A 112,932-nucleotide genomic window follows, 5' to 3' on the forward strand; every position below is an offset into this window, starting at 1 on the left:
GCGGGCTATGACACCGCCCCCGCCGAACCGATGTCCGACACGCTGCTGGGCGCCCGGATTTCATGGCCGGTCTCGGCCTACCGCGCGGCGCTGGCGCACCTGCCCGAGGCATTGCGCACCGATCTGGACACCGTCTGGGGCGCGCCCGAGAGCGACCCGGCCTGCGCCGATGGGGCCTTCCACTTCACCGCGCTTCGGCGCGGCAAGGCGCTGGTGGCGCTGCAGCCCGAACGCGGCACGCCCGAGTTGCGCGACGACGAATATCACGACCTGTCGCGCACGCCCCGGCACGGCTATGTGGCCTTCTACCTGTGGCTGCGGCACCAGTTGGGGGCGGATGCGCTGATCCATGTCGGCGCGCACGGCACGCTGGAATGGCTGCCGGGCAAATCGGTGGCCCTGTCGGCCGAGTGCTGGCCCGAGGCGCTGATTGGCGATCTGCCTGTGATCTACCCGTTCATCGTGAACGACCCGGGCGAGGCCGCGCAGGCCAAGCGCCGGATCGGGGCCGTCACGCTGGGCCACATCCCGCCACCGATGAAACAGAGCAGCACGCCCGACCGCATGGTGCGGCTGGAATCGCTGCTGGACGAGTTCTCGAACGCCGACGGGTTGGACCCCAGGCGGCGCGACCGGCTGCAGGCCGATATCCGCGACGAGGCGCAGGCCATCGGGCTCGAGGCCGATCTGGGGCTGGATCAGGCCACCAGCACCGCTGAGGCGATCACCCGCATCGACCGCTTCGTCTGCGACATCAAGGAAAGCCAGTTCGGCGACGGGCTGCACGTCTTTGGCCGCGCGCCTCAGGGTGCGGGCAATTTCGACGCCGCTGCCTCAGCACAGGCCGAACGGCAGGCCCTGCTGGATGCACTGGCCGGAAAGCGGATCGAGGCCGGGCCGTCCGGCTCGCCCTATCGCGGGCGCACCGACGTGCTGCCCACGGGGCGCAACCTGTTCACCACAGATCCGCGCTCGGTCCCCACCCGCGCCTCCTATGCGCAGGGGGTGAAGCTGGCCGAAGAACTGGTGCGCCGCCATCTGCAAGAGGAAGGCGATTATCCCAAGGGCCTGATCGTCGATCTGTGGGGCTCGGCCACGATGCGGACGGCGGGCGAGGAATTCGCAATGGCATTGCACCTGCTGGGCGTCAAACCGGTCTGGGATCCGGGGTCCGAGCGCGTGAGCGGGATCGAGGTTCTGCCGATCACCGATCTGGAGCGCCCGCGGCTGGACGTGACCCTGCGCGTCTCGGGCTTGTTCCGCGACGTGTTCCCGACCCTTTCGGCGCTGTTCGGTCAGGCGGTCCGGGCGCTGTCCGAGCGCGACGAGGCGCCGGACTGGAACCCTTATGCGGGCCAGCCGCCCGCCGCCCGCGTCTATGGCCCGGCGCCGGGCAGCTATGGGCTGAACATGACCCACCTGTCCGAGACCTATACCGACGAGGCGCGCGCGCAGGCCGGTCAGGCCTGGCTGGACGCCAGCGCCTTTGCCTTCGAGGGCGAGCACATCGCCCATGACCCCGACGGGATCACCCAGCGCGTGGCGCAGGCCGACAGCTTCGTACACCTGCAGGACCTGACCGAGACTGACCTTCTGCTGGCCAATGACTATGCCACGCATGAGGCCGGATTTGCCGCTGCCAAAAAGCTGACCGGCGGGCAGGCGCAGCTGTACCACCTGGACAATACCCGCCCCGAAACGCCCCTTGCCCGCACCCTGCCCGAGGAAATCAGCCGCGTGGTCCATGCGCGCGCGGCCAATCCCGACTGGATCGCCGGGATGCAGCGCCACGGCTTCCGCGGTGCGGCCGAGATCGCGGCGACGCTGGATCACATGGCCTCGTTCGCGCATTTGTCAGGCAGCGTCGCCCCGCATCTGTTCGACCTCTATCACGACGCGACCCTCGGAAACCCCGAGGTGGACGCCTTTTTGCAGGAAGCCAACCCGCAGGCCCATCAGGCCATGCAGGACAGGTTCCGCGCACTTTACGAGGCCGGGTTGTGGAACACCCGCCGCAACTCGATCCGCGCCGATCTGGAGGGGTTGGGTTGAGCGCCCCGGTAGTTCAGGGCTGGTGCCCCGGCGCGCATCGCCCGATGATGTCGGGCGATGGGCTGGTCGTACGGGTGCGCCCGCGTCTGGCCCGGCTCAGCGCCGCGCAAACGCTGGGGCTGTGCGATCTGGCCTTGCGGTTCGGCAACGGCACCATCGACCTGACCAACCGCGCCAACCTGCAACTGCGCGGCGTGGCCGATGCCGACCATCAGGCGCTGCTGGCAGAGCTGTCGGCGCTGAACCTGCTGGATGCCGAACCGGGCATTGAAACCCGGCGCAACATCCTTGTGTCGCCGCTGTACCAATTCGGCGACCTGACTGCGCGCCTGACGCAGGCATTGATCGACCGGCTGGGCGATCTGCCCGCCCTGCCCGCCAAGTTCGGATTTGCGGTGGATACCGGTGAGGCACGGCTGCTGGCCGGGGACTCGGCCGATATTCGGCTAGAGCGGGGACTTTCGGGCCTGATCCTGCGCGCCGACGGGGTCGAGACCGGCCGTTTGGTGACCGAGGACGCTGCGATCGACTGCGTGATCGAACTGGCCCAGTGGTTCTCCGAGCGCTTCACTTCTGACATCCGCCGCATGGCCCGCCTGATCGCGGTGCAGGCTCTGCCCGACGAATGGCAGGGCCACGCCCCCGGCCCCACGGCACCGGCGCTGCACCCCGGCAACAGCGCAATCGGCCCGATCTATGGCGCGGCCTTCGGGCAACTGCCCTCCGCCGAGTTGCGCGCACTAGTCGAGGCCTCGGGCGCCACCGCCCTGCGCGTCACGCCCTGGCGGCTGTTCCTGCTGGAAGGCGGGGCGGCGATCCCGGCCCCGGCCTTCGTGACCGACGGCGCCGACCCCCTGTTGACCACCGACGCCTGCTCCGGCGCGCCATTCTGCCCGCAGGCGCAGGCTGAGACCCGCGCCATCGCCCGCGCGCTGGCCCCGCGCGTGTCCGGCAGTCTGCATGTCTCGGGCTGCGCCAAGGGCTGCGCACGCATGGGCGCGGCCGATCTGACGCTGGTGGGCCGCGATGGGCGATTTGATCTTGTAAAACACGGCCGCGCGGGGGATGAGCCCGTCCAGCGCGGGCTGGACCCCGAAACACTGAAGACCATGGACCTGACCTGATGCCCTATGAATACGAAACCGACGGCGCGGCGATCTACAAGCAATCCTTCGCCACGATCCGGTCCGAGGCCGATCTGGCCCGCTTTGATCCGGACGAAGAGCAGGTCGCCGTCCGCATGATCCATGCCGCCGGGATGGTCGGGCTGGAAGAATTCATCCATTTCTCGGACGGCTTCGTGCGCACCGCCCGCGCCGCGCTGGAAAACGGCGCGCCGATCCTGTGCGACGCGCGGATGGTGTCCGAAGGCGTCACACGCTTTCGACTGCCCGCTGACAACCAGGTCATCTGCACCCTGCATGACGAGCGCGTGCGCGCGCTGGCCGAGAAGATGGGCAACACCCGATCCGCCGCCGCGCTGGAACTGTGGCGCCCGCATCTGGAGGGTGCGCTGGTGGCCATCGGCAACGCGCCCACGGCGCTGTTTCACCTGTTGAACATGCTCGAGGACCCCGACTGCCCCCGCCCCGCCGCAATCATCGGCTGCCCCGTGGGCTTTGTCGGCGCGGTCGAATCCAAGGACGCCCTGTGGGAGGCCCAGCCGGTGCCCAGCTGCATCGTCAAGGGCCGCTTGGGCGGCAGCGCCATCACCGTTGCCGCGATCAACGCCATCGCAAGCCGGGCGGAATGAGCATGGGCACGATCTATGGCGTGGGCCTCGGCCCAGGCGACCCCGATTTGATGAGCGTCCGGGCCGACCGCCTGTTGCGCGGCGCGAAACACGTGGCCTATTTCCGCAAGCCCGGCCGCACCGGGCAGGCGCGCAAGATCGTGAACGGGATGATCCGCGACGATGCGGTCGAGTTTCCCATGGAATACCCGGTCACGACCGAGATCCCGGTAACCGATCCGCGCTACAACGCACTGCTGGCCGAGTTCTACGAACGCTGCACCGCGCGCTTGAAAGAGCTGGCCGATCAGGGCGAGGACGTGGTGGTGCTGTGCGAGGGAGACCCGTTCTTCTACGGCTCGTTCATGCATCTCTACAGCCGCCTGCGCGACGTCGTGCCCGTCGAGGTGGTGCCGGCGATCACCGGCATGTCGGGCGCATGGACGGCCTCGGGCGATCCGATCACCTGGGGCGATGACATCCTCACGGTGCTGATGGGAACCCTTCCCGAAGATGTTCTGGCAGACCGCATGGCGCGCACCGACGCGCTGGTGGTGATGAAGATCGGCCGCAACATCGACAAGGTGAAACGCGCGCTGAAAACGGCGGGCCTGTTCGACCGGGCCTGGATCGTGGAATACGCGCAGATGCCCAACCAGACCGTTCGCAAGCTGAGCGACGCCTGCACCGAGGTCACGCCCTATTTCTCGATCATCATCGTGCACGGACAGGGGCGGCGGCCATGAGCGGCTGGGTCAAGATCGCCGGGCTTGGCCCCGGAAACGAGGCGCTGGTGACCTCCGAGGTGACCGCCGCCTTGGCCGAGGCGACTGATGTGGTGGGCTATATTCCCTACGTCGCGCGGGTGGCCAAACGGCCGGGCCTGACCCTGCACGCCAGCGACAACCGAGTCGAGATCGACCGCTCGCAGCACGCGCTGCGCATGGCGGCCGAGGGCAAGCGGGTGGTCGTGGTCTCGTCGGGCGATCCGGGCGTGTTTGCCATGGCCGCCGCCGTGTTCGAGGCGCTGGAAACCGGCCCGGACACCTGGCGTGAAATCCCTGTCGAGGTTCTGCCCGGCATCACCGCCATGCTGGCCGCGGCAGCCCGGGCGGGCGCGCCGCTGGGCCATGATTTCTGCGCCATCAACCTCAGCGACAACCTCAAGCCATGGGCCGTGATCGAGAAACGCCTGCGGCTGGCCGCGCAGGCCGATTTCGCAATGGCCTTTTACAATCCACGCTCGAAGTCGCGGCCCGAAGGCTTTGTGAAGACACTGGAAATCCTGCGGCAGGAATGCGAACCCGAGCGTCTGATCCTGTTCGCCCGCGCCGTGTCACGCCCAGACGAGGCGATCTGCATCGCGACCCTGGCCGAGGCAACGCCCGACATGGCCGACATGCAGACGGTGGTGATCGTCGGCTCATCCCTGACCCGCGTCATCGAGCGGCCCATCGGCCCCATCGTCTATACGCCAAGGTCCACGCCGGAATGAGCCAGCCAGTCCAGAACCTGCGGCACGCTTGTCAACTCGACCCGGCGGGGCAGCCTGGGCCGGTCGATCATCAGCACCGGGATGTCCAACGCTCGCGCGGCGTCCAGCTTGGCGCGCGCGCCGGTGCCGCCGGCGTTCTTGGACACCACCAGTTCGGTCCGGTGCCGGCGCATCAGCGCCGTATCGTCTTCAACCGTAAAAGGCCCGCGCGACACGACCACGTCGCAATCGGCGAAGGGCAGCGGGCCGGGCTCATCGACCAGCCGCAGAAGATAGTGGTGCTGGGGCTGCGCCGCGAAATCCTCGAGATGCATGCGCCCCACCGCAAGGAACACCCGACGCGGCGGACCGGCCAGCGCGTCGACGGCGCTGGCGATGTCGGGCACGTGTTGCCACCGGTCGCCGGGCACGGCTGTCCATTCTGCGCGGGTCAGCGCGGCCAACGGCGTCTGCGTCTGTTGGCAGGCAGCGATGGCATTGCGGCTCATCTGCGCGGCAAAGGGATGGGTGGCGTCGATCACATGGGTCACGCCGGTGTCTCGGATGTAACCCGCCAAACCCTCGGCCCCGCCAAAGCCACCCACGCGCGTCGGCAGCGGTTGCGGCCGCGGGTTGTCGACCCGGCCCGCATAGGAATAGGTTGCCGCCACACCCAAATCCGCCACGGCGCGGGCCAATGCGTTGGCCTCGGTCGTGCCGCCAAGGATCAGGAGGTTGGGCATGTCTGAAACTCCGTGGCTGACCATTCTGGGCCTGGGCGAGGATGGACTGGATGGCCTCTCGGCCGCAAGCCGTCAAGAGCTGGAGCGCGCCGAGGTCATCATGGGCCCGCCGCGGCACCTGTCGCTGGTTCCCGAAACCGGAGCCGAACGCATCGAATGGCCGGTGCCGTTCGCCGACGGGCTACCCATCCTGCAAGGGCTGAAGGGCCAGCGCACGGTGGTTCTGGCCTCGGGTGATCCGTTCTGGTTTGGCGCCGGGTCGGTGATCGCGCGCAATTTCGCCCCTTGGGAGTGGGCGGCACGACCGGGCCAGTCGACCTTCTCGCTGGCAGCCGCGCGGTTGGGCTGGCCTTTGGAAAGCACTGCCACCTTCGGCCTGCACGCTGCCCCTCTGACCCGCCTGCGTCCGCATCTGTCACGCGGCCTGCGCGCCATCATCCTGCTGCGCGACGGGGCCGCGGTGGCCGAGCTGGCCCGCTATCTGACCGAGACCGGGTTCGGCGACACGACCCTGCACGTGATGGAGGCCCTCGGCGGCCCTCGGGAACGCGCGCGCAGCATGTCCCTGACCGAAGCCTTGCTGGGCGCGTTCGAGCATCCGGTCTGCGTCGCGCTCGAGGTTTCGGGCGACGGGCGTGCGTTGCCGTTGGCCTCGGGAAAACCCGACGAGATTTTCGAGACCGACGGGCAGATCACCAAACGGCCGGTGCGCGCGCTGACCCTGTCGGCGCTGGCGCCCACGCGGGGCGAACATCTGTGGGACATCGGCGGCGGCAGCGGATCGGTCGGCATCGAATGGCTGATGTGCGACCCGTCCCTGACGGCCACCACGATCGAGCCGCGCGCAGACCGCGCCGCGCGAATCCGCGCCAATGCCGACGCGCTGGGACAGGATCGGTTGCAGGTCATCCACGGCCGGGCACCCGATGCGCTGGACGGCCTGCCCTTGCCTGACGTGGTGTTCATCGGCGGTGGGCTGAGCGACGCGCTGCTGGGCTGGCTTGCGGCCAACCTGCCCTCGGGCACCCGGCTGGTCGCCAACGCCGTGACGCTGGAAAGCGAAGCGGTGCTGAGCCAATGGCACGCCAAGCTGGGCGGAGACTTGCTGCGGATCGAGCTGGCGCAAGCCGGCGACCTCGGCCCCCGGCGCGGTTGGAAATCGGCCTATCCGGTCGTTCAGTGGAGCGTGACCCTATGATCGTGGCCGGGCTTGGATTTTCGTCCACCGCGACCTGCGCCAGCCTGCGGGCCGCGTTCGACCGCGCCACCGCCGGGCACGCGGTGGACGCGCTGGCCACCGCCGCCGACAAGGCCGGCCATCCGGCGCTGGCCGAATTTGCCGCCGCCTCGGCCCTGCCCCTGCATTTCGCGGACCCGGCCGATCTGGCCGGGCAACGCACGCTCACCTGCTCGCCCCGCAGCCGCGCCACCCATGGCACCGGCAGCGTGGCCGAAGCTTCCGCCCTCGCCGCCGCCGGACCGGGCGCGCGGCTGCTTTCACCCCGACAGATCTCGGACGACCGGCTTGCCACCTGCGCGGTCGCCATCGGAGGACAGACATGACCGTTCATTTCATAGGCGCCGGACCGGGCGCCGCCGACCTTCTGACCCTGCGCGGACGCGACATCATCGCCGCTTGCCCGGTGTGCCTGTATGCCGGGTCGCTGGTGCCCGAGGAGATCCTGGCCCACTGCCCCGAAGGCGCCCGGATCGTGAATACCGCGCCGATGGATCTGGATCAGATCATGGCCGAAATTCAAGCCGCCCATGACGCCGGTCAGGACGTGGCCCGGCTGCATTCGGGCGACCTGTCGGTCTGGTCGGCGATGGGCGAACAGATCCGGCGCCTGAAACAGATGGGCATTCCAGTCAACGTGACCCCCGGCGTTCCGTCCTTTGCCGCCGCGGCAGCCGCTTTGGGCACCGAACTGACCCTGCCCGGGCTGGCGCAATCGGTGGTGCTGACGCGGACGCCGGGGCGCGCCTCGTCCATGCCCGCGGGCGAAACGCTGGAAAACTTCGCCCGCACCGGCGCCACGCTGGCCATCCACCTGTCGATCGGCAATCTGGACAAGGTGGTGGCCGACCTGACTCCCGCCTATGGCGACGATTGCCCCGTGGCTGTTGTGTACCGCGCGAGCTGGCCGGATGAGCGGATCATCCGCGCCACGCTGGGCACGTTGAAGGACTCGCTGGACGAAAGCATCTCGCGCACCGCGCTGATCCTGGTCGGGCCGGCACTGGCCGGTGATGGATTCGACGAAAGCTGTCTGTATTCAAAGACCTATGACCGTCGCTATCGTCCGCAAAGCGCCGACAGCCCGTGGTCGAGCTGGAGTCACGGCGATGACTAACCCGCCCGGACTGCTGATCTCGGCCCCATCCTCGGGCACGGGCAAGACCACGGTGATGCTGGGCCTGCTGCGCGCGCTGGCCGAGGACGGGCTGACGGTGCAGCCCTTCAAGAGCGGTCCCGACTACATCGACCCGGCCTTTCACCGGGCGGCGGCGGGGCGGGCCTCGTTCAACCTGGACAGCTGGGCGATGGGCGCGCCGTTACTGGGCGCGATTGCGGCGCAGGCCGAAGGCGCCGACATCGTGGTGGCCGAAGGGTCGATGGGCCTGTTCGACGGGGTCGCAAAGCCGGGCGAGCTGGGCCACGGGTCCAGCGCCGAGACCGCGCTGCGCATGGGTTGGCCGGTGGTTCTTGTGCTGGATGTGGGCGGTCAGGCGCAATCGGCCGCCGCTACGGCGCTGGGGTTCCGGATGTACAACCCCGACCTGCCCTTTGCCGGTGTGATTCTGAACCGCTGCGCCAGCCCGCGCCACGAACGCCTGACCCGTCTGGGGATGGAGCGCGCGGGCCTGCCGGTTCTGGGCGTATTGCCCCGGCGCGGCGACCTAACCCTGCCCGAGCGGCATCTGGGCCTGATCCAAGCGGTCGAGCACCCCGATCTGGAAAGCGCGATTGCCGGCTACGCGGCCTTTCTGCGCGCGCATGTGGATCTGGAGGCGATCAAGAGGGCGGTCTCCTCGGGCCCCGCGGGGCCGTCGTCGGCCGCGCTGCCGCGCCCTCCGGCGCAACGGATCGCACTGGCCCGGGACGCGGCGTTTTCCTTTACCTATCCGCATCTTCTGGAAGGCTGGCGGGCGGCCGGGGCCGAGATTCTGCAGTTCTCTCCGCTGGCGGACGAGGCGCCGGCCCCTGATGCCGATCTGGTCTGGTTGCCCGGCGGGTACCCCGAACTGCACGCCGGAACCCTGGCTGCGGCAGACCGGTTCCTGACCGGCTTGCGCAATCATGCCGAAACGCGGCCCGTGCATGGCGAATGCGGCGGCTACATGGCCCTGGGCGAAGGGCTGATCGACAAGGATGGCACCCGCCACCGGATGGCCGGGCTGCTGGGTCTGGTCACCTCGTACGAGAAGCGCAAGTTCAACCTGGGCTATCGCCGGGCCGAGTTGCTGGCCGACATGCCCGGGTTCTCGGCCGGGACCGCGCTGCGGGGGCACGAGTTCCACTATTCCTCGATCGTCGAGCAGCCCGACGTGCCCTTGGCACGGGTTTTTGACGCCGAAGGCGCTGAAGGTCCGCAGACCGGATCGCGCCGCGGACATGTCACCGGTACGTTCTTCCATCTGATCGCAGAGGCCAGCGCATGAGCGGTTTCGTTTCCTTCATCGGGTCCGGTCCCGGCGACCCGGAATTGTTGACCCTCAAGGCCGTGGACCGGCTGCAAAAGGCCGATGCGGTACTGTTCGACGATCTCAGCAGCGGGCCGATCCTGAGCCATGCGCGCAAGGAGGCCGACCTTGTGGGCGTGGGCAAGCGCGCCGGGCGGCCCTCGCCCAAGCAGGACCATGTCAGCCGCCTGCTGGTCGAGTACGCCCAGACCGGCCAGCGGATCGTGCGGCTGAAATCGGGCGATGGCGGCCTGTTCGGACGGCTAGAGGAGGAACTGGTGGCCCTGCGCGCTGCCGGGGTCGCCTACGAGATCATTCCGGGCATCCCCTCAGCCATTGCCGCGGCTGCCGCGGCAGGCATCCCGCTGACCCGGCGGCTGACTGCGCGGCGGGTGCAATTCGTCACCGGCCACGATGTCAGCGGCAAGCTGCCCGAGGATCTGAACCTGCCCGCGCTGGCCGACCCGGGTGCGACGACGGTGGTGTTCATGGGCAAGCGCACCTTTCCCCTGCTGGCGCAGGCGCTGCACGCGCATGGGCTGCCGCTGGACACCCTAGCGCTGATGGCCGAGTCGGTCTCGACGCCTGAGCAATCGCTGCACCGGTCCACCGTCGGCGCCCTGGCCGAGCGCCTGGGCTCCGAGGTCGGCACTGCACCTGCGCTGATCCTTTATGGTCCGCTGGCGGAGTTCGACGATGATTGATCTGGTCTTGATCGGAATCGGCACCGGCAACCCAGACCACGTGACCTTTCAGGGCGCTCAGGCGATCCGCGCGGCCGATCTGATCCTGATCCCCCGCAAGGGCGCCAACAAGGCCGATCTGGCCGGCGTGCGCGAGGAAATCATCCGCAAGGTCACTGACACACCGCCCCAAATCGCCTATTTCGACATTCCCGAACGCCGGTCGCAGGATGGCTATCTGCGCGGCGTGGATGAATGGCACGACGCGATCGCCCTGCGCTGGCAGGAGGCGATGGCCCGGCACCCCGACGCGCGCACCGTCGCCCTGCTGATCTGGGGCGACCCGTCGCTCTATGACAGTTCGCTGCGAATCGCGGCGCGGCTGGACCCGCAGCCGAACACCACGGTGATCCCCGGCATCACGGCGCTGCAGGCGCTGACGGCGGCCCATGCCATGCCAATCAACGAGATCGGCGCGCCTTATCTGGTCACCACCGGCCGGCGCATCCGCGACGAGGGCTGGCCCAGCGACGCCGATACGGTTGCGGTGATGCTGGATGGCGAATGTTCGTTCCAGATGCTGGACATGGCCGATTTTGACATCTGGTGGGGGGCTTACGTGGGTATGCCCGAGCAGATCCTGATCAAAGGCCCGCTGGCCGATGTGGCCGATGAGATCCTGCGCACCCGCACCGAGGCCCGCGCCTGGCACGGGTGGATCATGGATATCTATGTTCTGAAAAAGCGCGGGAATTGACGCGAAAGGTCGCAAATGGCGATTGCGCCACAGCGGCATTCACGTCTAAATGGACTGGTCTGGTCCTGCCGGAGACATCCGGATGCTAAGAGGGAATTTGGTGCGGCCTGCGCGCAGGTCAAATCCGAAGCCGCCCCCGCGACTGTAAGCGGTGAGCCCTGTTCAACCAGCCACTCCCGATCCGTTCGGGGGGAAGGCGAACAGAGGCGCTGACCCGCAAGCCAGGAGACCTGCCAGGCGAACAATGAAACACCGGCCGTCGGGTGCGGCGGCACAGGAGGACAGAAAATGACGACACAAACGCAAACCGCATCAACGGCACGCGCTGGCATTCTTTCGGCAGTGTTCGCGGCAGCCCTGGGCCTGGGGATCATCACCCTGGCTGGTCACGTTCAGGCATCGGCGCTGCATGACGCCGCGCATGACGTGCGCCACGCAACCGGCTTCCCCTGCCACTAAACCAATGTTCAGTCGCATTCTGACCAGCGCGTTGTTCGCTGGTGCTGCAGCCGGGTTGATCGTCGCCCTGCTGCAGTTGGTATTCGTGCAGCCCGTGTTGCTGCATGCTGAACTCTATGAATCCGGAGAGCTGGTGCATTTCGGAGCCGAAGCCGTCTCGGCCCATCCCGAACTGCCGGGCATGTTCTCGGACCTGACCCGCGACGGGCTGAGCGTGGTGTTCACCATGCTGACCTATACCGGCTATGCGCTGGTTCTGGTCGCCCTGATGTCGCTGGCCGAAGCGCAAGGCCACCCTGTTGACGGGCGCACGGGCGTGCTGTGGGGCCTGGCCGGTTTCATCGCCTTTCACCTGGCGCCGGGCTTCACCCTGGCCCCCGAGGTTCCGGGTGTTGCCGCAGCCGACGTGTTCGCGCGGCAGATCTGGTGGTGGGCAACCGTCGCGGCTGCTGGTGTGGCCATGTGGCTGATCGCCTTTGGTGGCAACATCGTCAGCTATCTGGTTGCGGCCGTGCTGTTGATGGCCCCGCACCTGATCGGCGCGCCGGAACCCGACGTGTTCACCGGGCCGGTTCCGACCGAGATCGGGGCCCTGTTCGCAGCACGCGCCTTTGGCGTCGGCCTTGTGGCCTGGGTGCTGCTGGGTTCGTTTGCCGGGTATTTCTGGCAAAGCGAGGGCAAGCGCGTCGAAGCCGCGGCCTGATCCCCGAAATCCCACGACCCGCCGGCGCCCAACCGGCGGGTCATTTGCTTTTCAAGGAAACATGATGACACGCTCGCTTGCTCTTTTCGCGATCGGTCTGGTCTTTGGTGGGGGTGCCGGGTTCGTGCTGGCCGCGGCCAACGGCGTCACCTTCGATGGCCACGACCATTCCGACCCCGCCCAACATGGCGGCCATCACGCCGAGGCCATGGCCCATGACCACAGCGCCGCCATCAACCTGCCCGCCGGACCGGACGCGCCGGGGCTGGAGATCGCCGTCTCCCCCGACCCGATGGCGGGTTGGAACCTGCATGTGATGCCAAAAAACTTCCGCTTCTCGCCGGAGAACGCCTCGCTGGACAACAAGCCCGGCGAAGGCCATGCGCATGTCTATGTAAACGGCGTCAAGCTGGCCCGGCTTTATGGCAACTGGATGCACATTTCGGACCTGCCCAAGGGCGACACTACCATCGAGGTCTCGCTGAACGCCAACAGCCACAGCCCGCTGGCCGTGGATGGGGTGCCGGTCAGCGCGTCCGTCACGGTTCAGGTGGACTGAAGCGCAGGGATCCGCGCCCGCAAACACAAGCGAAGCCGCCCGCACGGCCGGGCGTCTTCGATCCAGCCATTCGGGCCGTTCAGAATGGTCCGACAGGTCGCCGCAATGTCATCGGCATCGGCAACCGGATCGATCCCCGAAAACACGTAGGACGCCAGGCTTTCCCCCTGCATCGCCACCACGGTCGGCTCGTCGCAGCCGCTGAAACAGGCGTGCTCGGCAATCTCGACCCGCCCGTCCAGTCCCGCAGCGCGCAGGGCGTCCGATACGGCCTGACGCTCGGCCAGCAAGTCGCGCTCGCCCGCGCAGCTGCTGCAGATCAAAACACGCATGCCACTCGCCTGCCTTTTCCGTTTCACACTGTCGCTTGTGCGGGTTTCGCACCCCCGGCGCAAGCCCGCCACCCACGATATTGTGACTGTACGCAGCCGGGAATTCGGGAAGACTCGGGTAAACCATGACCTGGAGAGCCCGTGATGAAACATCTTGTGTTTTTTCTCGGCCTGCTGGCGCTTCCCGCGCTGGCGGCCGATATCGAACCCAGGCCGGGTTGGGCCGTCCACCCGACGACCAAGACCCATGACGCGCTGGTGGCCGACACGATCGCGGCGGTCAAGGCAAACGGTCTGATCGTGGTCACGCAGGCCGGGCCGACCAAGGCCGCCGCCGCGCGCGGCATCACCATTCCGGGCAATCGGGTGATCGGGGTCTTCAACAACGACTATGCGGTGCGGATTCTGGAACAATCGGTGCCCGCGATGATCGAGGCGCCGATCCGCCTGTACGTCACGGAAAACGAGGACGGGACCGCGACGCTGTCCTACAAGACGCCCAGCCTAGTCTTTGCCCCCTACACCGGCGGCTCCGACGCCTTGCCCGCGATTGCCGAAGAGTTGGACGCCAAATTCGCCGCCATCGCCGATTTGGCTGTCAAATAGTCACACTGGCGTGATGCGGCTTGCGCCGGCCCGGAACCTCCGCAATCTGCTGCGCAACGGAACTTACGGAGCTTGTTCGATGCAGGACCTGTCCCCCCGCGCTGCGGACCTTTTGGCGCAACGGCTGTACGAGGCCGGGTGCCGCCACGCCTTCGGCATGCCCGGGGGCGAGGTATTGACCCTGGTCGATGCGCTGGAACAGGCCGGGATCACCTTTCACCTGACCAAACACGAAAACTCGGCCGGTTTCATGGCCGAGGCGGTGCATCACCGCGATGGCGCGCCGGCGATTCTGGTGGCGACTCTGGGTCCGGGGGCCATGAACGGCATCAATGTCGTGGCCAACGCGCTGCAGGACCGGGTGCCGATGATCGTGCTGACCGGCTGCGTCGATGCCGACGAAGCGCTGACCTACACTCATCAGATCATGGATCACGCGCAGGTCTATCGCTCGATTACAAAGGGTACGTTCACCCTGACGGCCAAGGGCGCCGACATCATCGCCGACAAAGCGGTGTCGCTGGCCACGCAGGCGCGACCGGGGCCGGTGCATATCGACGTACCGATCTCGGTCGCCGATACCCGGGTGTCTATCGCCAAGCGCCGACGGCTGACCCGGGCCGCCCGCGTCGCGCCCGAGGGCACATGCCTGGAGAAGGCCCGCCGCTGGGTGGCCGAGGCCGAGCGTCCGCTGGCGATCATCGGGCTGGACGTGCTGTATGACGACTCGCGCAGCGTGGTGCGGGCGTTTCTGGAACATTTCGGCATCCCGTTCGTCACGACCTACAAGGCCAAGGGCGTGGTGCCCGAGGATCACCCGCTGTGCCTGGGGGGCGCGGGGCTGTCGCCCTTGGCCGACACGCAGCTTGTGCCGCTGGTCGAACAGGCCGACCTGATCCTGTGCCTGGGCTATGACCCCATCGAAATGCGCCCCGGCTGGCGCGAGATCTGGGACCCGGACGAGAAACGCGTGATCGACATCTCGGCCGTGGTGAATGACCACTACATGCATCAGGCGGGGCTGAACCTGGTGGCCGATACCGGCGCCACCCTTGAAGCGATCGCCAAGGGCAACCCTGCGCGACCGACGTGGCCCCAAGGCCAACCGGCGCAGGTCAAGGCCGCCTTGGCCGCGGCCTTTCCCACCGACGACGACTGGGGCCCCGCCGCCGTGATCGCCGAGGCTCGCGATACCCTGCCCCCCGAAACCTTGGCCACCGCAGACAGCGGCGCGCACCGCATCCTTCTCAGCCAGATGTGGCAATGCTCCGAGGCGCGCGGCCTGATCCAGTCTTCGGCGCTGTGCACGATGGGCTGCGCCGTTCCGATGGCGATCGGCCTGAAACTGGCCGAACCCGACCGCCCGGTCATCAGCTTTTCCGGCGATGCCGGGTTCCTGATGGTGGCCGGTGAGTTGTCGACCGCCGCGGAAATGGGAGGAAACCCGATCTTTCTGGTCTTTGTCGATGCCAGCCTGGCACTGATCGAACTGAAGCAGCGCCAGCGCCAGATGGGCAACCGGGGCGTCGATTTCGACCGGCATGACTATGCCGCGATGGGCCGGGCGTTCGGCGGCAACGGCCACACCGTGCGCAACCGTGCCGAACTGCGCGCTGCGCTGAAGGCCGCGATGGCCGCCGACACGTTAACCGTGATCGCCGCCGAGATCGACCGCGGAGGCTATGATGGCCGCATCTGACGGGCCGCTGAAGGGCGTCAAGGTTCTGGATCTGTCACGCATTCTGGCCGGGCCGACCTGCACGCAGCTGCTTGGCGATCTGGGCGCCAGCGTGATCAAGGTGGAAAACCCGGCCACCGGTGGCGACGATACCCGCCAGTGGGGGCCGCCCTATGTCACCGATGCGGATGGCAACCCGACCGATCAGAGCGCCTATTTCATGGCCGCGAACCGCAACAAGAAGTCCGTCGCCATCGATATCGCCACGCCAGAGGGGCAGGCACAGATCCGGCGGCTGGCCTCTCATGCTGACATCCTCATCGAGAATTTCAAACCCGGCGGGCTGGCCAAATACGGGCTGGACCATGAAACCCTCTCGCGGGACTTTCCGGGGCTGATCTACTGTTCGATCTCGGGCTACGGCCAGACCGGCCCGAACGCGGCCAAGCCGGGCTATGACCTGATGGCGCAGGGCTATGGCGGGATCATGTCGCTGACGGGCGAACCGGACGGAGCCCCTATGAAAGTGGGCGTTGGCATCGCCGACGTGATGTGTGGCATGTACGCGACCGTCGGCATACTGGCGGCGCTGCGCCACCGGGATCAGACCGGCGAAGGCCAGCAGATCGACATCGCACTAGTCGACAGCCAGATCGCATGGCTGATCAACGAGGGCGTGAACTATCTGACCTCGAGCCAGGTTCCACAGCGGCGCGGGAATGGGCACCCCAACATCGTGCCCTACGATGTTTATGAAACCGCCGATGGACACGTCATTCTGGCCGTGGGAAATGACAGCCAGTTCCGGCGTTTCTGCGGCTTTCTGAAGCTGGGTCACCTGCCCGACGATACGCGGTTCGCCACCAACCCGGCCCGGCTGGAACACCGCGACGCATTGAACGCCGTTCTGCGGCCCGCGCTACAGCGGCTGGAGACCAAGGCCGTCATCGATGGCCTGGAGGCGCTGAAAGTGCCGGTCGGGCCGGTTCAGACGCTGGATCAGGTCTTTGCCTCGGATCAGGTGGCGGCGCGGGGGATGCAAGTGGATATGCCAGCCCGGCCCGGCCCGGTGCGGCTGATCGGGAATCCATTGAAGTTGTCCCGCAGCCCGGTGACCTATCGCTCTGCTCCGCCCGAGTTCGGCGCTGACACGCAAGCGGTTCTGAACGCGGAAAACCCCTTCGAGGATTGAAACACTCTGCCTTTTTCGGCGGCAAGTCGCTGAAACATGTCATTGAATCGGCGATTTTTTTCGCTTTTTGCGAACACAAGCTTTCACCAATTCGAGAGCAGGCCCGATACTGTTACGTCCCGTCTGCACACTCTGCTAAGTCCAAGAGTGTGAGTTTTTGCAACCAGATTGGACCCAAGCATGCAGCAAGATGTTTTCGGACAGATGAACACCCTGACCCACCCGGACAGCGCCGAAGCGTGGAATGGTGTTCTGCTTGGCTTCATGGCTCACGCAGCGGTCACACCTCAGCATCTGGGCAAGGTGCTTGAGCTTGAACCGGGCTTTGCGCTTGGGCATGCCATCAAGGGGCTGTTCATGGTTCTGTTGGGGCGCAGGGAAATGATGGAGGTCGCCCATCAGGCCGCCGCTGCCGCAAAGAGTGCGGCCGCTGAGCAGCCGATTTCGGCCCGCGAGACACTGTATCTTGAGGCCCTGGATCACTGGCTGGCAGGCCAGCCCACCCGCGCCGTGCAAACCTTCGAGGCAATTCTGCGCAGCCACCCCGATGACACGCTGGCCATGAAACTCAGCCACGCGACCCGTTTCGTGTTGGGCGACTCCGCAGGGATGCGACGCTCGATCGAACGGGTTCTGCCAGCTTATGCGCCTGATCACCCCGGTCGTGGATACCTGCTTGGGTGCCATTCCTTTGCGTTGGAAGAAACCGGTGCCTACGAAAAGGCCGAAATCGCAGGGCGGCAGGCTCTGTGGATGGTTTCCGACGACGCGTGGGGCCTGCACGCAGTCGCCCACGTGCACGAAATGACGGGCAATGCGCAATCCGGTCTGGACTGGCTGGCCGGGCGCGAGGCTGCCTGGTCCCACTGCAACAACTTCCGGTATCACGTGTGGTGGCACAAAGCGTTGATGCATTTGGATCTGGGTCAGATCGACCAGGTGCTTGATCTGTACGACCACGAGATTCGCCAGGACAAGACAGATGACTATCGCGATATTTCGAATGCGACCTCGCTGTTGTCGAGGCTCGAGCTTGAAGGCGTGGACATTGGCAACCGATGGGAAGAACTGGCCGACCTGAGCGCCACCCGCACCGAAGACGGCTGTCTGATCTTCGCCGATCTGCATTACCTTCTGGCACTGACTGGTGACAACAGGCCCGACTCGACTGCCAAGTTGCTAGCCCGCATTCACAAGGACTCGCAACAGCCCGCAACCGACACGGCACGTCGCATGGCCGACCCGGGCTTGGCCGCCGCCATTGGCCTCGAGGCATTTGGAAAAGGCGATTATCTCCAAGCCTTCGAGCATCTTGCAAATGCGCGAAATTCGATGCAATTGGCCGGCGGCAGTCACGCCCAGAGGGATGTTTTTGAACGCATTACAATCGATTCCGGCCTGCGTGCCGGACGCCTCGATGATGTCGAGCGCATTTTGGACGACCGCAAGGCCAAACGGTCCGGTACCGAAGACAATTACGCCCTCGCGCGCCGCGCTCTGATCAGTTCGGCCCGCGACCAATCCGGTGTGCAAAGCGTACCGGCTGAATAACAAGACGACCACAAAGGACAGAGAGACGAATGGCGACCGCATCGCCCGCTTCTGATTTTGCACCGGTGGCGGCATCCTCCGCCCCTGCTGCCGCAACCCGCGACCCGCGGCTGGATTTCTATCGCGGTATTGCGATGTTCATCATCCTGATCGCGCACATCCCGAACGACCCTTGGGCCAGATGGATCCCGGCCCGGTTTGGATTCTCGGACGCGACTGAAATCTTTGTTTTCTGCTCGGGCATGGCTTCGGCGATCGCCTTTGGCGGCGCGTTTGAGCGCAAGGGCTGGTGGATGGGGACCGCCCGGGTCAGCTTCCGCATCTGGCAGGTCTACTGGGCCCATATTTGCCTGTTTTTCTTTGTCGCAATGTCCATGGCAACGCTGGATCTGTCGGGAGCCTTCGACAAAAGCTATGTCTCGGGATTGAACCTGCAGCATTTCTTCAACGACCCGATGCCACAGATGGTAGGGCTGTTCACCCTGACCTATGTGCCGAACTATTTCGACATCCTGCCGATGTACTTGGTCGTTCTGGCAATGATGCCGATGTTCATGGGCCTGTCGCGCCTCAGCATCTGGGCAGTCGGGTTGGTCTCGGTCGCGATCTGGCTGGTGGCGCAGACCGGTATGTTGGCGCTTCCGGCCGAACCGTGGTCGGACCGCCAGTGGTTCTTCAACCCGTTTGGATGGCAGTTGCTGTTTTTCACCGGCTTTGCATTCATGCGGGGCTGGATTCCTGCACCGCCGGTTTCCAAGACGCTGATCTGGGCCGCGGCATTGTTCCTTGTCCTCTCAGCCCCGTTCGGATCGTGGAAAGTGTTCTTGTGGGTCCAGGCGGCCGCGCCGGATCTTGCCGAGAACATCCGAAAGGTCTGGCCTCTGACAAGCGAGCTGCGCGAAAAAACCGATTTCGGCCTGTTCCGGTACATGCACTTCCTGTCGCTGGCCTACCTGGGATGGGTGGCTGCTGGGCAACATGGGCATCGCCTGATCGCCACCGGCAACACGATCGGCGCGCAGCTGTGGCGATGGATCCTGAAGCAGATCACCAAAGTGGGCCAGCAGTCCTTGGCGGTTTTTGTATTTTCCATGGCAGCGGCGCGACTTATCGGCGTTTTCCTCGACGAATTTGGGCGGGATTTCGCCACCGTTCTGGCCGCAAACCTAATTGGATTTGCGTTGATCATCGGCGTGGCTTATCTGGCCGCTTGGTTCAAATCACACCCATGGAAATCGAAGTCATGAAGTTCACGCGTCGTGCATTCCTTGCGTCGACTACGGCGCTGGCCTTCGCCCCGGCCACCTTTGCCACCGGTGGCGAGGTGCCATTCGACCGGGCCGATATCATCGCCCTTGCCCGCGATCTGGCCAACCGCCCCTACGAGGCGCGCGAAACCGTTCCGCAGGCGTGGCAGGACCTCACCTACGAACAGTACCGCTCCATCCGTTTCCGGCTGGACCGTGCGCTTTGGTACGGGACCGATACGCCGTTCAACGTCGATTTCTTCACTCCCGGCCTCTACTTCCCGCGAACCGTTCAGGTCTCGACAGTTGAGAACGCGATGACCGCGCCGGTTGCCTTCGACCTCGAGATGTTCGACCGGGCCGAGGATGTCCCCGATCTGCCCGTAGACGAAACGCTGGGTTTTTCGGGTTTCCGGCTGCGCACCGAGATGCATCGCCCTGGCAAGACGGACGAGTTCTGCGTCTTTCAGGGAGCCAGCTATTTCCGTGCCATCGGCCTACACGAGGTTTATGGGCTGTCAGCCCGAGGTCTTGCACTGAAAACCGGGGATCCCGAGGGCGAAGAATTTCCGGATTTCATCCGGTTTTGGCTGGAGCGCCCAAAGCCCGGCCAACGCAACATGATCGTTCACGCCCTGATGGACAGCCCCAGTGTAACCGGCGCCTACCGGTTCGATATCACCGCCGGCGCCGACTGCATCATGGAGGTGCAGGCGACCCTGTTTGCTCGGGAAGAGCTTCCCCACGTCGGGATCGCACCGGGGACGTCGATGTTCCTGTTCGATCAGACCAATCACAACCGGTTCGACGATTTCCGTCCGGCCGTGCATGACAGCGACGGTCTGATGATCCGAAACGGGGCCGGAGAAGTGATTTGGCGCCCGCTCGCCAATCCCAAGCGATTGCAGGTGTCCTCATTCGTCGACATGAATCCGCGCGGGTTCGGACTGATGCAGCGCAAACGCGCGTTTTCCGACTATGCCGACCTCGAGGCGCAATACCACAAGCGCCCCGGCCTTTGGGTCGAGCCGATGGGCGATTGGGGCAAAGGTACGGTCACTCTGGTCGAAATTCCGGCCGATCAGGAGATCTACGACAACATTGTCGCCTATTGGCGCCCCGCTGAACCAATTGCTGCCGGTGCTCAGCTCGACTTGTCGTACCGCCTGACATGGGGCGAAGAACCGCAGCGGACCGCCATGCCACGGGTGATCAAAACCGCAATGGGCGAGAACACGTTTGGCGAAGGGCGGCTTGCGGTGATCGACTTCGAAGCCAGCGAGTTGTTCGACGATCCGGACGCCCTCAGCGTGTTCGTGCAGTCGCCTCATGCGGAAACTTCGGACGGGGTTCTGCAACGCAACCCGGATACGGGCGGTTTGCGTCTGGCCTTTTCGTTTCAACCCGGCGACCGCGACCACGTCGAATTGCGCGCGCAACTGAGGCTGGGTGACGAGCCCGCTTCGGAAGTCTGGATGTACAGATGGACAGCATGAACCCGGACCTGAAAATCATGCCGCCCGAGGCACCGCTGGCAATGCCGGAGCAGGACTTTGGCGCCGGGTTTCGGGACGCCCAAGCGCCTGCGGATGCCCGCCGGTCGTCGGCGGGCCTTTGGCGCGCATTGGCGTTTTCCCCGGCCATGGCCGCCTCGGTTGCTTTGCTGTGGGTCATGGCGGACTGGTTCGACGCCGAAGGGATAAACGTGGTCGAAGCCATCCTGTTGGCATTGATTTCGTTCAATTTCTTCTGGATTTCCTTCACGGTCTGCACCGTCCTGCTGGGAATGGTCTCTCTAGCCCGGCAAGAGCGTCCGGTACGGCAGGGTCGCGCGCAACCACTGCGGGTCGCTTTGCTGATGCCCGTCTACAACGAAGTGCCGTGGAACGTGTTGGGCAATGCCCGCACGATGCTGGAAGAATTGCGCGCCCGAGGGGGCAAGCATCACTATGCGATGTTCATCCTGTCAGACACCCGCGATCCGGAAATCGCGGCCCAGGAACAGGCCAGCATCGAGGCGCTGCGTACCACGCTGGCCCCGGGTCTTGAGCTGTATTACCGACGCAGGGAACAGAATACGGACCGCAAGGTCGGCAATATTGCTGATTGGGTCAGCCGCTGGGGTGGCGCTTGGGATGCAATGCTGGTTCTGGACGCCGACAGCTTGATGACCGGGCGCGCGATCGCGCGGCTGACCGACGCGCTGGCCCGCGATCCCGGCGCCGGCCTGATCCAAAGCTATCCGCAACTGATCGGTGCCCAATCCGTCTTTGCCCGGATGCAGCAATTCGCCAATGGTGTTTATGGCATCGCATTTGCCGAGGGCCTGTCCCGTTGGTGCGGCCAGGAAGGCAACTATTGGGGCCACAACGCCATTATCCGCACCAAGGCCTTTGCGACCTGTGCGGGTCTGCCCAAGCTGCGCTCGCTCTCGGGCCAGGAACAATTGATCATGAGCCACGACTTCGTCGAGGCCGGGTTGCTGCGCCGCGCCGGTTGGGGCGTTCGCTTTCTGCCGCGCATCCGAGGCTCGTACGAGGAAACACCGCCGACATTGATCGACCACGCCCTACGCGACCGCCGCTGGTGCCAGGGCAACCTGCAGCATCTGCGTCTGCTCGGCTCGACCGGGTTTCGGGCCGTGTCGCGGTTTCATCTGTTCCACGGCGCCGTCGGATACCTGATGTCACCCTTGTGGTTCGCACTGCTGGTCATGTGGGCGTTGATCGGTCAGGGCAAGGATGCTTCGGTGCTGCACTATTTCAGCCCGGACAATCCGATGTTCCCCCAGTGGCCGGAAATGACCGAAACGCGGCATGTTCTGATCATCCTTGTCATGTACGCGATGCTGCTGGCCCCCAAGATTCTGGGTGCACTGGCATTGCCCCTCAGCGGTGTTCGCTATGAAGATTTCGGCGGCCGGACCCGGTTTCTTGCGTCATTCCTGTTCGAGGTCGTGCTGTCGATCCTGTACGCACCGATCCTGATGGTGCAGCAGATGATCGCCGTGTTCCGCACTGTTCTCGGTGTACAAAAAGGCTGGACCCCGCAGGCACGGGATGGCGGCACTTATGGGCTGCGGACGCTGATCGTGTGTCACGCGCTCGAAACCATCAGCGGCTTCGCGCTGAGCGCGGGTATCCTGGCCGGGTTGGTCTCGGTCTGGTTGGCTCCGATCGCCATCAGCCTGACCTTTGCGGTACCGCTCTCCGCACTCAGCGGCGTATCTGCGGCAGCAGCGCGTCGCATGGTCGGCATGCCCGAGGATTTCCACGAGCCCGCCATCACGCGGGCGGCACGTTCGCATCGCAACGAGTTGAAACGCCTGATCGAGGGCAAAGGAACCATGACCCCGGCGGAATGATCACCCGCCGGGCAACCCTTCGTACCAATCCAGCATCATGTCGGCCCAGCCCCGCGGAACTGTATGACCGCCGGGAAACAGAGCGAACTCCAATGCGCTGCCGTCAGCACAGGCGGTCCACTTGCGGCGCATGAATTGGCCTGTCGTTGAATACCCGTCCGGACGGTTGTCGGCGCATTCGTTGGCCTGCCGCCAGATTTCAAGCCCGGCGAAGATGTCGCCCTGAAGGAACCGACCGCCGCCCAGTGCGCGCCCCTCCAGCGGCACCACGTTGTCGGTCCAGCCATGTGTGTGGAACAGGCGCGCGGGCCCCGCACAACTTTCGGGATGCGGGCGCCAGAATCCGCCTGAGACCGGCACGTAGGCCGAGAATGCCTCGGGATCGGCGCAGGCCAGATAGTTCACCATGAAGCCGCCGGCCGAAAATCCCCCCAGCACCACGCGATGGTCATCGATCCCGAACCGTTGGACCGCATCCGCAACAACCTCCTTCAGGAACGCGGCTTCGTCTCGCCCGTCCCACCCCGGATAGAAGTTCCAGCTCTTTCGCCCGTTGCGCTCGGCCCCCTCGGGTGCCATGACCGCATATCCCCGTGCCAGCAAGGGTTCGACCATGCCGCGGTTTTTCATGGTTCCCTGCGCGCTACCGCCATACCCGTGCAGGAACACGACCAATGGCGGGTTGCTTTCTTCCGGCAGCTCGATGCGATAGCTTCCGGTTTTAGTCTCGCAAACACCCTGATCCTGCCCACACGCGGCCAATGCCGGAGTTGCGGCGGTTGCGATCAACACAGCCAACAGATCCCTGAGCCTCATCACGCCCCCTCCGAATACGCCTGCACCGGCAGCCCGGCCCGCACCCAGCCCGGACCTGCGGCTGACCCCAGCATCCCTTCGGGCACGTCAAGTATGTTGCCGTAGCCTGCCTCGGTCAACATGTTGCCCAGCCGCGCTGACCGCACACCACGGGCGCAGATCACGGCAATCGGCCGCCCCTTGTCACCGCCCGACAGGCGATCCAACGCATCCAGAAAGTCTTCACGGCGCATGTCCAGCGGTTGGGCGCCCTGCCCGATGCCTGAGGCACGCCATTCGCGCGGGGTCCGAATGTCGAGCAACAGGATTTCCCCTGCAACAGCCTTTTCGTGCGCCTGAGCGACGGTCAACGTACCGCCAGAAAAGTCTTCTGGGATCAGACGGTATTCACGGATCGCAAAACCCGCGAGAACAGCGGCTGCGCCCCCAAGGAACACGCCTCTGCGGCTGAGCTTGGTTGTGATCGCCAATGTGCACCCTCCGGTTTTTCCAAGCCGGTTTTATCACGGGTCCGCCTCTGACGCTGCGCCGAAAAGCCGGGCGCATATCAAGTTCGCGTCATTTTCGCGCAGGCTTTGGCCAAAAATCCGAGCGGTGTAGTGCAAGGTGAAAAACTTGCAATAGCTAGACAGTCAATAAATTATCCTTACAAAATCAACAGCACCCTGACCGCTCAGCCCGGAGTATCGCAGTTGTCCCTATTCCTTATCGCGGCCCTTCCCTTCCTCGGAGCTGTCTTTCCCGCCCTGCTGATCCGCGCCGGGCGCAACGCAGCCGCATCGGCAGCGGGATTGACCACGTTTCTGGCCTTGATGGGGCTGCTGATTCACATCCCGGACGTCATGAACGGTACGGTGGTCACCGCGCGGTTCGACTGGATTCCAGGGCTGGGGTTGAATGCCAATTTCATGCTGGACGGGCTGGGATTTCTGTTCGCGCTGCTGATCCTTGGCATTGGTCTGCTGATCATCCTGTACGCGCGGTTCTACCTGTCGCGTGAAGACCCAATGGGGCAATTCTATACCTATCTCCTGCTGTTCCAGGGCGCGATGGTCGGTATCGTTCTGTCCGACAACATACTGCTTTTGCTGGTTTTCTGGGAATTGACTTCGCTCAGTTCGTTCTTGCTCATCGGCTATTGGAAACACCTGCCCGAAGGCCGCCAGGGCGCGCGGATGGCGCTGGCGGTCACCGGGTCCGGCGGGCTGGCGATGATTGCGGGGATGCTGATCCTCGGCAATATCGTGGGGTCCTATGACCTGAGCGTGATCCTCCAGAACCGCGAACTGATCCAGTCTTCGCCCTACTACCTGCCGGCGTTGATACTGATCCTGCTGGGATGTTTCACCAAGTCGGCCCAGTTCCCGTTCCATTTCTGGCTGCCGCATGCAATGGCCGCTCCAACGCCGGTTTCGGCCTATCTGCACTCGGCCACGATGGTGAAGGCTGGCCTGTTTCTGATGGCGCGCATGTGGCCGGTTCTGGCCGGAACCGAGGCGTGGTTCTACATCGTCGCCACCACAGGCCTGGTGACCATGCTGATCGGCGCGGTGATCGCGCTGTTCAAGGATGACCTCAAGGCGTTGCTGGCCTTTTCGACGGTGTCGCATCTGGGGCTGGTCACGATGCTGCTGGGCTTTGGCACCAAGATCGCGGTCGTGGCCGCCATCTTTCACATCATCAACCACGCCACCTTCAAGGCCGCCCTGTTCATGACCGCCGGGATCGTGGACCACGAAACCGGCACCCGGGACATCAAGCGCCTGGGCGGCCTGCGCCATTTGATGCCGATCACCTTTTCGATTGGAACAATCGCCGCATTGTCCATGGCAGGGATTCCACCTTTGAACGGATTCCTGTCGAAGGAAATGATGCTGGAAGAAACCGTGCACACGGTCTGGCGAAACTCGCACTATCTGGTGCCAGCCCTTGCCCTGGTAGCCGCGATCTTCTCTGCCGCATATTCCTTCCGGTTCGTGTCCCACGTCTTCCTGGGCCCTGAACGCGAGGATTACCCTGCGCACCCGCATGACCCGCCGGTGGGGCTGTGGCTGGCTCCGGCATTCCTGGTCGTGCTGGTCGTGCTGATCGGCCTGAACTCGGCCGCCATCGTCGGCCCCTTGGTTGCAGTTGTGTCTTCCGCAGTGATCGGCGGCGAGAAGCTGCCCTATTACTCACTGAAGCTGTGGCACGGGTTCACGCCTGCCTTGTACATGTCGATCGTCGCAACTTTTGGCGGCCTCTTACTGTTGGCTTTGCACCGCCGCGGCGAGCAGGTCTGGAATATCCTGCCCCGCCCCGAGGCCAAGACCATCTTCGACGCCGTGATCGGCGGATTGACCGCCGCCAGCCGGTGGATCACGGACGAGCTGCACAACGGTGTCATCAGCCGCTATGCGATCATCCTGATCGCCTTTACGGTCGGCCTTGGATACTATGGTTATTCGACCGGCACGATTGGCGTGGAAACGCGGGTTCCGCTGCCGGCTCCGATCATTCCGATCATCGGCTGGCTGTGCCTGATCGTGGCGACGATGGGCATCATGTGGTTCCACCGGAACCGTTTGCTGTCGCTTGTTTTGATCGGTGTCGTCGGCCTGATCGTGTCGATGGCCTTCAACTATCTGTCCGCGCCTGATCTAGCCCTGACGCAGATCTCGGTCGAAGTCGTCACGATGATACTGCTGCTGCTGTCGCTGAATTTCCTGCCGACCGAGACCCCATGGGACAGCAGCGCGGCACGGCGTTGGCGTGATGCCGCCATTTCGGTAGTGGCCGGTATCGGCGCCGGGGGCTTGATCTATGCGCTCATGCTGCGCGATTTCGCCTTCCCGACGATTTCGGAGTTCCACCTGACCAATTCCTACAAGGGTGGCGGAGGCACCAACGTGGTCAACGTGATCCTGGTGGACTTCCGGGGATTTGATACCTTCGGCGAGATCATCGTGCTGGGGATCGCGGCCTTGATCATCTTTGCCCTGACCGAGGCCGTGCTGGGCACCAGTGTCCGCGCCTACCTGCTGAACCGCAAACCGCACTGGCCCCAGTCAGGTGACTCACACCCGCTGATGATGGTTGTTGCCACACGTGTGATGATGCCGATCGCCCTTATGGTGGGCGCCTACATCTTCTTCCGGGGGCACAACCAGCCCGGAGGCGGGTTCATCGCCGGTCTGGTGGTCGCGATCGCCTTCCTGATGCAGTACATGGCCAGCGGCTATACCTGGGCGATCGAGCGGCAGCGGTTCTACTACCATGGCACAATCGGCTGGGGCGTTTTGATCGCTGCAGCCACGGGTTTGGGCGCCTGGTTCAACGAGCGGCCCTTCCTGACCAGCGATTTCGGCTATCTGCATTGGCCACCGCTGGAAGAGTTCGAATGGGCCACGGCCATGCTGTTCGACACAGGCGTGTTCCTGGCCGTTCTGGGCGCCGTAATGCTGGCTCTTGACAGCCTGTCGCGGTTCGCGTGGCGGCCGGGCATGGCGCAGGAATTCCCGATGGACATCAACCCGTTGCGGGATGATCTGGCCGAAGAACAAGAAAAAGCGAAGGAGCAGGGCTGATGGAAGCACTCGTCGCATCGGCCGTTGGCGTTCTGACCGCCGCAGGGATCTTTCTGATCCTGCGCCGTCGGACCTTTCCGGTCATCCTGGGCCTGTCTCTGCTGACCTATGCGGTCAACGTGTTCCTGTTCGCCACGGGACGGCTGGCCGTGAACGCGCCTGCAGTTCTGAACAAATACGAAGAGGTTCCCTATACCGATCCATTGCCGCAGGCCCTTGTTCTGACGGCGATTGTGATCTCGTTCGGGATGACAGCTGTGATCGTGATGATCGCTCTGGGCGCCTACCTGTCTTCGAAGGATGACCATATAGACATGGCCGCGCAGGACAGCGTGGATGACGCAGGAGAAGACGCATGAACCACTGGATCGTTGCGCCGATCGTCCTGCCCGCGATCCTGGCCCCCTTCATCATCATGGTTCTGCGGTACCATCTGGACCTGCAGCGTATCTTTTCAGTCGCCGGTGTGGTGGGCTTGCTCGGCATCGCGCTGACCATCACTGCGCAGGCGGCGGGCGGCGAGATTCATGTCTACGAACTGGGCGATTGGCCGGCTCCGTTTGGCATTGTTCTGGTCCTTGACCGGTTGTCCGCGATGATGGTGTTGCTGACGGCGTTGCTGGCCTTGCCTGTCGTGCTGTACGCCATCGCGTCCGGGTGGGACGAACGCGGCAACCACTTTCACCCGTTGTTCCAATTCCAGCTGATGGGTGTCTGCGGCGCCTTCCTGACCGGGGACGCTTTCAACCTGTTCGTATTTTTTGAGGTGTTGCTGATCGCCTCCTACGGCCTGATGACCCATGGCGGCGGCGCGGTACGTCTGAAGGCCGGGGTGCAATACGTCACCTACAACCTCTTGGGGTCAACTCTGTTCCTGTTTGCATTGGGCACGATCTATTCGGTGACCGGTACCCTGAACATGGCCGACCTCGCCGTGCGCGTCGCGGAAATTCCGGCCGAAGACACCGCCCTGTTGCGCGTGGGTGCGGTTCTTCTGCTGCTGGTCTTCTGCATCAAGGCCGCTGTCCTGCCGCTGCATTTCTGGCTGCCGGCCAGCTATGCCAACGCGCCACTGCCAGTGGCTGCGCTGTTTGCGATCATGACCAAGGTGGGGGCTTATTCGATCCTGCGGGTCTATACTTTGGCATTCGGCCCGGATGTTGCCGTCACCGAAGGACTGGTTGGTGATTGGCTACAACCTGCCGCGCTTTTGACCCTTGCCATCGGCTCGATCGGTATTCTGGGCACGCGGCACATCGCGCGCATGGTTGCGTTTTGCGCCATCGCCTCGATGGGAACGCTGCTGGTGGCTATTTCCTTGTTCACCGAGACGGCCACAGCCGCCGCTCTGTACTACGTCTACCATTCAACACTTGCGACCGCGCTGCTGTTCCTGGTGGCCGATCTTGTGATGGAACGTCGTGGAGGGGCCATTGCGCCCCGCCCGCCGATGCCGCAAAGCGGGCTGATCTCGGCGCTGTTCTTCGTTGGAGCCATAGCGATGGCGGGCATGCCGCCGTTGTCGGGGTTCATCGGCAAGCTTCTGGTGCTGGATGCGTCTTGGTATGCGCCGGATGCCACTGCGGTCTGGGCGGTCGTTCTGATTGGATCCTTTGTCACCATCGTGGGTCTGGCTCGCGCCGGGTCCCTGATCTTCTGGAAAAGCTATGACGCCAGCACCCAGATCGACCCGGAACCCGAAACCGAGGCCACCAACGATGATGAACCGCCGCACCGGCCCGCGCCTGAACCGCAGCCGGGGCTGGCGTTCACCTCGGTGTTCGGAGTGGTTCTGGGCCTCGTCCTGCTGACCCTGTTCGCCGGACCCTCGCTGGACTACACTCGCAAGACCGCCGCGCAACTGTTCGCGCCGGAACAGTACATCTCGGCCGTATTGGGAAGGGAAGACTGATGAAACTGCTGCGCCGGATATTCCCCCACCCGCATCTGAGCTTCCTGCTGACTCTGGTCTGGGTGCTGTTGGCCAACGCGCCCTCGCTGAACTCGTTGGTGTTTGGATTGCTTCTGGGGATCATCATTCCCTTCATCACCCAACCCTACTGGCCCGACCGGCCCGTCCTGCGGAACTGGCCCATGGTCGTTGAGTACATGATCGTGGTTCTGTGGGATATCGTGGTGGCCAACGTGACCGTGGCACGCATCATCCTGTTCAAACGCGACGCGGACAGACAGCCGAACTGGATCTCAATCCCGCTGGAACTGCGCACACCCGAAGCGATCACGGTTCTGGCTGGAACCATCACCATGACGCCGGGCACCGTCAGTTGCGACCTCTCGGCCCAAGGGCATTGTCTGCTGGTCCATTGCCTGGACGCTCCGGATCCGGGCGCGGTACGAGACCAGATCAAGCAGCGTTACGAGCGCCGCCTGAAGGAGATTTTCGAATGATCGAATATGCAATCTATTTTGCCTTTGCCTGCTTTGGGGCCGCGATCATGATGTGCCTGTGGCGGATCATCACCGCCGACGGTGTGGGAACGCGAGTGCTCGCCCTTGATACGATGGTGATCAACACCATCGCCCTGATGATCCTGTACGGCCTGCATCTGGGCACCGAGATCTTTTTCGAAGCCGCTATGATCATTGCCATGCTGGGCTTTGTTTCGACCGTGGCCTATGCGCGCTTTATGCTGCGCGGCAACATCATCGAGTGAGGCCGCCATGGAATTCATCTTCGAGCTTCTGATTGCATTTTTCCTGATCGTTTCAGGGGTTTTCGGCTTTGTCGGGTCTTTTGGCATGATCAAGCTGAAGGATCCGATGTCGCGGCTGCACGCCCCGACCAAAGCCACCACGCTGGGCGTGGGCGGTGTGTTGCTGGCCTCGATCTTTCATTCGATCCTGATCGAACAGCGCCTTTCCATGCATGAACTGCTGATCACGCTGTTCCTGTTTCTGACGGCTCCGATCACGGCTCTGTTCATTGCCAAGTGGCACATTCACCGCCATGAAGCCCCCGAGGATCTGCCGGACGCGGGCGAAGACAAGCTTTGGGCCACCCACGCGGTCGAGCAGGTCGAAGACGTCCCGGATCACAGCGCGAACTGACTTCATGAAGACACCTTCGTTGCCACTTACCCGCGATCTGGTTCTGGTGGGCGGAGGTCATACGCACGCGCTTTTCCTTCGGAAATGGGGGATGAACCCCCTACCCGGCGCGCGGTTGACCGTGATCAATCCTGGCCCGACCGCGCCCTATTCCGGGATGTTGCCCGGATATGTCGCGGGGCACTATGCCCGCCGCGACCTGGACATCGATCTGATCCGGCTGGCACGGTTTGCAGGGGCCCGGATCATTCTGGGTGCCGCGATCGGCCTGGACCTGAACCGGCGGCTGGTGAATGTGGCGGTTCACCCGGATGTCGCTTTCGATGTCGCCTCGATCAATGTCGGAATAACATCGAACATGCCGTCTTTGCCCGGGTTCACGGAACATGCCATCCCGGCAAAACCTCTTGGTCCCTTTGCCTCAAAATGGGCTCAGTACCTGGAGACAACCGACCCTGCTTCGGCGGCGGTCATTGGCGGCGGCGTCGCGGGCGTTGAACTGGCGATGGCCATGGCTCATGCCCTGCGCGCCAAGGGTAGGCAATCAACGGTCACTCTGATCGACAAGGCGCAAATCTTGACCGCGATAAACCCCAAAGCCGCCCAGACCATTCGGCGGACGATGGAACAGCTTGGCATCGACTGCATCGAACAGGCCGAAATTGCGCAGATCACACCAAAAGGCGTGCAACTGACCGATGGGCGTCACATCACGGCTGATTTCACAACCGGCGCGGCGGGCGCCCGTCCCTATGACTGGATCGGCCAGACCGGACTGGACCTGCACGACGGCTTTATCCGAGTGAACGGGTATTTGCAGTCCAGCGATCCATCGGTCTTCGCAGTCGGCGACTGCGCTCATCTGGATGACACGCCGCGCCCCAAGGCCGGTGTCTTTGCCGTGCGAGAGGCTCCTGTTCTCTTCAACAACCTGCGCGCAGCTCTCGGCGCTGGAACCATGCGCCGGTACAAGCCGCAGAAGGATTACCTGAAGCTGGTCTCGCTGGGGGAACGCTCGGCACTGGCCGAGCGCTTTGGGACGTCATTCAGCGGACCTGTGATGTGGCGGTGGAAAAACCATATCGACCAGAAGTTCATGCGTCGCTTTCGTGAGCTGCCCCAGATGCCAGGCCCCGCGCTTCCCCGTCATCATGCGGATGGCCTGCGCGATGCTCTGGGCGACAAGCCCATGTGCGGCGGTTGCGGCGCCAAGGTAGGTCGCGGCGCCTTGCAGGCCGCGCTATCCGCGGTACAGAGATCCGATCGTCCGGATATCACGCCCCTGTCCGGGGATGATGCCGCAATGCTGACCTTTGGAGGCGTCCGGCAGGTGCTGACGTCAGATCATTTGCGCAGCTTCGTTCCGGACCCTGTTCTGATGACCCGCATCGCGGCCATTCACGCACTGGGGGACATCTGGGCGATGGGTGCGACCCCACAGGCCGCGACGGCCACTCTGATCCTGCCGCGCATGTCCTCCCAGCTGCAACACCGCACCATGGCTGAAATCATGGCAACCGCGACCGAAGTCATGCGCAGCGCCGGCGCTGAGATCGTCGGCGGCCATAGCTCGATGGGCGATGAGCTTACCATCGGTTTCACCATCACGGGTTTGTGCCAGTCTGATCCGATCACCCTTTCGGGTGGGCGGCCCGGTGATGTGTTGATCCTGACCAAACTTATTGGCAGCGGAGTCCTGATGGCCGCAGAAATGGCAGGGCAAGCCAACGGCGAGTGGGTAGTGTCCGCCTATGACCACATGACGCGGCCGCAGGGTGACGCCGCACGCATTCTGGCCCAAGCCCATGCCATGACCGACGTCACCGGATTTGGACTGGCCGGGCATCTCGTTGGACTGTGCGAGACATCCAACTGCGGCGCAGTCCTGAATCTCGACGCAGTCCCGGTCATGGAGGGGGCGCTCGAGCTCAGCCAGCAAGGTGTCCGGTCCAGCTTGTTCAACGACAATCGTTCCATCGCGCCCGAAGTTCCAATTGACGGCAAAGCCGATCTGCTGTTCGATCCTCAGACCGCGGGTGGGTTGCTGGCTGCCGTTTCGGCCGACGACGCACTAAATATCTGCGACCATTTACGTGCCGCTGGTTACCCGGCTGCAGTCATCGGTGTATTGAGCGACACACCCGGCCTGCGCCTTCAGAGCTGAGCCACAATCCCTTCAATTTCCGACGCGACCTGATCCAGCCCGTCTGTAGTCAAGGACGTGGCATGCACGCACGCGATCACATCAAACCGATAATTTTTCCGCGACTTTTCGTAAGCCGGGTCATAGTGCTGCTCCATCAAGGCGCGCGTCAGAGCTTTCTTGTTGCCCTCGGCAATCTGAGCCATCCACGCATCCACGACATCATGCCCCCGGTGAAACCGCAGCGGCGACAGGCGGTCCTGCAAACGCTCGGCATCGGACAGAATGTCGTCATAGGCAGCGACCAGATAGTCCGTTCGCGCCTCGATATCTGCCGTGACAAGGATTCGCGGCGCTTGGCACAGGTTCTGCCAGACCGCAGGGGGCAAAATCAACGAACCGATTTTTGACGACTCGGCCTCGACCAACACAGGCCGTGCCGGATCAAGCGCGCACATGGCCGACGCCAAGGCAGATTCGAACGCTTTCTGGCTGGGTTGTCCGCCGGGTTGCTCGCCCAGCAGCGAACCGCGGTGATTGGCCAACGCTTCGAGATCCAGAACCTGCACCCCGCGCGTTTGCAACTGGGCCAGAAGTTCCGTTTTTGCAGTACCGGTGTAGCCATCCAACGCCACCAGCTTGAACGGCAGCGGGTCATCGTAGAGGTATTGCTTCACCAGACGCCGATAGCTGCGGTATCCGCCCTCGATCACCTCGGCTCGCCAGCCGATCTGCTGCAGCATCCAGGTGAAGGATCCTGACCGCTGACCGCCACGCCAGCAATAGACCAAAGGGCGCCAACCGCCCTCGTGGTGGCTGAGTTGCGTCTCGATATGGGTGGCGGCGTTGCGAAACACCAACGCGGCCCCCAGTTTGCGCGCCAGAAACGGGCTCTGCTGAACGTAAATCGTGCCGACACGTGCGCGTTCCTCATTGTCCAGAACCGGGAGGTTGATGGCGCCGGGCAGATGGTCTTCGGCAAACTCTGCCGGGCTGCGCACATCGATGATCGTATCGAACGGATGCGCGTACAGCTGCGACAGGTTTGAGAATTTCAGGGCCATGACAGGGGTTTAGCGCGCAGGATGGCAAAAGAAAAGAAGGCCCCGCTGATGTCAGTCATCGGCTTCGGGCGCGATCAGATCCGGCCCACTGGCCCGGTTGGAGTTTACGGCCGTGCCGACCCTGTGAAACTGCAACACATCCTCGGCGCCGGGTTTCATCAGGCGGGCTGCCCCCTTGCCGACCTCGCCCAGCCACAAGGCCCAATCCGCCTGTTCGATGATCAACGGCATCCGGTGATGAACCTCACGCACATTGTCGTTGGCTGCGGTCGTGACGATCGCGCAGGTCGCCTGCCGCGCCTCACCCTCGCCCCAGTTCTGCCAGATGCCGGCAAAGGCGATGGGCGCACCATCGCTGCCGTGGAAGTACCAAGGCAGCCGCGCACCGTCTTGGGTCTTGGTCCATTCGTAGAAACCCGTGGCCACGATCAGACAGCGCCGATCGCGGCAGGCTGCGCGAAAGGCCGGTTTCTGGGCCAGGGTTTCGGCGCGGGCGTTGATCAGCAGCGGACCGTCGTTTTGGGTTTTGTACCAATGTGGCAAGAAACCCCATCGCAGCGGGTCCAACTGCCGCCCTCCCTCTCCGGCGCGCACGACATGCACCTGATTTGTCGGGCAGATGTTGTAGTTGGGCACCGCCGGCAACGCGTTTGAAGGCCGCGCAGCAAACAGCTGCGCCATGGCATCGTTGGGAAGAGTTATTGCAAACCGTCCGCACATGGGTAATGAACCAACAACAAAAGTTTCAATCAGGCACAGGGTCTCGCGCAGTCAGATGACAAATCAAGCACCAAATTCCCTCAAGGCCAAGGCGGTGGCGGATCTGGACGCCGGCAAGCTTCCTCAGGCTCTGAAGAAAGCTACCCTCGGCATCAAGAAATTCCCGAAAGACGCGGACTACCACGCGATTGCCGGGTTCGTTCTGACCGAGATGAAGCAGTACAAGAAATCGCTGCCGCATTTCCAGGAAGCCGCCCGCCTGAAACCGGACGACCCGCAATTCGTCGAAAACATCGCGAATGCCCTGATGCAGACCGGCCAGATCGCGCGAGCGTTGGCCTATGCCGAAAAGATGGCCGAAAAGATTCCCGGCAACCGCGAGATCGTCCGGGTGATCGATGAAATCACGCTCAAGGGCAAGAACTGGCGCAGCATCATCGAGAACGCCACCAAGCGACTGATGACCGATCCGGACAACCCCAAGCTGCTGTCCACCCGCAGCAGGGCCTATGGGCGCGTCGGCTTCGTGGATGCGGCCTCGGCCGATATTGCGCGCGCATACGAACTGGATCCCGACAACATCGAAATCGCCTTCCGCCGAGCGGTGGACCTGCACCAAGCCGGCGACAAGAAGGGCTGTACTGACCTTTTGTGGCGTGTTTTGGACAAGGATCCGTATCACGCATCGGCGTTGTTCCAATTGTCGTCGATGGTAGACGCCGAACAGGCCGAAGCATTGCTGCCCCGGGTCGAGGCCGCGATCGCAAAGCGGAAACACCCCAATTCGACTCTGGAATTCACGCTGGCACAGCTTCAATCGAAGATCGGTGGGCTGGAGGCCGCCCTTGCGCAGTTTGCAGTCGCAAACAGGGTGCAGCACGACGAAAACCCATACGATTTCGAAGAAGAAGAGCGCAAACTACGCCGCATCTGTGGCTTGTTCCCTGACAGCGCGTCGGTCCCAAGTTCCGGGATCGAGGAAATGCCCTTGCCGATTTTCGTGATCGGACAGCCTCGCTCGGGCACCACCTTGATGGAAATGATGCTGAGTTCCGCCCCCGATATCGCGGGATGTGGAGAGCTGACCCTCGCAACGGACCTTTCGGCGCCATACTCGAACGAAAAGAAGGCATTCTCGGACGCAGAAGCCGCGGAGTTCGCCAAGCATTTCCGCGAGTTGATGCCCCCGATGCCCGAGGGCTCGATCGCTTTCGTCGACAAGATGCCACACAACTACCAGCGGGTTGGTTTTCTTTTGGCAGCCTTCCCCAACGCAAAGATCATCAACATGCTGCGGGACCCTCGGGACGTCGGCCTATCGAAATGGATCCGGCGTTTTCCAGCGGCCGGTATGCGGTACGCATCGAACCTGAACTCGATCGCGCACTCGGCCAACATGTATCGCCGCTACATGCAGCATTGGGATGCCATCTTCGGTGATCGCATCCTTACGGTGCCCTACGAAAAACTGGTGGCCGACCCTGAGACCTACAGCAAGCAGGTTGCAGAATTCTGCGGGATCGAATGGCGCGAAAGCATGATGCACCCGGAAGAAAACAAGAAACAGGTGCGTACGGCCAGTATCGACCAGGTGCGCAAGAAAATCTCGACCAAATCGGTTGGCGGCTGGCGTCAGGTTGCGGATTATATCCGGCCCATGTTGGACGGTTTCGACCCCGAGTTGTGGCCCGAATACGAATTCGATTAAGCCGAACCCCAACAAAAAAGGCCGCATCCAAGGATGCGGCCATTTCTTTCTTTGTGTCAGCAATCACTTCTGCTGGATACGTCCATCCAGATAGGGCGTGTAGGGAGCATTGGCCGCAAGGTATTCCGCGGTCACATCCGCAAGATCGGGACCGAAGTCGTAGGCATTCTTGTCCTCGCCAGAGAACATCTTGTACCCGTCGCCACCGTTGCGGACATAGTTGTTGGTCACCACCAGATAGGTCTTGGCCGGATCGATCGGCACATAGCCATCACCTTCGGCCACCATAACCTCGGTCACGCGGCCTTCGTTGGGGGCCACGGACGGATCCCAGGTGAATTTCAGCCCAGCCACCTGCGGGAAGCGGCCCTTGACCTCTTCCACTTGGCTGACGCCGTTTTCCAGCGCATCGATGATGCCCTGACCGCTGATCTCAAAGGTCGAGAGCGTGTTCTGGAAGGGAAGAACGGTCAGCACCTCGCCCATGGTCACGTCGCCCGCGTCGATCGAGGCGCGCAGGCCACCTGAGTTGGCGATGGCGATCTGAACGCCCTGATCGGCGACCCGCGCCAGCATGGCATCGGCCACCAGGTTACCCATCTCGCATTCCTGCACGCGGCAGATCGACCGGTCGCCTTCGATCGGAGCTGCAGCATTGGCCACAACCTTGTTGCGGATCTCGTCCAGCGGTTTGGCCAGTTCTGCGATGCGGTCCAGGGCAGCCTGATCCTCGGTCACGGTGTTGTCCATGATCAGCGGTTCACCCACCGCCTCGACCACGTTGCCGTCGTCATCAAAGGTCACGTTCAACTCGCCGAGGAACTTGCCGTAGGCATAGGCCTGAACGATCTGCACCCCGTTCACTACGGTCGGGTACGGCCCGGCGGCCTTGTCTGAAGTATTCGACAGGTAAGTGTTCGAGTGTCCGCCCACGATCACGTCAACACCCGTGGTTTCCTGCGCGACCCGCTGGTCGACGCCATAGCCCGAGTGGCTGAGCACGATGATCTTGTTGATGCCTTCCGCCGTCAGCTTGTCCACCTCGGCCTGAACCGCCGGAACAGGATCAGAGAACACGACATTCGGCCCGGGTGAAGCCAACTCGTCGGTGTCTTCGGGGGTCAGGCCGATCAGGCCAATCTTCTCTCCCCCCACTTCGATCACGGTCGATTTCTTGATCCGGTCGGTCAGAAGCTCCTCGTTCTCGATGTTCGCATTCGACATCAGAATCGGAAATTCGACCGCATCGACGAAACCGGCCAGAACCTCGGGACCATCATCGAATTCGTGGTTGCCCACGGTCATCGCGTCATAGCCCAGCTTGTTCATGAACTCGGCCGCGACCTTGCCCTTGTAATAGGTATAAAACAACGACCCCTGGAACTGGTCGCCGCCGTCCACGAGGATCGAGTTCTCGGCCCGCGCACGCGCATCGTTGACCGCGGTCACCAGACGCGCCGAACCGCCAAAGCATTTGCCCTCGGCATTGTCCTCGGCGCCACAGCCGCTGTCATATTTGTTGATCGGCTCGAACCGGGAATGGAAGTCGTTGGTGTGCAGAATGGTCAGCTTGTAGTCGGCCGCCGCCATGCCTGCAGTCAGGCCAAGGGCCGCCACGGATGTCAGGAAACGGGTAATCATTTGAAACTCCCTGTAATTGATTGTCAGGATCGTGCGCCGAGGGCGGCAAAGAGTCAAAGGGGGAAATGCGGCTTGATTCTACCCCGCGCGCGGGGCATCACGGCGCCATGCTGATCTACAAGATATTCCGGGCCGAGGAATGGGCGGCCCTGCAGGCACAGGGCGAAACCCGGGGCGCGCCCATCGATGTGGCGGATGGGTTTGTGCATTTCTCCACCGCAGAACAGGCGGCCGAGACCGCGGCCAAACACTTTGCCGGGGTCGAAAACCTGACCCTCGTGGCCTGCGATGCCCAGAAAATGGGCGATGATCTGAGATGGGAGGTCTCGCGCGGCGGGGCCTTGTTCCCGCATCTCTATCGCAACATGCGCGTGGCGGATGTGGTCTGGGCCAAGCCGCTGTCGCTGGAAAACGGCGCGCACCGCTTCCCCAAGGAGATGCAATGACCGGCCATATCGACCCCGACCGCGCCGAGTTCGAGGCGTTCAAAGCGCTGGACCGCGATCACCCGATCGAGATGCTGAACCTTGTGCAGTTCCGCGCCAAGGCCGTCTATCCCGCAGGCCACGACCTGGCCGGCGCGGGGCTGAGCGGCGCAGAAGCCTATCGCCGGTATGGTGCCGAAACCGCCCCGATCATCGCGCGGCTGGGGGCCTCGATCATCTGGCGCGGCACGTTCCAGACAACGCTGATCGGCCCGAAGGGCGAAGCGTGGGACGAGATGTTCATCGCCCGTTACCCCTCGGCCCATGCGTTTCTGGAGATGGTGACCGACCCGGCTTATCGCGCGGCGGTCATTCACCGGCAGGCGGCGGTGGCCGACTCGCGCCTGATCCGCACCGCCCCTACCCCAACCGGAGCGTCCTTCGGATGAAACTGACCGAGAAACTGGCCCTGGCCGCGCTACATCGCCTGGACCCAGAAACCGCGCACGGCCTGTCGATCAAGGCGCTGAAAACGGGTTTGACCCCGGCGCCCGGTCCCGTCACCTCGACGCGCTTGCGCACGCAACTTGCCGGGCTGGACCTGCCCAACCCGGTGGGGCTGGCCGCCGGGTTCGACAAGAATGGCGAGGTTCTGGGCCCGCTGTCGCGCGCGGGCTTCGGATTCATTGAGGTGGGCGCCGTGACCCCGCGCCCGCAGCCGGGCAACCCCAAGCCGCGACTGTTCCGCCTGACCGAGGACCGCGCCGCCATCAACCGGTTCGGCTTCAACAACGAAGGGATGGAGGCGATGGCCCGGCGTCTGGCGCACCGCCCCAAGGACGCGGTGATCGGCCTGAACCTGGGCGCCAACAAAGACAGCACCGACCGGGCGCGGGATTTTGCGCATGTGCTGGCCCATTGCGGGCAATGGCTGGATTTCGCCACGGTGAATGTCTCGTCACCCAACACCGAAAAGCTGCGCGACCTGCAGGGGAAAGAAGCGCTGAGCGCCCTGCTGGCAGGTGTGCTGGACACCCGCGATGCCTTGGCGCGGCGGGTCCCGGTGTTTCTGAAGATCGCCCCCGACCTGGCGGATGACGAACTGCGGGACATCGCCGATGTCGCCCGTGACACGGGCATCGACGGTGTCATCGCCACCAACACGACCTTGTCGCGCGAAGGGCTGCGCAGCCTGCACAAGGATCAGGCCGGCGGATTGTCGGGCGCGCCCCTGTTCGAGAAATCGACCCGCGTTCTGGCTCGGCTGAGCCAGTTGACCGACGGGCAGATCCCGCTGATCGGCGTGGGTGGCATCGGCACGGCCGAACAGGCCTATGCCAAAATCTGCGCCGGGGCCTCGGCCGTGCAGTTCTATACCGCGATGGTCTATGGCGGCCTGTCGCTGGCGGCCGAGATCGCGCGGGGGCTGGACGCCCTGCTGGCGCGGGACGGGTTCAAGTCGGTGGCCGACGCCGTCGGCAGCAAACGAGAGGATTGGCTGTGATCGAATACTGGCACAACCCACGCTGTTCAAAATCGCGCGCCGGGCTGGCCCTGCTGCAGGACCGCGGCGCCGAAGTCACCGTTCGCAGATACCTCGAGGACGCGCCCAGCGCGGATGAGCTGCGCGCGGTGCTGTCCCGGTTGGGCATCCCGGCGATCGAGATGATGCGCAGGGGCGAGGCGCGGTTCAAGGAACTGGGGCTGAGTAGGGAAACACCCGAAGAGGCCTTGGTTCACGCCATGGCCGAGAACCCGATCCTCATCGAACGCCCCATCGGGATCACCACCGACAAGGCCGCAATCGGTCGCCCGCCCGAGACCCTGCTGACCCTGCTCTAGGCCACCTGCGCCTCGAGCCGGGGATAGCGCAGGCCCAGCGTCACCGCGCGGGCGGTGTTCAGCACCATCAGCGCGGCCCACAGCCCGTGATTGCCCATGGTCGGCACCAGCAGGAACAGCGCCACCACATAGATTGCCACCGACTGGATCATGGCGATGCGCATGGCGCGGGTCCAGGTGGCGCCGATGTAGATGCCGTCGAACATCCAGCTGGCAACGCCGACCACCGGGGCCAGCGCCGCCCAGATCAGGTATTCGCGCGCCGTGATCCGCACCTCGGGCGCGGTGGCCATCAGGTCGATCAATGCGGGCCCTGCCACAAAAAACGTGGCCCCCAGCACCAGAGCCCCACCGACGCCCCATTGCGACGCCATGACCGAGGCGCGCCGGACCTGGTATCGGTCCTTGGCTCCGACGGCGCTGCCTACCAATGCCTCGGCAGAAAAGGCGAACCCGTCCAACGCAAAGGCGGTGATTTCCAGGAACTGCAGCAGCACCTGGTTGGCGGCCAGCGTCACGTCGCCCAGATCGGCGCCCACGAACAGAAAGGTGGTGAAGGACCCGGTCAGCAGGACCGACCGGATCATGATGTCGCCATTGACCTGCATCATCCGGCGCAGGCGGGCGGGGTCGAAGATCCGCGCCCAATCGCGCCATTGATTACCCCCGAACGCATCGCGGCACAGCCACAGACCCAGCGCCAGACCCGTCCATTCGGCAATCAGCGTGGCCACCGCCACCCCTTCGACGCCCCAGCCCAGCCCCAGCACGAACCACAGATCCAGCAGGATGTTCAGCCCGTTCATCCAAACCTGCAGGACGAACACGCCGCGCGTGCGCTCGACCGCGATCAGCCAGCCGGTCACGGCATAAAGCGCAATGGTCGCGGGCGCGCCCCAGATCCGAATCTCGAGGTATTTGCGCGTCAACGCCTCGACCTCGGGGCTGGCGGGCGACAGCGCGAAGGCTCCTGCGAATACCGCCACCTGCGCCACGATGAAGAACAGCCCCGCCGCACCGCCCAAGAGCAGGCCGCGCATAAGCAGAGCACCGGTTTCGGCCCTGTCCCCCGCGCCTCGGGCCTGTGCGGCCAGGCCGGTCGTGCCCATGCGCAGAAAGCCGAACACCCAGTAGATCGTGGCCAGAATGACCGCGCCAATGCCAACCGCGCCGATCGGGGCGGCCTGCCCCATCTGGCCGACCACGCCGGTATCTACCGCGCCCAGAATCGGCACCGTCGCGTTGGACAGCACGATCGGCACTGCGATCTTCAGCACCCGTCTGTGCGTAATGGGTGCCGAGGCGTCCCGCATTTTGCTCAACTCTTGGCCGAAGGCTCTTGCGGCATCAGGAAATGCCCTGTGGCCTGCGCGAACAGCTTGGCGTGGTTGTCCTGCCAAGCCTCGACGCGCACCGAGGCATACCGCCGACCCGCCCGGCTGATGAAGGCGCGTGCATAGGCATCGCGCGGCAGGCCCGAGCGCAGGTAATCCACCGTGAAATCGATGGTCTTGGGAAAGCGGATACTGTGATCCGAGATGATGTCTTCGGCGTCGATCTCACCGCTTTCAATGCGTGGAAACAGGTGTTCCCAGCTGAGCGTGATCACCGCCGTCACCTCGAGAAAGGCCGCCGTGACGCCCCCATGAATCGCCGGCAGGAACGGGTTGCCGATCAACTTTTCGTCGAAATTCAGAACACCGGTCAGTTCGTCTCCGCGCCGGTCAAAGCTGATATTGAGGAACCGGATATACGGGACCCCCTCGACCAGCGCCTTGAGGGCCGCGTCGCGGCGCCGTTTCACCACCTGCATCGGTTCGGGACGGGGTCTTGCCATCTCACTTCCCCTCGACTGTGAAGGCGCCCGAGGCGGTGGCCACCGGGCGATCCTGATCGTCGTCCATGGCAGTTGCGCGCACGAAGGCCACATTGCGCGTGATGTGATAGCAGGTCGCGCGGGTGGTGATCGTCTGGCCGGGCGTTGCGGCGCGCATGTAGTCGATGCGCAGATCGATGGTTGCTGTGCCGCCCGGCGCCGCCGGGTGGCTCATGACCGCAGCCCCGCAGCAAGTATCCAGGCTGGCCGACACAGCCCCGCCGTGAATCACGCCAGTGCGGGGATCGCCGATCAGATCCTCGTTGTAAGGCATGGTGATCTCGGCCTCACCCTCGCCGATATGGGTCAGCGTCAGGCCCAGGGCCCGCGCATGGGGGATCGCCTCGATGAACTGGCGGGCGAGTACTGTCTTGTCGACCATGAGGTTCAGTCCTGTTGTCCTGCCCCTTTATGATCTGCTCTGCGCGCAAAGGGCAAGCCCGCCTGTTGCGCTTGTCCGCACAACGCCCTAGGTTGCAACCGAGGAGAACAGGAATGTCCGACAAGCGTTTGTCATTCAAAGAGATGTGCGCCGAGTTCGACGTGACTCCGCGCACCCTGCGCTACTACGAGTATATCGAGCTGCTGCAGCCAGACCGGGAAGGACGGTCCCGGTTTTACGGTCCGCGCGAGCGCGCGCGGATGAAGCTGATCATGCGTGGCCGCAAGTTCGGGTTTCCACTTGAGGAAATCCGGCAGTGGTTGTTGATCTACGAAGATCAAGGCAACAAGGCCCAGATGGCTACCTTTATCGAAATGGCCGACCGCCAGATGGAAGAGCTGCGTCAGCAGCGTCAGCAACTGGACGAAGCTATGGACGAGTTGCAGCGCCTTCGCGATCAAACGGCCAACTCCCTGACCTAAATCGGCCAGTTCGAGCCCCCAAATCCATCCTTCATTACACCGGAAATCTGCATTTTTCGGCTGGCGCCCTGCCGCCTGCCCGTCGGCTTCGAACCGCACCGGTACAGTGGATTTGGCTGACCCAACGGAAAGAAAATTGCCAACCCGCCGCTTTACGCGACCGGAAGTTACGTCAATTTCTTTGTGACGCAGCGTCTGGATTACGTAAACGTCAATCTCATGTTGTAAAGCGGCCATCGACTGCGCAACTTTCTCATGACGCCAGCGACGAGAGGGTGACCAATGACCGAAGATCTTATGACCATCCGCGAGATGTGCGAGACCTATGACGTCACGCCGCGGACCTTGCGGTTCTACGAAGCCAAAGAGCTTCTGTTTCCGATCCGTGAGGGCCAGAAACGGCTGTTCACCAAACGTGACAGGGCGCGGCTCAAGCTGATCTTGCGCGGCAAACGCTTTGGTTTCAGCCTGGAAGAGATTCGACAGCTTCTGGATCTGTACCATGTCGGCGACCAGCAACTGACCCAGATGACCCGCACCTATGAAATCGCGTGCGAGCGTCTGGCGGACATGGAAGCCCGCCGCGAGGAACTGACTCAGGCCATTGACGATCTGAAAGAGCAGTTGCGCTGGGGCGAGAAGGTCATCGCCTCGATGAAACAGGAAAAGAAGGCGGCCGAGTAACTCCGCGCCGCCTGCCACCCGGACATCTGAATTAAGGGAGCTTCAAATGCCCGTTTACAACGCGACTACCAAAGACACGCAATTCGTTCTGCATGACGTTCTGAAAATCTCGGCCTCGGATATTCCGGGCTATGATGAGCTGGAGCCCGAGTTCACGGGCGCCGTTCTGGAGGAGGCCGGCAAGGTCGCCGTCAACCTGCTGCACCCGCTGAACGTGGTCGGCGACACCGAAGGCTGCCGGCTGGAAAACGGCGTCGTCTACACCCCGACCGGGTTCAAGGACGCGTTCGAGCAGGTCAAGGAAGGCGGCTGGACCGGTCTGGATATGCCCGAGGAATATGGCGGCCAGAACATGCCTTATGTTCTTGGCACGGCCGTGGGCGAGATGTTCTCGGCCGCAAACCAGGCCTTCACCATGTATCAGGGCCTGACCCACGGCGCGGCCTCGGCCATCCTGGCGCACGGCACCGATGCGCAGAAAGACACATATCTGCCCAAGATGGTCAGCTGTGAATGGACCGGCACCATGAACCTGACCGAGCCGCATTGCGGCACCGATCTGGGCCTGATGCGCACCAAGGCCGAGCCGCAGGGCGATGGCAGCTACAAGATCACCGGCCAAAAGATCTTTATCTCGTCCGGCGATCACGACATGGCCGACAACATCATCCACCTGGTGCTGGCCAAGATCCCCGGCGGCCCCGAGGGCATCAAGGGAGTGTCGCTGTTCATCGTGCCCAAGTTCCTGGTGAACGAAGACGGCAGCCTGGGCGAGCGCAATGGTGTTTCGGTCGGCAAGATCGAAGAAAAGATGGGCATCCACGGCAACTCGACCTGCGTAATGAACTATGACGGCGCAACCGGTTACCTGCTGGGTCAGGAACACAAGGGCATGCGCGCCATGTTCACCATGATGAACGAAGCGCGTCTGGGTGTCGGCATGCAAGGTCTGGCTCAAGCCGAGGCCGCCTATCAGAACGCGCTGGAATACGCCAAGGACCGTCTGCAAGGCCGCGACGTGACCGGCGTCAAGAATCCCGACGGCCCGGCCGATCCGCTGATCGTACATCCCGACATCCGCCGCAGCCTGATGGACCAGAAAAGCTTTGTGGAAGGCGCGCGGGCCTTCATCCTGTGGGGCGCGACCCTGATCGACAAGGCGCACCGCGCAGGCGACAAGGACGCCGACGGGCTGATCTCGCTGATGACCCCGGTCATCAAGGGTTTCCTGACCGACGAGGGCTATGACATGACCGTTCAGGCCCAGCAGGTCTATGGCGGCCATGGCTACATCGAGGAATGGGGCATGTCGCAATACACCCGCGACGCCCGCATCGCCATGATCTACGAAGGAGCCAACGGCGTTCAGGCGCTGGACCTGGTCGGCCGCAAGCTGGCGCAGGACGGCGGCAAGCATGTCATGGCCTTCTTCGACATGGTCAAAACCTTCTGCAAGGAAAACAGCGGCAAGGACGAAGCCTATGACAAGGCCTTCATCGAACCGCTGAAGGCCGCCTCGAAAGACCTGCAGGCCGCCGGCATGTATTTCATGCAGAACGGCATGACCAACCCGAACAACGCTCTGTCGGGCTCGTATGACTTCATGCACATGTTCGGTCATGTCTGCCTGGGCCTGATGTGGGCGCAGATGGCCAAGGCCGCGCAGGAAGCACTGGATGCCGGTGCGTCCGACAAGGACTTCTACGAGACCAAGATCGCCACCGGCCGCTACTACATGGCGCGCCGTCTGCCGGCCACGGGCATGCACCTGGCGCGGATCCAGACCGGCGCCGACACGGTGATGGCACTGGACGCGGCGAACTTCTGATCCCAGTCTGGTTCCGGGCGACCCCGCCCGGAACCAGCGCTCATGGAGGAGATGACATGCCCAAACGCTTTCGCCTGACCCGCCGCTTTCCCGTCGCCATGACTGAGGACGGGTATCGAAAACTCAAGGGGTTTGCCCGCGAGGCCGGGCTGGACGAAGGAGAGGCGCTGTCATTCCTGTTCGAGAACTTCAACAGCGTGATCGACGAGGAGAACCTGACCCACCGGCTGCGCATCTTCAATTCCGAGCTTGAGGCGCGCAAACGCTAGACGACCCCAATGCCTGGCCCAGGCCCGGCGTGTTTTCAGCAAGACAAGTCCGAACGCAGCTGCGGCCCGCGGTCAGGTCTTTCTCGAAACACGTGCGTGACGAAACCGTACAAACCGCCTTGGGAGGGGTGAGTGCATGACGATAAAACTGCATTGCTTCGGAGAAAGCGGAAACTCGTACAAGGCCGCCCTTGCGCTCGAGATGTCGGGGTTGGAGTGGGAGCCGGTCTTTGTCGATTTCTTCAACGGCCAGACCCGAACCCCCGAATACCGCGCCGAAGTCAACGAAATGGGCGAAGCGCCGGTTCTGGTCGACGGAGATTTCCGGACCAGTCAGTCGGGCGCGATCCAGGCCTATGTCACCGAAAAGTCAGGTAAATTCGGCGGAAATACTCGGGAAGAGAACTATGACATCCTGCGCTGGGTGCTGTGGGACAACCACAAGTTCAGCTCGATGGCTGGCATGACCCGGTTCCTGATCAACTTTCTGCCTGAACAGCACCGCAACTCGGATGTGATCGCCTTCAACCAAGGCCGCCTGAAAGCCGCCTATCAGGTGCTGAACGCGCATCTTGAGGGCCGCGACTGGATCGTCGGCGACAGCGTGACCAACGCCGATCTCAGCTGCTGCGGCTACCTGTATTACCCCGAACCCTTCGGCTTTGACCGCGCCGAATGGCCCAATATCGACGCCTGGCTGACCCGCCTGTCCGAGCAGCCCGGATGGAAACACCCCTATGACCTGATGCCCGGCAATCCGTCGGATCGAGCTTGAGGAGAGAAGTATGACCGAAGCTTACATTTATGATGCCCTGCGCACCCCGCGCGGCAAGGGCCGCAAGGACGGCAGCCTGCACGAGGTGACCTCGGTGCGCCTGTCGGCGGTGGCCCTGAACGCCATCAAGGAACGCAACAACTTGGAAGGCCACGCCGTCGAGGACGTGATCTGGGGCAACGTCACCCAGGTGATGGAACAGGGTGGCTGCCTGGCGCGGTCCGCGGTTCTGGCCTCGGACTTGGATGAATCGATCCCCGGTCTAGCCATCAACCGGTTCTGCGCATCCGGCATGGAGGCCGTGAACCTGGCCGCCAACCAGGTCAAGGGCGGCGCGGGCGAGGCCTATATCGCCGGTGGCGTCGAGATGATGGGCCGCGTGCCCATGGGCAGCGACGGCGCCGCCATCGCCGTCGATCCGTCGCTGGCGATGGAGACCTATTTCGTCCCGCAGGGCATCTCGGCCGACATCATCGCCACCGAATACGGTTTCAGCCGTGACGATGCCGACGCGCTGGCCGTCGAGTCTCAGAAACGCGCGGCCAAGGCGTGGGAAGAGAACCGCTTTGCCAAGTCGGTGATCACCGTCAAGGACCGCAACGGCCTGACCATTCTGGACCGCGACGAATACATGCGCCCCGGCACCGACATGCAGAGCCTCGGCGCGCTGAACCCGTCCTTCCAGATGATGGGCGAGCAGATGCCCGGTTTCGACAAGGTGGCGATGCTGAAATACCCGCACCTGGAAAAGATCAACCACATCCACCACGCCGGCAACAGCTCGGGCATCGTGGATGGCGCGGCGGCCGTTCTGATCGGCAACAAGGAATTCGGCGAGAAATACGGCCTGAAGCCGCGCGCCCGCATCAAGGCCACCGCCAAGATCGGGACCGATCCGACCATCATGCTGACTGGCCCGGTTCCGGTGACCGAAAAGATCCTGGCCGAAACCGGCATGAAGATCAGCGATCTGGACCTGTTCGAGGTCAACGAGGCCTTCGCCTCGGTCGTGCTGCGGTTCCAGCAGGCGTTTGACGTCGATCCGGCGCTGGTCAACGTCAATGGTGGTTCGATCGCCATGGGCCACCCGCTGGGCGCCACCGGCGCGATCATCATCGGCACCCTGTTGGACGAGCTGGAGCGCCAGGACAAGGAAACCGGTCTGGCCACCTTGTGCATCGCATCCGGCATGGGCGCGGCAACCATCATCGAACGTGTGTAACGGCGGGGTTCAGGAGAAGAAAAATGGCTGATTTTACACTGACCAAAGACGCCGACGGCGTTGGCATCATCACCTGGGACGTCCCCGGCAAGACCATGAACGTGATGTCGTTCGACGGCCTGTCCGAACTGAACGACTGCATTGATCAGGCCCTGGCCGATGACGAGATCAAAGGCATCGTGATCACCAGCGGCAAGGTAGGCTCGTTCGCCGGCGGCATGGACCTGAATCTGCTGGCGGTTATGAAGGAACAGGCGGGCGACGACCCGGCCAAGGGCCTGTTCGAAGGCACGATGAAGATGCACGCCCTGCTGCGCAAGATCGAGCTGGCCGGCATGGACCCCAAGACCAAGAAAGGTGGCAAACCGATCGCGGCCGCCCTGCCCGGCACGGCCGCCGGCATCGGCATGGAGCTGCCGCTGGCGACCCATCGCATCGTTGCCGCCGAGAACCCCAAGGCCAAATACGGCCTGCCGGAAATCATGGTCGGCATCTTCCCCGGCGCGGGCGGCACCACCCGGATGGTCCGCAAGGTGGGCGCCATCGCGGCGGCTCCGCTGCTGCTGGAAGGCAAGATGCTGGACGTGAAAAAGGCCAAGGGCGCAGGCTACATCGACGAGATCGCAGCCGATCCGCTGGCCGCGGCCAAGGAATGGGTGCTGAACGCCAAGGAGGCCGATCTGGTCAAGCCGTGGGACGCGAAGGGCTACAAGATGCCCGGCGGCGCGCCCTATCACCCGGCGGGCTTCATGAACTTCGTGGGTGCCTCGGCCATGGTGAACGGCAAGACCCAAGGCGCCTTCCCGGCAGCCAAAGCCCTGCTGAGCGCGGTCTATGAGGGCGCACTGGTCGATTTCGACACCGCGCTGAAGATCGAGGCGCGCTGGTTCACCTCGGTACTGATGAACCCGTCCTCGGGCGCGATGATCCGTTCGCTGTTCCTGAACAAGGAAGCGCTGGAAAAAGGCGCTGTGCGTCCGCGAGGCATTCCGGATCAGTCGGTCAAGAAAATCGGCGTTCTGGGTGCGGGCATGATGGGCGCGGGCATCTCGTTGGTCTCGGCGCAGGCCGGGATGGAGGTTGTGCTGATCGACCGCGATCAGGCCGCCGCGGACAAAGGCAAGGCCTATACCGAAGCCTATCTGGACAAGGGCATGAAGCGTGGCAAGGTCACGGCCGAGAAGAAAGAGGCCATGCTGGCCCGCATCACCGCCACGCCGGACCTTGAAAAGCTGGCGGGCTGCGATCTGATCATCGAAGCCGTGTTCGAGGATCCCAAGGTCAAGGCCGAGATGACCCAGAAGGTCGAGGCGATCATCCCCGAGGACTGCATCTTTGCCTCGAACACCTCGACCCTGCCGATCACCGAACTGGCCAAGGCCAGCAAGCGGCCCGACCAGTTCATCGGCATCCACTTCTTCTCGCCGGTCGAGAAGATGTTCCTGGTCGAGATCATCAAGGGCAAAGAAACCGGTGACCGGGCGGTGGCCAAGGCGCTGGACTATGTCCGCCAGATCCGCAAGACGCCGATCGTGGTCAATGACGCACGGTTCTTCTACTGCAACCGCTGCATCATCCCCTACATCAACGAAGGGGCGCGGATGATCACCGAAGGCGTCAGCCCGGTTCTGGTCGACAACGCCGCCCGTCAACTGGGCTTCCCCGTGGGTCCGGTTCAGCTGACCGACGAAACTTCGATCGACCTGGGCGCCAAGATCGCACGCGCGACCAAGGCCGCGATGGGCGACGCCTATCCCGAAAGCCCGGCGGACGATCTGATCTTCTGGATGGAAGAACAGGGTCGCCTTGGCCGCAAGTCCAAGGCCGGGTTCTTCGATTATGACGAAAACGGCAAGCGCATCGGCTACTGGAAAGGTCTGCAGGACAAGTATCCGCTGGCCGAGCAGCAGCCCGACCTGATCGAGGTGCAGGAGCGCCTGATGTTCGCACAGGTTCTTGAAGCCGTGCGCGCGCTTGAAGAAGGGGTTCTGGAAGACATCCGCGAAGGCGATGTCGGCGCCATCCTGGCCTGGGGCTTTGCGCCCTGGTCGGGTGGTCCGTTCAGCTGGCTTGATATCATCGGTGCGCCCTACGCGGCCGAGCGTTGTGACCAGCTGTCGGAGAAGTACGGTGACCGCTTCGCCTGCCCGCCGCTGCTGCGCGAGATGGCCGAAAAAGGTCAGACCTTCTACGGCCGCTTCGACCCCGAAGCCAAGGCTGCCTGAACAAGTGATGCTGGCGCATGATCCCATGCGCCAGCATCTTTCTTAGAGTGTTTGGTCAGGTCTGCCATTCAGGCCGCAGAAACAAGGCCGGCACGTTGGGCCGCCCCGGACGTCCCGGACGCCGCACCCCCGATGGGGGACGGATCGGAAAGATCGGTTCCTGCGGGATGGGTGCAGGCAGTGCACCCAATTGGTTTGCAAGGGCCGACAGTTCGCCGGCCTCTGCGATAGATGTAACGAGGCTCCGCGCCTCGGATTCTTCCAGCACCGCGTAGGATCGTCGGGACGGGCCAGACAGCGAACGGATGCGGCACGAGGAACAGAAGGCTTGAAAGCCACCCTCGATAAAGACCACTTCGTCCTGCTCAAAAAACAGCGATGTGACCTGGAATTCCTCTGCCGGTGTCCGAGAGGAAAAGCTGAAGTGCCCGCTCAGCAGACGCGCCGGAATGATCGCCAGCCCCTCGTCGATGCTGCCATCAGAAGACAAGGCTACGGCCATTCCCTGCTCGGGCATCAGCCAGACCGCGCGACCGTTATATGCCGCGCGGGACGGCACGCGCACGGGCAAAAAGTCAGGTCGAACCTCGCCAGCCGGTACGGCTATTCTGTCGTGGGACACGCGTTTCACTTCCTGGAACCCGTTGTCCATCGTTCTGACCAGATCCCCGGCGACCAATGCCTCGGCCAGTTTCCAGCCACTGGTGGTGGCAACCTTCGTCCCATGCAGCAATCCGCCACGCCTGACCGAAACGGCGTCACCCGGTACGGTCTGGATATTATTTTCGGAAAACCCCGAAACACTCACTACTTCCAACACGTGCCGACCCCCTTTTGGCACTTTCAAACTATCCCATTGTGCTAGCACGAAGTTTTCGGGAGTGACTTAGTTTTGCCATATTTAGGGCCAATTTGGGCCTTTTTCGCCCCATTAGTCGCGTTTTTTATAAACAAAAGCCTGTATTTGTCAGCGTTTCGCGCAATTCGGGAAATAATCGACCAGCCTTATTCGAACCGATATTCGAATCTCTCTATGTCTTCGCGACAGGCGTCAAACACAGCCTTTTTTGCCTGGACCGAGTAGTAGTTGGCGTATTCCGCCCCCCGGGCTGACCGGTTTTCATGCGGAAGGTCCAGACGAAACCCCAGATGATCGAACAGTGGGGCCGCATCCCGCTGAAAGCTTTCGATCCGAATGTATGCGCGACAAAGATCGGTTCCGGTGGCGTCTCTGACATAGGATGGGAACGGGTTTTCCCGAAAGGACTGCTGGATTTTAGGGTGCAGAACAAAGGCCTCAAAATCCAGCCGCCCGGCCAGATGGACTGCTGGGTGATCAAAGGACTGATCCCTCAGCCAGTGGTAATAGCTGACCATCCGGTCCCACGGGTTCCGGATCAGCGTGAACACGAACATCTCTTTCATCTGCTGGGCGGGCAAAAGCCCCCGCAAATCGGTCAGCCGGGAGTGTTTCCACAGCCTTCCCGCCGTCTTCAGTGACCTGTTGCGTTTGTTTCTGCGCTGCGCCTTGGGGGTGTCGCCCACCAGGATATCGTCCTTCATGGCCCGCTGCTCGAGCGCCAGCGCCAGCGATGTTCCCCCGGTCTTGGGAATATGTATGAAGATGTAGGACCGCCCTGTTGATAGAATCATTGCGCCGGTTCCCGTTGGGGAACCACGCTCGCCCGCCACGCCAGAACTGCACCGGCCGCGGCGATCAGGGCGATGCCCGCAATCTGAAGCGGTCCGATCCCCTGCCCCATCACCACCCAGGCAAAAAGCGGCCCGAAGATCATGACCGAATACTCGAACACCGCGACATATGACGGCTCGCCCAGTTGGTAGGCCTTGATCAGCATGAATACCGCAGCCGTGGACCCAACCGCCTGCAATGCGACCCAAGGCAGAGCGGCCTCCATCGGCCAGACCCAGCCCCGGGTCACAAAACCAGCCGGGCCGTCAGACCCGACCACCGGCAAAACCGAAAACACGGCGAGGCCAAGAGCGCCGGCCAGCCCAAGCGTGACAATCATCGCGGCCAGCAAGGCGACGGTGCTTTCGTTTGCACAATGCGTTCGGGTCAGAATCGCACTGAGCGCATAGAAAAAGCCGCCAGCCACCGGCAATAGGCTGGTCGCATCAAAGGCATTGGGGTCAGGCTGCAATACACAGAGGATTCCGACAAACCCGATAAGCACAGCCAGGACCCGCCAGGGGCCGATCTTCTGGTCCAGCAACAGCGCGGAAATCAACAGAACGAAGATCGGTGATGTGAACAGCCCCGCAAGGGCCTGAGCAATTGGCATCAAAGCCAGTGAGCTGAAATAGAACAACATCGCCAGGGTGATCAGAACACTGCGCAGCAGGACCGCCCAAAACCTCTGAGGTCGCAGCCCTCCAAACCCAAGAAACGACAGTCCAACGATAAGAGGCAGCATCATCACGGCCCGGCTTAGGTGGAATTGCCACAGACCGATCGTTTCGGCCAGCCGAATGACGAAATTGTCCACGACGCCGATGATTGCCATGGCCGAGACCATCAGAACCGATGCAAGAACCGGTGAAGAAGGATGTGCTGTCTGCATGTGGCCTTGGCCTCCGGGCCCTTTGGCCGAAACTACGCGTCCCGGTTATCGAGCACATTTCCAAATCACCACGCAACAGGTTTGCGCGGATTAATCTCTCCGTGCTAGGAATCGACAAAAGAAAAAACGAGCAGACCTCATCGAAATGACGGCACTGAAACAATACCAGCGGATCGAGGCTACCGGTCTGTGGCGCCCGTCGCCCGACGAGCAGCGGCGCGAAGTGGTTGTTTCGATCGGCGAGGCGACGTTGACCATCACCGATTTCAACGATCGCGCGCTGACGCACTGGTCGCTTGCCGCACTTGAAAGGCAGAACCCGGGCAAGTTCCCCGCGATATTCAACCCCGATGGCGACCCGGATGAGACACTGGAGCTGGAGCAGTCCGAAACCACCATGATCGAGGCAATCGACCGCTTGCAACGCGCCATCGAACGGGCGCGCCCGCATCCCGGGCGGTTGCGGTGGGCCAGTGTCGGCGGAGTGGTTGCGGCTGTCGCGGCGGTCTTGCTGTTCTGGTTGCCCGGCGCCCTGCAAAGCCATGTCGAAAAGGTCGTGCCCGAGATCAAACGGCAGGACATCGGGAACACGATTCTGCAACGGATTGAACGGGTCTCGGGCCGGGCCTGCGCCTCGGCGGACGCGCAGCCGGCGCTGCAGAAGCTGGCCCAGAGAACAGGTGTGCGACGGATCGTTGTGTTGCCGGCCGGGGTGCAGGAAAACCTGTCACTTCCCGGAGGGATCGTGCTGCTGAACCGAGCGCTGGTTGAAGACAGTGAAGATCCCGCGGTTGCCGCCGGTTACGTGATAGCTGAACGCACGCGGGCCAGGCTGCATGATCCGTTGGACGATCTCCTGGACAAAACTGGGCCCACTGCAGCGTTTCGCCTGCTGACGACGGGCGAACTGACACCCCAGATCGTGGACACCTATACCGAACAGGTTCTGGCCGAACCCCGCCCCGCAGTTCCGGAAGACGACTTGCTGGAGGCGTTTGCGTCCGCCAATTTGCCCTCAACCCCATATGCCTATGCGGTTGATATCACGGGCGAAACGGTTCTGGGTTTGATCGAGGCCGACCCGATGGCGGGTCAGCCTTTGGATCAGGTTATGCCCGACCGCGATTGGGTACGGCTGCAGAACATCTGCAGCGACTAGGCGCGCCTATTTGGTGCCGAACATCCGGTCTCCGGCATCGCCCAGACCAGGCATGATGTAGCCTTTGGAATTCAGCTCGCGATCCAGTGCAGCAGTCACGATCTTGACGTCGGGATGCGCCTCTTTCATGCGCGCCACACCTTCGGGGGCGGCCAGCAGGCACAGGAACCGGATGTCGGTGGCACCGGCCTGTTTCAGAAGGTCGATCGCAGCGGCCGAGCTGTTGCCGGTGGCCAGCATCGGGTCAACCGCAATCACCAGCCGATCTTTAAGGCCTTCGGGGGCCTTGAAGTAGTACTGCACCGGCTGCAGCGTTTCTTCATCGCGATACAGGCCCACGAATCCGACCCGGGCGGAGGGCACCAGTTCCAGAACGCCGTCCAGCATCCCGTTGCCCGCACGCAGGATCGACACCAGCGCCAGTTTCTTGCCCGCCAGGATCGGCGCATCCATCTCCTCCATCGGAGTCTCGATATGGCGCGTGGTCAGGGGCATCTCGCGCGTGACTTCATAGGCCAGCAGCAGCGTGATCTCGCGCAGCAATTGCCGGAACGAGGCGGTCGAGGTGCCCTTGTCCCTCATGAGCGTCAGTTTGTGCTGAACCAGCGGGTGGTCGACGACGGTCAGATGTTCGCTCATGTGTTCTCCAGTCTTTTCCTGACCCTTTCGCGGGTCTCTTCATCGCAGAATGCGGCGTTCAGGGCGGTGTCGTTCAGCGCGGCGAAATCCTTGGCGTCCCAGCCGAAGGCCTGGGCCAGCATGTCATATTCGCGGCGCATGGTGGTATGAAAAAACGGCGGGTCATCGGTGGATACTGTGACCTTCACACCCGCCGCGCGCAGCCGCGCGATCGGGTGGGCCGCAAAATCGGGGTACAGTCCCAGCACCACGTTCGAGCCCGGGCAGACCTCGAGCGTGACGCCCCGGTCGGCCAGCTCATGCACCAGATCGGGGTCTTCGATGGCTCGCACGCCATGGCCCACACGTTCGACCCCCAGCGCGCGCACCGCATCGCGCACGCTTTCGGGGCCGCCGAATTCGCCGGCATGGGTGGTCAGGCGCAATCCGGCCTCGCGCGCGCAGTCGAAGGCCCATTTGAAATCGGCCTGCTGGCCCATGGCCTCGTTCCCGCCCATACCGAACCCGGTGATCCAGTCACCCGCGGTTTCAGCGGCGCAGCGCGCGCTGCGCTTGGCCTTGTCGGGTCCGAAATGGCGCACGCAGGTCACCACGCCGCGCAGGGTGATGTCGAACTTGTGCTCGGCCTCGTCAGCGGCGTCCTGAATGGCGGCCAGATAGTCGCGCCAGGCGTGCAGATCGCCCCCGCCGCAGAAATCGGGGCTGAGGAAGGTTTCGGAATAGACCACCCCGTTCGCCGCGCTTTCTTCCAGGATCGCCAGCGTCAGGCGGCGGAAATCCTCGGGCGTTTTCAACACCTCGCAAGCGGCCTCGTAGACGCTGAGGAAATGCGCGAAATCGCGGAAGTCATAGCTGCCGTCGGGCTTGAAGATGCCGCTCAGGTCAACCTTCTTTTCATGCGCCAGCTGGCGGATGAAGGCGGGCGGGGCCGCACCTTCGTGATGCAGGTGCAGTTCGATCTTGGGCAGGTCTGCGACGGTCATAGAAAGGTCCTTCCCGGCCCTTGCGCCGGAATGTTCAGGTGATGGGCGATGCTGGCGGCCACGTCGGCGAAATTGACTTGCCCGATCTGTCCGGCCCCCAGGCCGGCGGTCAGCACCGGCACCTGCTCGCGCGTGTGGTCGGTGCCGATCCAGCTTGGGTCGTTGCCGTGATCCGCGGTCAGAAGAAACAGGTCGCCCGGACGCAGCCGGGGCAGGATACGGCCGATCTCGGTGTCGAACCACTCCAGCGCGCGGGCATAGCCCGAGATGTCGCGCCGGTGGCCGTACTGGCTGTCAAACTCGACGAAATTTGCGAATGTCAAGCTGCCGTCCTCGGCGCTGTCCACAAGGCGCGAGAGGTGACCCATCAGTTCGGCGTCCGAGCCCTTGTCCAGCGTGTCGATCCCCTGCATCGAGAAGATGTCGCCGATCTTGCCCACGCCATGCACCTTGCGTCCGGCATCCTGCGCCCAGTTGGTCAGCACCGGCGCGGGCGGCGTGATGGCGAAATCCTTGCGATTTGTGGTGCGGACAAACCCCTGTTCGGGCGATCCCACGAAGGGGCGCGCGATCACCCGGCCCACCTTCATCTCGTGCAGCATGGGGGCCAGGCTCCGGCACATCTGGTACAGGCGCTCCAGCCCGAACGTCTCCTCGTGCGCGGCAATCTGGAACACGCTGTCGGCCGAGGTATAGCAGATCGGCCAACCCGTGCTCATGTGTTCAGCACCCAGTTCGGCAATGATCGTGGTGCCCGAGGCATGGCAATTGCCCAAAATGCCCTCGGTTCCGGCCGCCTGCGCGGCGGCGCGGGTCAGATCATCAGGGAAGGCGGGGACCGTGTCGGGGAAATAGTGCCAGTCCCACGGCACCGGCAGACCGGCCAGTTCCCAATGGCCTGAAGGCGTGTCCTTGCCCGGCGAACGCTCGCGCGCGCAGCCCCACAGGCCGGTCGGGTCGGCCTCCAACCCCGGCACAACCGCGCCCGAGGCCAGCCGCACCGCCGCCCCCAGCCCCAGCGCATCGAGGTTAGGCAGGCGCAACGGCCCGGACCGGCCATCCTCGGCCCGCCCTTCAGCGCAGGCCTGCGCGATATGGGCCACCGTGTTGGCACCCGTGTCCGGCACGTCGCCGTTGAAAAACCGGTCGGCATCCGGCGCACCGCCGATACCCACCGAATCCATCACCACAAGGAACGCGCGGCTCATGCGAGGATCCTTTCGTGTACCAGCTCCGGCACCGGAACGGGCGCGGGGCCGATGGTGATCGCGGCACGCACGGCTTGCGCGGCCCGCTGCGCGGCGTCCTCGCGCGCGGCATGGACCACGGCCACCGGCGTTCCGGCCGAGACCTTGTCGCCCAGCCGCACCAGCCCCGACAGCCCCACCGCCGGGTCGATCACATCGCTTTCCACCTGTCGGCCACCGCCCAGCGCCACGACGGCAAGGCCCAGCGCCTCGCCGTCCATCGCGGAGACATAGCCTTCATCCTGCGCCGTGACCTCAAGGATCACGCTGGCCTCGGGCAGATAGCGCGCCCAGTCCTCGACCAGACCCAGCGGACCGCCCACCGCGGCCATCATCCGTCCGAACCGTTCGGCCGCACGGCCGTCGCGGATCACCTCGGCGATCATGTCCCGCCCGGCCTGTGCGTCACCGACCATACCGGCGTCAGACAGCAGAACACCGCCCAGCTCGGCCGAAATCTCGGCCAGGGGCGAGGGCTGACCACCGGTCAGCACTTTCATCACCTCGGCGATTTCCAGGGCGTTGCCCAAGGCCGGCGCCAGCGGCTGGTTCATGTCGGTGATCAGGGCCGAGGTCCGGCACCCGGCCGTATTGGCCGTTTCCGTCAGGGCCTGCGCCAGCTTGCGCGCCTCGTCCAGCGTTTTCATGAAGGCCCCGCTGCCCACCTTGACGTCCAGCACCAGCGCATCGGGGCTGGCCGCCAGTTTCTTGGACAGGATCGAGGCCGTGATCAGGTCGAGGCTTTCGACCGTGGCGGTCACGTCGCGGATCGCATAGAGCCGCTTGTCCGCCGGAGCGATCTGTGCCGTCGCGCCAACGATGGCGGCGCCGGTCTCGGCCAAAATCTGGGCCAGCCGGTCCTGGCTGATCTGGGTCGACACGCCAGGGATCGCCTCGAGCTTGTCGAGTGTCCCGCCGGTATGGCCCAGACCGCGCCCCGAGATCATCGGTACATAGGCCCCGCATTCCGCCAGCGCCGGGGCCAGCACAAGGCTTACGCAATCCCCCACCCCGCCGGTCGAATGCTTGTCGATCACCGGACCGTCCAGATCCCAGGTCAAAACCTCACCGCTGTCGCGCATGGCCAGCGTCAGCGCGGCGCGGCCTTCGGGACCCAGCCCGCCCATGCAGACGGCCATGGCAAAGGCTCCGGCCTGGGCGTCGCTGACGCTGCCATCGGCCAGACCTTGGGCGAACCACGCCAGCTCGCTGGCATCCGGCACTTCGCGGCGGCGCAGTTTCGCGATAATCGAACGGGCGTCCATGGGCGCGGCCCTTACATGAACGAGGCGTCGAAGGCGCCGGGCAGCAGCTCGCCGATGGTCGTGCGGGTTTCAACCCCGTCCACCGTCGCCATGGTGACCACCACGTCCTTGTCCCCGAACTCGGCCAGTTTCTGCCGGCACCCGCCGCAGGGCGGCACCGGTTGCGGGCTGGAGGCGACGACATAGACCTCAGCCAGCTTGTTTTCTCCGGCGGCGACCATCGCGGCGATCGCACCGGCCTCAGCGCAGGTGCCTTCGGGATAGGCCACGTTTTCCACGTTGCAGCCCGCGAACATCGCGCCCGACGGGGTGCGGACCGCGGCGCCTACCTTGAAATTCGAATAGGGCGCATAGGCGTTTTCACGCACCTTGAGGGCTGCTTCTTTCAACGACATGGCGATTCCCCGATTTTTGATCATCTGGTCAGAATGCCATACCCTACTGGAAATCCGCGGGGGAATTGAAGCCCCCTCTGCACGGGAATCGCAGCGCGCCCGCGCGTCAGCCCAGATCGGTCTTGAAATACCCCGGCAGCGTGACCTCGAGCAGTTCGACATCGTAGCTGGGGTCGGCCAGTCGCGTGCGCATTCCGGGTGGAATGACAAAGGCGTCGCCCTGCTCCAGGCGAAACGGATCACGGCCTTCACCTTCCAGGGTGACTGCCCCGTTCATCACGAAGGTAAAGTGGATATCGGCATCATGGCTGGCCCAGACCGGATCGCCCTGCCCCCGGCGCACCACCTGTACGCCCGCCACGCCCTTGGTGTTTTCGGCAATCGTCGTGTCACGGCATTGATAGCCCGGCAGGCGGAACGGCTGCCACTCTGCCCCTTCGGCCCGGTTGTAGACAAACCGCTGGCCCTGCCATTCCCGCTCGGGGCGGTAATGCGGCGTGGGAAGTTGCATATTGTGGTCGATCTCGGTGACATGTTCGGCCGGAACGCCGATTTCGATCACCTGCACGTTGTCCGACGCTTCGAGCACGCGGTGCCGGATTTCGGGCGGCTGAATGAAACAGTCGCCAGCGGTCAGGCGCATCTTGTCGCCCTGATCCTCATAGACCACATCCACCCAGCCGTGGATGCAGAAGATCAGCTGGAACCCGACCTTGTGAAAATGCACCATGTCCGGGACCGGACCGCCGTCGGGAATGCGGATATGGCTGGCGATGATCGACCCGCCCAGTCGGTCCGGCACCAGGTCGCGGTAATGCATGCCCGCGCGCCCGATGATCCAGGGCGCCTGATCCTTGAGCCTGCGGACGACGAAGGAATGAACCGTCTCGGGCATCACCAGGGGCGGGTTGCGCTCTTCGATCTTGATGCGGGTGCCGTTGGGGGCGACCAGGCTGCGCTGACCGCCGGCAAACCCGTCCGGATCATCAGTGAGGATGCGCAAGGTGCCCGGCGCCTCGGGCGCGTCCTTTTCCACCCGCAGGCGCAGGCCGTGCCCGGAAAACACCGCGACCCGAGGGTCATCCGCCGGATAGATCATGTCCATCCGCATGCCCAGAACCTTGGTGTAGAACGGAATGTCGTCGCGCAACTCTTGGGTCGGAATGCGGAATTCGGCTATGGTGTCGGTCATGCTGGTCTCCTCTGCGCGGGACTGTGAGGGGCCGCTGGGGGATTTGCAAGTCGGGGTCGGATCCGCCTTCATGCGATTTCGAGGTTTCCCCTGCGTCAGAAATAGTTTAGCACTAAACTAAATTCCAAACGGGAAGTTTTGACATGTCCGACACACCCAGCCTGCGCCAGGCCGCACTTGATTACCACGCGCATCCGAAGCCTGGGAAACTGGAGATCAAGGCGACCAAACCCATGGCCAACGGGCGCGACCTTGCGCGCGCCTATTCGCCCGGCGTGGCCGAGGCGAGCCTTGAGATCAAGGCCGACCCGGCGACCGCCGAGATGTATACCGCGCGCGGAAATCTGGTGGCCGTGGTTTCGAATGGCACCGCGGTGCTGGGGCTGGGCAATATCGGCGCGCTGGCCTCCAAGCCGGTGATGGAGGGCAAGGCCGTCCTGTTCAAGAAATTCGCCGGCATCGACTGTTTCGACATCGAGGTGAACGAACCCGATCCCGAGAAGCTGGCCGATATCGTCTGCGCGCTGGAACCCACCTTCGGCGCGATCAACCTCGAGGACATCAAGGCACCCGATTGCTTTGTCGTCGAGAAACTGTGCCGCGAGCGGATGAACATCCCGGTGTTCCACGACGACCAGCACGGCACCGCCATCGTGGTGGGGGCCGCTGCACGCAACGCGCTGCACGTGGCCGGCAAACGGTTCGAGGACATCAAGGTCGTGTCCACCGGCGGCGGTGCGGCGGGGATCGCCTGCCTGAACATGCTGGTCAAGCTGGGCGTCAAGCGCGAGAACATCTGGCTGTGCGACATTCACGGGCTGGTCTATGAGGGTCGCGTCGAAGACATGAACCCGCACAAGGACCAATTCGCCCAGAAAACCGACCTGCGCACGCTGGATCAGGTGATCGACGGGGCCGACCTGTTTCTGGGCCTCAGCGGGCCGAACGTTCTCAAGCCCGAGATGGTCGCGCGCATGGCCAAACAGCCGATCATCTTTGCGCTGGCGAATCCGACCCCGGAGATCCTGCCCGACGCCGCGCGCGAAGTGGCCCCCGACGCCATCATCGCCACCGGGCGCAGCGACTTCCCGAACCAGGTGAACAACGTCCTGTGTTTCCCGTTCATCTTCCGCGGAGCGCTGGATGTGGGCGCGACCGAGATCAACGATGCCATGCAGATCGCCTGTGTCGAAGGCATCGCCGAGATGGCCCGCGCCACCACCAGCGCCGAGGCCGCAGCCGCCTACAAGGGCGAACAGCTGACCTTCGGCCCCGATTACCTGATCCCGAAACCGTTCGACCCACGGCTGGTGGGTGTGGTGTCTTCGGCCGTGGCCCGGGCCGCGATGGAAAGCGGCGTGGCCAGACGCCCCATCGAGGACATCGAAGCCTACAAGGAAAAGCTGAACCAGACGGTCTTCAAGTCCGCCCTTCTGATGCGCCCCGTCTTCGAGGCCGCCTCCGCTGCATCGCGCCGCATCGTTTTTGCCGAGGGCGAAGACGAGCGCGTGCTGCGCGCCGCTCAGGCGATTCTTGAGGAAACGACCGAAACCCCGATCCTGATCGGCCGTCCCGAGGTGATCGAGGCGCGCTGCGAACGTCTGGGCCTGTCGGTCCGCCCTGGGCAGGACTTCCAGATCGTAAACCCGGAAAACGACCCGCGGTACTATGACTACTGGAACTCGTACCACCAGATCATGCAGCGCCGCGGCGTGACGCCAGACCTGGCCAAGGCCATCATGCGCACCAACACCACCGCCATCGGCGCCATCATGGTGCATCGCGGCGAAGCCGACAGCATGATCTGCGGCACCTTCGGCGAGTATCGGTGGCACCTGAACTATGTCGAACAGGTTCTGAATGACGGCGACCTGCGCCCGCATGGCGCATTGTCCCTCATGATCCTAGAAGACGGCCCGCTGTTCATCGCCGACACTCATGTCCGGCAATTGCCCAGCCCGGAAGAACTGGCTGAGATCACCGTGGGCGCCGCGCGCCATGTCCGGCGTTTCGGGCTGGAGCCGAAAATCGCGTTCTGCTCGCAATCGCAATTCGGCAACCAGGCCGAGGGGTCCGGCAAACGCCTGCGCGAAGCCATTGCCATTTTGGACAGCAAGCCCCGAGATTTTATCTATGAAGGCGAAATGAACTTGGATGTGGCCCTCGACCCCGAACTGCGCGAGCGGATTTTCCCAAATTCGCGCCTGGAGGGGGCGGCCAACGTGCTGATCTTTGCCCATGCGGACGCGGCCAGCGGTGTGCGCAACATACTGAAGATGAAGGCCGACGGCATCGAGGTCGGCCCCATCCTGATGGGCATGGGCAACAAGGCGCATATCGTGACACCCTCGATCACGGCGCGCGGGCTGCTGAATATGGCGGCAATTGCTGGAACGCCTGTCGCGCATTACGGTTGACCGCGGCGGCCTGGCCGGTCTGGCCGCCCTGCCGAGGGAGGTCATCATGAAAGGTCACTGCCACTGTGGCGCCGTGCGATGGGCCAGCGATGCCGAGATCGCCTGGAGCTGTTACTGCCACTGCGCGGATTGCAGGCGCAATTGCGCCGCCCCAGTCACGGCGTTCATCGGGCTGCCGCACGGCTCGGTGACATGGTCAGGGGATGCGCCACGCGTGTACAACTCGTCTGAGGATGTTGAACGTTTGTTCTGCGGGACCTGCGGCACGCCGATGGCATATCGCAATGCCCGCGACCGGGTGAACATTCATCTCTACACCGCCACGTTGGACAACCCCGAGGATGCCGCGCCCCGGTTTCACGTTTATCACGCCGAGCATCTGCACTGGCTGAACATCGAGGACAGCCTGCCCCGATATGCCGGAACGGCGACCTGATCCGAATCTGACGAAGCCGCGTTTGCACCAGACGCTTCGCAGATTTGCAAGTTCTGCAATAATTTCCTGCTCAGGCGCGAAAACAAGGATCATTTGCAAAACTTTGCAAGACAAATGGGGCAGTTCTGCAAATATTTCGCGATAAACTGACGCGCCGTCACGCGCGCCGCTTGCCCGGGTGAACCCAGCCGCCTAACACAAAGATGACAGTTTTCGGGAGGAGGACCCATGGCGTACCAGGACGTGTATGACAGCTGGAAAAATGACCCAGAGGCTTTCTGGATGGAAGCCGCCAAAGGCATCGACTGGATCCGACCACCATCGAAAGCACTGTTTGACGACAACGCTCCTCTGTACGAATGGTTCTGCGATGCCAAGGTGAACACCTGCTGGAACGCCGTGGACCGCCATGTGGAAAACGGCCGGGGCGAGCAGACCGCCATCATCTATGACAGCCCGATCACCCACACCAAGCGCGAGATCTCCTACATGGAACTGCGCAATCGCGTGGCGACCCTGGCCGGTGCGCTGCGGGCCAAGGGGATCGAACAGGGCGACCGCGTCATCATCTACATGCCGATGATCCCCGAGGCGCTCGAGGCGATGCTGGCCTGCGCGCGGCTGGGTGCGGTGCATTCGGTGGTCTTTGGCGGGTTTGCCAGCAACGAGCTGGCCGTTCGGATCGACGACGCCAAACCCAAGGCGATCATCGCGGCGTCCTGCGGGCTGGAGCCCGGTCGTGTGGTACATTACAAGCCACTGCTGGACGGCGCCATCGACATGGCCAGCCACAAGCCCGAGTTCTGCGTGATCTTCCAGCGCGAACAGGAAGTGGCCAAGCTGATCGAAGGGCGCGACTTCAACTGGCACGGCTTCCAATACGGTGTCGAGCCGGCCGAGTGTGTGCCGGTCGCAGGCAATGATCCCGCCTACATCCTTTACACCTCGGGCACCACGGGGGCGCCCAAAGGCGTCGTGCGGCCCACGGCGGGGCACCTTGTGGCGCTGAACTGGACGATGAAGAACATCTACAACGTCGATCCCGGCGATGTGTTCTGGGCGGCCTCGGACGTGGGCTGGGTCGTGGGTCACTCCTACATCTGCTATGGCCCGCTGATCCACGGCAACACCACCATCGTGTTCGAGGGCAAGCCCGTCGGCACACCCGATTCCGGCACCTTCTGGCGGGTGATTTCCGAGCACAAGGTCAAAAGCTTTTTTACCGCCCCAACGGCGATCCGCGCGGTCAAGCGCGAGGACCCCAAGGGCGAGATGCTGGCGAAATACGACCTGTCCTGCCTCAAGGCCCTGTTCCTGGCCGGTGAACGCGCCGACCCGGACACGATCACTTGGGCGCAGGACGCGCTGAAGGTTCCGGTCGTCGACCACTGGTGGCAGACCGAAACCGGCTGGACCATCGCCGGCAACCCGCTGGGGATCGAGGAACTGCCGATCAAGCTGGGCTCGCCCGCCAAGCCGATGCCCGGCTATGACGTGCAGATCCTGGACGAAGGCGGCCACCCGATGAAACCGGGCGAGCTGGGCGCGATCGCGGTCAAGCTGCCCCTGCCGCCGGGAACGCTGCCGACCCTGTGGAATGCCGAGGAGCGGTTCAAGAAATCCTATCTCGAGCATTTCCCGGGCTACTATGAAACCGGCGATGCCGGGATGATCGACGAAGACGGTTACCTGTATATCATGGCCCGCACCGATGACGTGATCAACGTGGCCGGCCACCGCCTGTCCACCGGCGCGATGGAGGAGGTTCTGGCAGCCCATCCCGATGTGGCCGAATGCGCAGTCATCGGTGTATCGGACCAGTTGAAGGGTCAGGCCCCGGTTGGCTTCCTGTGCCTGAACGCAGGCTGCAATCGTGACCATGCCGAGATCGCGAAAGAGGTCGTGCAGATGGTGCGCGACAAAATCGGGCCCGTTGCGGCATTCAAACTGGCCGTCGTAGTGGATCGTCTGCCAAAGACACGGTCTGGCAAGATCCTGCGTGGAACGATGGTATCGATCGCCGATGGCAAAGATTACAAAATGCCCGCCACGATCGACGATCCGGCCATTCTGGACGAAATTACCGAAGCCCTGAAATCAATCGGTTACGCCCAGTAACCGGGCATCGGGCGGCCCCGGGCCGCCCGCCCTGCCCTGCGGGGTTGCAACCATTGGCAGACCGCCTACTGTGCCCTTGACGGAGGGCACATGGCAAATGACGACATCTGGCGCCTGAGCGCCACAGTACTCGCAAAACTGACCCGCTCCGGCGAATTGAGCGCGACCGAAGCCGTCCAAAGCGCAATCGACCGGATGCACGCGCTGAACCCGGCGCTGAATGCCGTCGTCGAAGACCTCAGCGCCGAGGCGCGGGAGCGCGCCCGCGCCCTCGATGCCCAGCGGGCCCGCGGCGAACCGACCGGCCCGCTGCACGGCGTTCCCGTCACGATCAAAGTCAATGTCGACCAGAAGGGCCATGCCACGACCAACGGTGTGACCGCTCTGAAAGACGTAATTGCCCCCGACGATGCGCCCGTCGTGTCGAACCTGCTGAAGGCTGGGGCGGTGGTGATTGGCCGGACCAACACGCCCGAGTTCTCATTCCGTGCCGACACCGACAACCCGCTTTATGGACGCACCCACAACCCTTGGGGCCGACATATTTCTCCCGGGGGCTCCTCGGGCGGGGCCGGTGTGGCGGTGATGACGGGCATGGGGGCGCTGGCGCATGGAAACGACATCGGCGGCAGCCTGCGGTTTCCGGCCGCGGCCCTTGGCGCGGTGACCGTGAAGCCGGGCTTGGGGCGCGTTCCCGCATGGAACCCCAGCCAAACCGCCGAACGTGGACTGCTTGCGCAATCCATGTCGGTGCAAGGCCTGATCACCCGCAGCGCGGCTGACCTGCACCTGGCCATGCCCAGCCTGATCGCGCCGGATCCGCGCGATCCGTTTCACGTTCCGCTGCCCTGGCGCGTGACCGAGCCTGACCAGCAGCCGCGGGCAGCTTTCACCAAGAACACTTTCGGTTACGATCTCCACCCCGAGGTCGACAAGGCGCTGGACACGGCCCGTGATGCACTGGTTGATGCCGGGTACACCGTTGACGAGATCGACCCTCCGAACGTTTTTGAATGTGGACGGCTGGGTTATCGCGCATTGATGGGCGAGGTTCTGACCCTGATGAAAGCCGATGTCGAGGCGGCCGGGTCCGAGACAATCCAGCGCATCTTTGCCACTTACTTCCAGGAATTTCCCCCGATCACCGGCCCGGACCTGATCCGAGCACTGGCGCAGCGCAGCCACTATGCGCGGGAATGGTCCCTGTTCTTGGAGGACTACCCGCTGGTGCTGTCGCCTTTCCTGCCGCAGCCCTTTTTCAGACCCGACCGTGATACAGAAGGCTCGGAAGGCGTACACGAAGTGCTGGGCTGCGCGGTCTATTCCTATGCGATGAACTTTCTGGGCCTGCCCGCCGCCTGCGTTCCGGCGCGTTTGGCCGAATTGCCGAGTGGGCGCCAGCCAATCAACGTTCAGATCGCAGCGCAGCGCTGGCGCGAGGACCTGGCGTTGGACGCCGCCATCGCGATTGAAGCCCGGGTTGGTCGTATGGCTGATCACCTGTGGGCCGATCTGGCACGCACGGGCTGAAACACCAACCGCTTTCAACTGCCCAAAATAATTGACCCCGGGACTGAGAGCCCGGGGTCCACGTGCTAAAATATGCCCGGATTGTGATGACGAGCGTAGCACCACCCACCCTCGCCAGCGCGAAAACTGCGCAATCATCCGAAAACACCATTTGGTGGCCACTCACTCCCACCGCGGCGTGTTCTCCGGGCAAGATCAGCATAGCTGAGAGGTGGTCAGCTTCCTGTGAACTGCTTCACATAAGTCCGAGAATCTCGGGAATTTATGTAAATTGTTCAATCGTTAGACGCTCTTCCAGGCCATGCCCGGGGTCAAACAGGATCCTGTGACGGATCTTGGGTTCCGACCGAATCTCGACCCAATCGATATCCGGAAAGGATATGGAATCAGCGTCCGCCATCACCGGACGCTTGTCGGCCTCAAGCACGTCAAAGCGCACATGCGCCGTACTGGGCAGCAACGCACCGCGCCACCGCCGAGGACGAAAGGCCGCAATGGCCGTCAGCGCCAGAACATCCGACCCAATGGGCAGAATCGGGCCATGTGCCGAATAGTTGTAGGCGGTCGACCCGGCGGGCGTGGACAACAGCGCCCCGTCACAGACCAGTTCGGCCAACCGCACCCGGCCATTCACGCTGATCTTCAGGCGCGCGGCTTGCGGACCGGCGCGCAGCAACGAAACCTCGTTAATCGCAAGGGCTTCGTGCACCTGTCCCGATTGGTCCATGGCCTTCATCATCAAGGGGTTGATGACTTCTTCTTCGGCGGCTCTCAGACGCTCCATCAGATCGGCTTCGTGGAACTCGTTCATCAGAAACCCGATGGTCCCGCGATTCATGCCGTAGACCGGCACATCCAGATGCTGCGTGTTGTGCAGCGTCCGCAACATGAACCCGTCGCCGCCCAGCGCCACGATGACATCCGCATCTCGGGGCGCCGCATTGCCATAGCGTGCCACCAGTTTGTTGCGGGCCGACTGCGCGACATCCACGTCGCTGGCGAGAAAAGCGATTCTCTTGGTCATGTTTTCCGGTTTCCGGTGCTGCGCATTTGGTTCCGAAACAAACATACCTTTCCCCATTAGGCCAGACGTGACGCCGCAGCTGGCCATTTCGTCGCTTTAAAGTCTTTTTCATCCGTACAGTTTCCTATAGGAAATCCGCCAAACCAACCTCAGCCATGCGGAGCGCCCATGAACGCCAACCTTCGTGATACCGGTTTCTTCACCCAGTCCCTCGCGGATCGTGACCCTGAACTTTTTGGGGCAATCACCTCCGAACTGGGACGTCAGCGCGACGAGATCGAGCTGATCGCTTCGGAAAACATCGTCAGCGCAGCTGTCATGGAGGCGCAGGGCTCGGTCATGACCAACAAATACGCCGAAGGCTATCCCGGCCGGCGTTACTATGGCGGCTGCCAGTTCGTCGACATCGCCGAGAACCTGGCCATCGACCGCGCCAAGCAACTGTTCGGTTGCGAATTCGCCAACGTGCAGCCGAATTCGGGATCACAAGCTAACCAGGGCGTGTTCCAGGCGCTGATCCAGCCGGGCGACACCATTCTGGGCATGAGCCTGGATGCTGGCGGTCACCTGACCCATGGCGCCAAGCCCAACCAGTCGGGCAAGTGGTTCAATGCGGTTCAGTACGGCGTGCGCAAGCAGGACAACATGCTGGACTACGATCAGGTCGAGGCGCTGGCCAAAGAACACCAGCCCAAGCTGATCATCGCCGGCGGCTCGGCCATTCCGCGCCAGATCGACTTTGCCCGCATGCGCGAGATCGCCGACATGGTGGGGGCTTATCTGCACGTAGACATGGCGCATTTCGCCGGTCTGGTCGCCGCGGGCGAGCATCCCAGCCCCTTCCCGCACGCGCATGTAGCCACGACCACCACGCACAAAACCCTGCGCGGCCCGCGTGGCGGCATGATCCTGACCAATGACGAGACGATAGCCAAAAAGGTGAACTCAGCCATCTTCCCGGGCATCCAGGGCGGCCCACTAATGCATGTGATCGCGGCAAAGGCCGTGGCATTTGGCGAGGCGTTGCAGCCTTCGTTCAAAGACTACATCAAACAGGTCGTCGTCAACGCTCAGGCGTTGTCGGATCAGCTGATCAAGGGCGGCCTGGACACGGTGACCCACGGCACCGACACCCATGTTGTTCTGGTCGACCTGCGCCCCAAAGGCGTCAAGGGCAACGCGACCGAAAAGGCGCTGGGCCGTGCGCACATCACCTGCAACAAGAACGGCGTGCCGTTCGATCCTGAAAAGCCGACCGTGACCAGCGGCATCCGTCTGGGCTCGCCCGCAGGCACGACCCGAGGCTTTGGAGAGCCCGAGTTCCGCCAGATTGCGGACTGGATCATCGAAGTGGTCGATGGGCTGGCCGCCAATGGTGAAGACAACAACGGTGAGGTCGAGGCGCGGGTCAAAGCGCAGGTCGCGGATCTGTGCGCCAAGTTCCCGATCTACCCGAACCTCTGACGCCACAAAGTCAGAAACAACAAAATGGCGCCTTTAGCGGGCGCCATTTTTCTTTAATGTCAGATGCCCTGATCAGATCAGATCGCGCCACCAAAGCACGACCAGAAACAGTGCGGCCAAGGCCAGAATGTTGAAGGCTAGCCCCCCGAGCATGCCCAGAAACCAACCCCAGCGGCGATCCGCCAGATTGATGGCGCGCAGATGCGACTGAACATCCTTCGCCGCCTTTTCCAGGGTCGGCGAGTCCAGGGTCAGCCGGAGCTTGGGATGCTCGACCAACGGCTCGGCACGGGCGAGTTCCATTGCCTGTTTGTAGACCTTGCGCGGCAAGCGACGCTTGGCACGGCGCACCGACTCGGCCAGGGTCTTGCCCTTTGCGCCCAGTTTTTTGCGCAACAGGATTATCGTCTGCGCGATCTGGGTCTGAATTTCTGTTTCCTGAGCCATGCGCCCCTCCTGACGGGGCAATCTAACGGTCTGCGCAGGCGGTCACAATGGGGCTGGTTGTCCGGAGCGCCGGACGGTATCAGAAAGACATGCTGAACACGATCACACATGGCGAACCGACGTCCCGCACACCGCTGTTGATTGCCCATGGGCTATACGGATCGGCCCGAAACTGGGGGGTGATTGCGCGTCGGCTGTCAGATGAACGTCAGGTGGTGGCGGTCGACATGCGCAACCACGCCCACAGCTTCTGGGACGACCGGCACGATTATCCGGCATTGGCGGATGATTTGGCTGAGGTCATCGAAAGCATGGGCGGCGTGGCAGACGTGATCGGGCATTCGATGGGCGGCAAGTCGGCAATGACATTGGCGCTCGAGCATGGCGAAATGGTCCACAGGCTGGTCGTGGCGGACATCGCTCCGGTTCGGTACAGCCACACGCAAATGCCATATATCGAGGCCATGCGCGCCGTGGACATGACACAGGTCGCGCGCCGCTCGGACGTGGAACAGCAACTGGCCGATCTTGGAGTCGAGAAGGCATTGCAGAGCTTCTTCACTCAGTCGCTGGACGTTCCCGGCAAACGCTGGCGGCTGAACCTGGACGTATTGGCCAAAGAGATGCCGAATATCATGGGTTTTCCGGACTTTACCTCACACTGGGACGGCCCGGCGCTGTTTCTCGCCGGTGCGGAGTCGGACTATGTTCAGGCAAGTCACCGCGAAATCATCAAATCCTTGTTCCCGAACGCCCGTTTCGCCAAGATTCCGGGCGCAGGCCATTGGCTGCACGCCGAAAAACCGCGTGAGTTCGAAGCTGCTGTCCGGACATTTCTGAACGCCACCTAAGCTCTCTATTGGTACAGGCGCTTGGCGACCAGCCAGGATGCGGGCAAAGCCGCGACCGCTCCGACGGCTGCGGCACCCACGATGGCCAGGGTCGAAACCATTCCCGCGGTCAGCACGGCGATAACGGCCGTACCCGCGAGGGCGGTCGCGATCAGGGAATACAGTAGCGCTGCAAGTCTCATCATTGCCAGTCGTCCTTGTTGATGGCGTCTGACGCGCAGATTGCCGAAGCGTAATACAATCGGCTTTGATGCAGATCAGGCTGGGTCCCTACATCCCGGAATCAACCGGGCCGACGTAGTCGCCCCCGCCGTTTACCCAGTCCGAGAACCCACCCAGGTTGTAGACATGCTGATACCCCATGTCCTTGAGCAACTTGCCCGCAAGTGCCGCCCGTCCGCCCGAAGCGCAATGCAGAATGATCGGGCGATCCTTCCGCAGCTCGGGGTCATGCGATTGCAGCGCAGGATCGGCACGAAACTCGAGCATACCGCGTGAGATATGGTGAGATCCGACGGCGCGACCGGTCTTTTCCAGTTCAGGCGCATCGCGAATGTCCAGCAGCAGCGCACCCTGCTGCAATAGCTCCCTGGCTTGCGCGGCGCTGATACGTTGAACAACGGAATTCGCGGTCTCAAGCATCTCTTGAACGGTCAATGGCATTCGTGCGGTCCCTCCCGGATTTTCACGAATGCTAGCACGGGGCCTTTTGTATTTGTAAGCGTTATGGTGGTCGCCTATTGCTCGCGAAAGGCCCGAGACATGCTGTCGACGATCGGCTTGGCGATATAGGCGGCAAAGGTGCGTTCCTCGGTCTGGATCATGATCTCGGCCGGCATGCCGGGGGTCGGAATGAAACCCCGTACCCGGTCCATCTCGTCAGGCTCCAACGACACCCGGGCCAGATAGACCTCTTGAGGTATTCCGCTGGCTTCTTCCAGAACCGCGTCCGCCGAGACGTAAAAGACTTCGCCCGTCAGAACCGGTGTCGTGCGCTGATTCAAAGCTACCAACCGCACGGTCGCGGTCTGGCCGGTCACAACGCTGTCGATATCGGTGCGCGGGATCTGGGCCTCGATGATCAGCGGGGCATCAGCTGGCAGGATTTCGGCAATCGGCTTGCCGGTCTCGATGACGCCGCCCGGCGTGTAATAGTGCAGTCGCACAACCGTGCCATCGACCGGGGCGCGAACCACCGCGCGGGCAAGAACACTGCTGGCCTGGCGCGATTTTTCCCGCACGCTTTCCAGATCCGCCTCGATTACACCCAGTTCGTCCAGCGCTGCTTCGCGATAGGCAGACCGGGTCCGGGTGATCTGCTCTTCGTATTTCAGCAGCATCTGGCTGGTTTCCGAAGCCTCGGCCGCCAGTCGGGCCAACTGCCCGTCCGCTTCGGCCTGGACCCGCCGGATGGTGTTCAACTCACCCTTTCGGACAAGCCCTTTTTCGAACAACGCGTTCTTGGTTTCGTATTCTTCCTGAAGGATCGCCTTGCGGCGCTCCATGCTTTCCAATTGCGCCTCGAAGCCGCTGGCCCTGATCTTCAGCGCCTCGATATTACGTTCGAGAAGAGCAATGTCATTCAGCAGTGTCTTCCGCGAGACTTCGAAACTGAGCCGCTGGTTGTCGAGAATGGTCATCACTTCAACGTCGTCGGACGCTTCGATCAGGGCGGGTGAAAACTCCAAAGTGTCCTTTTCGGCGTATTCCGCCAGCAAGCGCTCGACCATCGCCTGAAGGCGGATCTTGCGGATGAACAATTCACGCTCATTTGCCTCGGCCGAGGTCTGGTCGAGTGTCATCAAGACCTGCCCCTCCTGCACGGTCTGGCCTTCGGTGACCAGGATCTGTTCGATGATCCCTCCTTCAAGATGCTGAACGATCTTGTTGCGCCCGGTGGCCACAAAGCTGCCTTGAGCAATCACTGCGGCCGCGAGAGGCGCCTGAAACGACCACAGGCCGAACCCGCCGAAACAGGCGACCAGCAGCACGGTGCCCACGACCATGAACTTGGTTATCGATCTCGGAACCTCGGCGTACCAAAGGGCGGGATCGTCTACTTGGACCAATTCGTTCATCTTTACCCCCGTCTACCCTTTCAACTCGGGCTGCTGACGCGGCCCGTTCAGTTGCTGCAGTACCTGCTCACGCTGACCGAACAGGGCGACCCGCCCATCCGTCAGCAGCATGATCTTGTCCACCACGTTCAAAAGCGTCGGTTTCTGGGTGATCACGACCACGGTAATCTTGTTTTCCCTCGCCTGCTCGATTGCCCGGGCCAGCGCCTTGTCGCCCGCGACATCCAGGTTCGAGTTCGGCTCGTCCAGAACCACCATCCGCGGATTGCCAAAGAAGGCGCGCGCCAGCGCGATCCGCTGTTTCTGACCGCCAGACAGGGGCGAGCCATCGGCAGCGACCACGGTCTCATACCCCTGTGGCAAGGTGGCGATCATGTTGTGCACGTCGGCCAGAACTGCAGCATCATGAATTTGCTCATCGGTGGCATCGGCGCGCATTCGGCCGATATTGTCCTTGATCGTGCCCGGAAACAGCTGAACGTCCTGCGGCAGGTACCCGATGCTTTCGCCGAACTGGCGCGGATCCCAGTTTCGGATATCCATCAGGTCGAGCCGCACGCTGCCCGAGGTCGGCAGAATCGATCCTACCAGCGTTTTGCCCAGCGTGGTCTTGCCCGCGCCCGAGTTGCCGATGATCGCCAGCGTCTCGCCCGGGTTGAGCGAAAAACTGATGCCGTTGAGAACCACGCGTTTGGTACCCCCGGGTACAAACAGAAGGCGTTCAACATCCACTCGTCCCTCGGGGCGGGGCAAGCGCAGCTTCTCATACTGAAGCGCCGAATTGGACAGCAATGCCTTGATGCGGCTGTAGGCACCGCGGGTCAGCAGGAATGTATTCCAGCCCTCGATTGACCCTTCGATTGGCGCAAAAGCCCGCCCAGCGATGATCGAGGCCGCGATCACCATGCCGCCCGTGATTTCGCCTTGCAGGGCCAGATAGGCCCCCCATCCCAGAATGCCGACCTGCGTCAGCAGGCGTACGGTGCGCGAGATCGCCGCGAACACCACGTTTCGGTCCTGCGCCCGGACCTGCCAGGTCAGGGAGTTGGCGGTGTCGCGTCCCCAGATCCGAACCGCCTCGGGGATCATAGCTAGTGCGTTGATGATCTGGCTGTTCCGCGACATCGAATCCAGATGCTGGTTGGCTAGTGACTGGGCCATGTTGGCCTCGGCAAACGGTTTGGCCGTCATCCGCTGGTTGATCAGCGCGATAACCATCAGGATCACGGCCGTCACCACCACGATCATGCCCAACTCTGGGTGAACCAGAAAAATCATAAGGATGAACAACGGCGCAAAAGGAACATCCAAAAAGGAGAGAAGGGTGCTTGAAACGAGAAAGCCGCGGATTTGCTGCAGATCACCCAGCGTCTGATACTCGCGTCCCGTCCCGTGCAACGAGGCATGCGCTGCGGCACTGAGGGTCGGAGCACCCAGTCGCGCCGCCACTTCGACCCCGGTGCGCATCAACATGAAGCGCCGCACCGCATCGAAAGCCGATTGAAAGATGATTGCCCCGGCCACGATCGCGGTCAGCATGATCAGCGTGTCCAGCGAGCGGCTGGTCAGCACCCGGTCACTGATCTGGAACAGGTAGATCGGGATCGCCAGGATCAACAGATTGGTCGCGCAGGTCAGTACCAGAACAAAGGCAAGGTTTCGCCATATCGCTCGCATCGAGGTCCGAAGGGTGCGTTGAAAGTCTTCGGGCGGCGTGCGCTTGTGAAAAGTTTGGGGTGGCCCTTTGCCGCCGCCATCGCCTGAACCAGTACGCAGCAGCGGCTTGTTCGCTTCGGCCTCGATAGTGGTGCCCATGCGATCCGTCCCACCCGACCGGGACGAGGGGGTCATGCGCGCGGTCGGGCTTTCGACGGTTTGCGGTTCCGAGTCCTCGGCATTGGCCACCCCTTCGCCGTCACCCGCACGCCCTTCCACAGCGACGGTCTCCGGCGTTTCGCGCCGTCGGGGAGAGGCGGCGCTGAATGTTGTTTCTAGTGTGTTGTCGTCTGTTATTTTCTGATCGGTTTCGTCCCGGGCTTCCGGTGCCGGAGCCGCTGCATTGCGAGCAACCTCTTGCTCCTTCTGCGCCGTGGCCGGGCCCTCCTGCGCTGCCTTGTTCTGGCTCTGCTCGGTCACGGGCACGCGCATCTCCTTGGTCAGCCTTAGCCGTGCGGTCAGCCGTTCCGTTGCAAATGACGAGCCAGACACCATGTCGCTGGGTCGCGAAGTCAGAGGCTGTCCGCTTCCCGACCGGTCCAGCGGGCTGGCATATCGGGTGCGGCGCGACGAAAAAACGATCGACATAAACAAACCTTCCGGTCACTCGTAAAAAAGGGAAAATCAGGTCAGGATGGATTGCATTCCTACATTGGCGTCCAAGTCTTCGGGCGTCAGGACAGGAGCGGTCGGGCCGCTGACTGGTTGCCCGGCGGTCATTGCCTCTTCCATCAGGATTGCGATGGCTTCATTGGCAAATTCCGGGCTGATCTCGTTCTCGGGCAAGTCGATGAGACTGGCCTGGTGCAGCAAAAGCTCGGAATATGCGCCCTGCCCGGCCATGACAACGGAGTCCACGCCCAGCTTGTTGATGTTGGCCGCATTCAGCATCGCGTTGCTGCCGGCCACGACTTCGGTACTGGCCCCATGCGGACCGGACAGGAAAATGTCATCCTGATCGGCAAGCATGGTGACCTGCTCAAGAATATTCACCTGCAGCAGGTTTCCGTCGATCTTCAGAACGCGCATCTGCTCCATACCCGCGAACATCGGATCGTTCAGCAATGCGTCCTCGAGCGCCGCCATGTTCATTTCATTCAGAGTCATGGCCTCGGCCATGTTCTCCTCAAGCGCCTCCTGCAGGTCCAGGCCGTTGATCATCACCGAGGCCTGGTTCATCAGCAGGTTTTCGTTCGCACCTCCGGCAGGTCCGGCTAGGCCACCTGACACCAGGTCGTCATCCATCAGGACAAGCGTCTGGAACAACATGTCGACCGAGATCATGTCGCCGCCGATCATGATCAGGTCATAATAGTTGCCGAGTTGAACAATATCGGCCACGTTGACCATCTGGTTGCCACCCATCGCATACATGGTCGAAGACGCGGAAATCTCGGTCTGGATATGGTCGATATCGGTGGCGTTGATGACCTGCTTGAGGAAGTTGGCAACCACCAGATCGCCATGGATCCAATCGACGGTCAAAAAGGACGGCTGCCCGGCCCCACCAGCGACGGCCGAGGTTCCGGCAAGCCACGGCGCAGGATTCGCCTCTGTTTCAATCTGGGCGGATTGGACGACGTTGGTGCCCGCGCCGCTGCCGGTGTTTCCGACATCAACATCTGATACCAGCGCGACCTGGCTGATCATCGTCAGGCTGATCGCTTGTCCACCCACGGCGATGAAGGGGGCATCCACCCAACCGACGTTCAGTGCGACTTCGTTGATCGCAAGATTGCCGCCGGTGACAACGGTATGACCCTCGTGTGACTCCGGCCCCTCGGACTGGCTCCACTCGGCCGGATAGGACTGTGACACCAGATTTTCCTCAGCCTCCTCGGGCTGGTGGTAGGCCGGCAGAAGATCGCTCCAGACCGGAGCCTCCGACACGTGTTGACCGTTTACGATGATGCCTTCCGCGTCTTCACCTTGGAATTGGTGAACCGTGACACCTTGGACCGATCCGTTCATCGGTGTCGTTATCTGTTCGACCAGCGTATCCAGGTATTCTGGCGTCATGTAGTCCGGTATCGCCAGTGAAGGCGCCGCCATCGCATGAAGCGACTGCGCCACGTCCAGCGCGGCCTCGGCCTGCGCTGTCAGCATCGCCGCATCGCGGAAGTCGCCCGCGCCGACGGTATCATTGTCGCGCAGGACCAATGTCTGGAATGTGTAAGTGACGGCAGACCCTATCAGGTCGCTGACGACCTGCGGCTGCAACATCAAGAATTGCGGCCCGACCGAGATAGGCAATTCGGACTGCGGAACGAATCCGCCCGGCGCCAACGGGTCACCGATCTGGATGCTCGACTCGAGCATCGGACCGGCGGGTGGCAGCGGCAACTGCGGGTCCGCGGGCGGTTCGGGGAAACGGTAGGGAAGCGGGTCGTAGTCCTTGGGCTTCAGATCCAGATCGGCCTTGACGACAATCCTGATCGGATCCTCCAGGCCTTCAACTTCGGCCAGCCGTCGGAGCGCCGTAAACTCCTCGTATTGCTGCCGCAGGATGGCCTGTTCCATCGTGAGCTGAAAAGTACCAATAAAATGCGCGATCGTTTCCGTAATGCTGTCAAGTGACATCTGGACTATCCCTGTCACCCTTTCCGGCAGAAAATTTCCGGGTCTGGGTTAAGTTGGACCGAGGCCATGAAACACGGCCCCGGTGTTTTCATCAAAGACCGGAGGCCGAAATCGCGGCCTCCGGGGTCAGGCATTATGCCTCGGTGTCGTCGCTCGCGTAGGTCGAGCTCATCGAACCGCCAACCATCGTGGTATCGACCGAGTTGCCAAGCACGTTGGCGCCCATGACGATTGTCTGGTTGAAGGCCGAGGTATCGACCACTGCTGCTGCCGACGCGTAGGATTCACCGGTGACGATACCGTCGCCACCATTGTTGGAACCCCAAGTGCCGCCATTGCCGCCGGCTCCGCCGTCACCTGAATAGGCGCCGGCCGCGCTGCCACCGGTGACTGCGCCACCCGTGGTATCGCCGGACATGGCGCTACCCATGGCGTAGCCGCTGGTACCACCATTGGCCGCAGACGCACCGCCTGCACCACCGGCTCCCGAGCTGGCCGCGCCAGTCGCGCTACCGGATCCGGTCGAGGTGGCATCGTTGTCGGTGTACGACGCGCCGCCGTATCCCGCGATGGCTTCGGCCAGACTGTCGGCGGAACCGTTTGTGTCAGCGTCAGCAAAGACTTCTGCCGCACCACCGGTACCGGCCGTGTTGACCGCATCCGCAGAACCCGCACCGTTACCGGACGAGGTGGACGTTGGCGTCGTGGTCCCACCGGCTCCGCCAGCGCCTTCTGCACTGGACGAACCCGAACCGGTTCCGTTTGCCGCGCCATTGGCCGCGTTCGAACCGCCGGCTCCGCCGGTTCCGGTCGACGTCTGCGGGTTGCTGGCTGCACCGTTCACGTCACCGGGCGACTGGCTGATATTCGGACCGCTTGCGGCCAGATCGCCGACGCCCTGTGCGCCAGAGTTGGCTGCCGAGCTGCCGCCCGTGCCGGCTCCGCCGGACCCTGGGCCACCGGTTCCGGCACCGCCGGTTCCTGCGCCGCCGGTTCCAGCACCACCGGTGCCCGCTCCGCCGGCACCCGGGTTGTTGCCCGTGGTTCCGCCGCCACCGGTCGCAGCGTCGGTATCAGCCGCATTCAAGGCCGGACCACCATCCGCGATTTCCTGGTTCAGCGCTGCAATGGCTGCTTCGACCATGGCCGAGAATCCGCCGGATCCCTCGCCACCAGAGCCTTCGCCACCAGCACCTTCACCACCCGAGCCCGAGCCGCCGGAACCCGTGCCACCGGAACCAGACCCGCCGGTGCCATTGGCGCCACTTTGCGCGCCGCTGCCAGCCATGCCCGCACCCGTGTTGCTTCCGGCCGTCGCTTCATTCGCTTCGGTCGTACCGGTGCTATTGTTCGATGCAGAACCCGAGTTCGATGACTCGCCGTTGCCGCCATTGGCGCCGTTCGCACCCGACTCGTTTCCGGCCAGGCCAAGGCCCGCGCCGATCGAACCGGTCGCGTTTTCACCACCGTTGGCATTGCCTTCCGAGTTGGCGCCGGACAGTCCCAGACCAAGGCCAAGACCGATCGAGCCGGCATTACCGCCTTCACCGCCAGTTCCCTGGCCGTTGGCATTCGAACTGCCGGTGTTGTTGGCGCTGGAGGTGCTGTTGGCGTTGCCGCCATTGCCAGCCGTGCTTTCGCCACTGGCTTCGGCGCCCGACAGACCAAGACCCAGGCTCGTGTTGTTGGCGCCGCCCGAGGCCGCACCGTTGCCGCCTTGCGAAGCCGCGCCGGCATTGCCGGTGTGGCCGCCCAGCGCGAATGCGTGGCTGCCATTGGTCTCGCCGCTTGCTGCACCGCCGTAGCTGGTTCCGCCGGAACCCGAGTTACCGCCGCCGGAGGATGAACCGATACCTTCTTCGGCATAGGCCGAACCGCCCGTCGCGCTTCCGTTCTGATAGAACGATCCGTCATTCGACAGGCTGGGCGAATCCAGCGTGTCATCGTCACTCAGGTTGGCCAACTGGTTGTTGATCGACGACATATCATTGCCGTCACCATTCATCGAGATGGACAGGTTCAGATCATCGCCGGGATCATAATTCACGTCGTTCCCGGCCGTGATGACATCACCGATGGATGCCGAGTCACCGATATCCAGATCGACCTGGTCATCGTCGCGCGGGATCCACTCGCCTTCACCGAAATCGATGTTGATCGAGTTCGCGATGCTGTTGCTGTCATCGCCGCCATTGACGTTCGATTGCTGCTGACCTTGCTGTTGGCCCTGCTGCTGAGCCTGGCCCTGATCCTGACCCTGGCCCTGTTCGTTCGCAACTTCAGTCGCCTGAGCCTGAGCCTGGTTCTGTTCGTCTTCGTTATTTGCAGCGTTTTGAACTTCCTGACCCTGCTGCTGTTGCTGCGCGGTCAGTTCGGCCTCGATATTTGCTTCTTCGACGGGAATTTCCACCGAGATCGGAGCTTCGAGATTTTCAACATTAACTTCGTCAACGGTCGTGACATTGGTATTGTTCACATTGCGTCGCATAACAATCTTCCATTTTTGAAGCGCCAGACCGCCATTCATCTACAAAGCGATATTCGGCGCGGTTGAAAAATATTATTGAGCATCCATTCGCGAAACTGCGCATGTCTGCGGCCTTGTCTTTCGAATGATGTGTTGTCACCCCCCTTTCTCGGCCAAGCCGATTCCGTGACTGCTCAAAATCACGCGAAAATACGCGGGCCGCAGACACGCCAGGTACAAGTACACTTCGCAAATTGAAGCACGACACAGGGTACAGATGCTGTTCGGTCTGCCTAGCTGGCAGAAAGTATTAACATCACTAAAGCGATGATTTGCTTACCGTATTACTCGAACACGCGTTTCAGGGTCGAGTTCGAAGCCGAATTGGCCTGCCACAAAAGCCGGAAAAATTTAGTTATTTGAATCCCGATATTTAAGCGGCCTGACCGTCAAACGACCTTAATCGAAAGTTCTAAAACCCGGTGATTCTCAAAGCCGTACAGTTGTCGAAAACTGAACTTTCTGGTATACTCAATACATATTTTTAATTGTTTTTATTCAGTTTCACCCCGGCCAATAACGGCCAATTCAGGACGTAATCTGGGGTATTTAGGGGGGCGCAAATATGAGCATTTCTGAATTAAGTAACAGTTCCAGCACGATCGACAAAAGTGAAGATTTCATGATTGTTTTTGTTGGGAAAGAGCTCTTCTACTCCAACCAGACCCTGCGAAGCGTTCAGCACGAATTCGGCGTGGCAGCCCATCGGTTTGAATCCCTCGCGGCATTCTTGTCCGAGGCGAGCAATGCTGAGGGTTCCGGCAAGATTGTTGTCGTGGATCAGATCATGATGGAGGATCTGCTGGCCCATCCCTCCGATTATGTTCGATCGTCCATGCCGGGATGCCTTGCCTTCGCATACCGCAAAGAGGACGCAGCCCGTTTCGTTTTCGAGCGATGGGACCGATCCCGGTACGGACCAATCGGGTATCTTCCGATGAACGTCGCCCCGGACGCATGGCGCGCGATCCTGCGGCTGCTGATGCATGAAGAGTTGTACCTGCCGGGATTTGTAGCCAATTGCGTTGCATCGAAGCCGTGCGCGAAAACCCCAACTGCAGCCCGGGAAACTCCGAAATCCCCTGCGGCTGGCCCTCTGTTGTCTAAACTGACCAGGCGCGAGAAGCAGGTTCTGCAGCTTGTCTCCGAAGGCAAAAGCAACAAGGCTATCGCTGCCCAGTTGGGTATCACCGAACACACGGTCAAGCTGCACATGCACAACGTGTCGGGCAAGATCGGTGTCAGCAACAGAACGGCAGCGGCGCATTTCTTCTTTGAGGCGGCGGCGCAAGACGCGCACCGAACTTCGGTTGACTGACGACTTCGAAGCCAGGTTCGATCGGTTGATCCTTTTGGTCGGCCGCCTGAACTATGTCTGGACGAACACCGAAAGCCTGCTGATACATCTGATTGCCGGCCTCTCGGGGACCAACAAAGACGTAGCCGTCATCATTTTCCTGACCCTGAACACGACCCGCGCCCGAATTGATCTGGTCGAGCGTCTGGCAAAGATGGACGGAAGGCCGGCCTCGGTTCGTGATCCGATCCTAGAGCACACGCAGCGGCTCAGCCGTCTGTCTGGCATCCGCAACAAGTTCAACCACTGCATCTATTCCTTCGACCAGGAAACCGGGAACCCCAAAACGATCCTGATGCGCATTGCCGATCGAAAAACCGACATCAAGCTGGGACGCGAAGATACGGTCGACGAACAGGCGATGCAGGAAATCGAGGATGTCGTCGCGCAGCTGTCGGCGGCGAACCAGGACATCTGGCGGCTGATCTCCAAGCTGGGTTATCCGGTCTGACGATCGCCCTCGGCCAAGTCGACCAGTGTGTTTGGTGCGGGCGGTGGGACTCGAACCCACACGGCGCTAGGGCCTTCGGATTTTAAGTCCGATATGTCTACCATTCCATCACGCCCGCATCCGGCCGGTCTGCTGCACCGGCGCCGGATCACGTGCCGAACACTTACACGCACCCATACCGATTGCAAAGACCGCAAGCGGTTAATTCGCCAGCCAGATCAACGCCGTTTGGTTCAGGGCAGGTAGCCACTTTTCCCAGGGAACAGGAAGTGTGCATTTCTCGCATTTCACCCCTATGCCTTGACAGATTGACTGCATTTCTATGACGTCTGCCGGATCGTTGAGGGAGGCCGCGATGAAGTCCGTCACCAACCCGTATCGAGGCGAAGGCAAACTGTTTTCACAGGCCCCCTTCCCTTCAACCAATTCCAGCCGGTTGGCGCAGCTTTTGTCGCTGTGCCCGGCCTCCGGCGTGACACCACTGGCCGAAGCGCAGGGTTTGGCGCCCGTTTCCCGCCTTTGGATCAAAGATGAACGGACGCGGATGAATCTCGGGTCGTTCAAGGCATTGGGCGCGGCCTATGTCATCGCCTACCAAGCGAGCGAAGCCACCGAGACACCCGACAACACATCCCTTGCTGGCCGTACTTATGTAACGGCCAGCGCCGGGAACCACGGCCTAAGCATGGCTGCGGGTGCGCGCGTTTTTGGTGCGAATGCCGTAGTGTTCATTTCTGAAACCGTGCCCGAGAGCTTTGCTCAGCGCCTTTCGGCGCAAGGTGCGCGAGTGGTGCGCGAAGGCGTCGATTACGCCGCAAGCATGAGCGCCGCAAGCCGCGCGGCGAACGACAACGACTGGACGCTTCTGTCAGACAGCTCTTGGGAAGGGTATTATGACCTGCCCCATCTCTTGATGGAGGGGTACGTTCAAATGGCTGTCGAGGCGGTTGATCAGTGTCCCGAACCTCCGACATTGATCCTGCTGCAGGCCGGAGTAGGAGGCATGGCGGGCGCCGTTGCCGCATGTTTCCGAAAGGCTTGGGGAGACGACCCCAAGATCATCGTGGTCGAACCGGCCGCAGCCCCGGCGCTGATGGCCAGCATCCAAGCCGGCGCGCCGGTTTTTGCAGACGGTCCGGACAGCATCATGGGACGGCTGGATTGCAAGGAGCCATCGCTGATTGCACTGAATGGACTGGCGCGGGATGCCGATCAGTTTCTGACGCTGGAGGATGACACCGTGGCCGCTCAGCTTCCGGTCATGGCAGAGGCCGGGTTCGAAACGACTGCGTCAGGCGGCGCCGGACTGGCCGCCGTTCTGGATGCCGATAGCCGCAACTTGCTCAATATCGGACCACGGGACCGCGTTTTGTGCATCGTGACCGAGCAAGCCTCGTGAGAGGGTTCGAACAAGCCGAGTTCGCGGACAGAACTGCGCGTGCACAGGATCTCATGCGAGAGCATGGGCTGGACGCCCTGCTGCTGACGACCGAGCCCGACATCCGGTATTTCAGCGGCTTTCTGACCCGGTTCTGGGAAAGCCCGACGCGCCCCTGGTTCCTTGTCGTTCCCGCGACCGGCAAACCTGTCGCGGTGATCCCGTCGATTGGCTCGGCTTTGATGGCGCAGACCTGGATCGAAGACATCCGCACTTGGACCGCCCCGGATCTGGCAGACGACGGAGTATCGTTGCTGGCCGAAACCCTGCGCGAACTTGTTCCGGACGGCGGTTTGATCGGATGCCCCGACGGGCATGAAACGCACCTGCGGATGCCGCTTGCGGATTTCGGGCGTCTGAAATCCGAAATCGACCGCCGCAGGATCACCGGCGACCTTGGCATTCTGCGCGACCTGCGCATGGTCAAATCTCAAGCCGAAATCAAAAAGATCGAAACCGCCTGCCTGATCGCGGGACAGGCTTTTGAGCGGGTTCCTGAGATTGCAGCGGCCGGTGTTCCTCTGGATCAGGTCTTTCGACGGTTCCAGATGTTGTGTCTCGACGCAGGCGCCGATTGGGTGCCTTATCTTGCCGGCGCGGCCGACCAAGGCGGATATGGCGACGTGATCTCACCGGCAACCCAACGACCGTTGAAGCCGGGCGACGTGCTTATGTTGGATACCGGGCTGGTCTGGGATGGGTATCTTTGCGATTTCGACCGCAACTGGTCCGTCGGCCCGGCCAGTCCCGCCGTGCGCGCGGCGCACCACGCGCTGATCGATGCGACTGAGGCGGCGTTCGAGCAGGCCAGACCGGGCGCGACGGCCTCGGACCTGTATCACACGATGAGCTCGGTCCTGTCCCGTGGCGGCGGCGGGACCGAAGCCGGGCGCCTGGGCCACGGATTGGGCATGTCATTGACCGAGTGGCCTTCGCTCATCCCAACGGATCAAACGGTTCTGAAACCCGGAATGGTGTTGACGCTGGAGCCAGGTATTGAGGTCGGTGGCAAAATACTTGTCCACGAGGAAAATGTGCTGGTCACCGAAAGCGCACCTCGGTTCCTGAGCCCCAAGGCACGACGGGAGATTCCCGAGCTATGACAACACTGCCATTTTCTCTGGACACGGATGACCCGGACATATCTCCGCTTGGCCTGATCGTTCTGCAGACAGACGAGACGATCGAAGGCGATTTCCGCAGGCTTTTTGCCGGCGACCCTTCACCCATTTATGTCTCGCGCATAACCAGCGACCCGCAGGTCACGACCAAGACGTTGACCCGCATGAAGCATGCGCTTCCAGCGGCGGCAGATTTACTGCCCAAGGCGCACCCCTTCCGGGCTGTGGGTTACGCCTGCACCTCGGCAAGCTCGGTCATCGGATCGGAAAAGGTCGAAGAACTGGTAAAGCAGACTTGTGACGTGCAAACGGTGACCAACCCTCTGCGCGCCGCGGTTGCTCAGGCGCGCGAACTGGGTGTGTCACGCTTTGCACTGCTGTCCCCTTATGAGGAGCAGGTCAACACGGCGCTTCGCGCGGCCTTCGCCGATCAAGGGATCCTCATGGATGTGTTCGGCACCTTTGGGATTTCCGAAGAAGCAAAGGTCGTCCGGATATCAACGCAATCCATCGTTGACGCCGCGGTGAGGCTGGGTTCGGACAGAGCGGTCGAAGCTGTTTTTCTCAGCTGCACCAACCTTCGCACGTTGGACGCCATCCCGCAGATCCATGAACAGATTGGCAAACCGGTCTTGTCCAGCAATCAGACCCTTGCGTGGCACATGCGGCGCCTCAACACTGCGCAAAATCCTTGAATCCCACCCAATGAGGATTGGTTTTTGTCATTGAGTCTTGCCAGCCGGACATTGCTGCGTCTTTAATGTGCTCAGGGATCAATGAAATCCGGACCAACCGGATCAAGAATTGACGCAACAGGGGGTCTTGTGACCGGCACTTCTAGCGACGCCGCGTTTGTCGAATTTCAACGCGTTCAAAAATCGTATGACGGCGAAAATCTTGTCGTCAAAGACCTTAACCTCGCGATGCCAAAGGGCGAGTTTCTGACAATGTTGGGCCCATCGGGATCTGGCAAAACCACTTGCCTGATGATGCTGGCCGGGTTCGAAACTGCGACGCATGGCGAAATTCTGTTGGATGGGCGACCGATCAACAACATTCCGCCGCACAAGCGTGGCATCGGGATGGTGTTTCAGAACTATGCCCTGTTCCCGCACATGACTGTGGCCGAGAACCTCGCCTTTCCGCTGGAAGTCCGAAAAATCGGCAAGTCCGAGCGCGAAGAAAAGGTCCAGCGCGCCCTCGACATGGTGCAGATGGGTGCCTTCGGCAGCCGCCGACCCGCGCAGCTGTCAGGCGGACAACAACAGCGTATCGCCTTGGCCCGCGCGCTGGTCTTCGAACCCGAATTGGTTCTGATGGACGAACCGCTGGGCGCATTGGACAAACAGCTGCGCGAGCACATGCAGTTTGAAATCACGCGTCTGGCCCATGAATTGGGGATCACGACCGTCTATGTGACCCACGACCAGACCGAAGCGCTGACCATGTCGGATCGCGTAGCGGTCTTTGACGATGGGCGGATCCAGCAGCTTGCACCGCCGGACCAGCTTTATGAAGAACCGGAGAACAGTTTCGTTGCGCAGTTCATCGGTGAGAACAACACGCTGGAAGGCGTTCTGAAATCCGTCGATGGCGGGAATTGCGTCGTCACGCTGGACGATGGATCCGAGATCGACGCGGTTCCGATCAACGTGAGCCAACCGGGGGAACGGACCAAGGTCTCGATCCGGCCCGAGCGCGTGGAATTCAACAAGGATCGCCTCAGCCCCGAAGCGCATACGCTCAAGGCTGTGGTGAAGGAATTCATCTACATGGGCGATGTATTCAGGTTCCGCATGTCGGTGGCCGGCAATGATGAATTCATCGTCAAGACCCGGAATGCCCCTGACGCCGTCAGGCTGACACCGGGTCAGGAGATCGAGATCGGATGGCTGGCGCAGGATTGCCGCGCTCTGGACGCCTAGGCGCGCCGGGCTTCGCAATCCGCCCCCAAGCCGAAAGAACCGACCGACGAAAACCCGTGCGTTGGTCGACCAAGCATAAAACGGGAAAAACTGGGAGCTACATATGAAACGTACCACCACAATGCTGACAGCTGTTGCTCTGGCAACTGCAGCAGGCGGAGTTTCCGCCGAAGAAATGACGATCGTGTCCTGGGGCGGCGCCTATTCCAAGTCGCAGCTCAAGGCCTATCACGAGCCCTATTCGGAAAAGACCGGCGTCACCATCCTGAACGATGACAGCTCGGCCGAGGCCGTGGCCAAACTGCGCGCCATGAACGAGGCGGGCAACATCACATGGGATGTGGTCGACGTGGTTGCCGCGGACGCGATCCGTCTGTGTGACGAAGGTCTGGCGATGGAAATCGACCCGGACACCCAGCTGGCGCCTGCGCCGGACGGCACCCCGGCTTCGGAAGACTTCGGCGATCTGCTGGTCAGCGAATGCTTCATCCCTCAGATCGTGTATTCGACCACCTTTGGGTATCGGACCGACATGGTCGGGGACAACCCGCCGACCGACATCTGCGCGGTCTTCGACCTGGAGACCTATCCCGGCAAGCGGTCGCTGGAAAAGCGCCCGATCAACAACATGGAATGGGCCCTGCTGTGCGACGGCGTCCCGAAGGACGAAGTGTATGACGTTCTGGCAACCGACGAAGGCCAGGACCGTGCTCTGAAGAAGCTGGACACCATCAAGGACAGCGTCGTCTGGTGGTCCGCCGGTGCCGATACGCCTCAGCTGCTGGCTGACGGCGAAGTCGTCATGGGCTCGACCTACAATGGCCGCCTGTTCAGCGTCATCGAAGAGCAGAAGCAGCCCGTCGCCATGCTGTGGGACGCGCAGGTCTTCGATCTGGACGGCTGGATCATTCCCGCCGGTCTGAGCGAAGAGCGCAAGCAACGCGCGCTGGACTACATCATGTTCGCGACCGACACCCAGCGCCTGGCGGATCAGGCCAAGTACATCTCGTACGGCCCGGCTCGCGCTTCGTCTGCTCCGCTGGTCGGCAAGCATGCCGAACTGGGAATCGACATGGCTCCGCACATGCCGACCGATCCGGAAAATGCCAAGAACACGTTCCTCTACAACTACGAGTTCTGGGCTGACTACCGCGATGACATCGACGCCAAATTCCAGGCGTGGTTGGCGCAATAAGCGCTTGAATCTCTGAAGAAACGTCAGGTGGCGGTGCGCCGCCATCTGACCCGGGCACAACCAAGAGGCACTGATGACTGACGCAAGCCAAACCGCAGGACCCATGCTGGCAGCGGACGGAACGCCGCTCAAGCAATCGCTGGCGCGTTCATTGCGACGTCAGAAACTGCGCGCGCTTATGCTGATCGCGCCTTTGCTTCTGTTCGTGCTGTTTTCCTTCCTCGTACCGATCGCATCGATGCTGTTTCGGTCAGTCGAAAACGGAATTGTCTCGGAAACCCTGCCCCTGACGGTCGAAGCGCTGGACAACTGGGATGAAACCAGCGGCGAATTGCCGGGCGAGGACGTCTATGATGCCTTCGTACGTGACATGGTGGTCGCGATCGAAAACAAGGAACACACCCGGCTTGGCACGCGTCTGAACTACGAAGAAACCGGCATGTCTTCGCTGTTCCGCCAGTCAGGCCGCAAGATCAAACGGCTGGACCCCGAAACCGACGGTCCGTTCAAGGAAAAGCTGATCGAGATCCATGACGGCTGGGGGGATCCGCAGACGTGGCGCGTGATCAAGACCCATGCGGTTCCGATCACCAACGGTTACTTCCTGAACGCAATCGACATGCGGCGCACCCCGGAAGGTGCTCAGGCACAGCCGGAAGACAAACAGATTCTCATCAAGCTGTTCGGGCGTACGTTGTTCATGTCGCTGGTTATTACCGGGGCCTGCATCCTGCTCGCCTATCCGGTCAGCTACCTGCTGGCGACCCTGCCAATGCGCGTGTCGAACCTGCTGATGATTCTGGTTCTGCTGCCCTTCTGGACATCGCTTCTGGTGAGGACATCCGCGTGGAAGGTCATGCTGCAGCAGCAGGGCGTCATAAACGATACCCTCGTCTGGCTCGGGCTGGTCGCAGATGACGCCCGGCTGATCATCATCAACAACCAGATCGGCACGATCATTGCCATGACGCATATCCTGCTGCCGTTCATGATCCTGCCGATGTATTCGGTGATGCAGACGATTCCGCCATCCTACACTCGCGCGGCCAAATCCATGGGCGCCACGAACTGGACCACGTTCTGGCGGATCTACTTCCCGCAATCCATCCCGGGCATCGGAGCAGGATCGATCCTCGTGTTCATTCTGGCCATCGGCTACTACATCACGCCCGAAATCGTGGGCGGCACCAAGGGTGTCTTCATCTCGAACCGGATTGCCTATCACATATCGTCGTCGTTGAACTGGGGCCTGGCTGCAGCATTGGGGACGATCCTGCTGGCGGTGGTTCTGATCCTCTACTGGGTCTACGACAAGATCGTGGGCATCGATAACGTGAAGCTGGGGTAACCGACATGGCCGCACTGACACCAATTTCGCGCAAGCCCCTATCCATGGTCCTGCCCAGCGTCGCACTGGCCGGCGCGTTTGCCGGCATGTTTGTCGGCGCAGGAAACGGCTCGGTCCCCCTTGGAATGATCGGCGGCGCGGCGCTGACGGCCCTTTTGGCCTGGATCTACATCTCGTTCCTCAAGAACGAGAGACTTGCCTACTGGATCAACATCATCGGCTTTGCGGCCGTCGGCTTCGCGGTTTCCGGGCCGATGGGCGGTGTGCTCGGCTTCTTGGGCGGCTGGTTTTTCGCATGGTTCACATTCTGGCTGTACGAGGGCCGATACCGCCGCAAGCTGCTCCCTTATCTGACGGCGCAGCAGGTGTTCTATCACTACCTGTTCCGGGTGATCTGCGGCGCGATCTTCGTTTTCCTGATCACGCCAATTCTGGTGGTTCTTCCGCTGTCTTTCAACGCGCAGGACTTCTTTACCTTTACACCCGAGATGCTGCGGCTGGACCCCAAAGGGTATTCGCTGAAGCATTACCAGGATTTCTTCACCAACAACGAATGGCAGCGCAGCTTCAAGAACTCGCTGATCATTGCGCCCATCGCCACGATCATATCGGTAACGCTGGGAACGCTGGCGGCCATCGGTCTCAGCCAATCGCATGTGCCGGGGCGGCGCGCCATCATGGGGATCCTGATTTCTCCGATGATCGTGCCGCTGATCATCTCGGCGACGGGCATGTTCTTCTTCTACAGCGACATCGGGCGCTTCCTTGAAGGCACTTTGGGCATGAACAAGACCTTTGTGGGCTACCTCAAGGTAATCCTGGCCCACGCCGTTCTGGGCATTCCCTTCGTCATCATCACCGTGACCGCCACGCTGGTCGGCTTTGACCGCTCGCTGACGCGGGCCGCTGCGAATATGGGCGCTGGTCCGGTTCGGACCTTCTTCAAGATCCAGATGCCCCTGATCCTGCCCGGCGTGATCTCGGGCGGGCTGTTCGCCTTCATCACCTCGTTCGATGAGGTGGTCGTGGTGCTTTTCGTCGGATCGGCCAGCCAAAAGACGCTGCCGTGGCAGATGTTCACCGGCCTGCGCGAGCAGATCAGCCCGACCATCCTGGCCGTGGCCACGATCCTCGTCGTCATCTCGATCGCCCTGCTGACCACGGTCGAGCTGCTGCGGCGGCGGTCGGAACGTCTGCGCGGGCTGACACCGGCTTGACCGGCGGCGTGGCCTGATCTAACGATTTCCTTGTTCGCCCCCTGCTGCGATGGCGTCGCAGCACCCAAGGAGGTGATCGGCTCTCGGACCCCGAGACCGCCTGTCCTGTACGCCGGGACATGTGGCCGGGCTTTGCACGTCCGGCAAAGAAACGAGAGAGCACATGACAGACCTTTCAAATCGCCCCGAATTCTTCACCTGCCACAACGGTGACAAGGCGCCCCTGCCCTTCAGCCGGGCCGAGTACGACCGGCGGCTGGCCAAACTGCGCGCCATCATGGCGCAACGGGACATACCCGTCGTTCTGCTGACCTCAATGCAGAACATCGCCTACTACTCGGGCTTTCTGTACTGCGCCTTCGGACGGCCCTATGGCTGCGTGGTGACTCAGGACAATTGCACCACCGTGTCGGCCAATATCGACGCGGGCCAGCCCTGGCGCCGGTCGGTCGAGGACAACGTGATCTACACCGACTGGAAGCGCGACAACTACTGGCGCGCCGTAGCCAGCCTGATCGGGACTGCCCGCCGGATCGGCATCGAAAGCGACCACATGACGCTGGCCGCGCGCGACACGGCCCTGTCCATGCTGAACCAGCCTGAGCTTGTGGACATCGCCCCCGACACGATGGCCGCGCGGATGGTGAAATCGGCCGAAGAGATCGAGTTGATCAAAGGCGGCGCACGTACGGCGGACGTGGGCGGCGCGGCCATCCATGCCGCGATTCGTGAAGGCGCCACCGAGATCGAGATCGCCATGGCCGGCCGCGATGCGATGGAGATCGAGATCGCCCGCGCCTATCCCGACGCCGAGTACCGCGACACCTGGGTCTGGTTCCAGTCGGGCCTGAACACCGACGGCGCACACAACCCGGTCACCAAGCGGGCCTTGCAGAATGGCGATATCCTGTCACTCAACACATTCCCGATGATCTCGGGCTATTACACCGCGCTGGAACGTACCCTGTTCTTGGGCGAGCCCGACGCCGACAGCCTGCGCCTGTGGCAGGCCAATGTAGCCGCGCACGAGCTGGGGTTGAGCCTGATCAAACCCGGCGCGACCTGTTCCGGCATCACAGCCGAGATCAACCGGTTCTTCGCCGATCAGGGCCTGCTGCAATACCGCTCGTTCGGATATGGGCATTCCTTCGGCATCCTCAGCCACTACTACGGTCGTGAAGCGGGCCTGGAACTGCGCGAAGACATCGACACGGTGCTCGAGCCGGGCATGGTCGTGTCCATCGAGCCGATGCTGTGGATTCCCGAAGGTCAACCCGGCGCGGGCGGCTATCGCGAGCACGACATTCTGGTCGTAGGCGAGGATGGGGCCGAAAATATCACCGGCTTTCCGTACGGACCGGAACACAACATCATCAATGCGTGATGCAGAGGGGGCGAGGCATCGGCCTTGCCCCTGTTTCCGCCTGAAACGGGTGTCAGGCCAGGATGGCGTGGATTTTGTCCAGCGTCGCGACGCTGACACCAACCCCGTCTTGGTTGGCCTGCAGGCGCTTGGCGCGCCGACCATCGCCGGGCAGACGCGCTCCTTCCTGATACCGGATCGCCTCGACAAGTTCCGCGATACTGGCAGCAAACTCCGACCCGGCCGTAGCGCCGGGGTCGATGGCAATGAAGAACTGACCGGTCTTTGGCGGACCGCCCACAGTTCCGGAAAAGGGTGAAGCATGGATGCCCAAAGTGGCCCCGGTCAATGCGGCGGCCATCACTTCTGTCAGAAGTGCGACACCCACGCCCTTGTAGCCGCCCGAAGGCGCCATCGAGCCCTTGAGGCCCACGGCGGGGTCAGTTGTCGGGTTGCCATCAGGGTCCAGCGCCCAACCGACTGGAATCGGCTTTCCCTCGCGGGCGTGCTTCATGACCTCGCTTTTTGCGATCGTGCTGGCGCTTTGGTCGATCAAGACGGCAGGTTGCCCATCAGCACCCGGAACGGCCAGCGAAAACGGGTTTGTTCCCACGACGGGCCGTGAACCACCCGACGGCGCAATAGATGCAGGTGCATTGGTGAACCCCAGACCAACAAGGCCCGCCTGAGCCAAGCGATAGGTGTGATACCCCAGCACACCACAGTTGTAACTGTTGCGGATGGCCAGCGCAGCTATTCCCTGCTCGCGTGCGGCCGGGATCAACGCGTCGAACCCCAAGTCGATCGCCGGGTGCGCGAAACCGGTGGCCGCATCAACGACCACCACGCCCGGTTTTGGGGCGGATATCACCGGCTGTGCTCGCCCGTCTACCTTGCCACACTGTACGTGCTCGCAATAGATCGGGATGTAGGCCAGCCCGTGACTGGCCACCCCATCCGCCTCGGTCGCGGCGGTCGCAACCGCCAATGGCCGGGCATTGTCCTCGGACGTGCCGGCCGCCATCAGAGCGCGCAGCGACAGATCCTCGATTTCGGCAAGGGACAACGTTCGGGTTTCTGGCATCTCGGCCTCCTCAGTCATTATCGGACAAACCAGCGCCGGCGCCCAAGCGGCGAGATTCCTCGGTTGCGGGGGCATAGGTGCGTTGAGCCAGAGTGTTCAAAAAAGCCAGAGCCGCGGGCGCCGGCAGGGCGCGCGTCTGCTTGGCGCGCAGTTTTCCAGGTGTACCGCCGATCCTTACGATGACCTTTGTGGCGCTTTCCGGCCAAAGATCCGGAGCGTCCACGACCTCCCCATCCGTCGTGGCGCTGAGTTCATCACAGACGACGGTCACATTGGTTTGCAATCGGCGTGCAGCGTTGCCAGCGAACGGCAAGAGCAACAGTGGAACCGCCACGTCATACAGAACGATCGGCCCGCGGCCCAGATGATCCGAACAATCTGACAGCAGCATCCCCGCCCCCAACGGGCACATCTGCCCATGCGCCCGCCAAGGCGCCCCGAGGTCCCGCGGCGTGTGCGCATCAAACCGAAGGGCAAATTCCTGGCGCAGGACCGCTGACAAGGCGGCTGCACCGTCAAAACCTTGCAGACACAGCCAGCGGGTCGCCTTGGCGGCGTCCTCGGCCGGCCCCCAGTGATGACCCGCCCCACGTGCCGCGCGTTTTGCCAGTCCTTCGACCTCGTTTAGCGACAGGTTCATTCCGGCACCTCCGGATAAACCCAGAAATCGGCATTTTCGGGCGAAAGATCCTCGGGGTACGGCGCGCCTGAATACATGCAGATACGGACCCAACGGTCCGAGCGGGGATCGAAATGCGTCGCGCCGAAAAAGGACAGTTTGGCGCGGAGCATGTCGATCGGCAGAACTGATGCACCAATCGTGTTGTCTCGTATCTCGCTGTAGGGGGCCTTACGGCTGATCTGCGCCCGGCGGATCGTGTGGCGATGTTCAGGATGGCGCAGAAGAAATTCCGCGGTGGTCGCGGCGGTATCCCAATCGGCCATTGCCGAATATGCCGCTGCCGCATCCCGTGCCGGGGCAAGCGGTTGTTCGTACTCGGCTACCGGCTCATCAAAGCGCTCACCCAGTCTGGGTTCCAGCTTTTCTTCCGATACATACCAGACCCTTGCGCAGGCTTCCCGGGCGCCCCAGTCCAGATCCAACACCCAACCGAAACTGTCGCGGATCGCTTGCCGCACATCGGCCAGCGGCATGGCACCGTCAATCTCGTACAGATGCGGGCTTGAATCCGCCGTGCATCCTGACAAACCGTCCACCAAGTCTGAATAGGGTTCGAGGATCAGGGAAAGAAGCAACTCCTGCCCCTCCTCGCTCAGCACAGTCTCCGACCACTCCACCAGACGGTTCCAAGGTCTTCGGCCCGTAAGATCGTCATGGCGGAGAAAGTCCGCGATCACCCCGAGGTCCGCTTTCAGAGCAGACAGTTTCCGCTCTTGTATCGGATGTTCCGAATGCCATTGGCCAATCGACACTTGGCTGCGATCAAACACCGACCGGAATACACTGATTTCTTCTTGGGTCGCGGTTTGCACGGATCGAACCCGGGCGATTGCCTCTTCGCGCGCCATGATCCAGTTGTTCAGCAGGACCGGATGATTGATCAGGAAGGGCGCCATGCCCAGTCCCGTGGAATTCCCGATGCCAAGGCGGCGCGCGATATCAGGGGCCATCTTGACGGCCTTGCTTCCCCCATTGGCGCGCGCCATGTGTTCGACCAGGTCCCGCACGAAGGCGCGGGTAAGGAATACCGACAGCATCTCGGCCTGAAACGGCCCCTCGGTTTCCGGACGGTTTGCAGTGTTTTCCCGGTCCGCGGCCCCGAATTTTCCCGATCCGTACACGGCCGTGGTTCGCATCAGGTAGCCAACCTTTTGGATCTGCTCCAGATCCGGCTGTCGACCATCGGCCAGGGCTTCGACGACATGCGTCCACAATCGGACCGAACGATTGGCCCGGGATAGCGACAGTTCGGTTTCGCTGATCCGGCCGGCCTCCTGCAGCGGTACATTGCAGGAAAGCCGGTCAAGGTCGGCTTCGGAAGGGATTCCGTCAAATAGGGTGAAGGTCGCGTCCCAAGCATCCGCGATCACCCGGTCCGACCGTTTTTCTGGTGGAAGATCATGGGCGAAGGCCACCAGAGAATACGCGCGTTCGGGTCCCTGTGCGACATAGACGGCCCGTCCGACACCCGCCTCGTCAATCTCGAACACCGGCGTGGAAAACCGCCAGTTGTCGCGTGCCAGGCGGCGGGTCAGAACGCGCATGAAGCTGAGCCTGCACTGGTGCAAAGACCCGAGCCTGCTGAGCCGCATAACGGTTGCCGGATCCCGGCGCGCGATATGCGGCCCCGGTCCGGTCAATTCTGGACCGGTCCGAAGTTATCCGCAAAGAAGCGGTACCAGTTCTGCCCCATGATCCCGGCGACTTCGGTCGAGGTCATCCCAACCGCGAGAAGGCCGGCCTCGATCTTGTCAAAGTCACGATTGTCCCGGAACCATTTTGGCATCGGCGGAAAACCCGGGTTCGCAGACGATCCTTCGCCGTAATCGATTTCCTTGGTCCAGCGACCCACACGCATCCACTCGACAACGCTGTCGGGTTGGTCCTGGCACAGGTCGGTTCCGATCCCGAGATGTTGTGTTCCGTATTTTTCGGCCGTTCGGGCAATCATGGTGCAAAAGCTTTCCAGCGTACAGTCGGACTTGTCCGTCAGGTGATGAGGGTAGACCGAAAACCCGAGCATCCCACCTCTTTCCGTCACGGCGCGGATGACGGGGTCACGCTTGTTGCGCAGGGCGGGCGCCCAGTCATGCGGATTGGCGTGGGTGATGGCGATCGGACGCGCGGAAAGGTCGGCTGCCTCAATCGTGGAGCGGTCGGCCGAATGGCTCATGTCGATGACCAATCCCACGCGGTTCATCTCCTTGATCACCTGCCGCCCCATCCGGGTGATACCGGTGTCTTCAGCCTCGTAGCAGCCGGTCGCTAGCAGGGATTGGTTGTTGTAGGTCAACTGCATGAACCGGGCACCGAGATCGTACAGAATTTCAATCAGCCCAATGTCGTCTTCCATGGGTGATGGGTTCTGGAAACCAAAGAAAACGGCCGTACGCCTGGTGTCACGCGCGGTGTCGATGTCGCTGGCCGATCGTCCCTTCATGATCAGGTCCGGGAACAACTCGAACCATCGGTTCCATTTCTCGAGGTTCTGAACCGTTTCACGAAAATTCTCGTGGTAGGCGACGGTGACGTGGATGGCATCCACGCCCCCTTCCCGCAATTGCCGGAAGATCTTTTCCGACCAATTGGCGTATTGCAGGCCGTCAATCCGCATCAGATCGGGGTCCCAGCGCTGATATAGGCGGTTTTGACAGTGGTGTAGAACTCGGCGGCCGCTTTGCCCTGTTCGCGCGGTCCATACGAGCTCTCGCCCCGGCCACCGAAAGGAACGTGATAATCAGTGCCTGCCGTGGGCAAATTGACGGTCACGACACCGGTTCTTGCATGACGCCGGAAATGCGTCGCGCGCGCAAGATTCTGGGTCACGATGCCCGATGTCAGGCCGAAATTCGTGTCATTCACGATCGCCAAAGCCTCATCATAGCTGTTGACCTTGATCACACTGGTCAGCGGGGCAAACATCTCTTCCCGGTTGATCCGCATGGTGTTGTTAGTGTTCACGAACACGCCGGGCGACATGTAATACCCGTCATGCTGCAGCTCCAGCCGTTGCCCGCCGCACGCCAGCTCGGCGCCTTCGGATTGGCCAAGTTCGACATAGGCCAGGTTCTCTTGCAGTTGCTGCTCGCTGACGACGGGTCCCATCTGCGTGCCTTCCTCCAGGGCATGCCCGACCTTCAGTGCCTTGGCGCCGGCGACAAGCTTCTCGACAAAGGCGTCGTGGATCGCGGCATGGACCACCAACCGCGAAGAGGCGGTGCATTTCTGCCCGGTGCCGCCAAAAGCGCCGCCCAGCGCAAGTGACACCGCCAGATCCAGATCCGCGTCATCCATCACGGCCAACGCGTTCTTGGAACCCATCTCCATCTGCACCTTGGTCAGGTTTTGGATGGCTGCTGCGGCAATGCCCTTGCCGACAGGCACCGACCCGGTGAACGAGATCGCATCCACCTGCGGGCTCTCAACCAGTCTTTGTCCGATTGCGCCGCCTGACCCCATGACCAAACTGAAAAGACCCTTGGGAATGTCCTGACGCGCGATGATCTCGGTCAACGCCACGGCTGAGGCGGGGGTCAGGTTGGCTGGCTTCCACACCACGGCGTTTCCATAACACAAGGCAGGTGCAATCTTCCATGCGGCCGTAGCTGTCGGGAAATTCCAAGGAGAGATAACCGCGACAACCCCGACCGGTTCGCGGCGCACGTCGATTTCGACGCCCTCACGTACGCTGTCCGCGTTTTCACCAATCTGGCGCAGGCATTCCGCCGCATAATACGTAAAGAACTGCCCCGCGCGGTAAACCTCGCCCTTACCCTCGGCAAACGGCTTCCCCTCTTCTCGCGACAACAACCGCCCCAACTCTTCGGCGCGGGACATCAACTCGGTCCCGATACTCATCAGAACCGCCTGCTTGCGTTCCAAGCCATAGGCCGCCCATTCCAGCTGCGCGTTACGTGCCCGGTCGAGGGTCGCGGACAGCTGATCGGCGCTTGCCTGGGCGAACAGGCCAATCACATCCGTCAGATCAGAGGGGTTGCGGTTCTCGATCGCGGTGTCGCCGGCCATCCACTCGCCGGCTATCAGGTTCAATTCTGTCACAGGGGGCCTCGGATCCGGTACGTTTCACGAACAGAATAGACCTCTGCCCGGACATCAGGCAAACTCAAACAAATTAAATTAACTTTAGGAAATCTGAAATTTGTCACTGAAACTGGAAATGCTCCGCTGCTATTGCACAGTCGCCCAGTCCGGAAATCTTGCCGAAGCCGCAAGCCGTCTGGGTCGCACTCAGTCTGCGGTCTCGATGACCCTGAAACAGTTTGAAGAACATCTCGGCAAACGCTTGTTTCTGGGTGAGCGAAAGAACCAGCTGTCACCTCTGGGGGCGGAAGTCTTTGCCCTCGCCCAAAATCAGGTGCGCCAATTTGACGACACGGTCCAAAGCATCGAAGCCCTGGCCAAGGCGTCCCAAGGGCTGATCCGGATCGTGTCCGTCCCGTCGGTGGCAGCACTGCTGTTTCCATCGCTGCTTGACCACCTGTCCAGCGCCTTTCCCGGCCTGAAGATCGAGCTGAGGGACACCGACACCCGACAGGTTTTGGACAGCCTCACCGAAGGGCGGGCGGATGTGGGGATTGCCTCGGGCCATCACCCGTTGAACGGAATACGGGCCGAGCCGCTGTTTCAAGACAGGTTTGGGCTTGTGGCCGCCGCTGATCACGCCCTGATCACTGCGCACGAGCCACCAACGCTGAACCAGGTCGCGGCCAAGGGATTCGTGCACAACTCGCTTTGCCAACTCATTGAAAATCAGGGTTGCGAAGACGTAATCGCAGGGTCTGCGATCACGGTGCACAACACTCACTCGTTGATCGCCATGGTCGCAACCGGGCGGTGGGTGACCATACTGCCCGAAACGGTCGCACGGTTTCTGCCGGAAAACACTGCCTTCCGTCCGATCGAGGATTTGCCGGACGTTCGTGATGTCTATCTGTACACCCGCGAGCGAACACAGTTCCCAAAAGTGGCAGAGGAATGTCGCAGCCATATCCTGAATTGGCCTCGCGATTGAGACCCCAGAGAACAACCCTGCCAAGCGCATCCAAGCGAGCGGGATGCGTTAAATAAATACGATGGATAGAAAACAACGTACCGCACCGCCGGAAAGCCGTTCAGACAAGTACAAACTTTCTTGAGTTTTCGGAGAAGATGGTGCCCCCACACGGACTCGAACCGCGGACCTACTGATTACAAATTAGCTGACCCTTCAGATGATAGGTTCTCTGCACTGAAACTTCAGCCTTTGTTTATTGGCTCTGAATGCTTACCTGCTATAATGGGTGTTAATGAGGTAAGCGTCAGAGGTAGCACGGTGGTAGCACAAAAGCTGAATGCGCGTGGCTTGCGCAATCTCCCGGTTGGCGATCATGCAGATGGCGGAGGCTTGTGGTTCAGGCAGCTTCCCAGCGGTGGCAACAGCTGGGTATTTCAATACGCGCTGGGCAAGAGAAGGCTGAAGCTGAAGATCGGAGACTTGTCTACGCTCTCCCTGTCTGAAGCCAGGTCAAAGGCAGTAGAGCTTAAGAGCCTGGTCGCGCAGGGCGTAGACCCGCGAAACCCAAAGGGCCTGAGGGAAGATCAGAGGCTGAGTGTAGCTGAGGCCATAGAGTTATTCCTGGCTGAGCATACGCGCGTACACCTGAAGCCTGCCTCAGCGCGGGAGCAAGAGCGCCTGCTCAAAACTGAGTTCTTGCCTCGGGCTGGTTCGCTGCAACTAGCTGAGCTTAGGCCACAGCACATAAGCCAGATGATTGACGAGATAGAGCGCAGCGGCAGAGGCCCGACTGCACTGGCTGCTTACCGCCAGACAAGCAAGTTCCTGTCATGGTGCCTGAGGAGGAAACATTGGCTTGAGGTTAATCCTATCTTGGCTGTCGAACCGCCGAAGCCTCCCAAGGCCAGAAGCCGGGTACTCAGCGACACTGAACTTGCTTCCCTCCTCCGTCATGTGACAGGACAACGACGCGCCTCAGCTGTCATGGTGCAGCTGCTGCTGCTCACAGCGCAAAGGCTCAACGATGTATGCCACATGCGCTGGGATGATCTGGACCTTGAGCGCGGCGTTTGGACAATCCAAGACCCCAAGTCTGGTGTGCCTCACCTTGTTCCCCTTTCCAGCACCGCCCTCACCATACTGCGCAGCCAACCCAAGGTTGGCGCATACGTGGTCTCAGGTACGCATGGAGAGAAGCCATTCAGTGGCCACAGCAAGGCCAAGGCCAATCTGGATAAAGCAACAGGCATACCTGATTGGAGGTTCCATGACCTGCGCAGAACAGCGGCAACGCTGATGCGCCGGGAGGGAATAGGTCGTGATGTGGTGTCCGCAGTGCTGGGTCATACCAGCCAATCAGTCACTATGATTTACGACCGATATAACCTGCACAAAGAGAAGGCTGAGGCACTACATATTCTCTCCTCTGTATACCACGGAATACTAAATCAAGGTTTAGATAAGCAATTACGCACCACCGCCGTGAGTAACTGATGCTCATTTCTGTAACCAAGTGGTTTATTATCCCCCTTCTAAGAAGGGGGGATAAAATGAAACGGTTGCTTCACAAATTTCAAACCCATTTTGACCCCACTTGGGTCAAGCAATATCAAGGACTTAGAGGCAACACCCCCTCTGAAACACTAAGTAGGGTCAAAGTCATTTTGACCCCACTTGCGTCAAAACCGATTTGACCCCACTTGGACCCCTTTTGACCCCACTTAATCCAGCCATTCTGAGCCAGCAGAAGAGACGCGGTATTGCCTGAACTGGCCGCTTTTTTCCTGCTCAATCCATTCCTGATCCTTCATGTATTTCAGTTCGCGGCCAGCAGTGCTTTCTGAGCATTCACAGACTTCGGAGAGTTCGCGCGCGGCTTGGTTATGTCCGAGACGTTTGCCGACAAGGTACTTCAGCATTTCCACTTGGCGCTTGGTTGGGCCGCGCTGATCTGGCTTCATGACGGGCAGTTCGAGCTTTTGCCCATCATCATCTCTCAGGCTGTCATGCTTTGCGTATTCCAGTTTGAAATAGAGGTCATGCCTGAAAGTTCCGCGCAGCTTTCCAACCTTGCTCAGCACCACCCTGTCATTGCCGGAGGAGGTAAAGCAAAAGTTTCCGTCGATCTGATTGAGGATTGAGCCAGCCCCGAACGGGATCATCTTACCCTTTTCTGTTGCGCCTTTTGTTGGATGGGCGGGCATGAAAACCGTTGGGTTGCCATCCTTTCGAAACTCAACACGGCAGGCATTAAGGAAGCCCAACACATCTGAGTTGCTGTTCAATTCCATGCCTTCAGTCAGGCCCATGAAAACTGACAGCGTGTCGATGATTAGAAGATCAAAGCCACCGCCATATTGCCGCATAGCGTTGGCAATAGCCTCGGGTTTGTAGACCCCCTGAACGATGTGCAGATTGTCTTCTACCTCCTCCAATGGAACGCCGTAAGACAGCGCCGCGCACCAAAGCTTTTCCAGTGTTTCATCTGGATTTTCGCCAAGGCAAAGCATGACCTTCCCCGGCTTATCTATTCCGATGTTCAACAGGTCCTGACCAGCAGCAACGCTTAGCGCAAGCACCAAGGCAAACGCTGTTTTGCCCGTGCCTGTGGGTGCCGTGAGGGTGTAAATACCCCCACGCCATGTGCCCAAAAAGCCAAGCTTTGGAGGCTTGCGAGAGTTCCACAGCTCAAGCGGCTTTTGCACGTAAGCCGTACCTTCTGGTTTCAGAGGTTCGATCTTAACCTCCTCCATGTTCTTAGGCAGATCGGGCATTGGCCATTTCCTTTTTCAGTCGGACGGCCAACTCATCCGGGTCTTCCCCTTCGTTGCGGGATTTGTAGATTTTGACTTCGATGCCCTGTTCAGTCAGGCGCTCACCGCAGGCTCTGGCCGCAGCAATCCCCGGCTCATCTGCGTCTGCGATGATGGTGACAGCATCCAAGTAAGGAGGCGGTTCGAAGTTCTTCATGAACATGGTGCCGGTGACCGCCCACACGGGTCTGTGCTGCCAGTAGTCAGCAACAGCCAGAGCAGCCTCCACACCCTCGGCAATCGTCAGGCCGTGGGTTACATGCTCAAACGGATCCAGCATGATGGCTGTTTCCGCCGTTGATATGCCCGCCTGTGAGAGCTTTGGCACCTTTTTGGAGGGGTTACCCTTCCAACCGCGCAAACGGCATCCCTGAGCGTCCATGAACGTCCTCTGGACGGAGATTGGCTCATTGGTGCGGGTATCGCGAAGCCGCGCGTACATGACGTGCCGCACAGCACCAGCAAACCATTCCCGCCCATATCTCAGGGCATTGGTTTCAGCAGCCAGCTCACCCCAGACACCACGCCTCTCAAGATAGAGCTGTACCGGGGTGCCATGGATGGGAACCAAGTCAGGATATGCCATTCAGCACCTCCCACGCTTCCCTCAGGCTGGACACACAGCCAGCAGCCACCATCATGTCTGCCAAATCACGGGTTTCACCTTCCCTCCGGCAAAAGTACCGAATGCGGCCATCTCGCCCCATGAACCAGTTGAACCGATCATCTCCACCGCAGACAGGGCATGGCCCGCCTTGGCCCGCCTTCTCAGGTATGGCGAGGCCATAACGATCACGCAGGAAAGCATTCGCCATTCCGTTCATCTTGAACACGAGAGTGCGAAGGCTTGGCTTTCCCTCTTTGTTGGGACCACCATATCTGGTAGGTTCGGAGTGTTTACCGGCAATCTGACACTGATCCCCTGTGCCTTGCTTTACCTCGGGTGCAGGGGTTCGCTTTTCTGGGGCCTGAGCCGCAGAAGCAGCGGCCAGTGCAGCCGCGCTTGGCTTATGCACTTTCCGCATCTCATGCCACCTCCTGCTGAACCAGGCTGGCGTTCATAATCATGGCATTCATCGCAGCCACGCGAAGATCACTGTGCGCGACCCGTCCCGGCTGGATTGGAATTGCCTTGGGGAAAGTGCCACTACGCTCAGCCCAGATGAGGCCAGCACTCGACTTGCCAATCACGGCGCAAACATCCTTGCGCGACGTGAAGGTGACGCCATACCTGCTGGCGTAATCAATCGTGTTGTCGATGATGCTGTGAACCCGAGGATCAAGCTCAGATTTGAGCTGAGAGAGTTCGGACGGTGAATAGATGGTTTCGGCTTTCTTGGTAAAGCCGCGCAACATGTCATCAGTGATCATGTTTCTTCCTCTGGCATGCCCCAGTGGGGCAACTTCAGTATCTGCCAGCGAGCCATTCTTAGCGTGATGACTGTCTACGCCTTACGGTCTGGGCCGTACCCCCTCTTGGGTCGCGACGAGGCTGCCAAGCCAGTTGTCCCGTCGATCATATGCAATGCTGATAGCTTTCAACTCCGGCTCAGTATCAGCTCTGAGTCATTCCGCAATCTGACACAAACAGATTACAGCTTATTGAAACTCAATCAAGTAAAACTTGTTTAAATTCTGATACTTAAGTCGAAAAGCATGGAAACCATTAATCCCACTTGATAATGTGAAACAGCATTACATGGGGGCTTTGATGGAAGAGAGACGCCAGAAGCTGGTTGATGGACTTGTCGCAGGTATGAGCCGCAAAGAGCTGCAAGAACTGATCGGCGTCAGCAATGCTTCGATCACCCGTTGGCTTCAGGAGGATGAAGTCAAAGAGGCGTACAGAGCGGCGCTTGTGACTCGCATGGGGCTTGTTCTCCCCGGTTTCATCACAGCAATGGAACAGAAGTCACAAGACCCCAAGACGGGCCTCATGGCGCTGGCCAAGGCGTTTGAAACGCTGGCCAACAAGTCGGGCTTTGAGGATGCAAACAAGATGCAGCAGCAACCCGCTGCGCTTGGCATTGAGATTAATCTGAACACTGGCGACGAAGGCATGATTGACGTGACGCCTGACGAAGAGAAGGTGAAGCTGATTGAGCGCATCAAGACTCTTGAAGCTCAGCTTTCCTCTCAGCCAATTCCCAAAGAGGACGATGCTGCATGAAGCGCCATGGTGTTCTTGATTTGTGGCAGGGCCGGAGAGAGAAGCCGCTGGTGGCTGGGAAACCCAGAACCAGAGGCGGCTTTAACGAACAAGCCATACACGAGATGAGAATGCGGGAGATGCGAGAAGCTGAGCAGCTCAGCAATCGGGATTCCCTCATGCCTCACCTGAGAAAGCCCCTGCATACTGAACCTGACCCGACACCGGTGAAGGCAGCAAAACCAAAGAATACAGTCTTCCAGCCGCTTAAACTGGAAGAGCCTTCCCCGCCGGTTGAAAAGGCCCCAAGTGCTGAGGACGGTTCGCCGGTGGGGAAGCGCAAAATGAGGAACGGGGGCGTCATGAGACACCATGAGCGCCCGAACCACATCGAGGCCGAGGCTCGTAAAGCAGAGGCCAAAAAGATGACCCGTGATGAGTTGAGTGAGCGCAAACGGCGCACCAAGAAAAAGAAGCTCACGCCGAGGATCAAGTGATGGCCCAGAAGCATGTCCCCATGGCCCCTGGGAAGCGCAAATCCTTGCTGGATAGTACCCCGGAACCAAAACGGGGTTTGGTGGCTTCAGCGCCGCAACCGACACAGCTGGAACTGCTGCGCCAGCAGGAGCTGAAGAACCTTTCCCGGTTCAGGAGGAAGAAATCATGGAAAGCCTGATCAATCGGCCAGTCGGCGAACCAGCTGGCACCCTGATGCCGCGTACCAATCAGGCTGGACAAGGCAGCACCCCAAAGAACCGAAAGGTGAAGAAGATGAACGACCTGTCTTTTGCGGATCTGGTGAAAGCCGGAGATCCGGAAGCTGTTGAAGTGGATCGGGTCATGCGCAGCCCAGCCTATTCCCAGATGAACGGCAACAATGCCGAGATGCATGCCTTTGTGTCGCGCTGGTTCCAGAAGCGGTTCGGCACCGGTCCTGCATCCGGCGCAACTCAGAACAACAACATCAGCAGAGGGGGATGGCGATAATGCCAAGCGAATATCAGAAACTCATCAGCAAGCGGGACAAGGCAGTGCAGGCGGTTGTCCAGGCAGAACTTCATCTGGTTGAAATCGAAGCCAAGCTTGCCACCGCTGAAGAGGGGGCAAAGCTCACCGCGATTGACCTCAATGACGTCGACAACGCCGCCCAGAAGCGCGCTGAGGACCTTCAGAGGGTGTTGGTCCTCAAGGACATGCGTGAGGCTGCTGTGCAGGCCCATGCAGACGCTCAGAAGGCTGCATCTGAGGCTTATGACGCCACCTGTGCCTTTGAATACCAGCGCGGCGAAGATGACATGATGATGTTGATCGACGAGCTGGAACCAGTCATTGAACAGGCGCACGCTCTGATCCGGGACGCGGCCACCGTGTATCACGGCATGCTGAATCGACAGCCTGTGGCGTCTGTTCAGTCCGGTCTGGATCAAATGCTGATGGACCTCTTTCAGATTGCCCTCAAAGGTTCGGGCTACAGAGGCTCAACCAGCCATCGCAACCTGAATACCATCACCAAGGTCCGCGACTTCTATCGCGGCAAGTTTGGCAATGAATACGGGCTGAAAGTACACACACACCTGACCAAACAGGGTCTCTGGCACCAACAGCCGCGTGACAGTGAAGCCTATCGAAGAGGTCTTGCCAAATACGAAGGCCAAAAGGCTAAGCGCACTAAAAAGGCGAGTTAAGTGGGATTCCAATCCTCAGCCCTCAAACCCCTCATCCGTAGGCATACACGGCCAAACCCAACAGAACGAAGGACACAATCAGCAAGGCCAACACTCTTAAGGGGCTTAGCGTCCAGAACTTCTGACGCGCATCCGACCAAACCCTCAAGGGCCAAATCAGGATCATTTTGCGCGCTTCCCGACGCCCCAACTTACGATATTGGTCAGCGCCTTGGTTCAGACTAAAGTCATCGGCATGCTCTGGACCGAGGTCCAATCCGACTTTCTCTTGTTGGAAAATGATACTGATGACGGAGAGACGAACCCAGTTTCCAAAGAGCAAATAGATTGAAAACACATCCAGAACCCAAATAGGTGTTTTCAGGATGACATCGGCCAACTTTTCCAACCCAAAGTACCGAACTGCGTTCGCGACAAACCGTATTACAGAAAGCAATAGTTCGCCGTAGTTTGTTATCAGCCAAAACAATACTCTCGGCCAATTCACGACGTCCGCGCCAGTTAGACGGGCCAACGACAAGACAACGAGAAATAGGGTCACAACGCCAGCCGCAGCAGCAACGGCGCATCTAATGCGCCAGGCCCAGACCAAATTGGTATGTTTAACTATTTGGATCGGAGTGGGCATGCTTGTCCCTTCCCTGGGAACGATTGTAGCACACGCGCCCAGAGCCACAAATTGGCCAAAACTCACTAAAAATTGGCCTTACGGCAAAGGCGCGGGCAAACCGCCGTACCCATCTAGTTTTCTGAAACGGGATGTATTCGAGGAGACTGTTCATATGAAAAGCTTGTTCGCTGTATTCAGCACCGCAACCCTGATCTTTGCTATGCCCGCCTACGCGAAGCAGCCAATCCAGCCAACTTTTTCCATTGCGACCGATGTGGCGCATGGAGGAGGCTGTCGAAAAGACAGCCCAAAAGGCAAATGCTGCCACGCTGGTAAGCAACCGTACCATTGCCACTAAGGCTTCTAATCGTTCCGCTGGGTGAGGGGTTCAGTTTGAGACATTGCTTCTGGATTGCGTTCGCTGCATTGATGACAGCGGCCAACGCAACGACTGCTGGACAAGTTATTCAAGGCAAAGCCCGGGTCATTGACGGCGACACAATCGTAGTGTCAGGCGTGAAGGTCCGTCTCAACGGAGTTGACGCAATGGAACTGGGCACTGAAGCGGGTCAGCAGGCCAAGGCGGCAATGTCGAAAATCGTACACCGCCAGACCGTCACATGTGAGCTTAATGGCGAAAGGTCTTACGACCGGATGATCGGTGTGTGCTACGCCAATGGCAACGACGTGGCAGCAGTTCTGATTGCCAATGGGTATGCGCTTGATTGTGCCCGATACTCTGGTGGTAGGTATAAGAGGTTTGAGACCACTGCGGCACGCAGACGGTTATCTCAAGCTGGGTATTGCAGATAAAAACAAACAGAAAAAGTAGTGTTCAATGTATCGATCAATCTTAGCAGCTTTGACCTTATTTGCCACAGTCGCCAGCAGCGCGTCTGCTGAAAATGATCTTTCCCCATTTCACGTCGCAGGCCTTTCTCCGGTTTGGGTGCAGGTTAGCGACAGTGCAACAGACGGTTGTTGGACAAATATCGGAGAGGTTAAAACCTACGCGGTCGACCAACTGAGTTTGATGGGTGTTGAGACTGTCGACAACGCGAATGCCAACTCGGTTCTTAGAATCATAGTAAATGGTTCACGGCGCGCAGACGGCTGTGCTGGAACCATTCGCTTTCAGGTTAGCGATTGGGTCAGATGGCGCGAGTTACCGGCATACGTAGTACTGCACTATGACTCTTGGATGCTGTCCGGGTACGACAAATTCAATGAAGACGCGCTCGACTTAACCAAGAAATACACAAACGAGTTCTTTGGAAACCTTCCAAAAGAGTAATCTTGTCAGAGATCCAAGTGTCCAACCAGCAAGTCGAGTAACCACTGGCGCTATTTGGAACGGATCGGTTGAGAACCAGAGAAAGTCACATGGGTATAGAGGATTATTCACAAACTTTCGATATTGGGTACGGCGAGCCTTTCCCCCCGATGGAACGCCTATACCTTGCCCGATGCTGGCGGGTGGACCAAGCGTTCCCAATACAGCGCAGCATTTATGACGAGTTGCTTCCAGTAGCACAGGAGTTGGAGCGAAAGAAACGCCAGCCAACCCCTGCACCCAAACCAACCGATTACCCACCAAATGAACCATGGGACAGCCTGAAGGCCGTGGCCGGACTGGCTGTGATCCTATTCCTCGGTTACCTTATGTTCTCGCCTATTAACCATGACTCGAAAGCAAGTCAGTCAGATTGGAATTCGGCGTTCGACGGAAGAAGGCGATAAGTTAGCCCGCACGAAAAACACCCCGAGGGGGGGGCAAGTACCCGAGCGCACATAACAAGTTTTGGACCCTGGGGAGTGCATAGTGGGGATGAGAAACCTCACCACGGGAGAGATTGCACCGGAAATGGGCTAGGCGCAGGGTAACTTAATTCCAGCGGTTCGAGCTTGTGAACGACACCGATGACTATCAGCCAATTTGGCCGGACAGAAGCAATAATGTGTCCGCTGGTGTTTACAGCGGGCGATAGACCAAGAATTTTAGGGGCGCCGTTGACGGCATGATCAACAGCTGCAATCAAAAGCGCCAAAACAGATTTTCAAAGGACAAGCGTGCAAGAAAAAATCAAGCTGCAACGCATACGCATGATCAGTGCCATTGGTGACTTCCAATTGGCACTAAGCGCCGCTGACTTTACCTAGGAAGCAGACGAGAATACACGTTACAGCAGCGCCCAGCTTCGTCGCTTCCGCTGTTACGAACACACTGCCATAATGTCTTACTCAAGACCGTTCGCTGAAGGCAAAAGTTCGGTGCCTCGCCTCTCGTTGAAACAAATCCGAGCAGAATTGACACCCGATCAAAAGGAGCTGCACAACAGGATCTTAAAACTCAGAAACACGTTGGTTGCGCATTCGGATCTTGCCATGATGAACTTTTCGGCGCAGGCCGAGCCAATTGAAGTAAACCATGACCAGCCCTTGTGGCTTGTCTTTGCCCAGCATGATGAAGGTTTGCAGTTTTATAAATGGAAGGATCAGATTGCGTTTATTGATTTGATCCAAACAGTCTTCTCTTGCTTGCTAACGACAATCACCCAGATCGCTCAGGCCGATCCCAAAGCGTTTGACATAAATATCCATTTTCCAGAAACCTAGTTTGCGAAGCAGCTTACATTGAGTGGGGCAAATCCCATGAATCAAAAATCCAAAGACGACAAGTTTGAACGTCCTCACACGATATATTCAATTAATGACCCTGAAACAGGCGATCCTTTGTACATCGGTCAAACTGTAAATTTCCAACGAAGAAAAAAGGAACACCTGAAACTGCGTCCAGGGAAAGCCTCCACCGAGTTCCTGGAACCAATGCTGGCAGCTGGTGTTGAACCCGAGTTCTCGATCATCGCGGTCGTTGAGAACCGTAAGTCTGCCGATGCACGTGAAGTGGAAGAAATTAGAAAAGCACAAGCTGCTGGGTATGAGTTGTTCAATCACATCAGCGAAAAGAACCGTGCGGCAAAGAGCATGAAGTAGCACCAGGGTGGCCCTTCCTATTTGCAACTCCACGAAAACATGAAGCCAGCAGATCGGTGTTGCCAGCACCCGAGCCTGACGTTTTTTACCCCTACTGCTGCCAGCTACCACAGAAAACTCCCACCCCGTGAGAGGTGAACGAACGAAAGCAAGATGTGTGTGCTGGACGGCTATGCTGTGAACTATGACAAACAAGGCAAAGCGAAGCTCTGTTTGCACCCAGCATGCACTCTGATTGAATTGGGAATCACTATGTAGCCTACGAATCCTGACAGGGTCCCAGCCAAGCTTTTCTATCTTTGTTTTTGGCTCTGCCAGATTGGAGAAACTGGGTTTTCAATGCGCGCGCAGTTTCTCCAATCTGGGTTTCACAACGCACATAGGTAGCACGAGGGTAGCACGGACCTGCATTCGCGCCGCGTCTCACCTTGTAACCCATTGAAAAGATGGTGCCCCCACACGGACTCGAACCGCGGACCTACTGATTACAAATCAGTTGCTCTACCAGCTGAGCTATAGGGGCAAGCATTACGCTTTCAGATACCTTTGCAGGCAAAGGCAAGAACGGGCAACCACTCCTACCTTTTCAACCCACTGTGATTACATGCCTATCGAAACACATGTAATCCCATTGAGCCGATGGCGCTGTGATTAGGTGAAAGCCTCAATAAAGGCAAGCGGGTTTGCGACGGAATTGTGCAACAACATGCGGAAAATCGGCGCCACATAAAATCGCCTCGATTATCTGCAACACAGACGCCACAGATGGTTACGCGGCAACGACGGTTGCGAAGCAATTCGACCCAGTCGTTTCTGGCGCCGTCCTGTTGACCACAATCAAGTTTCGACGTTCTCAGGCAATCTTTATCATGGCGAAAGAATGGCAGGTTTGACTGTCTATCGTTCAACCTGTAACCCCGAAACGTATTCAATCGAAGAGCAAGGACAGCGGTCGGCATGCATGTGGCCATTCACTCCGGTGTGGTTTTTTCAGACGGGGGGCTCCTGCTCAAATCGCTTCAGGCGAATGCCAGTGTATTGCACGAAAACGGCATTGTGCTGTTTGGTCCGCGTCGGTTCCGGAAGGCATTCAAGACGCCGCTGAATGCGCTGGACGAAGGCAAGCTGACCCCAGATGCCTTCGAGCGTTTGAGAGCCCAAATTCCTGATGATCCGGAAACCGGCCGAGTGGTCATGAGCACTGTGGACTTCATCGGCGAACTGAACAGCGCCATTAAGGACGGCCAATTCTATCCCCATGCAGGTCGTCGGCTGGCCTTGCTGGATCAGGCTTTCGAAGGACACGAGGTCGAATTGTTTATCGGGCTGCAAAATCCGGGCAGCTTCATACCCAAGGTATTGATGGCATTGCCGGACGAAACCCGCGAGAGCATTCTGGCGTCAACGGACCTGAGCTGCCTGAGTTGGCTGACCCTTATCGAGGATATTCACGATCTTGCCCCCGCCGTTTCCATTACGGTCTGGGCCAATGAGGAGTGCCCGCTGATCTGGGGGGACATTATCCGCAGCCTGTGCGGTCTGAGCGCCGACATACCGCTGACCGAGGAGTTCTCGCTGCTATCCTCGCTGGTTGACGCAGACGGCAAGCGGGAGATTGAAGCGATCCAACAGCAAGTCGGGCACACGGACCCGGCCCTCCTGCACGACCGCCTCGCTGCCGTTTTTTCGCAGCACGCCTTGCCGGACAGAATCGAGGAGGAACTGGACTTCCCCGGGTGGAGCGCCGAAATCCACGCGGCGTTTTCCGAGCTTTACACACAGGATCTGGAACGACTCAAGAAGTTGCCGGGAGTGCGGTTTCTGGGTCGCTGACCGAAGCCTCCGAAGGCCCGAGGCTTACATGCCTAGGGCTTCCTTGTACATTTCCAACACCGCTTCTTCTTCGGCGATATCGTCTTTGTCACGCTTGCGCAGCGCGATAACCTTGCGCATCACCTTGGTGTCGTAGCCACGTGCCTTGGCCTCAGCCATCACTTCTTTCTGCTGGTCAGCGATGTCTTTCTTTTCGGCCTCCAGACGTTCGAACCGTTCGATGAACTGGCGCAGCTCGCCTGCGGTCACGCGGTAGTTCGCAGCGGCCTGGTCTTCGGTCATGTCTTCCATATGCGTCTCTCCCAAGTGGAATTCTCTTTAGCCGGGGTCACGGGCAACATGTCGGATACCGTGCCGGCGGGTCCGCCGCAAGCGAACAATGGGGCTGCTTGCCTTGTGCCGCCGGCAACGATCCGCTAAGCGCATCGGCAGCGAAACAGAACGATGCGGGGCGCAATGTTCGACGTGTTCATCTGGGGAGGCGCCAGCCTGTCATTGGCCGGGCTGGCAGGATTGGTCTGGTGCATTCTGCGCGTGATGAAGGCTCGTCGGTCAGACTTGACTGACGACGAATTGCGGGCTGCCGTTCAGCGGGTGCTGCCTTGGAACATGGGCGCGCTGTTTCTGTCCGTCATAGGACTGATGCTGGTTATCCTTGGCATATCGTTCGGCTGACCGCCGGTGTCAGATCGGCATATTGTCGAACTGGGCTTCAACCGCATCTTCGATCAACGCAGCGTCCAGCCGTCGGAAGCGCGATGGTACGCTCATGCCTTGAGCGCGCATGCGTTCAATTACCTTCGTGACGCTGGGCTGCAGTGCCAGCCGGGTCTCGAGATTTGCCCCGTGCAGTTTCCGCTCCAACCGCTCGGCTTCGAAATAAAGCTCGTTCGTGGTCATGGCCATCCTCCCAAATGCTGCCATCCTGCCTGATATAGGTAACAGGATTGAGACCAACACAGGACCCGCCCAAACCCAGCAAAAAATCGCCCGCGCGCTATCCAGCGGCCGGCGCTGGGCCGCGAGTCGATCGAATATTAACCTGATTTCGACCGAACTGCCTTGACAGACATCAATCCGCAAAAGCCGCAGCGCAAGAACGGTCACGCCGTGGAACTAGACAGGGCTGACTCTGCGACCTAAGAAATCGGCATGGAGATTCGACAGATCACGCCCCGCTATTTCGTCTCGCCGCAGATCACGGTCGAGGATGTGCCCGCCATCGTTGCCGCCGGCTTCGTCAAGGTAATCTGCAACCGTCCGAATGTTGAAGTGCCTGCCACCATGCAATCCGAGGTAATCGGCCAGGCCGTGCGGGATGCGGGTCTCGAGTTTGAGGTGCTTGAACTGACGCACCAAACCATGACGCCCGAGAACGTGGCACGGCAGCGCGACCTTGCCGAGTCTTGCGAAGGCCCGGTTCTTGCCTACTGTGCCTCGGGCACCCGCTGTTCTGTCGTTTGGGCCCTTGGGCAGTGCGACAAGATGAGCCCCGATGAAATTCTCGAAGCCACGGCAAAGGCGGGCTACGCGCTGGACGGTTTGCGCCCGGCATTGCTGCAGATGCGGGCGGCGAACACCTGATTTCATACGTCAGTCGTTGGGTCGTTCCGCAGGAGCAGGTAGACCCGCCAATTCGGATATTTCGGACGCGAGGCAGTCGGTGCTTGCTTGCGCGAAGTCTTCATCCACTGCGGATTGCGCATGCGATCGGTCTTGGGCAACGGCGTCCTGACGCGACAAATCAACATCTGCTGTTTCAGCCGGCGCGTCCCTTCGCTTGTGCTCGACAAAGCTCTGCGCTTCGGGTCGTGTTGGGGCGGGCGGCTGCAGAAACTCATTGATCCGCACTGCCCGTTGACCGCCACATTGGCCCAGACGTCCCGTAGTGGCCTGGGTCCGATCAATCGCGGCAATGTCGATCCGATCAAGTCGCGCTCCCGCAAGTGGCAGCAGATCCCCGATGCCCAGCTCCGACAGCGTTGTCAGCGGGAGATGCATCCGACAAATCACCGCGTTGAGTTCGGCCCGAACCACGCCTGCGGCTTGCGACAGCGTCTTCAGCGGTTCCAAATCTGCGTGCCCGTCCTGCCCCTCGGCCACTGAAATTTCCGGCAGCAGGATGAGGACCGTTCCCTGCCGTACACCGCCCTCGAGTTCAACCTTGAACTCGAACGCATCATACCCGTCCTCGACCACTGCCAAAGAAAGCGTCCGCCGATCGACCGCCCGTGAAGCGAACTCATATCCGTTCAGGCGGGCTGCATCGCTTTGATCATCGACCAGTTTCCGGGCCCGTTCCAGCATGTCCTCGACCAACGGGACCACCATTGCCGCATCGGTGTCGGTGAGGGCGCGAGGCTGGGGCAGGTCCGGGAATACTTCGCCCATTGTCTGCTTCTGGATGACCGCCGAGACCAAACCGACGTCCAAGACAACACTGGCTACCCTGCCCTCTTTGGTCGCGAACAGCAGAAACAACTGACCATCTTCCAGCCCGCTCGTGACGACTTCCTGGCATCTTCTGGCCTGTTTCGCGCCAATGACGGATGCTGATAGCTTGAAACGTTCGACCGCGGCGCGGGCAATCGCAAGGCGCAATGCCCGCAGCAGCGCCCGGGATTTGCTACCCGCCCCCTCTTGTCCCGCCGACAATTTGCGCGCCAAGGCCGCGCTGACAGTCTTTGACATCGCAACGGTCCGCCAGTTTCGATTCTGCTCGCTACTGGTCTAGCCCATTGTTCGTTACGAATACCTTTACTTGCCCGCTACTGAGCGGCCTGCCGGTGAGGCAATGGCAGGCTCACGCGGAACGCTGCGCCGCCCTGCCCGGGCAGATAGGTGATTTCTCCCCCAAGCCGGTGCATGATCTCACGGCAAATAGCCAGTCCAAGACCTGCACCGCCCGCCTTGTCAAATCCGACCCGCGCGAATTTCTCAAAGACCATCGACTGGGCGTCCGGCGGGATACCGCTGCCGTTGTCGACAAAGTCGATCACCGCCTGGCCGCCGACATCATGGGCTGAAATCGTCAGGACCGGCTCGGGCGCGTCACAGTACTTCTGTGCGTTCGAAATCAGATTGATGAAGACCTGCCCCAGGCGATCCAGATCGGAATGCAACGCGATGCGCTCGGCAGACAGATTGCGGAGAATGGTCAAAGGGCTGTCTGCCCCGGCCATAGTCGTTGACACGGCCCGATCCAGAACCGTCCGCAAGCTGGCATCACCCATATTCAAGCTGACCTGACCGTTTTCCAGAACGCTCAGGTCCAACAGGTCATCCAGCAGCCGCGTCAGGCGCAGCGCTTCGTCATGGATGATTGTCGCATAACGCCGAGATTCCTCAGCGCTCAGCCCGTCAGTGTCCCGCATGATCTCCGAAAAGGCACGAATGGACGTCATCGGAGTGCGCAACTCGTGGCTGACCTGCCCCAGGAAGGCATCTTTCTGACGCGAGATCTGGGTCAGTTTTTCGTTGGCCTCGCGCAGTTTGCGGGCCGTACGGCTCAGTTCGGCCGACTTCGCCTCAAGCTGGCTGGAGTATTCCAGCAATTGCGCGGATTCGTCGGCCACCGCCAACAGATCCTCGACCGAAACGGACGAACCTCCGACGATCTGCCCGATCATGGCATGAGCCGTGGCCGCACCGACCGAGCCGCTCAATTCGCGTTCCAGCCGTTCCAGAAAACCCGGCGTAGGTTCTGGCCAGCGCCCGCGCACGCCCTGCTTTTCCGCCTCGGCCTGAAAGAAATCCTGAGCGGGACCGGCCCCGAGGATCCGTTGGGTCATGATCATCAGGTCTTCACTCTGGGCAACGGATCCCGTCCACCCCCCGGGCGCGACAGAATGATCAAAGACGTTGACGAACTGCGCCCCCTGCAACCGTTCAAGCGGGCTGGGAAAGCTCAGAAGTGACGCTAGGCAAAAGGCCAACGTGTTCAGTGACAGCGACCAAAGCACCGTGTGGGTCATCGGGTCCAATCCATCGAGGCCGAACAACGCCTGCGGACGCAGCCACCCCAGACCGAAAGGACCGTTTTCAATGACCGAGGCGGACATGACATTACCGCCCATTCCCGGCAGTAACAGCGTGTAGATCCAAAGGAAGAACCCCACGCTCAGCCCAACAAGGGCACCTGTCCGTGTCGCCCCGCGCCAAAACAGGCCGCCAACCAGAGCCGGCAGAATCTGCGACACACCTGCAAACGCCACCAGGCCGATCGAGGCCAGCGCGGCGCCGCCACCGGACATACGATAGTAGAAGAACCCCAAGGCCATGATGGCGGCAATCGAAACCCGGCGCGCCATCAGCACCACGTTTCGCACATCGCCTGACATGGAACTGGCGTTCTCGCGCGTATTCAGCCAGATCGGCATCACGACGTGGTTCGAGACCATGGTCGACAGGGCCATCGCCGTCACAATGACCATCGACGTGGCCGACG

111 protein-coding genes, 2 tRNA genes and 1 riboswitch (2 of these 114 running past the window's edge) are annotated in these 112,932 nt (G+C 61.4%); of the genes, 70 read left to right on the plus strand and 43 right to left on the minus strand.

Annotated elements, in window-relative coordinates; all coding sequences use genetic code 11:
* The 5 genes in view from cobN to cobJ are tightly spaced (each overlapping or abutting the next) and all read left to right on the plus strand, a layout consistent with a single transcriptional unit that may run on beyond the window.
* Window positions 1-2,052: the 3' portion of a cobaltochelatase subunit CobN gene (gene cobN / locus GOW72_RS08420; RefSeq protein ID WP_170366529.1), read on the plus strand. 1,242 nt of this gene lie to the left of the window's left edge; only the last 2,052 of its 3,294 coding nucleotides appear in the window; the start codon falls outside the window, past its left edge; it ends in the stop codon at window positions 2,050-2,052.
* Entirely contained in the window at window positions 2,049-3,176 is a 1,128-nt protein-coding gene (gene cobG, locus GOW72_RS08425; protein ID WP_170366530.1) for a precorrin-3B synthase, read from the plus strand. Before cobN ends, cobG begins: the two co-directional genes overlap by 4 nt.
* Entirely contained in the window at window positions 3,176-3,805 is a 630-nt protein-coding gene (locus GOW72_RS08430; RefSeq protein WP_170366531.1) for a precorrin-8X methylmutase, read from the plus strand. The genes cobG and GOW72_RS08430 overlap by 1 nt, the downstream gene beginning before the upstream one ends.
* Window positions 3,802-4,530, plus strand: a complete 729-nt coding sequence (locus GOW72_RS08435; RefSeq protein ID WP_170366532.1) for a precorrin-2 C(20)-methyltransferase — start codon at window positions 3,802-3,804, stop codon at window positions 4,528-4,530. The genes GOW72_RS08430 and GOW72_RS08435 overlap by 4 nt, the downstream gene beginning before the upstream one ends.
* On the plus strand, window positions 4,527-5,279 hold the full coding sequence (gene cobJ, locus GOW72_RS08440; RefSeq protein WP_170366533.1) for a precorrin-3B C(17)-methyltransferase: 753 nt from the start codon (window positions 4,527-4,529) through the stop codon (window positions 5,277-5,279). Before GOW72_RS08435 ends, cobJ begins: the two co-directional genes overlap by 4 nt.
* On the opposite strand, the gene GOW72_RS08445 is transcribed toward cobJ, so the two are convergent.
* Window positions 5,252-6,001 carry a cobalt-precorrin-6A reductase gene (locus GOW72_RS08445; RefSeq protein ID WP_170338205.1) on the minus strand — a complete coding sequence of 250 codons (750 nt, stop codon included), beginning with the start codon at window positions 5,999-6,001 and terminating at the stop codon, window positions 5,252-5,254. The two genes, cobJ and GOW72_RS08445, sit on opposite strands and share 28 nt — an antisense overlap.
* Between GOW72_RS08445 and cbiE the strand changes: the two genes are divergently transcribed.
* The 9 genes from cbiE to GOW72_RS08490 all read left to right on the plus strand — a co-directional run bounded on the left by cbiE (window position 6,000) and on the right by GOW72_RS08490 (window position 12,846).
* Entirely contained in the window at window positions 6,000-7,199 is a 1,200-nt protein-coding gene (gene cbiE / locus GOW72_RS08450; RefSeq protein WP_170366534.1) for a precorrin-6y C5,15-methyltransferase (decarboxylating) subunit CbiE, read from the plus strand. The two genes, GOW72_RS08445 and cbiE, sit on opposite strands and share 2 nt — an antisense overlap.
* Window positions 7,196-7,564 (plus strand): cobalamin biosynthesis protein, encoded by a 369-nt coding sequence (locus tag GOW72_RS08455; protein ID WP_170366775.1) that lies wholly within the window; start codon window positions 7,196-7,198, stop codon window positions 7,562-7,564. Before cbiE ends, GOW72_RS08455 begins: the two co-directional genes overlap by 4 nt.
* Window positions 7,561-8,355 (plus strand): precorrin-4 C(11)-methyltransferase, encoded by a 795-nt coding sequence (gene cobM, locus GOW72_RS08460; protein ID WP_170366535.1) that lies wholly within the window; start codon window positions 7,561-7,563, stop codon window positions 8,353-8,355. The genes GOW72_RS08455 and cobM overlap by 4 nt, the downstream gene beginning before the upstream one ends.
* Window positions 8,348-9,664: a cobyrinic acid a,c-diamide synthase CobB gene (locus tag GOW72_RS08465; RefSeq protein ID WP_170366536.1), complete on the plus strand. Its 1,317-nt coding sequence runs from the start codon at window positions 8,348-8,350 to the stop codon at window positions 9,662-9,664. The genes cobM and GOW72_RS08465 overlap by 8 nt, the downstream gene beginning before the upstream one ends.
* The gene (gene cobA / locus GOW72_RS08470) at window positions 9,661-10,389 is read left to right on the plus strand and encodes a uroporphyrinogen-III C-methyltransferase (RefSeq protein WP_170366537.1); all 729 of its coding nucleotides are present in this window, start codon (window positions 9,661-9,663) and stop codon (window positions 10,387-10,389) included. The genes GOW72_RS08465 and cobA overlap by 4 nt, the downstream gene beginning before the upstream one ends.
* The gene (gene cobF, locus GOW72_RS08475) at window positions 10,382-11,125 is read left to right on the plus strand and encodes a precorrin-6A synthase (deacetylating) (protein WP_170366538.1); all 744 of its coding nucleotides are present in this window, start codon (window positions 10,382-10,384) and stop codon (window positions 11,123-11,125) included. Before cobA ends, cobF begins: the two co-directional genes overlap by 8 nt.
* Window positions 11,126-11,168: 43 nt before the next feature.
* Window positions 11,169-11,377, plus strand: a riboswitch (cobalamin riboswitch).
* Window positions 11,378-11,413: 36 nt separating this feature from the next.
* Window positions 11,414-11,584 (plus strand): CbtB domain-containing protein, encoded by a 171-nt coding sequence (locus tag GOW72_RS08480; RefSeq protein ID WP_005981986.1) that lies wholly within the window; start codon window positions 11,414-11,416, stop codon window positions 11,582-11,584.
* Between the two features lie 4 nt (window positions 11,585-11,588).
* Window positions 11,589-12,287 (plus strand): CbtA family protein, encoded by a 699-nt coding sequence (locus GOW72_RS08485; protein WP_170337718.1) that lies wholly within the window; start codon window positions 11,589-11,591, stop codon window positions 12,285-12,287.
* 64 nt (window positions 12,288-12,351) lie between these two features.
* The gene (locus tag GOW72_RS08490; RefSeq protein WP_170338190.1) at window positions 12,352-12,846 is read left to right on the plus strand and encodes a hypothetical protein; all 495 of its coding nucleotides are present in this window, start codon (window positions 12,352-12,354) and stop codon (window positions 12,844-12,846) included.
* Here GOW72_RS08490 and GOW72_RS08495 read toward each other — a convergent pair.
* On the minus strand, window positions 12,834-13,178 hold the full coding sequence (locus GOW72_RS08495; RefSeq protein ID WP_170366539.1) for a DUF1636 family protein: 345 nt from the start codon (window positions 13,176-13,178) through the stop codon (window positions 12,834-12,836). The genes GOW72_RS08490 and GOW72_RS08495 overlap by 13 nt on opposite strands.
* A 144-nt stretch (window positions 13,179-13,322) precedes the next feature.
* Here GOW72_RS08495 and GOW72_RS08500 point away from each other — a divergent pair, with 144 nt between their 5' ends.
* From GOW72_RS08500 to mdoH, 7 genes are all read left to right on the plus strand, one after another.
* Window positions 13,323-13,784 (plus strand): DUF302 domain-containing protein, encoded by a 462-nt coding sequence (locus tag GOW72_RS08500; protein ID WP_170366540.1) that lies wholly within the window; start codon window positions 13,323-13,325, stop codon window positions 13,782-13,784.
* 79 nt (window positions 13,785-13,863) lie between these two features.
* Complete coding sequence (locus GOW72_RS08505) at window positions 13,864-15,483, plus strand: thiamine pyrophosphate-binding protein (RefSeq protein ID WP_170366541.1); 1,620 nt, start codon at window positions 13,864-13,866, stop codon at window positions 15,481-15,483.
* Complete coding sequence (locus GOW72_RS08510) at window positions 15,470-16,654, plus strand: CaiB/BaiF CoA transferase family protein (RefSeq protein WP_170366542.1); 1,185 nt, start codon at window positions 15,470-15,472, stop codon at window positions 16,652-16,654. Before GOW72_RS08505 ends, GOW72_RS08510 begins: the two co-directional genes overlap by 14 nt.
* 180 nt (window positions 16,655-16,834) lie before the next feature.
* Complete coding sequence (locus GOW72_RS08515; protein ID WP_170366543.1) at window positions 16,835-18,205, plus strand: tetratricopeptide repeat protein; 1,371 nt, start codon at window positions 16,835-16,837, stop codon at window positions 18,203-18,205.
* Window positions 18,206-18,234: 29 nt separating this feature from the next.
* Window positions 18,235-19,452 carry an OpgC family protein gene (locus tag GOW72_RS08520; RefSeq protein WP_170366544.1) on the plus strand — a complete coding sequence of 406 codons (1,218 nt, stop codon included), beginning with the start codon at window positions 18,235-18,237 and terminating at the stop codon, window positions 19,450-19,452.
* Window positions 19,449-20,948 carry an OpgD/OpgG family glucan biosynthesis protein gene (locus tag GOW72_RS08525; protein WP_170366545.1) on the plus strand — a complete coding sequence of 500 codons (1,500 nt, stop codon included), beginning with the start codon at window positions 19,449-19,451 and terminating at the stop codon, window positions 20,946-20,948. The genes GOW72_RS08520 and GOW72_RS08525 overlap by 4 nt, the downstream gene beginning before the upstream one ends.
* Complete coding sequence (mdoH, locus tag GOW72_RS08530; protein WP_170366776.1) at window positions 20,945-22,816, plus strand: glucans biosynthesis glucosyltransferase MdoH; 1,872 nt, start codon at window positions 20,945-20,947, stop codon at window positions 22,814-22,816. The genes GOW72_RS08525 and mdoH overlap by 4 nt, the downstream gene beginning before the upstream one ends.
* Here the strand turns inward: mdoH and GOW72_RS08535 are convergent, their stop codons facing one another.
* Window positions 22,817-23,632 (minus strand): CE1 family esterase, encoded by an 816-nt coding sequence (locus GOW72_RS08535; protein WP_170366546.1) that lies wholly within the window; start codon window positions 23,630-23,632, stop codon window positions 22,817-22,819.
* Complete coding sequence (locus GOW72_RS08540; RefSeq protein ID WP_170366547.1) at window positions 23,632-24,102, minus strand: rhodanese-like domain-containing protein; 471 nt, start codon at window positions 24,100-24,102, stop codon at window positions 23,632-23,634. The genes GOW72_RS08535 and GOW72_RS08540 overlap by 1 nt, the downstream gene beginning before the upstream one ends.
* 222 nt (window positions 24,103-24,324) lie before the next feature.
* Here GOW72_RS08540 and GOW72_RS08545 point away from each other — a divergent pair, with 222 nt between their 5' ends.
* The 7 genes from GOW72_RS08545 to selD are packed head-to-tail and all read left to right on the plus strand — an operon-like array spanning window position 24,325 to window position 32,431.
* Window positions 24,325-27,198, plus strand: a complete 2,874-nt coding sequence (locus GOW72_RS08545; RefSeq protein ID WP_170366548.1) for a monovalent cation/H+ antiporter subunit A — start codon at window positions 24,325-24,327, stop codon at window positions 27,196-27,198.
* Window positions 27,198-27,557: a Na+/H+ antiporter subunit C gene (locus GOW72_RS08550; protein WP_170337694.1), complete on the plus strand. Its 360-nt coding sequence runs from the start codon at window positions 27,198-27,200 to the stop codon at window positions 27,555-27,557. Before GOW72_RS08545 ends, GOW72_RS08550 begins: the two co-directional genes overlap by 1 nt.
* Window positions 27,554-29,110, plus strand: coding sequence for a monovalent cation/H+ antiporter subunit D (locus tag GOW72_RS08555; RefSeq protein WP_170366549.1), 1,557 nt, complete (start codon window positions 27,554-27,556; stop codon window positions 29,108-29,110). Before GOW72_RS08550 ends, GOW72_RS08555 begins: the two co-directional genes overlap by 4 nt.
* On the plus strand, window positions 29,110-29,607 hold the full coding sequence (locus tag GOW72_RS08560) for a Na+/H+ antiporter subunit E (RefSeq protein ID WP_093962616.1): 498 nt from the start codon (window positions 29,110-29,112) through the stop codon (window positions 29,605-29,607). Before GOW72_RS08555 ends, GOW72_RS08560 begins: the two co-directional genes overlap by 1 nt.
* On the plus strand, window positions 29,604-29,873 hold the full coding sequence (locus tag GOW72_RS08565) for a K+/H+ antiporter subunit F (protein WP_093962617.1): 270 nt from the start codon (window positions 29,604-29,606) through the stop codon (window positions 29,871-29,873). The genes GOW72_RS08560 and GOW72_RS08565 overlap by 4 nt, the downstream gene beginning before the upstream one ends.
* Before the next feature lie 7 nt (window positions 29,874-29,880).
* Window positions 29,881-30,267 (plus strand): Na+/H+ antiporter subunit G, encoded by a 387-nt coding sequence (locus tag GOW72_RS08570; protein WP_170366550.1) that lies wholly within the window; start codon window positions 29,881-29,883, stop codon window positions 30,265-30,267.
* A gap of 4 nt (window positions 30,268-30,271) precedes the next feature.
* The gene (gene selD, locus GOW72_RS08575; RefSeq protein WP_170366551.1) at window positions 30,272-32,431 is read left to right on the plus strand and encodes a selenide, water dikinase SelD; all 2,160 of its coding nucleotides are present in this window, start codon (window positions 30,272-30,274) and stop codon (window positions 32,429-32,431) included.
* Here the strand turns inward: selD and mnmH are convergent.
* Window positions 32,422-33,474, minus strand: a complete 1,053-nt coding sequence (gene mnmH, locus GOW72_RS08580; protein ID WP_170366552.1) for a tRNA 2-selenouridine(34) synthase MnmH — start codon at window positions 33,472-33,474, stop codon at window positions 32,422-32,424. The two genes, selD and mnmH, sit on opposite strands and share 10 nt — an antisense overlap.
* A gap of 51 nt (window positions 33,475-33,525) precedes the next feature.
* Entirely contained in the window at window positions 33,526-34,194 is a 669-nt protein-coding gene (locus GOW72_RS08585) for an SOS response-associated peptidase (protein ID WP_170366553.1), read from the minus strand.
* 55 nt (window positions 34,195-34,249) lie between these two features.
* On the opposite strand from GOW72_RS08585, the gene GOW72_RS08590 reads away from it, so the two are divergent.
* Window positions 34,250-35,902, plus strand: a complete 1,653-nt coding sequence (locus GOW72_RS08590) for a tetratricopeptide repeat-containing sulfotransferase family protein (RefSeq protein ID WP_170366554.1) — start codon at window positions 34,250-34,252, stop codon at window positions 35,900-35,902.
* Between the two features lie 63 nt (window positions 35,903-35,965).
* On the opposite strand, the gene GOW72_RS08595 is transcribed toward GOW72_RS08590, so the two are convergent.
* Window positions 35,966-37,543, minus strand: coding sequence for a bifunctional metallophosphatase/5'-nucleotidase (locus GOW72_RS08595; RefSeq protein ID WP_170366555.1), 1,578 nt, complete (start codon window positions 37,541-37,543; stop codon window positions 35,966-35,968).
* A 107-nt stretch (window positions 37,544-37,650) separates the two neighbouring features.
* Between GOW72_RS08595 and GOW72_RS08600 the strand changes: the two genes are divergently transcribed.
* Genes GOW72_RS08600 through arsC form a run of 4 tightly spaced genes read left to right on the plus strand, consistent with a single transcriptional unit; the run spans window position 37,651 to window position 39,810 of the window.
* A complete protein-coding gene (locus GOW72_RS08600; protein ID WP_170366777.1) occupies window positions 37,651-37,989 on the plus strand; it encodes a DUF952 domain-containing protein in 339 nt (112 codons plus the stop codon).
* Complete coding sequence (locus GOW72_RS08605) at window positions 37,986-38,417, plus strand: DUF1330 domain-containing protein (protein WP_170366556.1); 432 nt, start codon at window positions 37,986-37,988, stop codon at window positions 38,415-38,417. The genes GOW72_RS08600 and GOW72_RS08605 overlap by 4 nt, the downstream gene beginning before the upstream one ends.
* Window positions 38,414-39,472: a quinone-dependent dihydroorotate dehydrogenase gene (locus tag GOW72_RS08610; protein ID WP_170366557.1), complete on the plus strand. Its 1,059-nt coding sequence runs from the start codon at window positions 38,414-38,416 to the stop codon at window positions 39,470-39,472. Before GOW72_RS08605 ends, GOW72_RS08610 begins: the two co-directional genes overlap by 4 nt.
* The gene (gene arsC / locus GOW72_RS08615; RefSeq protein WP_170337675.1) at window positions 39,469-39,810 is read left to right on the plus strand and encodes an arsenate reductase (glutaredoxin); all 342 of its coding nucleotides are present in this window, start codon (window positions 39,469-39,471) and stop codon (window positions 39,808-39,810) included. Before GOW72_RS08610 ends, arsC begins: the two co-directional genes overlap by 4 nt.
* Here arsC and GOW72_RS08620 read toward each other — a convergent pair.
* Genes GOW72_RS08620 through GOW72_RS08630 form a run of 3 tightly spaced genes read right to left on the minus strand, consistent with a single transcriptional unit; the run spans window position 39,807 to window position 42,068 of the window.
* Window positions 39,807-41,123: an MATE family efflux transporter gene (locus tag GOW72_RS08620; protein ID WP_170366558.1), complete on the minus strand. Its 1,317-nt coding sequence runs from the start codon at window positions 41,121-41,123 to the stop codon at window positions 39,807-39,809. The two genes, arsC and GOW72_RS08620, sit on opposite strands and share 4 nt — an antisense overlap.
* A 5-nt stretch (window positions 41,124-41,128) precedes the next feature.
* Window positions 41,129-41,647 carry a PaaI family thioesterase gene (locus GOW72_RS08625; RefSeq protein WP_170366559.1) on the minus strand — a complete coding sequence of 173 codons (519 nt, stop codon included), beginning with the start codon at window positions 41,645-41,647 and terminating at the stop codon, window positions 41,129-41,131.
* A gap of 1 nt (window position 41,648) precedes the next feature.
* A complete protein-coding gene (locus GOW72_RS08630; RefSeq protein ID WP_170358398.1) occupies window positions 41,649-42,068 on the minus strand; it encodes a PaaI family thioesterase in 420 nt (139 codons plus the stop codon).
* Window positions 42,069-42,181: 113 nt separating this feature from the next.
* Between GOW72_RS08630 and GOW72_RS08635 the strand changes: the two genes are divergently transcribed.
* From GOW72_RS08635 to GOW72_RS08665, 7 genes are all read left to right on the plus strand, one after another.
* Complete coding sequence (locus tag GOW72_RS08635; RefSeq protein ID WP_170337669.1) at window positions 42,182-42,550, plus strand: MerR family transcriptional regulator; 369 nt, start codon at window positions 42,182-42,184, stop codon at window positions 42,548-42,550.
* A gap of 282 nt (window positions 42,551-42,832) precedes the next feature.
* Window positions 42,833-43,234, plus strand: coding sequence for a MerR family transcriptional regulator (locus GOW72_RS08640; RefSeq protein ID WP_093962630.1), 402 nt, complete (start codon window positions 42,833-42,835; stop codon window positions 43,232-43,234).
* A gap of 46 nt (window positions 43,235-43,280) precedes the next feature.
* Window positions 43,281-45,062: an acyl-CoA dehydrogenase C-terminal domain-containing protein gene (locus GOW72_RS08645; RefSeq protein ID WP_170366560.1), complete on the plus strand. Its 1,782-nt coding sequence runs from the start codon at window positions 43,281-43,283 to the stop codon at window positions 45,060-45,062.
* Window positions 45,063-45,118: 56 nt separating this feature from the next.
* Entirely contained in the window at window positions 45,119-45,331 is a 213-nt protein-coding gene (locus tag GOW72_RS08650; RefSeq protein WP_005981899.1) for a hypothetical protein, read from the plus strand.
* Between the two features lie 136 nt (window positions 45,332-45,467).
* Window positions 45,468-46,106 carry a glutathione S-transferase family protein gene (locus GOW72_RS08655; protein WP_170366561.1) on the plus strand — a complete coding sequence of 213 codons (639 nt, stop codon included), beginning with the start codon at window positions 45,468-45,470 and terminating at the stop codon, window positions 46,104-46,106.
* Between the two features lie 10 nt (window positions 46,107-46,116).
* On the plus strand, window positions 46,117-47,328 hold the full coding sequence (locus GOW72_RS08660; protein ID WP_170366562.1) for an acetyl-CoA C-acetyltransferase: 1,212 nt from the start codon (window positions 46,117-46,119) through the stop codon (window positions 47,326-47,328).
* Window positions 47,329-47,351: 23 nt separating this feature from the next.
* On the plus strand, window positions 47,352-49,553 hold the full coding sequence (locus GOW72_RS08665) for a 3-hydroxyacyl-CoA dehydrogenase NAD-binding domain-containing protein (RefSeq protein ID WP_170366563.1): 2,202 nt from the start codon (window positions 47,352-47,354) through the stop codon (window positions 49,551-49,553).
* Window positions 49,554-49,608: 55 nt separating this feature from the next.
* On the opposite strand, the gene GOW72_RS08670 is transcribed toward GOW72_RS08665, so the two are convergent.
* From GOW72_RS08670 to GOW72_RS08680, 3 genes are all read right to left on the minus strand, one after another.
* Window positions 49,609-50,373: a Hint domain-containing protein gene (locus tag GOW72_RS08670; protein WP_342355360.1), complete on the minus strand. Its 765-nt coding sequence runs from the start codon at window positions 50,371-50,373 to the stop codon at window positions 49,609-49,611.
* A gap of 185 nt (window positions 50,374-50,558) precedes the next feature.
* Complete coding sequence (locus GOW72_RS08675; RefSeq protein ID WP_170366564.1) at window positions 50,559-51,206, minus strand: sulfotransferase family 2 domain-containing protein; 648 nt, start codon at window positions 51,204-51,206, stop codon at window positions 50,559-50,561.
* Window positions 51,203-52,138, minus strand: coding sequence for a DMT family transporter (locus tag GOW72_RS08680; RefSeq protein ID WP_170338127.1), 936 nt, complete (start codon window positions 52,136-52,138; stop codon window positions 51,203-51,205). Before GOW72_RS08680 ends, GOW72_RS08675 begins: the two co-directional genes overlap by 4 nt.
* A gap of 145 nt (window positions 52,139-52,283) precedes the next feature.
* Here GOW72_RS08680 and GOW72_RS08685 point away from each other — a divergent pair, with 145 nt between their 5' ends.
* A complete protein-coding gene (locus GOW72_RS08685; RefSeq protein ID WP_170366565.1) occupies window positions 52,284-53,297 on the plus strand; it encodes a hypothetical protein in 1,014 nt (337 codons plus the stop codon).
* Window positions 53,298-53,303: 6 nt separating this feature from the next.
* Here GOW72_RS08685 and upp read toward each other — a convergent pair whose 3' ends face one another.
* The 6 genes from upp to GOW72_RS08715 form a co-directional block, all read right to left on the minus strand.
* Window positions 53,304-53,936, minus strand: coding sequence for a uracil phosphoribosyltransferase (gene upp / locus GOW72_RS08690; RefSeq protein ID WP_093962638.1), 633 nt, complete (start codon window positions 53,934-53,936; stop codon window positions 53,304-53,306).
* Window positions 53,933-54,919 (minus strand): adenosine deaminase, encoded by a 987-nt coding sequence (locus GOW72_RS08695; protein WP_170366566.1) that lies wholly within the window; start codon window positions 54,917-54,919, stop codon window positions 53,933-53,935. The genes upp and GOW72_RS08695 overlap by 4 nt, the downstream gene beginning before the upstream one ends.
* The gene (locus GOW72_RS08700; RefSeq protein ID WP_170366567.1) at window positions 54,916-56,127 is read right to left on the minus strand and encodes a phosphopentomutase; all 1,212 of its coding nucleotides are present in this window, start codon (window positions 56,125-56,127) and stop codon (window positions 54,916-54,918) included. Before GOW72_RS08700 ends, GOW72_RS08695 begins: the two co-directional genes overlap by 4 nt.
* Window positions 56,124-57,431: a thymidine phosphorylase gene (locus tag GOW72_RS08705; protein ID WP_170366568.1), complete on the minus strand. Its 1,308-nt coding sequence runs from the start codon at window positions 57,429-57,431 to the stop codon at window positions 56,124-56,126. The genes GOW72_RS08700 and GOW72_RS08705 overlap by 4 nt, the downstream gene beginning before the upstream one ends.
* An 11-nt stretch (window positions 57,432-57,442) precedes the next feature.
* On the minus strand, window positions 57,443-57,826 hold the full coding sequence (locus GOW72_RS08710) for a cytidine deaminase (RefSeq protein WP_170366569.1): 384 nt from the start codon (window positions 57,824-57,826) through the stop codon (window positions 57,443-57,445).
* Between the two features lie 106 nt (window positions 57,827-57,932).
* Window positions 57,933-59,018 carry a cupin domain-containing protein gene (locus tag GOW72_RS08715; protein WP_170366570.1) on the minus strand — a complete coding sequence of 362 codons (1,086 nt, stop codon included), beginning with the start codon at window positions 59,016-59,018 and terminating at the stop codon, window positions 57,933-57,935.
* Window positions 59,019-59,161: 143 nt separating this feature from the next.
* Between GOW72_RS08715 and GOW72_RS08720 the strand changes: the two genes are divergently transcribed.
* The 4 genes from GOW72_RS08720 (at window position 59,162) to GOW72_RS08735 (ending at window position 65,519) form a co-directional block, all read left to right on the plus strand.
* Complete coding sequence (locus GOW72_RS08720) at window positions 59,162-61,435, plus strand: NADP-dependent malic enzyme (protein ID WP_170366571.1); 2,274 nt, start codon at window positions 59,162-59,164, stop codon at window positions 61,433-61,435.
* A 46-nt stretch (window positions 61,436-61,481) separates the two neighbouring features.
* Window positions 61,482-61,871 carry a GFA family protein gene (locus tag GOW72_RS08725; RefSeq protein ID WP_170366572.1) on the plus strand — a complete coding sequence of 130 codons (390 nt, stop codon included), beginning with the start codon at window positions 61,482-61,484 and terminating at the stop codon, window positions 61,869-61,871.
* A 228-nt stretch (window positions 61,872-62,099) separates the two neighbouring features.
* The gene (gene prpE / locus GOW72_RS08730; protein ID WP_170366573.1) at window positions 62,100-63,989 is read left to right on the plus strand and encodes a propionate-CoA ligase PrpE; all 1,890 of its coding nucleotides are present in this window, start codon (window positions 62,100-62,102) and stop codon (window positions 63,987-63,989) included.
* A gap of 90 nt (window positions 63,990-64,079) precedes the next feature.
* Window positions 64,080-65,519 carry an amidase family protein gene (locus GOW72_RS08735; protein WP_170366574.1) on the plus strand — a complete coding sequence of 480 codons (1,440 nt, stop codon included), beginning with the start codon at window positions 64,080-64,082 and terminating at the stop codon, window positions 65,517-65,519.
* Window positions 65,520-65,781: 262 nt separating this feature from the next.
* Here GOW72_RS08735 and GOW72_RS08740 read toward each other — a convergent pair whose 3' ends face one another.
* Window positions 65,782-66,543 carry an NAD kinase gene (locus tag GOW72_RS08740; RefSeq protein ID WP_170366575.1) on the minus strand — a complete coding sequence of 254 codons (762 nt, stop codon included), beginning with the start codon at window positions 66,541-66,543 and terminating at the stop codon, window positions 65,782-65,784.
* 168 nt (window positions 66,544-66,711) lie between these two features.
* Here GOW72_RS08740 and glyA point away from each other — a divergent pair, with 168 nt between their 5' ends.
* Complete coding sequence (glyA, locus tag GOW72_RS08745; protein ID WP_170337640.1) at window positions 66,712-68,007, plus strand: serine hydroxymethyltransferase; 1,296 nt, start codon at window positions 66,712-66,714, stop codon at window positions 68,005-68,007.
* Between the two features lie 72 nt (window positions 68,008-68,079).
* On the opposite strand, the gene GOW72_RS08750 is transcribed toward glyA, so the two are convergent.
* On the minus strand, window positions 68,080-68,454 hold the full coding sequence (locus GOW72_RS08750) for a hypothetical protein (RefSeq protein WP_170366576.1): 375 nt from the start codon (window positions 68,452-68,454) through the stop codon (window positions 68,080-68,082).
* 47 nt (window positions 68,455-68,501) lie between these two features.
* On the opposite strand from GOW72_RS08750, the gene GOW72_RS08755 reads away from it, so the two are divergent.
* Entirely contained in the window at window positions 68,502-69,305 is an 804-nt protein-coding gene (locus GOW72_RS08755; protein WP_244952364.1) for an alpha/beta fold hydrolase, read from the plus strand.
* 5 nt (window positions 69,306-69,310) lie between these two features.
* Here the strand turns inward: GOW72_RS08755 and GOW72_RS08760 are convergent, their stop codons facing one another.
* The 6 genes from GOW72_RS08760 to GOW72_RS08785 all read right to left on the minus strand — a co-directional run bounded on the left by GOW72_RS08760 (window position 69,311) and on the right by GOW72_RS08785 (window position 78,167).
* The gene (locus GOW72_RS08760) at window positions 69,311-69,490 is read right to left on the minus strand and encodes a hypothetical protein (protein WP_170363027.1); all 180 of its coding nucleotides are present in this window, start codon (window positions 69,488-69,490) and stop codon (window positions 69,311-69,313) included.
* 85 nt (window positions 69,491-69,575) lie between these two features.
* Entirely contained in the window at window positions 69,576-69,968 is a 393-nt protein-coding gene (locus GOW72_RS08765) for a rhodanese-like domain-containing protein (RefSeq protein WP_170358356.1), read from the minus strand.
* A gap of 74 nt (window positions 69,969-70,042) precedes the next feature.
* On the minus strand, window positions 70,043-71,383 hold the full coding sequence (locus GOW72_RS08770) for an HlyD family type I secretion periplasmic adaptor subunit (protein WP_170366577.1): 1,341 nt from the start codon (window positions 71,381-71,383) through the stop codon (window positions 70,043-70,045).
* Between the two features lie 12 nt (window positions 71,384-71,395).
* A complete protein-coding gene (locus GOW72_RS08775) occupies window positions 71,396-73,687 on the minus strand; it encodes a type I secretion system permease/ATPase (protein ID WP_170366578.1) in 2,292 nt (763 codons plus the stop codon).
* Window positions 73,688-73,723: 36 nt separating this feature from the next.
* Window positions 73,724-75,679 carry a type I secretion protein gene (locus GOW72_RS08780; RefSeq protein WP_170366579.1) on the minus strand — a complete coding sequence of 652 codons (1,956 nt, stop codon included), beginning with the start codon at window positions 75,677-75,679 and terminating at the stop codon, window positions 73,724-73,726.
* A 133-nt stretch (window positions 75,680-75,812) separates the two neighbouring features.
* Window positions 75,813-78,167, minus strand: a complete 2,355-nt coding sequence (locus GOW72_RS08785) for a hypothetical protein (protein WP_170366580.1) — start codon at window positions 78,165-78,167, stop codon at window positions 75,813-75,815.
* Between the two features lie 604 nt (window positions 78,168-78,771).
* Between GOW72_RS08785 and GOW72_RS08790 the strand changes: the two genes are divergently transcribed.
* Both GOW72_RS08790 and GOW72_RS08795 read left to right on the plus strand, forming a co-directional pair.
* Window positions 78,772-79,524, plus strand: coding sequence for a helix-turn-helix transcriptional regulator (locus GOW72_RS08790; RefSeq protein WP_170366581.1), 753 nt, complete (start codon window positions 78,772-78,774; stop codon window positions 79,522-79,524).
* Complete coding sequence (locus GOW72_RS08795) at window positions 79,517-80,014, plus strand: hypothetical protein (protein WP_170366582.1); 498 nt, start codon at window positions 79,517-79,519, stop codon at window positions 80,012-80,014. Before GOW72_RS08790 ends, GOW72_RS08795 begins: the two co-directional genes overlap by 8 nt.
* A 32-nt stretch (window positions 80,015-80,046) precedes the next feature.
* Here GOW72_RS08795 and GOW72_RS08800 read toward each other — a convergent pair.
* Window positions 80,047-80,132 (minus strand) — tRNA-Leu (locus tag GOW72_RS08800).
* A gap of 237 nt (window positions 80,133-80,369) precedes the next feature.
* On the opposite strand from GOW72_RS08800, the gene GOW72_RS08805 reads away from it, so the two are divergent.
* From GOW72_RS08805 to GOW72_RS08840, 8 genes are all read left to right on the plus strand, one after another.
* On the plus strand, window positions 80,370-81,413 hold the full coding sequence (locus tag GOW72_RS08805) for a pyridoxal-phosphate dependent enzyme (protein ID WP_170366583.1): 1,044 nt from the start codon (window positions 80,370-80,372) through the stop codon (window positions 81,411-81,413).
* On the plus strand, window positions 81,410-82,555 hold the full coding sequence (locus GOW72_RS08810) for a M24 family metallopeptidase (protein ID WP_170366584.1): 1,146 nt from the start codon (window positions 81,410-81,412) through the stop codon (window positions 82,553-82,555). The genes GOW72_RS08805 and GOW72_RS08810 overlap by 4 nt, the downstream gene beginning before the upstream one ends.
* Window positions 82,552-83,268, plus strand: a complete 717-nt coding sequence (locus GOW72_RS08815; RefSeq protein WP_170366585.1) for a maleate cis-trans isomerase family protein — start codon at window positions 82,552-82,554, stop codon at window positions 83,266-83,268. The genes GOW72_RS08810 and GOW72_RS08815 overlap by 4 nt, the downstream gene beginning before the upstream one ends.
* An 81-nt stretch (window positions 83,269-83,349) precedes the next feature.
* The gene (locus GOW72_RS08820) at window positions 83,350-84,498 is read left to right on the plus strand and encodes an ABC transporter ATP-binding protein (RefSeq protein ID WP_217358119.1); all 1,149 of its coding nucleotides are present in this window, start codon (window positions 83,350-83,352) and stop codon (window positions 84,496-84,498) included.
* Window positions 84,499-84,601: 103 nt separating this feature from the next.
* Window positions 84,602-85,693 carry an extracellular solute-binding protein gene (locus GOW72_RS08825; RefSeq protein ID WP_093962659.1) on the plus strand — a complete coding sequence of 364 codons (1,092 nt, stop codon included), beginning with the start codon at window positions 84,602-84,604 and terminating at the stop codon, window positions 85,691-85,693.
* Window positions 85,694-85,766: 73 nt separating this feature from the next.
* Window positions 85,767-87,041, plus strand: coding sequence for an ABC transporter permease (locus GOW72_RS08830; protein WP_170337618.1), 1,275 nt, complete (start codon window positions 85,767-85,769; stop codon window positions 87,039-87,041).
* Between the two features lie 5 nt (window positions 87,042-87,046).
* Window positions 87,047-88,258, plus strand: a complete 1,212-nt coding sequence (locus GOW72_RS08835) for an ABC transporter permease (protein WP_170366587.1) — start codon at window positions 87,047-87,049, stop codon at window positions 88,256-88,258.
* A gap of 163 nt (window positions 88,259-88,421) precedes the next feature.
* Entirely contained in the window at window positions 88,422-89,642 is a 1,221-nt protein-coding gene (locus tag GOW72_RS08840; RefSeq protein ID WP_170366588.1) for an aminopeptidase P family protein, read from the plus strand.
* A 52-nt stretch (window positions 89,643-89,694) separates the two neighbouring features.
* Here the strand turns inward: GOW72_RS08840 and GOW72_RS08845 are convergent, their stop codons facing one another.
* Genes GOW72_RS08845 through GOW72_RS08865 form a run of 5 tightly spaced genes read right to left on the minus strand, consistent with a single transcriptional unit; the run spans window position 89,695 to window position 95,446 of the window.
* A complete protein-coding gene (locus tag GOW72_RS08845) occupies window positions 89,695-90,705 on the minus strand; it encodes an Ldh family oxidoreductase (RefSeq protein WP_170338066.1) in 1,011 nt (336 codons plus the stop codon).
* Between the two features lie 10 nt (window positions 90,706-90,715).
* Complete coding sequence (locus GOW72_RS08850) at window positions 90,716-91,345, minus strand: DUF3726 domain-containing protein (RefSeq protein ID WP_170338064.1); 630 nt, start codon at window positions 91,343-91,345, stop codon at window positions 90,716-90,718.
* On the minus strand, window positions 91,342-92,979 hold the full coding sequence (locus tag GOW72_RS08855; RefSeq protein WP_170366780.1) for a hypothetical protein: 1,638 nt from the start codon (window positions 92,977-92,979) through the stop codon (window positions 91,342-91,344). Before GOW72_RS08855 ends, GOW72_RS08850 begins: the two co-directional genes overlap by 4 nt.
* A 44-nt stretch (window positions 92,980-93,023) precedes the next feature.
* The gene (locus GOW72_RS08860; RefSeq protein ID WP_170366589.1) at window positions 93,024-94,001 is read right to left on the minus strand and encodes a membrane dipeptidase; all 978 of its coding nucleotides are present in this window, start codon (window positions 93,999-94,001) and stop codon (window positions 93,024-93,026) included.
* Window positions 94,001-95,446, minus strand: coding sequence for an aldehyde dehydrogenase family protein (locus tag GOW72_RS08865; protein WP_170366590.1), 1,446 nt, complete (start codon window positions 95,444-95,446; stop codon window positions 94,001-94,003). Before GOW72_RS08865 ends, GOW72_RS08860 begins: the two co-directional genes overlap by 1 nt.
* Window positions 95,447-95,564: 118 nt before the next feature.
* On the opposite strand from GOW72_RS08865, the gene GOW72_RS08870 reads away from it, so the two are divergent.
* Window positions 95,565-96,419 carry a LysR family transcriptional regulator gene (locus GOW72_RS08870; protein WP_342355363.1) on the plus strand — a complete coding sequence of 285 codons (855 nt, stop codon included), beginning with the start codon at window positions 95,565-95,567 and terminating at the stop codon, window positions 96,417-96,419.
* A gap of 300 nt (window positions 96,420-96,719) precedes the next feature.
* A complete protein-coding gene (locus GOW72_RS08875; RefSeq protein ID WP_170366592.1) occupies window positions 96,720-97,895 on the plus strand; it encodes a tyrosine-type recombinase/integrase in 1,176 nt (391 codons plus the stop codon).
* 227 nt (window positions 97,896-98,122) lie between these two features.
* On the opposite strand, the gene GOW72_RS08880 is transcribed toward GOW72_RS08875, so the two are convergent.
* The 4 genes from GOW72_RS08880 to GOW72_RS08895 are packed head-to-tail and all read right to left on the minus strand — an operon-like array spanning window position 98,123 to window position 100,585.
* The gene (locus GOW72_RS08880; protein WP_170366593.1) at window positions 98,123-99,175 is read right to left on the minus strand and encodes an AAA family ATPase; all 1,053 of its coding nucleotides are present in this window, start codon (window positions 99,173-99,175) and stop codon (window positions 98,123-98,125) included.
* A complete protein-coding gene (locus GOW72_RS08885; RefSeq protein WP_170366594.1) occupies window positions 99,159-99,800 on the minus strand; it encodes a toprim domain-containing protein in 642 nt (213 codons plus the stop codon). The genes GOW72_RS08880 and GOW72_RS08885 overlap by 17 nt, the downstream gene beginning before the upstream one ends.
* Window positions 99,787-100,239, minus strand: a complete 453-nt coding sequence (locus GOW72_RS19125) for a primase-helicase zinc-binding domain-containing protein (RefSeq protein ID WP_425328543.1) — start codon at window positions 100,237-100,239, stop codon at window positions 99,787-99,789. The genes GOW72_RS08885 and GOW72_RS19125 overlap by 14 nt, the downstream gene beginning before the upstream one ends.
* Window position 100,240: 1 nt before the next feature.
* Window positions 100,241-100,585 carry a hypothetical protein gene (locus tag GOW72_RS08895; protein WP_170366595.1) on the minus strand — a complete coding sequence of 115 codons (345 nt, stop codon included), beginning with the start codon at window positions 100,583-100,585 and terminating at the stop codon, window positions 100,241-100,243.
* Between the two features lie 340 nt (window positions 100,586-100,925).
* Between GOW72_RS08895 and GOW72_RS08900 the strand changes: the two genes are divergently transcribed.
* The 4 genes from GOW72_RS08900 to GOW72_RS08915 all read left to right on the plus strand — a co-directional run bounded on the left by GOW72_RS08900 (window position 100,926) and on the right by GOW72_RS08915 (window position 103,048).
* Window positions 100,926-101,384, plus strand: coding sequence for a hypothetical protein (locus GOW72_RS08900; RefSeq protein WP_170366596.1), 459 nt, complete (start codon window positions 100,926-100,928; stop codon window positions 101,382-101,384).
* Window positions 101,381-101,860, plus strand: a complete 480-nt coding sequence (locus GOW72_RS08905; protein ID WP_170366597.1) for a hypothetical protein — start codon at window positions 101,381-101,383, stop codon at window positions 101,858-101,860. Before GOW72_RS08900 ends, GOW72_RS08905 begins: the two co-directional genes overlap by 4 nt.
* Before the next feature lie 166 nt (window positions 101,861-102,026).
* Window positions 102,027-102,350 (plus strand): hypothetical protein, encoded by a 324-nt coding sequence (locus GOW72_RS08910; RefSeq protein WP_170366598.1) that lies wholly within the window; start codon window positions 102,027-102,029, stop codon window positions 102,348-102,350.
* Window positions 102,350-103,048, plus strand: coding sequence for a hypothetical protein (locus GOW72_RS08915; protein WP_170366599.1), 699 nt, complete (start codon window positions 102,350-102,352; stop codon window positions 103,046-103,048). The genes GOW72_RS08910 and GOW72_RS08915 overlap by 1 nt, the downstream gene beginning before the upstream one ends.
* A 31-nt stretch (window positions 103,049-103,079) precedes the next feature.
* On the opposite strand, the gene GOW72_RS08920 is transcribed toward GOW72_RS08915, so the two are convergent.
* Window positions 103,080-103,676: a hypothetical protein gene (locus GOW72_RS08920; protein WP_170366600.1), complete on the minus strand. Its 597-nt coding sequence runs from the start codon at window positions 103,674-103,676 to the stop codon at window positions 103,080-103,082.
* A 411-nt stretch (window positions 103,677-104,087) separates the two neighbouring features.
* Between GOW72_RS08920 and GOW72_RS08925 the strand changes: the two genes are divergently transcribed.
* The 4 genes from GOW72_RS08925 (at window position 104,088) to GOW72_RS08940 (ending at window position 106,652) form a co-directional block, all read left to right on the plus strand.
* On the plus strand, window positions 104,088-104,471 hold the full coding sequence (locus GOW72_RS08925) for a thermonuclease family protein (RefSeq protein ID WP_170366601.1): 384 nt from the start codon (window positions 104,088-104,090) through the stop codon (window positions 104,469-104,471).
* Between the two features lie 25 nt (window positions 104,472-104,496).
* Window positions 104,497-104,952 carry a hypothetical protein gene (locus GOW72_RS08930; protein WP_170366602.1) on the plus strand — a complete coding sequence of 152 codons (456 nt, stop codon included), beginning with the start codon at window positions 104,497-104,499 and terminating at the stop codon, window positions 104,950-104,952.
* A 938-nt stretch (window positions 104,953-105,890) separates the two neighbouring features.
* Window positions 105,891-106,274, plus strand: coding sequence for a hypothetical protein (locus tag GOW72_RS08935; protein ID WP_170366603.1), 384 nt, complete (start codon window positions 105,891-105,893; stop codon window positions 106,272-106,274).
* A gap of 36 nt (window positions 106,275-106,310) precedes the next feature.
* Window positions 106,311-106,652: a GIY-YIG nuclease family protein gene (locus tag GOW72_RS08940; RefSeq protein ID WP_170366604.1), complete on the plus strand. Its 342-nt coding sequence runs from the start codon at window positions 106,311-106,313 to the stop codon at window positions 106,650-106,652.
* 447 nt (window positions 106,653-107,099) lie between these two features.
* Here GOW72_RS08940 and GOW72_RS08945 read toward each other — a convergent pair.
* Window positions 107,100-107,175 (minus strand) — tRNA-Thr (locus tag GOW72_RS08945).
* A gap of 434 nt (window positions 107,176-107,609) precedes the next feature.
* Between GOW72_RS08945 and GOW72_RS08950 the strand changes: the two genes are divergently transcribed.
* Complete coding sequence (locus GOW72_RS08950) at window positions 107,610-108,485, plus strand: hypothetical protein (protein WP_170366605.1); 876 nt, start codon at window positions 107,610-107,612, stop codon at window positions 108,483-108,485.
* 24 nt (window positions 108,486-108,509) lie between these two features.
* On the opposite strand, the gene GOW72_RS08955 is transcribed toward GOW72_RS08950, so the two are convergent.
* Window positions 108,510-108,776: a DUF2312 domain-containing protein gene (locus tag GOW72_RS08955; protein ID WP_093962669.1), complete on the minus strand. Its 267-nt coding sequence runs from the start codon at window positions 108,774-108,776 to the stop codon at window positions 108,510-108,512.
* A 165-nt stretch (window positions 108,777-108,941) separates the two neighbouring features.
* On the opposite strand from GOW72_RS08955, the gene GOW72_RS08960 reads away from it, so the two are divergent.
* On the plus strand, window positions 108,942-109,160 hold the full coding sequence (locus GOW72_RS08960) for a hypothetical protein (protein WP_170358321.1): 219 nt from the start codon (window positions 108,942-108,944) through the stop codon (window positions 109,158-109,160).
* Window positions 109,161-109,169: 9 nt separating this feature from the next.
* On the opposite strand, the gene GOW72_RS08965 is transcribed toward GOW72_RS08960, so the two are convergent.
* The gene (locus GOW72_RS08965; protein WP_170337604.1) at window positions 109,170-109,385 is read right to left on the minus strand and encodes a hypothetical protein; all 216 of its coding nucleotides are present in this window, start codon (window positions 109,383-109,385) and stop codon (window positions 109,170-109,172) included.
* 252 nt (window positions 109,386-109,637) lie between these two features.
* Here GOW72_RS08965 and GOW72_RS08970 point away from each other — a divergent pair, with 252 nt between their 5' ends.
* Complete coding sequence (locus tag GOW72_RS08970; protein WP_170338056.1) at window positions 109,638-110,069, plus strand: protein tyrosine phosphatase family protein; 432 nt, start codon at window positions 109,638-109,640, stop codon at window positions 110,067-110,069.
* Between the two features lie 9 nt (window positions 110,070-110,078).
* Here the strand turns inward: GOW72_RS08970 and GOW72_RS08975 are convergent, their stop codons facing one another.
* Window positions 110,079-111,152, minus strand: a complete 1,074-nt coding sequence (locus GOW72_RS08975; protein ID WP_244952366.1) for a FliM/FliN family flagellar motor C-terminal domain-containing protein — start codon at window positions 111,150-111,152, stop codon at window positions 110,079-110,081.
* A gap of 101 nt (window positions 111,153-111,253) precedes the next feature.
* Window positions 111,254-112,932 carry the 3' portion of a sensor histidine kinase gene (locus GOW72_RS08980; RefSeq protein WP_170358315.1) on the minus strand. It continues 1,000 nt past the right edge of the window, so only the last 1,679 of its 2,679 coding nucleotides appear in the window; its start codon lies beyond the right edge, outside the window; it ends in the stop codon at window positions 111,254-111,256.

Origin of the sequence: Ruegeria arenilitoris (assembly GCF_013032855.1) — a bacterium.
Classification (GTDB): domain Bacteria; phylum Pseudomonadota; class Alphaproteobacteria; order Rhodobacterales; family Rhodobacteraceae; genus Ruegeria; species Ruegeria arenilitoris.

Bases quoted from the DNA above. Each gene is read 5' to 3' on its own strand.
- GOW72_RS08855 (WP_170366780.1), bottom strand. From the start codon at position 92,979: ATGCGGCTCAGCAGGCTCGGGTCTTTGCACCAGTGCAGGCTCAGCTTC.
- GOW72_RS08685 (WP_170366565.1), top strand. From the start codon at position 52,284: ATGACGGCACTGAAACAATACCAGCGGATCGAGGCTACCGGTCTGTGG.
- GOW72_RS08560 (WP_093962616.1), top strand. From the start codon at position 29,110: ATGAAACTGCTGCGCCGGATATTCCCCCACCCGCATCTGAGCTTCCTG.
- GOW72_RS08910 (WP_170366598.1), top strand. From the start codon at position 102,027: ATGGAAAGCCTGATCAATCGGCCAGTCGGCGAACCAGCTGGCACCCTG.
- GOW72_RS08510 (WP_170366542.1), top strand. From the start codon at position 15,470: ATGGCCGCATCTGACGGGCCGCTGAAGGGCGTCAAGGTTCTGGATCTG.
- GOW72_RS08710 (WP_170366569.1), bottom strand. From the start codon at position 57,826: ATGTCGTTGAAAGAAGCAGCCCTCAAGGTGCGTGAAAACGCCTATGCG.
- GOW72_RS08915 (WP_170366599.1), top strand. From the start codon at position 102,350: ATGCCAAGCGAATATCAGAAACTCATCAGCAAGCGGGACAAGGCAGTG.
- GOW72_RS08845 (WP_170338066.1), bottom strand. From the start codon at position 90,705: ATGCCAGAAACCCGAACGTTGTCCCTTGCCGAAATCGAGGATCTGTCG.
- GOW72_RS08480 (WP_005981986.1), top strand. From the start codon at position 11,414: ATGACGACACAAACGCAAACCGCATCAACGGCACGCGCTGGCATTCTT.
- GOW72_RS08840 (WP_170366588.1), top strand. From the start codon at position 88,422: ATGACAGACCTTTCAAATCGCCCCGAATTCTTCACCTGCCACAACGGT.
- cobA (WP_170366537.1), top strand. From the start codon at position 9,661: ATGAGCGGTTTCGTTTCCTTCATCGGGTCCGGTCCCGGCGACCCGGAA.
- GOW72_RS08555 (WP_170366549.1), top strand. From the start codon at position 27,554: ATGAACCACTGGATCGTTGCGCCGATCGTCCTGCCCGCGATCCTGGCC.
- GOW72_RS08715 (WP_170366570.1), bottom strand. From the start codon at position 59,018: ATGACCGACACCATAGCCGAATTCCGCATTCCGACCCAAGAGTTGCGC.
- GOW72_RS08950 (WP_170366605.1), top strand. From the start codon at position 107,610: ATGCATGTGGCCATTCACTCCGGTGTGGTTTTTTCAGACGGGGGGCTC.
- GOW72_RS08725 (WP_170366572.1), top strand. From the start codon at position 61,482: ATGAAAGGTCACTGCCACTGTGGCGCCGTGCGATGGGCCAGCGATGCC.
- GOW72_RS08660 (WP_170366562.1), top strand. From the start codon at position 46,117: ATGACCGAAGCTTACATTTATGATGCCCTGCGCACCCCGCGCGGCAAG.
- GOW72_RS08790 (WP_170366581.1), top strand. From the start codon at position 78,772: ATGAGCATTTCTGAATTAAGTAACAGTTCCAGCACGATCGACAAAAGT.
- GOW72_RS08920 (WP_170366600.1), bottom strand. From the start codon at position 103,676: ATGCCCACTCCGATCCAAATAGTTAAACATACCAATTTGGTCTGGGCC.
- GOW72_RS08835 (WP_170366587.1), top strand. From the start codon at position 87,047: ATGGCCGCACTGACACCAATTTCGCGCAAGCCCCTATCCATGGTCCTG.
- GOW72_RS08970 (WP_170338056.1), top strand. From the start codon at position 109,638: ATGGAGATTCGACAGATCACGCCCCGCTATTTCGTCTCGCCGCAGATC.
- GOW72_RS08565 (WP_093962617.1), top strand. From the start codon at position 29,604: ATGATCGAATATGCAATCTATTTTGCCTTTGCCTGCTTTGGGGCCGCG.
- GOW72_RS08870 (WP_342355363.1), top strand. From the start codon at position 95,565: ATGCTCCGCTGCTATTGCACAGTCGCCCAGTCCGGAAATCTTGCCGAA.
- GOW72_RS08430 (WP_170366531.1), top strand. From the start codon at position 3,176: ATGCCCTATGAATACGAAACCGACGGCGCGGCGATCTACAAGCAATCC.
- GOW72_RS08960 (WP_170358321.1), top strand. From the start codon at position 108,942: ATGTTCGACGTGTTCATCTGGGGAGGCGCCAGCCTGTCATTGGCCGGG.
- GOW72_RS08700 (WP_170366567.1), bottom strand. From the start codon at position 56,127: ATGAGCCGCGCGTTCCTTGTGGTGATGGATTCGGTGGGTATCGGCGGT.
- cobF (WP_170366538.1), top strand. From the start codon at position 10,382: ATGATTGATCTGGTCTTGATCGGAATCGGCACCGGCAACCCAGACCAC.
- GOW72_RS08935 (WP_170366603.1), top strand. From the start codon at position 105,891: ATGTCTTACTCAAGACCGTTCGCTGAAGGCAAAAGTTCGGTGCCTCGC.
- GOW72_RS08820 (WP_217358119.1), top strand. From the start codon at position 83,350: ATGAAATCCGGACCAACCGGATCAAGAATTGACGCAACAGGGGGTCTT.
- GOW72_RS08930 (WP_170366602.1), top strand. From the start codon at position 104,497: ATGTATCGATCAATCTTAGCAGCTTTGACCTTATTTGCCACAGTCGCC.
- GOW72_RS08895 (WP_170366595.1), bottom strand. From the start codon at position 100,585: ATGATCACTGATGACATGTTGCGCGGCTTTACCAAGAAAGCCGAAACC.
- GOW72_RS08590 (WP_170366554.1), top strand. From the start codon at position 34,250: ATGACAAATCAAGCACCAAATTCCCTCAAGGCCAAGGCGGTGGCGGAT.
- GOW72_RS08455 (WP_170366775.1), top strand. From the start codon at position 7,196: ATGATCGTGGCCGGGCTTGGATTTTCGTCCACCGCGACCTGCGCCAGC.
- mnmH (WP_170366552.1), bottom strand. From the start codon at position 33,474: ATGGCCCTGAAATTCTCAAACCTGTCGCAGCTGTACGCGCATCCGTTC.
- GOW72_RS08775 (WP_170366578.1), bottom strand. From the start codon at position 73,687: ATGTCGATCGTTTTTTCGTCGCGCCGCACCCGATATGCCAGCCCGCTG.
- GOW72_RS08925 (WP_170366601.1), top strand. From the start codon at position 104,088: ATGACAGCGGCCAACGCAACGACTGCTGGACAAGTTATTCAAGGCAAA.
- GOW72_RS08740 (WP_170366575.1), bottom strand. From the start codon at position 66,543: ATGACCAAGAGAATCGCTTTTCTCGCCAGCGACGTGGATGTCGCGCAG.
- GOW72_RS08435 (WP_170366532.1), top strand. From the start codon at position 3,802: ATGAGCATGGGCACGATCTATGGCGTGGGCCTCGGCCCAGGCGACCCC.
- GOW72_RS08630 (WP_170358398.1), bottom strand. From the start codon at position 42,068: ATGGTCGACAAGACAGTACTCGCCCGCCAGTTCATCGAGGCGATCCCC.
- GOW72_RS08635 (WP_170337669.1), top strand. From the start codon at position 42,182: ATGTCCGACAAGCGTTTGTCATTCAAAGAGATGTGCGCCGAGTTCGAC.
- GOW72_RS08815 (WP_170366585.1), top strand. From the start codon at position 82,552: ATGACAACACTGCCATTTTCTCTGGACACGGATGACCCGGACATATCT.
- GOW72_RS08680 (WP_170338127.1), bottom strand. From the start codon at position 52,138: ATGCAGACAGCACATCCTTCTTCACCGGTTCTTGCATCGGTTCTGATG.
- GOW72_RS08640 (WP_093962630.1), top strand. From the start codon at position 42,833: ATGACCGAAGATCTTATGACCATCCGCGAGATGTGCGAGACCTATGAC.
- GOW72_RS08765 (WP_170358356.1), bottom strand. From the start codon at position 69,968: ATGCCATTGACCGTTCAAGAGATGCTTGAGACCGCGAATTCCGTTGTT.
- GOW72_RS08535 (WP_170366546.1), bottom strand. From the start codon at position 23,632: ATGAGGCTCAGGGATCTGTTGGCTGTGTTGATCGCAACCGCCGCAACT.
- GOW72_RS08495 (WP_170366539.1), bottom strand. From the start codon at position 13,178: ATGCGTGTTTTGATCTGCAGCAGCTGCGCGGGCGAGCGCGACTTGCTG.
- GOW72_RS08525 (WP_170366545.1), top strand. From the start codon at position 19,449: ATGAAGTTCACGCGTCGTGCATTCCTTGCGTCGACTACGGCGCTGGCC.
- GOW72_RS08760 (WP_170363027.1), bottom strand. From the start codon at position 69,490: ATGATGAGACTTGCAGCGCTACTGTATTCCCTGATCGCGACCGCCCTC.
- upp (WP_093962638.1), bottom strand. From the start codon at position 53,936: ATGAGCGAACATCTGACCGTCGTCGACCACCCGCTGGTTCAGCACAAA.
- GOW72_RS08900 (WP_170366596.1), top strand. From the start codon at position 100,926: ATGGAAGAGAGACGCCAGAAGCTGGTTGATGGACTTGTCGCAGGTATG.
- GOW72_RS08750 (WP_170366576.1), bottom strand. From the start codon at position 68,454: ATGGCTCAGGAAACAGAAATTCAGACCCAGATCGCGCAGACGATAATC.
- GOW72_RS08595 (WP_170366555.1), bottom strand. From the start codon at position 37,543: ATGATTACCCGTTTCCTGACATCCGTGGCGGCCCTTGGCCTGACTGCA.
- GOW72_RS08850 (WP_170338064.1), bottom strand. From the start codon at position 91,345: ATGAACCTGTCGCTAAACGAGGTCGAAGGACTGGCAAAACGCGCGGCA.
- GOW72_RS08505 (WP_170366541.1), top strand. From the start codon at position 13,864: ATGCAGGACCTGTCCCCCCGCGCTGCGGACCTTTTGGCGCAACGGCTG.
- GOW72_RS08785 (WP_170366580.1), bottom strand. From the start codon at position 78,167: ATGCGACGCAATGTGAACAATACCAATGTCACGACCGTTGACGAAGTT.
- GOW72_RS08825 (WP_093962659.1), top strand. From the start codon at position 84,602: ATGAAACGTACCACCACAATGCTGACAGCTGTTGCTCTGGCAACTGCA.
- GOW72_RS08445 (WP_170338205.1), bottom strand. From the start codon at position 6,001: ATGCCCAACCTCCTGATCCTTGGCGGCACGACCGAGGCCAACGCATTG.
- GOW72_RS08830 (WP_170337618.1), top strand. From the start codon at position 85,767: ATGACTGACGCAAGCCAAACCGCAGGACCCATGCTGGCAGCGGACGGA.
- GOW72_RS08965 (WP_170337604.1), bottom strand. From the start codon at position 109,385: ATGACCACGAACGAGCTTTATTTCGAAGCCGAGCGGTTGGAGCGGAAA.
- GOW72_RS08500 (WP_170366540.1), top strand. From the start codon at position 13,323: ATGAAACATCTTGTGTTTTTTCTCGGCCTGCTGGCGCTTCCCGCGCTG.
- GOW72_RS08770 (WP_170366577.1), bottom strand. From the start codon at position 71,383: ATGAACGAATTGGTCCAAGTAGACGATCCCGCCCTTTGGTACGCCGAG.
- mdoH (WP_170366776.1), top strand. From the start codon at position 20,945: ATGAACCCGGACCTGAAAATCATGCCGCCCGAGGCACCGCTGGCAATG.
- GOW72_RS08880 (WP_170366593.1), bottom strand. From the start codon at position 99,175: ATGCCCGATCTGCCTAAGAACATGGAGGAGGTTAAGATCGAACCTCTG.
- GOW72_RS08645 (WP_170366560.1), top strand. From the start codon at position 43,281: ATGCCCGTTTACAACGCGACTACCAAAGACACGCAATTCGTTCTGCAT.
- GOW72_RS08805 (WP_170366583.1), top strand. From the start codon at position 80,370: ATGAAGTCCGTCACCAACCCGTATCGAGGCGAAGGCAAACTGTTTTCA.
- cobM (WP_170366535.1), top strand. From the start codon at position 7,561: ATGACCGTTCATTTCATAGGCGCCGGACCGGGCGCCGCCGACCTTCTG.
- GOW72_RS08515 (WP_170366543.1), top strand. From the start codon at position 16,835: ATGCAGCAAGATGTTTTCGGACAGATGAACACCCTGACCCACCCGGAC.
- GOW72_RS08720 (WP_170366571.1), top strand. From the start codon at position 59,162: ATGTCCGACACACCCAGCCTGCGCCAGGCCGCACTTGATTACCACGCG.
- GOW72_RS19125 (WP_425328543.1), bottom strand. From the start codon at position 100,239: ATGCGGAAAGTGCATAAGCCAAGCGCGGCTGCACTGGCCGCTGCTTCT.
- cbiE (WP_170366534.1), top strand. From the start codon at position 6,000: ATGTCTGAAACTCCGTGGCTGACCATTCTGGGCCTGGGCGAGGATGGA.
- GOW72_RS08675 (WP_170366564.1), bottom strand. From the start codon at position 51,206: ATGATTCTATCAACAGGGCGGTCCTACATCTTCATACATATTCCCAAG.
- prpE (WP_170366573.1), top strand. From the start codon at position 62,100: ATGGCGTACCAGGACGTGTATGACAGCTGGAAAAATGACCCAGAGGCT.
- GOW72_RS08465 (WP_170366536.1), top strand. From the start codon at position 8,348: ATGACTAACCCGCCCGGACTGCTGATCTCGGCCCCATCCTCGGGCACG.
- GOW72_RS08940 (WP_170366604.1), top strand. From the start codon at position 106,311: ATGAATCAAAAATCCAAAGACGACAAGTTTGAACGTCCTCACACGATA.
- glyA (WP_170337640.1), top strand. From the start codon at position 66,712: ATGAACGCCAACCTTCGTGATACCGGTTTCTTCACCCAGTCCCTCGCG.
- GOW72_RS08520 (WP_170366544.1), top strand. From the start codon at position 18,235: ATGGCGACCGCATCGCCCGCTTCTGATTTTGCACCGGTGGCGGCATCC.
- GOW72_RS08600 (WP_170366777.1), top strand. From the start codon at position 37,651: ATGCTGATCTACAAGATATTCCGGGCCGAGGAATGGGCGGCCCTGCAG.
- GOW72_RS08665 (WP_170366563.1), top strand. From the start codon at position 47,352: ATGGCTGATTTTACACTGACCAAAGACGCCGACGGCGTTGGCATCATC.
- GOW72_RS08620 (WP_170366558.1), bottom strand. From the start codon at position 41,123: ATGCGGGACGCCTCGGCACCCATTACGCACAGACGGGTGCTGAAGATC.
- GOW72_RS08780 (WP_170366579.1), bottom strand. From the start codon at position 75,679: ATGTCACTTGACAGCATTACGGAAACGATCGCGCATTTTATTGGTACT.
- GOW72_RS08550 (WP_170337694.1), top strand. From the start codon at position 27,198: ATGGAAGCACTCGTCGCATCGGCCGTTGGCGTTCTGACCGCCGCAGGG.
- GOW72_RS08650 (WP_005981899.1), top strand. From the start codon at position 45,119: ATGCCCAAACGCTTTCGCCTGACCCGCCGCTTTCCCGTCGCCATGACT.
- GOW72_RS08955 (WP_093962669.1), bottom strand. From the start codon at position 108,776: ATGGAAGACATGACCGAAGACCAGGCCGCTGCGAACTACCGCGTGACC.
- GOW72_RS08485 (WP_170337718.1), top strand. From the start codon at position 11,589: ATGTTCAGTCGCATTCTGACCAGCGCGTTGTTCGCTGGTGCTGCAGCC.
- GOW72_RS08625 (WP_170366559.1), bottom strand. From the start codon at position 41,647: ATGGCAAGACCCCGTCCCGAACCGATGCAGGTGGTGAAACGGCGCCGC.
- GOW72_RS08885 (WP_170366594.1), bottom strand. From the start codon at position 99,800: ATGGCATATCCTGACTTGGTTCCCATCCATGGCACCCCGGTACAGCTC.
- GOW72_RS08490 (WP_170338190.1), top strand. From the start codon at position 12,352: ATGACACGCTCGCTTGCTCTTTTCGCGATCGGTCTGGTCTTTGGTGGG.
- GOW72_RS08655 (WP_170366561.1), top strand. From the start codon at position 45,468: ATGACGATAAAACTGCATTGCTTCGGAGAAAGCGGAAACTCGTACAAG.
- cobJ (WP_170366533.1), top strand. From the start codon at position 4,527: ATGAGCGGCTGGGTCAAGATCGCCGGGCTTGGCCCCGGAAACGAGGCG.
- GOW72_RS08605 (WP_170366556.1), top strand. From the start codon at position 37,986: ATGACCGGCCATATCGACCCCGACCGCGCCGAGTTCGAGGCGTTCAAA.
- selD (WP_170366551.1), top strand. From the start codon at position 30,272: ATGAAGACACCTTCGTTGCCACTTACCCGCGATCTGGTTCTGGTGGGC.
- GOW72_RS08570 (WP_170366550.1), top strand. From the start codon at position 29,881: ATGGAATTCATCTTCGAGCTTCTGATTGCATTTTTCCTGATCGTTTCA.
- GOW72_RS08610 (WP_170366557.1), top strand. From the start codon at position 38,414: ATGAAACTGACCGAGAAACTGGCCCTGGCCGCGCTACATCGCCTGGAC.
- GOW72_RS08860 (WP_170366589.1), bottom strand. From the start codon at position 94,001: ATGCGGATTGACGGCCTGCAATACGCCAATTGGTCGGAAAAGATCTTC.
- GOW72_RS08585 (WP_170366553.1), bottom strand. From the start codon at position 34,194: ATGTGCGGACGGTTTGCAATAACTCTTCCCAACGATGCCATGGCGCAG.
- GOW72_RS08695 (WP_170366566.1), bottom strand. From the start codon at position 54,919: ATGACCGTCGCAGACCTGCCCAAGATCGAACTGCACCTGCATCACGAA.
- GOW72_RS08705 (WP_170366568.1), bottom strand. From the start codon at position 57,431: ATGGACGCCCGTTCGATTATCGCGAAACTGCGCCGCCGCGAAGTGCCG.
- GOW72_RS08755 (WP_244952364.1), top strand. From the start codon at position 68,502: ATGGGGCTGGTTGTCCGGAGCGCCGGACGGTATCAGAAAGACATGCTG.
- GOW72_RS08735 (WP_170366574.1), top strand. From the start codon at position 64,080: ATGGCAAATGACGACATCTGGCGCCTGAGCGCCACAGTACTCGCAAAA.
- GOW72_RS08905 (WP_170366597.1), top strand. From the start codon at position 101,381: ATGAAGCGCCATGGTGTTCTTGATTTGTGGCAGGGCCGGAGAGAGAAG.